General features: G+C 36.6%; 100 protein-coding genes (2 of these 100 running past the window's edge). 44 read left to right on the top strand and 56 right to left on the bottom strand.

The genetic code is table 11. The annotated features are described in order from the left end of the window. From CHRYMOREF3P_RS15315 to rsfS, 9 genes are all read right to left on the bottom strand, one after another. Positions 1-947, bottom strand: partial view of a hypothetical protein gene (locus CHRYMOREF3P_RS15315; protein ID WP_180564973.1) — the 5' portion only. Its footprint begins 865 nt before the window's first position; only the first 947 of its 1,812 coding nucleotides appear in the window; the start codon lies at positions 945-947; the stop codon falls past the left edge of the window. 292 nt (positions 948-1,239) lie between these two features. Continuing rightward, the gene (locus CHRYMOREF3P_RS15310) at positions 1,240-1,560 is read right to left on the bottom strand and encodes a transposase (protein WP_077413453.1); all 321 of its coding nucleotides are present in this window, start codon (positions 1,558-1,560) and stop codon (positions 1,240-1,242) included. 1 nt (position 1,561) lies between these two features. Continuing rightward, complete coding sequence (locus CHRYMOREF3P_RS15305) at positions 1,562-1,975, bottom strand: transposase (RefSeq protein ID WP_077413682.1); 414 nt, start codon at positions 1,973-1,975, stop codon at positions 1,562-1,564. Between the two features lie 98 nt (positions 1,976-2,073). Further along, on the bottom strand, positions 2,074-3,066 hold the full coding sequence (locus tag CHRYMOREF3P_RS15300) for a helix-turn-helix transcriptional regulator (RefSeq protein ID WP_077413452.1): 993 nt from the start codon (positions 3,064-3,066) through the stop codon (positions 2,074-2,076). Positions 3,067-3,503: 437 nt separating this feature from the next. Beyond that, entirely contained in the window at positions 3,504-4,160 is a 657-nt protein-coding gene (locus CHRYMOREF3P_RS15295; protein WP_077413451.1) for a phosphatidylserine decarboxylase family protein, read from the bottom strand. 4 nt (positions 4,161-4,164) lie between these two features. After that, a complete protein-coding gene (locus CHRYMOREF3P_RS15290) occupies positions 4,165-5,037 on the bottom strand; it encodes a phosphatidate cytidylyltransferase (protein ID WP_180564972.1) in 873 nt (290 codons plus the stop codon). Between the two features lie 24 nt (positions 5,038-5,061). After that, positions 5,062-5,643, bottom strand: a complete 582-nt coding sequence (locus tag CHRYMOREF3P_RS15285; RefSeq protein ID WP_175627176.1) for an LUD domain-containing protein — start codon at positions 5,641-5,643, stop codon at positions 5,062-5,064. Positions 5,644-5,779: 136 nt separating this feature from the next. Beyond that, a complete protein-coding gene (gene ftsH, locus CHRYMOREF3P_RS15280; protein WP_047380273.1) occupies positions 5,780-7,801 on the bottom strand; it encodes an ATP-dependent zinc metalloprotease FtsH in 2,022 nt (673 codons plus the stop codon). Positions 7,802-7,822: 21 nt separating this feature from the next. After that, entirely contained in the window at positions 7,823-8,188 is a 366-nt protein-coding gene (rsfS, locus tag CHRYMOREF3P_RS15275) for a ribosome silencing factor (protein WP_047380272.1), read from the bottom strand. 87 nt (positions 8,189-8,275) lie between these two features. Between rsfS and CHRYMOREF3P_RS15270 the strand changes: the two genes are divergently transcribed. Beyond that, positions 8,276-8,989: a biotin--[acetyl-CoA-carboxylase] ligase gene (locus CHRYMOREF3P_RS15270; protein WP_180564971.1), complete on the top strand. Its 714-nt coding sequence runs from the start codon at positions 8,276-8,278 to the stop codon at positions 8,987-8,989. On the opposite strand, the gene CHRYMOREF3P_RS15265 is transcribed toward CHRYMOREF3P_RS15270, so the two are convergent. The 4 genes from CHRYMOREF3P_RS15265 to CHRYMOREF3P_RS15250 form a co-directional block, all read right to left on the bottom strand. Next, entirely contained in the window at positions 8,983-10,095 is a 1,113-nt protein-coding gene (locus CHRYMOREF3P_RS15265) for an LptF/LptG family permease (protein ID WP_180564970.1), read from the bottom strand. The genes CHRYMOREF3P_RS15270 and CHRYMOREF3P_RS15265 overlap by 7 nt on opposite strands. A gap of 6 nt (positions 10,096-10,101) precedes the next feature. Further along, positions 10,102-11,232 (bottom strand): tRNA guanosine(34) transglycosylase Tgt, encoded by a 1,131-nt coding sequence (gene tgt, locus CHRYMOREF3P_RS15260; protein WP_180564969.1) that lies wholly within the window; start codon positions 11,230-11,232, stop codon positions 10,102-10,104. A gap of 66 nt (positions 11,233-11,298) precedes the next feature. Then, positions 11,299-11,667, bottom strand: a complete 369-nt coding sequence (locus CHRYMOREF3P_RS15255; RefSeq protein ID WP_077413681.1) for a DUF4296 domain-containing protein — start codon at positions 11,665-11,667, stop codon at positions 11,299-11,301. 90 nt (positions 11,668-11,757) lie between these two features. Beyond that, positions 11,758-12,474, bottom strand: coding sequence for a polyprenol monophosphomannose synthase (locus CHRYMOREF3P_RS15250; protein WP_077413447.1), 717 nt, complete (start codon positions 12,472-12,474; stop codon positions 11,758-11,760). Positions 12,475-12,716: 242 nt separating this feature from the next. Between CHRYMOREF3P_RS15250 and CHRYMOREF3P_RS15245 the strand changes: the two genes are divergently transcribed. The 4 genes from CHRYMOREF3P_RS15245 (at position 12,717) to CHRYMOREF3P_RS15230 (ending at position 16,938) form a co-directional block, all read left to right on the top strand. Continuing rightward, positions 12,717-13,385 (top strand): DUF4271 domain-containing protein, encoded by a 669-nt coding sequence (locus CHRYMOREF3P_RS15245; protein ID WP_077413446.1) that lies wholly within the window; start codon positions 12,717-12,719, stop codon positions 13,383-13,385. Positions 13,386-13,397: 12 nt separating this feature from the next. Beyond that, the gene (locus CHRYMOREF3P_RS15240; protein ID WP_077413680.1) at positions 13,398-14,138 is read left to right on the top strand and encodes a uroporphyrinogen-III synthase; all 741 of its coding nucleotides are present in this window, start codon (positions 13,398-13,400) and stop codon (positions 14,136-14,138) included. Positions 14,139-14,309: 171 nt separating this feature from the next. After that, positions 14,310-16,352, top strand: coding sequence for a S9 family peptidase (locus tag CHRYMOREF3P_RS15235; RefSeq protein WP_077413445.1), 2,043 nt, complete (start codon positions 14,310-14,312; stop codon positions 16,350-16,352). 247 nt (positions 16,353-16,599) lie between these two features. Further along, positions 16,600-16,938: a hypothetical protein gene (locus CHRYMOREF3P_RS15230; RefSeq protein ID WP_077413444.1), complete on the top strand. Its 339-nt coding sequence runs from the start codon at positions 16,600-16,602 to the stop codon at positions 16,936-16,938. 96 nt (positions 16,939-17,034) lie between these two features. Here the strand turns inward: CHRYMOREF3P_RS15230 and CHRYMOREF3P_RS15225 are convergent, their stop codons facing one another. Beyond that, positions 17,035-17,529, bottom strand: a complete 495-nt coding sequence (locus CHRYMOREF3P_RS15225) for an SRPBCC domain-containing protein (protein WP_180564968.1) — start codon at positions 17,527-17,529, stop codon at positions 17,035-17,037. Positions 17,530-17,730: 201 nt separating this feature from the next. Here CHRYMOREF3P_RS15225 and CHRYMOREF3P_RS15220 point away from each other — a divergent pair, with 201 nt between their 5' ends. From CHRYMOREF3P_RS15220 to CHRYMOREF3P_RS15200, 5 genes are all read left to right on the top strand, one after another. After that, on the top strand, positions 17,731-19,275 hold the full coding sequence (locus CHRYMOREF3P_RS15220; protein WP_077413442.1) for a sensor histidine kinase: 1,545 nt from the start codon (positions 17,731-17,733) through the stop codon (positions 19,273-19,275). Positions 19,276-19,401: 126 nt separating this feature from the next. Next, positions 19,402-20,088, top strand: a complete 687-nt coding sequence (locus tag CHRYMOREF3P_RS15215; RefSeq protein ID WP_002982671.1) for a response regulator transcription factor — start codon at positions 19,402-19,404, stop codon at positions 20,086-20,088. A 78-nt stretch (positions 20,089-20,166) separates the two neighbouring features. Further along, on the top strand, positions 20,167-20,802 hold the full coding sequence (locus CHRYMOREF3P_RS15210) for a hypothetical protein (RefSeq protein WP_228408601.1): 636 nt from the start codon (positions 20,167-20,169) through the stop codon (positions 20,800-20,802). 19 nt (positions 20,803-20,821) lie between these two features. Next, complete coding sequence (locus tag CHRYMOREF3P_RS15205; protein WP_232539042.1) at positions 20,822-21,184, top strand: hypothetical protein; 363 nt, start codon at positions 20,822-20,824, stop codon at positions 21,182-21,184. A 69-nt stretch (positions 21,185-21,253) separates the two neighbouring features. Next, complete coding sequence (locus CHRYMOREF3P_RS15200) at positions 21,254-23,959, top strand: TonB-dependent receptor domain-containing protein (protein WP_077413440.1); 2,706 nt, start codon at positions 21,254-21,256, stop codon at positions 23,957-23,959. Positions 23,960-24,052: 93 nt separating this feature from the next. Here the strand turns inward: CHRYMOREF3P_RS15200 and CHRYMOREF3P_RS15195 are convergent, their stop codons facing one another. The 12 genes from CHRYMOREF3P_RS15195 to CHRYMOREF3P_RS15140 all read right to left on the bottom strand — a co-directional run bounded on the left by CHRYMOREF3P_RS15195 (position 24,053) and on the right by CHRYMOREF3P_RS15140 (position 44,765). Further along, positions 24,053-24,550: a phosphoheptose isomerase gene (locus tag CHRYMOREF3P_RS15195; RefSeq protein WP_180564967.1), complete on the bottom strand. Its 498-nt coding sequence runs from the start codon at positions 24,548-24,550 to the stop codon at positions 24,053-24,055. A 25-nt stretch (positions 24,551-24,575) separates the two neighbouring features. Further along, on the bottom strand, positions 24,576-26,858 hold the full coding sequence (locus tag CHRYMOREF3P_RS15190) for a GH92 family glycosyl hydrolase (protein WP_180564966.1): 2,283 nt from the start codon (positions 26,856-26,858) through the stop codon (positions 24,576-24,578). A gap of 21 nt (positions 26,859-26,879) precedes the next feature. Then, on the bottom strand, positions 26,880-27,740 hold the full coding sequence (locus CHRYMOREF3P_RS15185; protein ID WP_180564965.1) for an ROK family protein: 861 nt from the start codon (positions 27,738-27,740) through the stop codon (positions 26,880-26,882). A gap of 131 nt (positions 27,741-27,871) precedes the next feature. Then, positions 27,872-30,280 (bottom strand): endo-beta-N-acetylglucosaminidase H, encoded by a 2,409-nt coding sequence (locus CHRYMOREF3P_RS15180; RefSeq protein ID WP_180564964.1) that lies wholly within the window; start codon positions 30,278-30,280, stop codon positions 27,872-27,874. Positions 30,281-30,337: 57 nt separating this feature from the next. Beyond that, a complete protein-coding gene (locus CHRYMOREF3P_RS15175; protein ID WP_180564963.1) occupies positions 30,338-32,497 on the bottom strand; it encodes an endo-beta-N-acetylglucosaminidase H in 2,160 nt (719 codons plus the stop codon). Between the two features lie 110 nt (positions 32,498-32,607). Beyond that, positions 32,608-34,035 carry a glycoside hydrolase family 125 protein gene (locus CHRYMOREF3P_RS15170; RefSeq protein WP_180564962.1) on the bottom strand — a complete coding sequence of 476 codons (1,428 nt, stop codon included), beginning with the start codon at positions 34,033-34,035 and terminating at the stop codon, positions 32,608-32,610. 31 nt (positions 34,036-34,066) lie between these two features. Next, positions 34,067-36,298, bottom strand: a complete 2,232-nt coding sequence (locus CHRYMOREF3P_RS15165; RefSeq protein ID WP_077413678.1) for a GH92 family glycosyl hydrolase — start codon at positions 36,296-36,298, stop codon at positions 34,067-34,069. Positions 36,299-36,414: 116 nt separating this feature from the next. After that, positions 36,415-37,386 (bottom strand): glycoside hydrolase family 130 protein, encoded by a 972-nt coding sequence (locus tag CHRYMOREF3P_RS15160; protein WP_047376309.1) that lies wholly within the window; start codon positions 37,384-37,386, stop codon positions 36,415-36,417. A 34-nt stretch (positions 37,387-37,420) separates the two neighbouring features. Further along, the gene (locus tag CHRYMOREF3P_RS15155; RefSeq protein WP_180564961.1) at positions 37,421-38,719 is read right to left on the bottom strand and encodes an MFS transporter; all 1,299 of its coding nucleotides are present in this window, start codon (positions 38,717-38,719) and stop codon (positions 37,421-37,423) included. Positions 38,720-38,895: 176 nt separating this feature from the next. After that, positions 38,896-40,521, bottom strand: a complete 1,626-nt coding sequence (locus tag CHRYMOREF3P_RS15150; RefSeq protein ID WP_077413432.1) for a SusD/RagB family nutrient-binding outer membrane lipoprotein — start codon at positions 40,519-40,521, stop codon at positions 38,896-38,898. Positions 40,522-40,538: 17 nt separating this feature from the next. After that, positions 40,539-43,499 carry a SusC/RagA family TonB-linked outer membrane protein gene (locus CHRYMOREF3P_RS15145; RefSeq protein ID WP_077413431.1) on the bottom strand — a complete coding sequence of 987 codons (2,961 nt, stop codon included), beginning with the start codon at positions 43,497-43,499 and terminating at the stop codon, positions 40,539-40,541. Between the two features lie 387 nt (positions 43,500-43,886). Beyond that, entirely contained in the window at positions 43,887-44,765 is an 879-nt protein-coding gene (locus tag CHRYMOREF3P_RS15140) for an AraC family transcriptional regulator (RefSeq protein ID WP_077413430.1), read from the bottom strand. 199 nt (positions 44,766-44,964) lie between these two features. On the opposite strand from CHRYMOREF3P_RS15140, the gene CHRYMOREF3P_RS15135 reads away from it, so the two are divergent. From CHRYMOREF3P_RS15135 to fabF, 6 genes are all read left to right on the top strand, one after another. Beyond that, positions 44,965-45,831 carry a helix-turn-helix domain-containing protein gene (locus CHRYMOREF3P_RS15135; protein ID WP_180564960.1) on the top strand — a complete coding sequence of 289 codons (867 nt, stop codon included), beginning with the start codon at positions 44,965-44,967 and terminating at the stop codon, positions 45,829-45,831. An 87-nt stretch (positions 45,832-45,918) separates the two neighbouring features. Continuing rightward, positions 45,919-46,338, top strand: coding sequence for an OsmC family protein (locus CHRYMOREF3P_RS15130; RefSeq protein ID WP_180564959.1), 420 nt, complete (start codon positions 45,919-45,921; stop codon positions 46,336-46,338). Positions 46,339-46,513: 175 nt separating this feature from the next. Further along, on the top strand, positions 46,514-47,119 hold the full coding sequence (locus CHRYMOREF3P_RS15125; protein ID WP_077413427.1) for a TetR/AcrR family transcriptional regulator: 606 nt from the start codon (positions 46,514-46,516) through the stop codon (positions 47,117-47,119). An 11-nt stretch (positions 47,120-47,130) separates the two neighbouring features. Beyond that, positions 47,131-48,399, top strand: coding sequence for an acetyl-CoA C-acetyltransferase (locus CHRYMOREF3P_RS15120; protein ID WP_077413426.1), 1,269 nt, complete (start codon positions 47,131-47,133; stop codon positions 48,397-48,399). A gap of 11 nt (positions 48,400-48,410) precedes the next feature. Continuing rightward, positions 48,411-48,836, top strand: a complete 426-nt coding sequence (locus tag CHRYMOREF3P_RS15115; protein WP_180564958.1) for a PaaI family thioesterase — start codon at positions 48,411-48,413, stop codon at positions 48,834-48,836. A 2-nt stretch (positions 48,837-48,838) separates the two neighbouring features. After that, positions 48,839-50,080 carry a beta-ketoacyl-ACP synthase II gene (gene fabF / locus CHRYMOREF3P_RS15110; RefSeq protein WP_077413425.1) on the top strand — a complete coding sequence of 414 codons (1,242 nt, stop codon included), beginning with the start codon at positions 48,839-48,841 and terminating at the stop codon, positions 50,078-50,080. 73 nt (positions 50,081-50,153) lie between these two features. Here the strand turns inward: fabF and CHRYMOREF3P_RS15105 are convergent, their stop codons facing one another. The 4 genes from CHRYMOREF3P_RS15105 to msrB all read right to left on the bottom strand — a co-directional run bounded on the left by CHRYMOREF3P_RS15105 (position 50,154) and on the right by msrB (position 52,556). Further along, positions 50,154-50,585, bottom strand: coding sequence for a hypothetical protein (locus CHRYMOREF3P_RS15105; RefSeq protein ID WP_232539040.1), 432 nt, complete (start codon positions 50,583-50,585; stop codon positions 50,154-50,156). A 110-nt stretch (positions 50,586-50,695) separates the two neighbouring features. After that, on the bottom strand, positions 50,696-51,451 hold the full coding sequence (locus tag CHRYMOREF3P_RS15100) for a murein L,D-transpeptidase catalytic domain family protein (protein ID WP_077413424.1): 756 nt from the start codon (positions 51,449-51,451) through the stop codon (positions 50,696-50,698). Between the two features lie 192 nt (positions 51,452-51,643). Next, positions 51,644-52,021: a hypothetical protein gene (locus tag CHRYMOREF3P_RS15095; protein WP_077413423.1), complete on the bottom strand. Its 378-nt coding sequence runs from the start codon at positions 52,019-52,021 to the stop codon at positions 51,644-51,646. A gap of 7 nt (positions 52,022-52,028) precedes the next feature. Then, positions 52,029-52,556: a peptide-methionine (R)-S-oxide reductase MsrB gene (gene msrB / locus CHRYMOREF3P_RS15090; RefSeq protein WP_077413676.1), complete on the bottom strand. Its 528-nt coding sequence runs from the start codon at positions 52,554-52,556 to the stop codon at positions 52,029-52,031. A 95-nt stretch (positions 52,557-52,651) separates the two neighbouring features. On the opposite strand from msrB, the gene CHRYMOREF3P_RS15085 reads away from it, so the two are divergent. Together CHRYMOREF3P_RS15085 and CHRYMOREF3P_RS15080 are read left to right on the top strand one after the other, a co-directional pair. After that, complete coding sequence (locus tag CHRYMOREF3P_RS15085; protein ID WP_077413422.1) at positions 52,652-53,896, top strand: DUF445 domain-containing protein; 1,245 nt, start codon at positions 52,652-52,654, stop codon at positions 53,894-53,896. Positions 53,897-53,916: 20 nt separating this feature from the next. Continuing rightward, positions 53,917-54,804: a hypothetical protein gene (locus tag CHRYMOREF3P_RS15080; protein WP_077413421.1), complete on the top strand. Its 888-nt coding sequence runs from the start codon at positions 53,917-53,919 to the stop codon at positions 54,802-54,804. 32 nt (positions 54,805-54,836) lie between these two features. Here the strand turns inward: CHRYMOREF3P_RS15080 and CHRYMOREF3P_RS15075 are convergent, their stop codons facing one another. Both CHRYMOREF3P_RS15075 and CHRYMOREF3P_RS15070 read right to left on the bottom strand, forming a co-directional pair. Next, positions 54,837-55,874: a quinone-dependent dihydroorotate dehydrogenase gene (locus CHRYMOREF3P_RS15075; RefSeq protein ID WP_180564957.1), complete on the bottom strand. Its 1,038-nt coding sequence runs from the start codon at positions 55,872-55,874 to the stop codon at positions 54,837-54,839. Positions 55,875-56,188: 314 nt separating this feature from the next. Continuing rightward, complete coding sequence (locus CHRYMOREF3P_RS15070) at positions 56,189-56,884, bottom strand: pseudouridine synthase (protein WP_180564956.1); 696 nt, start codon at positions 56,882-56,884, stop codon at positions 56,189-56,191. Between the two features lie 445 nt (positions 56,885-57,329). On the opposite strand from CHRYMOREF3P_RS15070, the gene CHRYMOREF3P_RS15065 reads away from it, so the two are divergent. Further along, on the top strand, positions 57,330-58,871 hold the full coding sequence (locus CHRYMOREF3P_RS15065) for a glycine--tRNA ligase (RefSeq protein WP_077413418.1): 1,542 nt from the start codon (positions 57,330-57,332) through the stop codon (positions 58,869-58,871). 83 nt (positions 58,872-58,954) lie between these two features. Continuing rightward, positions 58,955-60,484, top strand: coding sequence for a hypothetical protein (locus CHRYMOREF3P_RS15060; RefSeq protein WP_180564955.1), 1,530 nt, complete (start codon positions 58,955-58,957; stop codon positions 60,482-60,484). Between the two features lie 132 nt (positions 60,485-60,616). Here CHRYMOREF3P_RS15060 and CHRYMOREF3P_RS15055 read toward each other — a convergent pair whose 3' ends face one another. Continuing rightward, entirely contained in the window at positions 60,617-61,945 is a 1,329-nt protein-coding gene (locus CHRYMOREF3P_RS15055; RefSeq protein WP_232539038.1) for a M48 family metalloprotease, read from the bottom strand. 99 nt (positions 61,946-62,044) lie between these two features. On the opposite strand from CHRYMOREF3P_RS15055, the gene CHRYMOREF3P_RS15050 reads away from it, so the two are divergent. The 3 genes from CHRYMOREF3P_RS15050 to CHRYMOREF3P_RS15040 are packed head-to-tail and all read left to right on the top strand — an operon-like array spanning position 62,045 to position 65,369. Continuing rightward, positions 62,045-63,178, top strand: a complete 1,134-nt coding sequence (locus CHRYMOREF3P_RS15050) for a serine hydrolase domain-containing protein (RefSeq protein WP_180564953.1) — start codon at positions 62,045-62,047, stop codon at positions 63,176-63,178. 5 nt (positions 63,179-63,183) lie between these two features. Then, positions 63,184-63,795 carry a YdeI/OmpD-associated family protein gene (locus CHRYMOREF3P_RS15045; RefSeq protein WP_180564952.1) on the top strand — a complete coding sequence of 204 codons (612 nt, stop codon included), beginning with the start codon at positions 63,184-63,186 and terminating at the stop codon, positions 63,793-63,795. A gap of 14 nt (positions 63,796-63,809) precedes the next feature. Beyond that, a complete protein-coding gene (locus CHRYMOREF3P_RS15040; RefSeq protein ID WP_180564951.1) occupies positions 63,810-65,369 on the top strand; it encodes a tetratricopeptide repeat protein in 1,560 nt (519 codons plus the stop codon). Here the strand turns inward: CHRYMOREF3P_RS15040 and CHRYMOREF3P_RS15035 are convergent, their stop codons facing one another. From CHRYMOREF3P_RS15035 to CHRYMOREF3P_RS15010, 6 genes are all read right to left on the bottom strand, one after another. Next, positions 65,370-66,281, bottom strand: a complete 912-nt coding sequence (locus CHRYMOREF3P_RS15035) for a hypothetical protein (protein WP_077413412.1) — start codon at positions 66,279-66,281, stop codon at positions 65,370-65,372. A gap of 11 nt (positions 66,282-66,292) precedes the next feature. Further along, positions 66,293-67,105: a hypothetical protein gene (locus CHRYMOREF3P_RS15030; RefSeq protein ID WP_180564950.1), complete on the bottom strand. Its 813-nt coding sequence runs from the start codon at positions 67,103-67,105 to the stop codon at positions 66,293-66,295. 10 nt (positions 67,106-67,115) lie between these two features. Continuing rightward, entirely contained in the window at positions 67,116-67,976 is an 861-nt protein-coding gene (locus tag CHRYMOREF3P_RS15025) for a hypothetical protein (RefSeq protein ID WP_180564949.1), read from the bottom strand. A 242-nt stretch (positions 67,977-68,218) separates the two neighbouring features. Next, entirely contained in the window at positions 68,219-68,491 is a 273-nt protein-coding gene (locus tag CHRYMOREF3P_RS15020) for a hypothetical protein (RefSeq protein WP_077413409.1), read from the bottom strand. A 48-nt stretch (positions 68,492-68,539) separates the two neighbouring features. Then, the gene (locus CHRYMOREF3P_RS15015) at positions 68,540-69,811 is read right to left on the bottom strand and encodes a Y-family DNA polymerase (protein WP_077413408.1); all 1,272 of its coding nucleotides are present in this window, start codon (positions 69,809-69,811) and stop codon (positions 68,540-68,542) included. A 193-nt stretch (positions 69,812-70,004) separates the two neighbouring features. Further along, entirely contained in the window at positions 70,005-71,588 is a 1,584-nt protein-coding gene (locus CHRYMOREF3P_RS15010) for a Na+/H+ antiporter (protein WP_077413407.1), read from the bottom strand. 205 nt (positions 71,589-71,793) lie between these two features. On the opposite strand from CHRYMOREF3P_RS15010, the gene CHRYMOREF3P_RS15005 reads away from it, so the two are divergent. The 12 genes from CHRYMOREF3P_RS15005 (at position 71,794) to CHRYMOREF3P_RS14950 (ending at position 85,791) form a co-directional block, all read left to right on the top strand. After that, positions 71,794-72,294 carry a M15 family metallopeptidase gene (locus tag CHRYMOREF3P_RS15005; RefSeq protein ID WP_180564948.1) on the top strand — a complete coding sequence of 167 codons (501 nt, stop codon included), beginning with the start codon at positions 71,794-71,796 and terminating at the stop codon, positions 72,292-72,294. Between the two features lie 255 nt (positions 72,295-72,549). Continuing rightward, positions 72,550-73,587, top strand: a complete 1,038-nt coding sequence (locus CHRYMOREF3P_RS15000; protein WP_047380237.1) for a patatin-like phospholipase family protein — start codon at positions 72,550-72,552, stop codon at positions 73,585-73,587. Between the two features lie 233 nt (positions 73,588-73,820). Further along, a complete protein-coding gene (locus CHRYMOREF3P_RS14995) occupies positions 73,821-73,991 on the top strand; it encodes a hypothetical protein (RefSeq protein WP_175627173.1) in 171 nt (56 codons plus the stop codon). A 227-nt stretch (positions 73,992-74,218) separates the two neighbouring features. After that, positions 74,219-74,977 (top strand): leucine-rich repeat domain-containing protein, encoded by a 759-nt coding sequence (locus CHRYMOREF3P_RS14990; protein WP_180564947.1) that lies wholly within the window; start codon positions 74,219-74,221, stop codon positions 74,975-74,977. An 11-nt stretch (positions 74,978-74,988) separates the two neighbouring features. Continuing rightward, positions 74,989-75,615 (top strand): leucine-rich repeat domain-containing protein, encoded by a 627-nt coding sequence (locus tag CHRYMOREF3P_RS14985; RefSeq protein WP_180564946.1) that lies wholly within the window; start codon positions 74,989-74,991, stop codon positions 75,613-75,615. 65 nt (positions 75,616-75,680) lie between these two features. Beyond that, entirely contained in the window at positions 75,681-77,855 is a 2,175-nt protein-coding gene (locus CHRYMOREF3P_RS14980; protein WP_180564945.1) for a hypothetical protein, read from the top strand. Between the two features lie 5 nt (positions 77,856-77,860). Then, positions 77,861-81,658: a hypothetical protein gene (locus CHRYMOREF3P_RS24165; RefSeq protein WP_232539036.1), complete on the top strand. Its 3,798-nt coding sequence runs from the start codon at positions 77,861-77,863 to the stop codon at positions 81,656-81,658. A 63-nt stretch (positions 81,659-81,721) separates the two neighbouring features. Then, positions 81,722-82,984, top strand: a complete 1,263-nt coding sequence (locus tag CHRYMOREF3P_RS14970; protein ID WP_180564944.1) for a hypothetical protein — start codon at positions 81,722-81,724, stop codon at positions 82,982-82,984. Next, positions 82,926-83,552 (top strand): hypothetical protein, encoded by a 627-nt coding sequence (locus CHRYMOREF3P_RS14965; protein WP_180564943.1) that lies wholly within the window; start codon positions 82,926-82,928, stop codon positions 83,550-83,552. The genes CHRYMOREF3P_RS14970 and CHRYMOREF3P_RS14965 overlap by 59 nt, the downstream gene beginning before the upstream one ends. 218 nt (positions 83,553-83,770) lie before the next feature. Further along, positions 83,771-84,691 carry a helix-turn-helix transcriptional regulator gene (locus CHRYMOREF3P_RS14960; RefSeq protein WP_077413398.1) on the top strand — a complete coding sequence of 307 codons (921 nt, stop codon included), beginning with the start codon at positions 83,771-83,773 and terminating at the stop codon, positions 84,689-84,691. A 53-nt stretch (positions 84,692-84,744) separates the two neighbouring features. Next, positions 84,745-85,359 carry a hypothetical protein gene (locus CHRYMOREF3P_RS14955; protein WP_228408593.1) on the top strand — a complete coding sequence of 205 codons (615 nt, stop codon included), beginning with the start codon at positions 84,745-84,747 and terminating at the stop codon, positions 85,357-85,359. Beyond that, positions 85,360-85,791 (top strand): nucleoside deaminase, encoded by a 432-nt coding sequence (locus CHRYMOREF3P_RS14950; RefSeq protein WP_047376259.1) that lies wholly within the window; start codon positions 85,360-85,362, stop codon positions 85,789-85,791. A gap of 156 nt (positions 85,792-85,947) precedes the next feature. On the opposite strand, the gene CHRYMOREF3P_RS14945 is transcribed toward CHRYMOREF3P_RS14950, so the two are convergent. The 4 genes from CHRYMOREF3P_RS14945 to CHRYMOREF3P_RS14930 all read right to left on the bottom strand — a co-directional run bounded on the left by CHRYMOREF3P_RS14945 (position 85,948) and on the right by CHRYMOREF3P_RS14930 (position 90,034). After that, positions 85,948-86,475 carry a GNAT family N-acetyltransferase gene (locus tag CHRYMOREF3P_RS14945; RefSeq protein WP_180564942.1) on the bottom strand — a complete coding sequence of 176 codons (528 nt, stop codon included), beginning with the start codon at positions 86,473-86,475 and terminating at the stop codon, positions 85,948-85,950. A gap of 64 nt (positions 86,476-86,539) precedes the next feature. Beyond that, positions 86,540-87,298: a type III pantothenate kinase gene (locus tag CHRYMOREF3P_RS14940; RefSeq protein ID WP_077413397.1), complete on the bottom strand. Its 759-nt coding sequence runs from the start codon at positions 87,296-87,298 to the stop codon at positions 86,540-86,542. Between the two features lie 220 nt (positions 87,299-87,518). Then, entirely contained in the window at positions 87,519-89,357 is a 1,839-nt protein-coding gene (locus CHRYMOREF3P_RS14935) for a M1 family metallopeptidase (protein ID WP_180564941.1), read from the bottom strand. A 209-nt stretch (positions 89,358-89,566) separates the two neighbouring features. Beyond that, on the bottom strand, positions 89,567-90,034 hold the full coding sequence (locus CHRYMOREF3P_RS14930) for a DUF1572 domain-containing protein (protein WP_180564940.1): 468 nt from the start codon (positions 90,032-90,034) through the stop codon (positions 89,567-89,569). 199 nt (positions 90,035-90,233) lie between these two features. Here CHRYMOREF3P_RS14930 and CHRYMOREF3P_RS14925 point away from each other — a divergent pair, with 199 nt between their 5' ends. Further along, entirely contained in the window at positions 90,234-90,878 is a 645-nt protein-coding gene (locus CHRYMOREF3P_RS14925) for a GldM family protein (RefSeq protein ID WP_175627172.1), read from the top strand. 89 nt (positions 90,879-90,967) lie between these two features. On the opposite strand, the gene CHRYMOREF3P_RS14920 is transcribed toward CHRYMOREF3P_RS14925, so the two are convergent. Next, positions 90,968-92,659, bottom strand: coding sequence for a DUF6909 family protein (locus CHRYMOREF3P_RS14920; protein WP_077413393.1), 1,692 nt, complete (start codon positions 92,657-92,659; stop codon positions 90,968-90,970). A gap of 483 nt (positions 92,660-93,142) precedes the next feature. Between CHRYMOREF3P_RS14920 and CHRYMOREF3P_RS14915 the strand changes: the two genes are divergently transcribed. Both CHRYMOREF3P_RS14915 and CHRYMOREF3P_RS14910 read left to right on the top strand, forming a co-directional pair. Continuing rightward, positions 93,143-95,338 (top strand): glutamine synthetase III, encoded by a 2,196-nt coding sequence (locus CHRYMOREF3P_RS14915; protein ID WP_180564939.1) that lies wholly within the window; start codon positions 93,143-93,145, stop codon positions 95,336-95,338. Positions 95,339-95,678: 340 nt separating this feature from the next. Beyond that, entirely contained in the window at positions 95,679-96,389 is a 711-nt protein-coding gene (locus CHRYMOREF3P_RS14910) for a C40 family peptidase (protein ID WP_077413391.1), read from the top strand. Between the two features lie 197 nt (positions 96,390-96,586). Here CHRYMOREF3P_RS14910 and CHRYMOREF3P_RS14905 read toward each other — a convergent pair whose 3' ends face one another. The 6 genes from CHRYMOREF3P_RS14905 to CHRYMOREF3P_RS14880 form a co-directional block, all read right to left on the bottom strand. Next, entirely contained in the window at positions 96,587-97,162 is a 576-nt protein-coding gene (locus tag CHRYMOREF3P_RS14905; RefSeq protein ID WP_180564938.1) for a pentapeptide repeat-containing protein, read from the bottom strand. Positions 97,163-97,266: 104 nt separating this feature from the next. After that, the gene (gene rodA, locus CHRYMOREF3P_RS14900; protein WP_077413389.1) at positions 97,267-98,496 is read right to left on the bottom strand and encodes a rod shape-determining protein RodA; all 1,230 of its coding nucleotides are present in this window, start codon (positions 98,494-98,496) and stop codon (positions 97,267-97,269) included. Continuing rightward, a complete protein-coding gene (locus CHRYMOREF3P_RS14895) occupies positions 98,493-100,538 on the bottom strand; it encodes a penicillin-binding transpeptidase domain-containing protein (protein WP_077413388.1) in 2,046 nt (681 codons plus the stop codon). Before CHRYMOREF3P_RS14895 ends, rodA begins: the two co-directional genes overlap by 4 nt. After that, a complete protein-coding gene (locus tag CHRYMOREF3P_RS14890) occupies positions 100,535-101,041 on the bottom strand; it encodes a hypothetical protein (RefSeq protein WP_002982456.1) in 507 nt (168 codons plus the stop codon). Before CHRYMOREF3P_RS14890 ends, CHRYMOREF3P_RS14895 begins: the two co-directional genes overlap by 4 nt. Next, positions 101,034-101,888: a rod shape-determining protein MreC gene (gene mreC / locus CHRYMOREF3P_RS14885; protein ID WP_077413387.1), complete on the bottom strand. Its 855-nt coding sequence runs from the start codon at positions 101,886-101,888 to the stop codon at positions 101,034-101,036. The genes CHRYMOREF3P_RS14890 and mreC overlap by 8 nt, the downstream gene beginning before the upstream one ends. A gap of 28 nt (positions 101,889-101,916) precedes the next feature. Next, positions 101,917-102,942, bottom strand: coding sequence for a rod shape-determining protein (locus CHRYMOREF3P_RS14880; RefSeq protein ID WP_045491741.1), 1,026 nt, complete (start codon positions 102,940-102,942; stop codon positions 101,917-101,919). A 454-nt stretch (positions 102,943-103,396) separates the two neighbouring features. Here CHRYMOREF3P_RS14880 and hemA point away from each other — a divergent pair, with 454 nt between their 5' ends. From hemA to hemE, 4 genes are read left to right on the top strand one after another with little or no spacing between them, the layout of a single operon-like run. Beyond that, a complete protein-coding gene (hemA, locus tag CHRYMOREF3P_RS14875; RefSeq protein ID WP_047376233.1) occupies positions 103,397-104,671 on the top strand; it encodes a glutamyl-tRNA reductase in 1,275 nt (424 codons plus the stop codon). Then, positions 104,658-105,566: a hydroxymethylbilane synthase gene (hemC, locus tag CHRYMOREF3P_RS14870; protein ID WP_077413386.1), complete on the top strand. Its 909-nt coding sequence runs from the start codon at positions 104,658-104,660 to the stop codon at positions 105,564-105,566. The genes hemA and hemC overlap by 14 nt, the downstream gene beginning before the upstream one ends. Before the next feature lie 57 nt (positions 105,567-105,623). Further along, positions 105,624-106,307, top strand: coding sequence for a uroporphyrinogen-III synthase (locus CHRYMOREF3P_RS14865; protein ID WP_180564937.1), 684 nt, complete (start codon positions 105,624-105,626; stop codon positions 106,305-106,307). A gap of 48 nt (positions 106,308-106,355) precedes the next feature. Continuing rightward, positions 106,356-107,387 carry a uroporphyrinogen decarboxylase gene (gene hemE, locus CHRYMOREF3P_RS14860; RefSeq protein WP_077413384.1) on the top strand — a complete coding sequence of 344 codons (1,032 nt, stop codon included), beginning with the start codon at positions 106,356-106,358 and terminating at the stop codon, positions 107,385-107,387. A gap of 88 nt (positions 107,388-107,475) precedes the next feature. Here hemE and CHRYMOREF3P_RS14855 read toward each other — a convergent pair whose 3' ends face one another. Then, a complete protein-coding gene (locus CHRYMOREF3P_RS14855; protein ID WP_180564936.1) occupies positions 107,476-108,300 on the bottom strand; it encodes a T9SS type A sorting domain-containing protein in 825 nt (274 codons plus the stop codon). Between the two features lie 151 nt (positions 108,301-108,451). On the opposite strand from CHRYMOREF3P_RS14855, the gene CHRYMOREF3P_RS14850 reads away from it, so the two are divergent. Next, positions 108,452-108,577, top strand: a complete 126-nt coding sequence (locus CHRYMOREF3P_RS14850) for a GNAT family acetyltransferase (RefSeq protein ID WP_077413382.1) — start codon at positions 108,452-108,454, stop codon at positions 108,575-108,577. A 50-nt stretch (positions 108,578-108,627) separates the two neighbouring features. On the opposite strand, the gene CHRYMOREF3P_RS14845 is transcribed toward CHRYMOREF3P_RS14850, so the two are convergent. The 5 genes from CHRYMOREF3P_RS14845 to CHRYMOREF3P_RS14825 form a co-directional block, all read right to left on the bottom strand. Further along, on the bottom strand, positions 108,628-109,848 hold the full coding sequence (locus CHRYMOREF3P_RS14845; RefSeq protein WP_180564935.1) for an aminotransferase class V-fold PLP-dependent enzyme: 1,221 nt from the start codon (positions 109,846-109,848) through the stop codon (positions 108,628-108,630). A 248-nt stretch (positions 109,849-110,096) separates the two neighbouring features. Next, positions 110,097-110,738: a 50S ribosomal protein L25/general stress protein Ctc gene (locus CHRYMOREF3P_RS14840; protein ID WP_180564934.1), complete on the bottom strand. Its 642-nt coding sequence runs from the start codon at positions 110,736-110,738 to the stop codon at positions 110,097-110,099. A 55-nt stretch (positions 110,739-110,793) separates the two neighbouring features. After that, positions 110,794-111,732, bottom strand: coding sequence for a ribose-phosphate pyrophosphokinase (locus CHRYMOREF3P_RS14835; RefSeq protein WP_077413379.1), 939 nt, complete (start codon positions 111,730-111,732; stop codon positions 110,794-110,796). Positions 111,733-111,817: 85 nt separating this feature from the next. Further along, positions 111,818-113,380 (bottom strand): G-D-S-L family lipolytic protein, encoded by a 1,563-nt coding sequence (locus tag CHRYMOREF3P_RS14830; protein WP_077413378.1) that lies wholly within the window; start codon positions 113,378-113,380, stop codon positions 111,818-111,820. Between the two features lie 12 nt (positions 113,381-113,392). After that, positions 113,393-114,631 (bottom strand): OmpP1/FadL family transporter, encoded by a 1,239-nt coding sequence (locus CHRYMOREF3P_RS14825; protein WP_047380209.1) that lies wholly within the window; start codon positions 114,629-114,631, stop codon positions 113,393-113,395. Positions 114,632-115,069: 438 nt separating this feature from the next. On the opposite strand from CHRYMOREF3P_RS14825, the gene CHRYMOREF3P_RS14820 reads away from it, so the two are divergent. Further along, on the top strand, positions 115,070-115,343 hold the start of the coding sequence (locus CHRYMOREF3P_RS14820) for a stage 0 sporulation family protein (protein WP_077413376.1). The gene runs 1,124 nt beyond the window's last position; 274 of the gene's 1,398 nt are visible here — the first part of the coding sequence; it begins with the start codon at positions 115,070-115,072; its stop codon lies beyond the right edge, outside the window.

The raw sequence follows: 115,343 nt of genomic DNA, 5'->3' as shown, positions 1-115,343 counted from the left end.
ATCACATTTACTGTACATGTCGTTGAAACTCCACCTTGGCTGTCCGAAGTAATTGTTATCGTTTTTACAGTCGTGGAAGAAGGTGATCCTGTACCCTGCAGCGTAATATTCTGATTTCCTGTTGCAGTAAATACTCCTGAACCACTGAAAGAAATTCCGTCAACCGTATTGGTTGTAATAGTGTAACTGCCCAATGTCGCAACATTCACAGGCAATGTAATCGTATTGGAGGCTGCAAGAGCTGTTCCTACTTTATACACCCCATTTACTGTTGCACTTCCACAGCTCATGGTATATGTTCCTGCAGGACTTAGTACCGTAATAGAGATCGCAGGAGTACAGGTAACAGCTGTTCCGTTTGCTTCCAGTGACACGTTATCTGTCTGGATATTCTGAGGAGTTCCCTGCCCCGGAATCTGTATCGTTTGTGTTCCTGTATTTAGAAATACTCCGGTTCCGTAAAAATTGTATCCATTGGTAGTCGTTCCGGAAATGGTATAATTACCCGGTTTTGTTACATTCACAGCAATACTCAGATAATTGGAACTAGTAAGTTCTTTTCCTTTTACATAGCTTCCCATTGCTTTGGAAGTGGAACAGTCTATAGTAAAAACAGATTTACCCATCTGTCCGCAGACACTTTTCCATTCATTATCTGCAAGGCTCCAGTAATTGAAACAATCTTCTGTGGTATTGTAAATCGTCAAACCATCATCTTTGGACTGATTGATTGTAATAGCATTTCGCTGCGCCTCAGTTAATCTGGGAATAAGGATTCCTTTATTGTTATTTCCTGAGATGACATCCAAAACGGAATTAGCATTAGGGGTAGTGGTATTAATCCCTACCGCTCCATTATTGGCCTGAGAATAAAATTTTCCAAAGGCAAATAGCAGTGCTATCAGCAAGACTTTGATTGGGGGAATTGTAAATTTTGTTTCCATCATTTTTAAGTTATAATTGTTTAATGAGTAAAATTTTTAACTAAGTCATTTATTTAACCGTCACAAAATTATCACCCACAGACAATTACATATTATTTTTCCCTACGCAATACTACTCACGCGTAGTAAAACTCACAAAACCACAGCAAATTATGATAACATATAAGCACAACCAAAAAGTTTAGTTATTTAATTCAATAATAAATTCAAAAAAATACAGGAAACCAAAACATAAAAACCATTATCATTTATTTATAAAAAAAATAATTCAATTAAAACAAATGAAACATCAATATTATATTTTAAAAACCATTTTCCATTTGGCAATTGTATTTCTGCTTATTTTAAAATGACAGCCAAGCTGAAAATTGCTCAATCCGTTTTTTTCCTGATATCTGAGAATTTCCAAAATAGATTCTTCATCATAAGAACGAAGTCTTTGATTATTGAACTCAACTGCATATTCCGGTTCACCAAAAATCAATTGATTAAACTTTAGAATATCAATCGCTGAATGTAATCTTTCCAGCTTATTTTGAATGGTTATATCTATTAATTTTTCTGGAAACTTTTCCTTGAGAATATCAGTATAGATCTGCTTGTAATCAGGTATCATATTATAGTTTTTTCATCCATTTGTACAGGGTTGTTTTAGGAATCTTATATCTTTCAACAACATCATGGGCGGTCATTGCTCCCATTTCTATTTTTTCAAGTATAAAATTCTTTACCTCCTGGGTATAAATACTTTTCCTGAAAACTATGGTACTCCCCTTTTCTTTGAATACATGATCAATTCTTGACTGCGGAGAATACAAAATCAGATGGCCGGTATAAAATCTAAAGAAATCAAATTTTAAAAGCTTACACCATTTCATCAGCATATCCGTATCAATACTTTTTGCCTGATACATCATTTCTACATGATCTTCCGGTTCGTTCAAAAATCTGGAGATTCTTTCTATTGAAATCTGATGCTCTTCTACTTTGGTTCGGATCAGGCTCCCAATATGAATGTTCTTAATATTCATCACAATGTTTTTAAAGTAAAAATATTGACAAGAAAAATAAAAAACATCATCAACCGGCACGCAACACTACGTATAAGTAACAAAAATCGGAATTTTGTTTATATTTTAATCAAAAAGCTATTGACATTGATCTCAGAGGAGATATTCAGTTTCTTCCGGATCCTGTATTTTTTACTTTCTACAGCACGAATACTGTTGTTGGTACACTGTGCAATCTTCTTGGTATCAAAATCAAGCTTCATCAAAGCACAGAAATAGAGTTCAGAATGAATCAGATTAGGATTTATTTTTAAAATATCAGGAATAAAATGAGGGAAAAACACTTGGAATTTCTCAAAAAACATGGGTGAATTATTTTCTGCCAAATTTAAAATCTCCAGGATATTTTCTTCCGAAAGATGATTGATCAACATCTGATGCTTCATCAGTTCTGCATTTGTTTTTACCAGATCCTTGATTGTGGAATCTTTCTCTTTTTTATCGGTAATCAAACCATTAATCAGCGCATCTTTCTGGGTAATAAAAACAATATCCATCAGAAAAGAGGCAATAGAAAATAAAATATTAAGCAGCTTTATTGTTTTAAAATCTTCGGTTTCTATAAATCGGCTTTTTGGCAGGAAATCAAAATCAAAGTAAAGGCATACAATAAAGTTGATACAGATCATAAACGTAATAAAAAAGATAGATAAAGCATCTTTTTTATAATTCAAAAAGAAGGGAACGGCAAACAAAAGACAAAAATAGAAATACTCAACTCCAGCATTTTTGAAAGTATACACATTAAAAAAACTCACTATAAAAGTTAGTAAGACAAATGTAAAAATGATGGAAGTTTTCAGTACGCTCCTGAATCGCCTCGTTTTCCCTTTTATTGCCATTAAAAACAGCCAGAAAAAGGTAATAACGGTAAGAAATATTGAAATCAACATATCCCCGAAAAAAGTAATAATAAAAATGGAGTAAAACAGAAATATGAAGAACAATAAAAGCAGATATCGGTTGATAAGATTTAGATAATTGCTATCAAAATCATCATTTATTTTCTCAGCTTCATCGTTGATCATCTTAAAGAAAAACTTATAAATCATCGTGTTGTTTTTATGTTTTCACAAGCTCAAGTTGGCATTCGTACTACTGAAAGCATAAATTTTCCAATATTAATAGCTTTTAAGCAACATAAAAACTCACAAAACAAAATATCTGTTTGCAATTTTCAGTGATAAAAGAATATGATTTGTGTTTTCCCTGTTCTAATTTACTAAAAATTCAAATTAAATTATTTAACCAATGACAAAAAAAAATTAATGGTAAGACCATAAAACATATTCAGTTATCCATTTTATGGCTTAAAATAGTGAATAACTTGTGTTTTTGTAGCTGCAAAATTATTCATCTTAATGAAAAAGATTTAATCCCTGAATACGCAATATTACGCATGCGTAGTTAAACTCAAATAATCATTTTTTCAAATAAAAAAGAGAGCTGCAAAGGCTCTCTTTTGTTTTTTTATATACAATACGTATTCTTAATTTTCTTTCAGCTTGGCAATCACATCCAAACCTCCTTTTGTAATATCTCCGATCTTACAGATAATCTCAGTATCCAAAGGCAGGAATACATCCATTCTGGATCCGAATTTAATAAATCCGAACTCATGCCCGGCTTTTGCTTTATCGCCTTCATTACAGTAGAAAACAATCCTTCTAGCTACATACCCGGCAATTTGTCTGAAGACAACTTTATGATTGGTCATAGTTTGTACGGCCATAGTAGTTCTTTCGTTCTCTGTAGAAGACTTTTCATGCCATGCTACCAGATATTTTCCCGGGTGGTACTTTTTGTAAATCACTTCACCCGAAACCGGATATCTACAGATGTGAACATTCAGCGGGGACATAAAAATAGAAACCTGAATGGCTTTTCCTTTTATAAATTCATCCTCATCCACTTCTTTGATCATTACCACTTTTCCGTCCACCGGAGCTATCACGTTTTCTTTGTGATCAAGGATATTACGATCCGGAACTCTGAAGAACCAGAAAACTAAACTGTAAATAACCAACAAAGGCATAATGATCAGCAGGGACCATATTTTAAGGAAATAAATTGCTAATACGCCCAAAATGATAAAAAGTATGGTCGCAACGGTAATTGTTCCTTTTGATTCTCTATGTAATTTCATGAGACTAAATAAATTTTTCTAAAATAAAGTACAAATATACGACAGGAACGCAGATAATAAAACTATCTAATCTATCTAAAACTCCTCCATGTCCTGGAATGATGTTTCCACTGTCTTTCACACCGAAATTTCTTTTCAATTGGCTTTCTACCAGATCCCCTAGCGGAGCAAAGGCGGCAACCAAAAATCCTACGATCATCCAGTTGCCTCTCAGTTCAGGCTGATAATGTTCAATAAAGTAAGATAAAACCAATGTTAACACTACGCCACCTGCATATCCCTCCCATGTTTTCTTAGGGGAAATTTTAGGTGCCATTTTATGTTTACCGAAGAACTTCCCTACCAGATAGGCAAAGGTGTCACTACTCCAGATGAGAACAAATAAGAACAGGATTTCCAAAGAGAAAGCATCACTATAGCTGGAGAACTTTGGCAGTCCCAATGCAAAACTGAATGGGAGCGCTACGTAGATAACGGTAAAAATAAGTTTCCCACTGTCGAAGTATAATTCGCTGGGAAATTTGAATAAAGTAACCACAGCAATCCCAATAAGCGCCAGTGCCAGTATTTCACTGAGCCTGAAATCAAAAAAGAAATCGTGGTTGAAATATCTTTTGGAAAAAATATAGAATATAAAAATGACTAATGGATATACCACCCATTTTTCATATCCGTTTCCAAATTTCATGATTTTAACACATTCCCACGTCCCCACCATCAGCAGCAGACTCATTAAGCCATAAAAAAGATACTGTTGTTTGATAAGACCAGGAGCAATGCTGTTCAGCAATTGCGCTCCCAGCGGAGTCGAACAAAGTATAATAACGGCTACATAGACTATACCTGATACGGTTCTTTGAATGAGATTTTTGTCCAAAATTTAAAATTTAGAAGTGGTTGCTTAATCTTCAAGCAGCAATAAAAACAGCTTTGTATTGGAATTGGAAGAACTGTCCATTTTAGACTGGCTTCCGCTGATGGAAGTAAGGTTCTTGATATTTCCGTTTCTTTTTATTTTCCCCATAGCATCATTCAGGTTGTTTACAATCTGAGAAACATTGGCAATGATGATAATTCTATCGGGAAGTCTTGAAGAATGATAATGAAGAATATTATTATGCGAAAGCATGATCCTGCCATCATAGGCGATCAGGTATTCACATGTGATGAATGCAGCATCATTAGACGGCTGCAGTTCTGAAGTATAGGCAGACCTCACAACGTTCAAAAAGTTCTGAAGTTCTTTATCCCAACAGAAAAGGTTGTGGATACCTTCTATTTTGATAATTTGATTTAAAGTTTGTAGAGCCTCCGCTTCATCTGCACAATAATTAAAAAATCCCCCCGAATGCGTAAATAATTGCGCAAACTTATAGTCAAGATCCGCATTTTTCAGCGAATCCCCAAGTTTCTCCAGGCTCTGTTTGTCCTCTTCTTCAGGCTGGTTGGTAAGTTTGCTTACAATCCTCTTGAATAAATTCAACTTAATCTATTTTTAGTCAACTTTATACAAAAATAGAAAATAAATTACAATAGTGTCCAAAATATCTCCTTAAATATGAAAAAACCTGACAATTTTCGAGGTTGTCAGGTCTTTGTAATATTTATTTTTAAGAGTCTTAAAGCTGTGTTGGGCTTTCTGGAGCCTGTATTTCGCTTTCTTCTTCTTTTTCTTTGATCTGAGGTGTTTCCACTACTACCGGCTGATCTTTTTCAGGAATAGTATTGGTAACAGGTTTCTCTGTCAATTCAGGATCCCATGCTCTTTTTCCGAAGATATCTTCTAAGTCTTCACGGAAGATCACTTCTTTTTCTAACAATTTATTTGCCAGAGCATCCAGTTTATCTTTATTTTCCTCAAGAATTCTTACTGCTCTTTCGTACTGATTTTCGATAATCAATTTGATCTCTGCATCAATTTTGGTAGCTGTTTCTTCAGAATAAGGCTTTCCGAATGAGTATTCAGACTGTCCTGAACTGTCATAATAAGAAATATTACCAATGTTCGGGCTTAATCCATAGATTGTCACCATTGCCTGAGCTCTCTTCGTTACTGTTTCCAGATCAGAAAGTGCTCCTGTAGAGATATTATTGAAGATCACCTGCTCTGCAGCTCTACCTCCCAATGTTGCACACATTTCGTCCAACATCTGCTCAGTAGTGGTAAGCTGTCTTTCTTCCGGAAGATACCATGCTGCCCCTAAAGAACGACCTCTTGGAACAATCGTTACTTTTAAAAGTGGTGATGCATGTTCTACCAACCAGGAGATTGTAGCGTGACCTGCTTCATGATAAGCAACTCTTCTCTTTTCAGATGGCTTGATGGCCATATTTTTCTTCTCAAGTCCACCGATAATTCTGTCTACCGCATCCAGGAAGTCCTGTTTTGTAACAGAAGTATGGTTATATCTTGCTGCGATTAATGCTGCTTCATTACAAACATTAGCAATATCTGCCCCACTGAATCCAGGAGTTTGTTTTGCTAAGAAATCTCTATCTACATTATCATCAAGCTTGATTTTTTTCAAGTGAACATCGAAAATCTGTCTTCTTTCGTGAAGTTCCGGAAGATCTACATAGATAGAACGGTCAAAACGACCTGCTCTCATTAATGCTTTATCAAGAATATCCGCTCTGTTGGTAGCCGCCATTACAATAACATTGACATCTGTTCCGAAACCGTCCATTTCGGTAAGAAGCTGGTTCAATGTATTTTCTCTTTCATCGTTTCCGCCAGAGAAGTTATTTTTTCCTCTTGCACGTCCGATAGCATCAATCTCGTCAATAAAGATGATCGCCGGAGATTTTGCTTTAGCCTGAGCAAAAAGGTCTCTTACTCTGGAAGCTCCTACCCCAACAAACATTTCAACGAAGTCTGAACCAGAAAGTGAGAAGAACGGAACTTTAGCTTCACCTGCAACGGCTTTTGCCAATAATGTTTTACCGGTTCCCGGAGGGCCTACTAAAAGGACTCCTTTAGGAATTTTACCTCCCAGTTTTGTATATTTTTCAGAGTTCTTCAAGAAATCTACAACTTCCTGAACTTCTTCTTTAGCTCCTTCCAATCCTGCAACATCTTTAAATGTTACCTGAATTCTTTCTTTTTCGTCGAAAAGCTTCGCTTTAGATTTACCGATAGAGAAGATTTGTCCACCAGGACCTCCACCTCCGCCCATCTTTCTGAAAAGAAGGAAGTAGAATAACCCCAGAATGGAAATCCAAACCAGCGCAGGAACTAAAATATCCATTAGTGCGCTTTTCCCTGTTCCGTAATCTTTAGTTGTTTTAATAACCGGATTGCTGGCTTTGACCTGTTCAAATTTCTGAAGGAAAAGTTGAAGGTCTCCGTATTTTACAGAAAAATCTGCTTTAGGAGCCATTTCGAAGGCAGAAAGAGGGTTGTTTTCTTTACCAGCTTTGGAAACCATTGCTGATTTTGCTTCTTTTGTTAGGAAAACATCAGCTTTCTCTATGTCTTTGTATATAATTATATTCTGAACTTTCCCTGCCTGCATTTCTCTAAAGAAACCATCTTCATCAATAGATTTTGCTGCATCACCTCCAAGGAAATTGGAGCCAAAAAATAGCAAAAGAGCTATGATTGCAATTGGAAAGAACCAGTTGAATCCTTTATTATTCATTTAGACTTTTTAAAATTTTTATTATTCATTTTCAATTTTGGTAATGACTGCGTCACCCCAAAGCTCTTCTATATCGTAGTACTCACGTACATCTTTTTGGAATATATGAACCACCACTGAAACGTAATCTACCAATACCCACATTGCATTTTCAGTACCTTCTACGTGCCAAGGTCTGTCCTGCAGTTCGTTTCTTACTTTCTTCTCAACACTTCCTGCCAATGCAGCCACCTGTGTATTTGAGTTTCCACTACATATCACGAACGTTTCTGCTACGGAGTTTTCGATGTTGGAAAGATCGAAGATCATAATATCTTCTCCTTTTACATCCTGGATAGCTTCAACGATTTTATCTATTAACGCTTGTTTTTCTGCTGTTTTATTCATTAAAAAATTACTATAATCTGCAAATTTATTGTTTTTTCTTTACTTTAACCTTACTTTTACCCTCTTAATGTCTTAAAGTTTTCTTAAATGAGCCAACTCTTCTATCTGAAAGAATGTTCTTCTACTAATGACGAAATAGCAAAGTTTTTACTTTACGGAGATTCAAATTTTATAGGGCTTCATACTTTTAATCAAACTAAAGGCCGTGGTCAGTATGGAAATGTTTGGACTCAGACTGCCGGAAAAAACCTGGCTTATACGCTGGCAGTGAATATTCAGAACATCCTTTGCTCCGACTTTATGTTCAATTATTATACCGCAATGATTATCCGGGATTTCCTTGCCAAATTGTCTGACTCTGAGGTAAAAATCAAATGGCCGAATGATATTATCCTTAAAGGTAAAAAAATCGTTGGAATTTTAATAGAAAAGAAAAAAATTAATCAAAATAATTATTTCATCATCGGAGCAGGAATTAATATCCTTCAGGACAAATTTGATGAAATATCCAATGCAGGATCCCTCCTGACGCAGACAGGCATGCAATTTGATCTGGAAGAAGTTTCATTAAATCTTCATGAATATTTGTCTGAGAAACTGAAAAACATTCCTTCTGATCAGGAAATTCTGGATGGATTCAATGCAAACCTTTTCAGAAAAGACCTGATCTCTGTCTTTGAAATTGAAAAAGAGCGACAAAATGGCATCATCCGAAATGCAGACGAAAAGGGTGAACTCTGGATTGAACTGGAAGACGGAATACGTTCCTTTTATCACAAGGAAATAAAACTACTTTACTGATTGGCTCTTTTGATATACAGATAAAGGGTAAGCGGCAAAAACACCATATTAGGCAGCCACATTGCTACAGCTGGAGACAAACTTTTATTTTCAGAAACCACTTTCAGGGCTTCAAATGAAAACACAAAAATAAAGGCCAATGAGATCCCTATTGCCAGGTTAATCCCCAATCCTCCTCTTTTCTTTTGTGAAGACAGGGAAAGTGCCAGGAATGTCAGAATAATAATAGAAACAGGCATTGATGTTCTTTGATGAAGCTCATTCAGATAAGAATTCAGGTTACTGTTTCCTCTTGCCTTTTCTCTTTCAATAAACTTTAAAAGTTCCGGAGTGGTTTTATTTTGTCCCAAAAGCTCGTTAGGGAAAAGCTCTTCCGGTGAGTGACCGTAGTTTTTCCTTAATTCTATCCCGTTGCCGAGTTTTTCGGTATTGTCTTTATTGATTGTTTTTTCCAGATAATTATTTAAAACAAACTGCTTTTTGGCTTTATCCCAATACACTTCGCTTGCTTTAAGCTCGTAAGTCATTTTTCTGTCTTTATCATATTTCTGATAGACAAAACTAGAACCTCTTTTTTCTCTTTTGTTCCAGGAATCAACAAAAATATATTCCGTTTTGCTCAGCTGTGAGGAAGCTGGAGCAGTTCCTAAAATCTTTTCTTTATTGGCCGCATTATAGGTATACGCTTCCAGTTCATTTTTCTTGATATTGGCCCATGGAAGAACCATATGGTATACCACAAGGGCAATCAATCCAATAAAAATGGAAGTTACCAGATAAGGTTTGGAAAACCTGTGAAAACTGGCCCCACTACTAATAATAGCAACAATTTCAGTATTATTCGCCATCCTGGAGGTAAAATAAATCACCGAAATAAACACCAGAATGGAAAGGAAGGTAACCACAAGATTGATAATCCAGAAGGGATAAAAGTGGATAAGAAAATAGGTCAGATCCAGTTTCGGATCAATGGCCTTGGCATTTTCTATTCTTGGAATCTTCTGCTGAACATCAATTACCAATACGACTATAGACAATAATACCAACATAAAACTAAAAGTTCCAAGGTATTTTTTAATGATATATCTGTCTACAATGTTAAGCATATTCTCTTACAGTCTTTGTCTAAGAACCGGTACTACGGAGTTTTTCCATTCGTAGAAATCTCCTGCAATAATATGTTCTCTGGCTACTTTTACTAAATCAAGATAGAAGGCAAGATTATGAATCGAAGCAATCTGTTTTGCCAGATATTCTTTAGATACAAACAGGTGGCGAAGATACGCTTTTGAATATTCACGATCTACAAAACTGGTCCCAAATTCGTCTAAAGGCGAAAAATCACGCTTCCATTTTTCATTTTTCAGGTTCATCACGCCCTGCCATGTGAAAAGCATTGCATTTCTTGCATTTCTTGTTGGCATTACACAATCCATCATATCAATTCCCAGTCCGATAGATTCAAGGATATTCCATGGAGTTCCTACTCCCATCAGATATCTTGGTTTTTCTTTTGGAAGAATGTCTGTCACTTCATCAGTGATTCTGTACATTTCTTCTTCAGGCTCTCCTACAGAAAGTCCTCCAATGGCATTTCCTTCGGCTCCTGCTTCAGAAATTACTTCTGCAGAGATTTTTCTAAGGTCGGAATAGGTAGATCCCTGAACAATAGGGAAAAGTCTTTGTTTGTATCCGTATAATTCAGGATTATCATTAGTCCATTCAATACATCTTTTCAGCCAGCGATGGGTAAGCTCCATAGATGATTTTGCCTGGTTATAATTGCAAGGATAAGGAGTACATTCGTCAAAAGCCATGAAAATATCGGCTCCGATCTGTCTTTGAATCTCCATTGATCTTTCCGGAGAGAACATGTGGTAACTTCCGTCGATGTGAGATTTGAATCTCGCACCTTCTTCGGTCATTTTTCTGTTACTAGCCAGTGAAAATACCTGAAAGCCTCCTGAATCAGTAAGGATAGGAAGATCCCAGTTCATGAATTTATGTAAACCACCTGCATCCTGCATCGTCTCCATTCCCGGACGAAGATAAAGGTGGTAAGTATTTCCCAGAATAATCTGAGCCTTAATGTCTTCTTTTAATTCTCTCTGATGAACTGTTTTCACACTTGCAACAGTTCCCACAGGCATAAAAATGGGAGTTTGAATCTTCCCGTGATCTGTGGTAATTTCCCCTGCTCTTGCTTTTCCTTCAGAGGTTTTTTCTATATTAAAAAATTTCATCTCTCTACTTTTTTAATTCACCTTGTTATCAGTGATTTCTTATAGGTTAGAAACTTCAGTACCGTTTTACCTTACCAAAGGTATTACAGCCCCGTTTTGTTTCAGTTTATCCTTTACGTATTTATCTGCTTTGGGATCTTTTTTCAGCAGTATTTCCTGTGCATCATTGGTAATCCCATCCATTTCTTCTTTGATCACATAATATTTGAAGCTTTCTACAAAGTCGTCAGATTTTACTTTATGTGACTTCAGGACAGCTCTTGTACCGGCTTCCATATTTTTGTCAGGATATACAAAGATCGCCTGATCATTGATCGCAAGATCTGCAATGATTTCTGCCATTACGCCTTTATCGATCAGATTTTTAGGCTTATCAATATAATCGCTGCACGAAAACATGCCCAGCAAAACGAAAATAAAGATCAGCTTTTTCATCAGTTTATTTTTATATTTTTTATTTAATAGTCTGATGGAACTTCGCATATACATATTCCTCCGTCTGAAAAGAATTGTTCATGCTTTGTTTCATAGTCTATTGATGATTGATTTCCACTTTAGATTTAACACTCCAAAAACGGCCTCATGGATAATTCCACCGTTCATTTTGCTTTCTCCTAAAATTCTGTTGGTAAATATAATAGGAACTTCTACAATTCTGAACCCTTTTTTAAAGGCTCTGAATTTCATTTCTATCTGAAACCCGTAACCTTTCAGCCTTACATTATCCAATCCTATTTCTTCCAATACATTTCTTGAAAAACAGACAAATCCTGCTGTAGTATCATGAATAGGAAGTCCCAATACAAATCTTACATATTTTGATGCAAAATAAGAAAGCAGTACTCTTCCCATCGGCCAGTTGACCACATTCACTCCTTTTGAGTAACGGGAACCTATGGCCATGTCTGCATTCCTGCATGCTTCAAACAATTTTGGCAGATCGCTAGGATTATGAGAAAAATCGGCATCCATCTCAAAAATATAATCATATTTATTTTCAATAGCCCATTTAAATCCATGAATATATGCCTTTCCCAACCCGTCTTTTACATGTCTTATTGAAAGATGCAAATAATGCGGATGTTTCTTCTGCATTTCTTTTACAACCTCGGCTGTTCCATCCGGGGAAGTATCATCTACAACTAAGATATGAAAGTCGTCCTCCAATGCAAAAACCGCGGAAATAATATTTTCAATATTTTCCTTTTCGTTGTATGTGGGGATAATAACGAGTTTTTTCATTTCAGTTTGCAAAGATAGTTTATTTAACCTTTTTATTTTATACAAAATAATCTATAATTTTGCAAAAATATTTCTCAGGGATTAAGCGGATGAAACAGAAACTTTTATTCAACAGATCTGAACAATACGTAAAATCGATGAGAGCAAATATTTTAACTGCGGATACATGAAACAGGTGACAGGAAATTCTGTGCCGGATTGTGCTATCAGAAGTTAAATAATAAATAATAAAAACTTAAATTTTGCCATCATCACAACACTTCATCAATCATGTAAGAATACCTGAGAATAACGACTGGGTAATCTTTATCCTCGTGGGCTGTATATTTTTATATGTTTTTATGATGAACGTCATAGAAAGGGATGCCAGTCTCAAAGATTTTCTGCTTCAAAAGTATTTTGATGCAAGCAACAACCTTCCCAGCTGGATTATCACTTCATGTGTGACGACGCTCACCTTATCTGTTTTGATCTCACAGTATATTCCTATTGTACCGAAATATATTGCCGATCTTCAGCTTTTTGGGTATCAGCTTAATAAATTCGGGTATACTTTGCTGGCGGTGCTGTTTTTTTATTTAATAAAATCAACATTAGGTTTTTTATTTTATCAAAGTATAGGAGACGGAAAAAAATGGACTATTTTTTATTTTACCTCCACAAAATTTTATTTCATTCTTACATTTTTGCTAATAATTCTTTGTGTAGCCCATTATTACTTCCCTATAGACAGAAATAAAATATTTTTGTATTATTTGTGTTTCTTTTCTTTTGTATTCATTTTCAAAGTTTTTTTCTACTTATTTCACAAGAACAAGATTCTTCCTGAAAAATGGTATTATAAATTTTTGTATATTTGCACCCTCCAAATCGCACCATTATTATTGCTTTGGAAGTTGTTATTTTTTTAATAAATGTCAATGATGAGAATAAAGTCTATATTGGTTTCTCAACCAGCGCCTAGTGAGTCTTCTCCATATTTGGATATAGCAAAGAAGGAAAAAATAAAGATTGATTTCCGTCCATTTATCCACGTTGAAGGGGTTGACAATAAAGAGCTCAGAACACAGAAAATAGATCTGACGCAGTATACCGGTATTATTTTTACCAGTAAAAATGCGATTGACCATTACTTCAGACTTGCGGAAGAACTTCGTTTTGCCGTTCCGGATACAATGAGATATATCTGCCAGTCGGAAGCAATTGCCAACTACCTTCAAAAGCATATTGTGTACAGAAAAAGAAAAATCAGCTTTGGGGAGAAAAACTTCTCAGATCTGCTTCCTCTTTTCAAAAAATTCCCAACTGAAAAATATCTGCTGCCATCTTCAGATGTTTTGAGTCCGGATATTGTGAAAACCATGGATGCATCTAATGCAGACTGGACAAGAGCAATCATGTACCGTACCGTATGCAGCGACCTTACAGATATCAACATTAAAGATTATGACATGTTGATCTTCTTTAGTCCGCAAGGAATCAAATCGCTACAACAAAACTTCCCTGGCTTCAAACAGGATGAAACCAAGATTGGTGTTTTCGGAAACACGACTTTGGCTGCCGCAGAAGAAGCTGGATTAACAGTAGATTTAATGGCACCTACGAAGGAAACTCCTTCCATGACAATGGCCCTTGAAAAGTACATTAAAGCACTTCATAAATAGTCTTTAATTATAAAAATACCATGAACCATCTTTTCAATAAAGGAAAGATGGTTTTTTTTTACCTAAATTTGAACGAAAATTAACATTGAATGAGACGTCTGCATAAATTGCTTACTTTCAGAAGAAAAGCATAAAGACAAACTCTGCTCAATAAAAAATTAAAATATCCGGATGAAAGCTCCACAGGCAAAAAAAATAGAAAAAATATTAGAAACCCACGGCGATAGAAGGACCGATAATTACTTTTGGCTGAATGAAAGGGAAAACCCTGAAGTCATCAAATATATTGAAGAGGAAAATGCCTACGAAGAATTCATCATGAAAGATACGGAAGTTCTTCAGGAAGAGCTTTTTGAAGAGATGAAAGCCCGTTATAAAAAGGATGACGAATCTCTACCCTATTTCTTTAATGAATACTGGTATATTGTACGTTATGAAGAAGGCAAGGAATATCCTATTTTCTGCAGAAAGCATAAAAGTCTTGACAACGAGGAGGAAATTGTACTTGACGTGAACGTTCTGGCAGAAGGCAAAGAATTTTTTGAAGTAGGAAGTGTAGCCGTGAGCCCCGGTAATGAACTGGCTTCTTTTTCTTCAGATGATGTAGGAAGAAGAATTTATACGCTTAATTTTAAAAATTTAAAAACCGGGGAAATTCTGCCGGATTCTATTCCAAATACAACAGGAAAAGCAGTTTGGGCGAATGATAATCAACATGTTTTCTATATTAGAAAAGATAAGAGCCTCCGTGCTTTCCAGGTATACAGACATCAGTTAGGAACTGATTCTGCTGATGATGTTCTGATCTTCCACGAAGAAGATGACACTTTTGATGTCAATGTATTTAAAACAAAATCTTTACAGTATATTTTCATAGCTAGTTCAAGTACTATCTCTGATGAGCACCGCTTTATTCCCTCTGACAACGTATTTGCAGAATGGATAACAATACAGCCCAGAATAGATGATCTCGAATATTCTGTAGAGCATTATGAAGATGAATTCTATATTATCACTAATGCTGATGATGCAATTAACTTCAAAATTGTAAAAGCAAAGATTGACAACTGCAGTATGGAAAACTGGGTGGATGTTATTCCACACCGTGCGGAAGTTTTACTGGAAGGTTTTGAAATTTTCAAAGATTATCTGGTACTTGAGGAAAGAGAGAGAGGTTTGCTTCAGATCAAAATTATTGATGAGAAGACCCAAGAGTCTTATTATTTACCTTTTTCTGACCCAACATATACAGCCTATATTGGGATTAACCTTGAATTTGACACTGAAATTCTTCGTTATGGCTATACATCTCTTACACAGCCAAGCTCCACTTACGAGTACAATATGAAGGACAAAACCACCAAGCTCCTGAAACAACAGGAAGTATTGGGTGGGAAATTTTTCCCTGAAAATTATATTTCAGAAAGAATATGGGCAGACTCCAGAGATGGGGAAGTAAAAGTTCCAATTTCTTTAGTATACCACAAAGACACCAAAAAATCCGCTGACACTCCACTTCTTCTGTATGGATATGGAAGTTATGGGCACACCGTTGATGCCAGCTTTTCAAATGTAAGATTGTCTATTCTAGACAGAGGTTTCATTTATGCTATTGCCCACATCCGTGGCGGAGAATACCTGGGAAGAGAATGGTATGAAGATGGAAAAATGTTATTCAAGAAAAATACTTTTTTCGATTTTATTGATGCAGGAAAACATTTAATCAAAGAAAATTATACATCATCGAGACATATGTATGCGATGGGAGGAAGTGCCGGAGGTTTGTTGGTAGGCGCTGTGGTCAATTATGAACCTCAGTTATTCAACGGAATTGTAGCACAGGTCCCTTTCGTAGATGTTGTTTCCACAATGCTGGATGACACGATTCCTTTGACTACCGGGGAATATGATGAATGGGGAAATCCAAATGACGAGGAGTATTATCATTATATGAAAGACTATTCTCCTTATGACAATGTAGAAGCTAAAGATTATCCTCATATGCTGATCACTACAGGATTCCATGATTCTCAGGTACAGTATTGGGAGCCTGCAAAATGGACTGCAAAACTGAGAGAACTCAAAACAAACGATAACATCTTAGTTTTTAAAACTGACATGAGCTCCGGACATGGAGGCGCCAGCGGAAGGTTTGAATCATTGAAAGAAGATGCTTTAGAGTATGCTTTTCTTTTGAAAATAAATGAAAAATAGCTTTTACATTCTCTTAATTAATTTTCAAATACAGAGTATATGTTATTATTAGTTTTTATTTCAATTGCTATTATTTAATACAAAAACAGAAAATTACAAGAATGGAAAAAAGAGAAGACTTTAAGGCCAAACAAGAGGAAAACTTACAGGACCTTCTGAAAAAAGCAAGAGAAGAAGATCTTAGAAACAAAGAAAATAATAATTTATAAAATACATTGTCACGATAAAAAATGACAGTTATAATCATATGAACGAATCTGAATATTGGAAAAAAATAGAACAGTTTTTTGAAGACAACTTCCAGACTGAAAAAAATCCACCGATTGAAACGATATTATTTTTAATTGGACTTCAGGAATTGGGAAGCGGCCAACAGAAATATACAAAAGACGATAAATTAAATATCCTTCATATCGCAGTTTGCAGATTGATGGAACCTTTTGGATATTACAAATTTTCACATTACGAAGATGGCTGGCCACACTTTGAAAAAATAGAAGATCTGCCTGAGTTAAGACCTAATGAGCAAAGCTTGCTTATGAAAAAGGCGATTATTCATTACTTTCAGGAAGAAGAATTAATTTAACAAAAAAAGCAGGATGCTCATTCAGACATCCTGCTTTTATATTATAAATGTATCCGCAACATCTTTCATTTCCTTTTTTTTCAGATGCCCAATTATTTATGAGCCAATCAGTTCTTCCAATTGTGTCAATCCCATTTTAAATCCTTCTTCAAATCCCATTTCCAAAATCTTTCTCATAACTTCCTGAGAATGGTAGTGGATATTGATGGTCACTTTAGTACCCTCTTCCACTCCTGTAAAGCCGAGCAGCCATTTTGATCTTGGAAAATCTTCATTAATATTTCCTTTTTCATCACAAAAAGCACTCATCCAGTCAAGGCTTCTGTGTTCTGTAATTTCGCCATACTGAGACTGAGCATACAGAGGTCCTTTCTCACCGTTTGGCCCTACCATTGCATACATCCAGATTCCTCCTTCTCTGAAATCCTGTTTTACCGTTTCACATCTCCAGGGTTTAGGTCCCCACCATTGATCCAATAATTCGGATTGGGTGAAATGATCCCATACCGTTGAAACATCAGCTTTATAAATTTTCATGACATACGTACTGGCAGCATCAAAATCTTTGTTGAAAATGATATTAGATTCCATATATTTTTATTTTTAATAAAGTTAGCATTTTATTTATTGAAAGGGACTTTTCATATGACAAGTAAAGGATAATTCATAAATAATTGTTAAAAAACACTCTTTTAAGAAAAAAAAAACAATTATTTGGCTCGTTTTTTGTTTATGTAGTCTTAAAAAAATTAATTTTAACATTCATTTTTCCAAAACATATATAATTAAATAATGAATAACAAATTCATCCCAATAATTTCAGTGTTTATGACGATCTCACTGATTGTCTTTGTGACGCTCCAATTTTATTGGTTGAAAGGCTATTACGGTGTACTGGAACAGGATTTTTCAAATAAAGTGTATGCAGTTTTGGAAAGTACTTCAAAAAGTATTGAAGAGATCGAAGCAGACAAATATCTGAATGAGGATTATAAGGATTTCAGAAAAAATATTCTTGCCAATAGTAAACAGCCGTCTCTAACTACAATTCAGCAGGTAGAAGACTCTGGAACTCAAAGACAGATTATTTATTCTAAAAACATTATTGAAAAAACACAGCTGCCGATTTCTCAAAAAGGGGATTCTATTAAACTCACAACCTTATATACAGACGAAGCAGCCTATAAAATAAAAAGAGATACCACCAACCGTGAACTTCTTACCACGGATATCAATCAGGAGATTGAAACCGGAGATTACTCCATGAAAGAATTTGTGAAAGTATATGGAAATAACCTCCCTATCACAAAAAGAGTGGATCCGAAAACACTTGATTCTGTCATTGCGAAAGAACTTAAAATAAGAGGAATATCTGCCAAGTTCGGATATGGAGTTCTTGACCGCAACAACAAGCTTACAAGCATCGTGAATAAAGCCTACAAAGAGAAAAAAGACAGTAATATCTACAGCTTTCCTCTTTTTGCAGACAAAAAAAACACACTGTACAGCCTCGCATTGGTTTTTCCTAAGAAAGAATACTCTCTGGCGATGAACAACTGGCCGATGCTTTTAGGAACATTTCTTTCTCTGCTTACCATTCTTGGGATTTACATTATTTCCATCAATTATATGATGAGACAGAAAAAGCTTGCTGAAGTAAAAACAGACTTCATCAACAACATGTCTCATGAGTTCAAAACACCATTGGCAACCATTTCTGTAGCAACGGATTCTTTGGCTAATGACAAAATTGCCACCAATCCGGATAAGGTAAAATATTATTCAGAACTGATAAAGCAGGAGAACTTAAGGATGAAAAAGCAGGTTGAAAACGTGCTTAATATGTCTAAACTTGAACGAAATGAAGTAGAGCTGTTTTTAAAAGAAACCAATGTAAGAGAATTGATCAAAAGGACAACAGAATCTTTCAATCTGATTGTGAAGCAAAGGAACGGTTCTCTTACCCAGAAATTCAATGCCACCCATTATAATTTTAAAATAGACGAGTTCCATATTTCAAATATGCTGGTCAACTTACTGGATAATGCCAATAAATATTCTCCTGAAGCGCCGGAAATACATGTGGAAACAAGAAATGAAGGACACTGGTATATCATTGAAATTTCCGATAAAGGAATGGGAATGGATACTCAGAATAAAACCAAAATTTTCGAAAAATTCTTCAGGGAAGAAACCGGAAATATTCACAACGTGAAAGGACAGGGATTAGGTCTTTCCTACGTGAAGAAAATTGTAGAACTGCACAAAGGACAGATTATCGTAGACTCTAATAAGGGAGATGGAAGTACGTTCACGATAAAACTCCCAATGGGATAAAATATATAAAATGATCATTGATGAATGATAAATCATCATTGACGAAAAATTAAACCAAATATCAAAATATAGAAGATAGAGTGAGGAAGTTCATTCTTAATTGTTAATTATTAATTATTAAAAATTATGAGCAACAGAATATTATTAGTAGAGGACGATCAGAGTTTTGGGGCGGTGCTTAAAGATTATTTGACAATCAATAATTTTGAAGTAACACTTGCCACTGATGGGGAGCAGGGACTTAAAGAATTTACAGAAAATGAATTCGACATCTGCATATTTGACGTAATGATGCCTAAAAAAGACGGGTTTTCATTGGCCGAAGATGTAAAAAAGATTGATAAAAATACACCGATTATATTTCTTACAGCAAGAAATATGAGAGAAGATATTTTGAAAGGATACCAGTTGGGAGCTGATGACTATATCACAAAACCTTTTGATACTGAGCTTCTTTTATATAAAATCAAGGCTATTTTACAGAGAAGCTCTACATTGGAAAATGAGGAGCAGGAGCAGTTTAAAATTAGCAATATTTTCTTTGACTCTATGCTGAGACAATTGAAAGTAGGTGATAAAGAATACAAACTTTCTCCTAAAGAAAATGAATTATTGAAGCTTCTTTGTATTCACAGAAACGATTTCATGCCTAGAGATCTTGCTTTAAGAAAGATCTGGAAAAAGGAAAATTATTTTACAGCAAGAAGTATGGACGTATATATTGCAAAACTTCGTAAGTTATTAAAAGATGACGAAGGATTGGAAATTATCAACGTTCACGGAGAAGGATTTAGACTTTTGGTAAAAAATTAATCCAAAAATCAAATTATAAGTATAAAATTAGCAAAACAATTGAAAATGTTTTGCTAATTTTGTTTCATACCCATGGATATGAAGAATACATTTATAGGTTTGATCGCCGTATCACTATTAGCTGCCTCTTGTAAAAAGGATGAGAAAGCCACTTATTTAAAAGAAGAAGCCAATGCCGGGCAATCCAGCGTTGCTCTTAATACAACCTCCAACACAACATTAATGGACCAGGCAGGTATTTCATCTGTCTCCACTCCTGCTCCAATGGCTACCGCCCCAGGGATGAATCCTCCACACGGACAACCTGGCCACCGATGCGACATTCCGGTAGGACAGCCCCTGAACAGTAAACCTGCAACAGCGGCGGCCTCACAAAATATAAATGCAAACGGAAATAATATCGTCCAGATTGATCCTAATGCAGTATCACCAGGAAAAATCACTCTTGACAACAACGGAAAACAGGCAAAAACAGCTCCGGGAATGAATCCTCCACACGGACAGCCCGGGCACCGATGTGACATCCCGGTAGGACAGCCTTTAAACAGTAAACCTGCACAAGCTCCTCAATCGGCACAAAATGTAGTTCAGACTGCTCCTGCTCCTGCACCTGCGGCACAGAATCTGGCGATGGGAGAAAAACCAAAGCTAAACCCAGCACATGGTGAACCTTGGCACAGCTGTTCTCTAAAAGTTGGTGATCCTTTGCCATAAATTTCTTATTTTTGCAGATATGAAGCTGTTTCATCTACTTGCAATAGTATTTTGCCTGGGGGTCTTTTTGATTCCCAAGGATGCCTTCTATGCGCAAGGAATGCAGGAAACATGCTGTAAAGCAGAATCTTCCAAGAAAATGGACTGCTGTAAAAATCATTCTTCAAAAAAAGACAGCAAACATGACAAAACAAAATCATGTAATGATGACTGCTGTTCATCATGTGTTGCCTGCTATACTTTTATTGAAACTCCTTTCTCAAAAAATCTACGTTTGGAACTATCTTATTACAAAGCGAATAAGAATCCTCAGTTTCAATATTCAGATCCATATATTTCAGACCGTTTAAAGGAAATCTGGCAACCGCCTAAGATAGCTTAATTAAAATATCACGAGTTCATTATACTATGTAATGAGCTGTTTTTTAATTAATTTAAACTTTTAAATAAAATGAAATTATCTATTTCCAGGTTAATACTTGGTGCATTATTCCTATTTACACAATTTATATCTGCTCAAACACTTTCAAAAAATCAGTTCAAGGTAAAAGGGAACTGCGAAATGTGCAAAACAAGAATTGAAAGTGCCGCGAAAAAAGCCGGCGCAAAAACAGCAGTTTACTCTATTGATCTTCAGACATTAACATTAGAAACAGACAAGGTATCTTCCGATGCTATCCTGAAAAAAGTAGCAGAAGCGGGTCATGATAATGAGAAATTCAAAGCGTCTGATACAACCTATGAAGGACTTCCGGGATGTTGTCATTATGACAGAGACCTGCAGCCTTCTCAGGCAGAAACACACCATGATCATCACACAGATGCTTCTGTTTCCGCTAAAAAAGAAAATGAGTTCTATGTGAGAGGAAACTGTGCTTCATGTAAAGCCAGAATTGAAAAAGCATCAAAAGATGCCGGAGCCAGTGTTGCAGAATGGAATGCAGAAAAACAAACGGTTACTTTAAATTTTGACCCCTCAAAAACCTCATCAGATAAAATTTTAAAAGCTATTGCTGATGCTGGCCATGATAATGAAAAGTATAAGGCTTCAGATGCTGTTTACAATGGTCTTCCGGGATGTTGTCTGTATGACAGAGATTTTACTTTTGGTGAACCTAATCCAAAAGTACATTATGAAGAAGGTACAAAGCATGAAGATCATAAAGAGAACGGAACCTCATCAGCTAAAGAGGATCATTCCCAACATGAAAAAAACATTGACGGTGTAGTGGTAACAGGTTCTAAGGCAGCAACTTCTTTAAGCAAGAAAGAAGCCGGTCTTGTTTTTAATATCGATAAAAAGGAACTTTTAAAGGCAGCCTGCTGTAATCTTTCTGAAAGTTTCGAAACGAATGCAACCGTAGATGTTTCTTTCAGCAATGCCGTTACCGGAACAAAACAGCTGAAAATGCTTGGTCTGGATCAGAAATATACGAGCTTAACGAAGGAACAGTTACCCGAAATCAGAGGTCTGGCTTCTGCTTATGGCTTAAATTTTATTCCGGGAAGATGGATTGAAAGTATTCAGCTTACTAAGGGAGGAAGTACTGTAACAAATGGTTATGAAAGCATCACAGGACAGATCAATACTGAACTTTTGAAGAATGCGAAGACTCCTGAGACGTCACTGAACCTTTTTTCTGATTTTAATGGAAGAGCTGAAGTGAATATTACCAACGTCTCTCCCATCAACGATAAATGGTCACAAACTTTCCTTCTTCACGGAAACGGAACTTTCGGGAACACGGATATGAATGATGACGGTTTTCTGGACAGACCAAAAGGAACCCAGATCAATGCCGCGTATTTGTTGAATTATAACGACCTTGAAAAGTCAGGATTCGGATCTCACTTCGGAATTAACTTTATCCGTGATGAAAGAACGGCAGGACAAGTTGGTTTTGATAAAAAACTGGCTCAGGACAAACAGCCTTTTTATGGAGTAGGAATTGATATTTCAAGATTTCAGGTTTGGAATAAGACAGGGTATGTTTTTAAAGGAAAACCTTACCAAAGTATCGGATGGATGAACCAATATGTGTATCATCAGCAGGATAGTTTCTTCGGACTGAGAAATTATGCAGGGCAGCAGCATACGTATTATTCCAATTTAATCTTTGAAAGTATTATTGGAAATACCAACCATAAGTATAAAGCCGGAGCAAGTTTCTTATATGACGGTTATAAGGAAACGTATTTATTGAACGATCTGAAAAGAAATGAAATTGTACCGGGTATTTTTGCTGAATATACCTTAACGGGATTAAAATATACATTAGTAGCAGGAACCAGAGTGGATTTTCACAATCTGGCAGGAACTCAGTTTACGCCAAGGCTAAATTTCAAGTATGATTTTACGCCTCAGACTATTTTAAGACTTTCTGCGGGAAGAGGATTCAGAACAGCTAATGTATTTGCGGAAAGCCAGCAGTATTTTGCATCGAACAGAGCAATCAATATTTTATCCAACGGAGGAAATATTTACGGATTAAAACCTGAAATTGCCTGGAACTATGGGGCAAGTTTACAGCAGGAATTCAAATTATTCGGAAGAAAATCCAGCATCATTGCCGATTTCTTCAGAACAGATTTCCAGGATCAGGTATTGGTGGATCTTGACAAATCTCCCCAACAGCTGACATTCTATAATCTGGAAGGAAAATCATTTGCCAATTCATTCCAAACCCAGTGGGACTTCACCCCTTTCAAAAACTTTGATGTGAGGCTTGCTTATAAGTATTATGATGTACAGGCAGATTATATCGGAGGAAGAAGAGAAGTTCCTTTCATGGCTAAGCACCGAGGATTTGTGAATTTAGCATATTCTACCAATAAAAATAATAACGGAGGATTCTGGAGTTTTGATACGACTTTAAACTGGGTTGGAAAACAGAGACTTCCTGATACTTCAAGCAATCCGGCAGAATTTCAGCTACCAACCTATTCGGAATCGTATGCCGTTCTTAATGCTCAGATCTCAAGAAATTTCAATAAAAAGATCAGAGCTTATGTAGGTGGTGAAAACCTTACTTCTTATTATCAGAAAAATGCGATTGTTGATTTTAAAAATCCTTTCGGGAATTATTTTGACGGAGGAATGGTATATGCACCCATTATGAAGGCAAACGTCTATGTGGGGCTGGATGTAACGTTTTAAAAGCTGGAAGCTGGGAGTGCTTAACTTCCTTCTTCCAGCCTCAAGCTTCCTTACTCAATAAAAAATCCGCTTCAATGAAGCGGATTTTTCTATTTATCTTCCAAAATCATCCTGTACCCTTACGATATCATCCTCATCTGAAGGATTGGATACATCGGTATGCTGCCAGATTTCGGCTACAATTCCCCAGCCTGCAAGACCTATCAATCTGTGTCTTTCTCCCTGCTGAAGTTTCACCTGATCTTTTGGACCATATTCTCCCAACGCTCCTTCTTCATCGGTATTGCTTCTTTTGATTCCTACAGTTCCTTCCACTACCTGCCAGATTTCGGCTCTTCTGTGGTGGTACTGCCAGCTTAATCTTGCTTCCGGAGCAACGATAAGAATTTTCGGGCTTAGCTTCCCTCCTATTCTCAGGTTGTTTACATCAATACCATCGAAATACTGGTTGGCAAAATCCTGCGCCTGTGTTTCATCAATCACAAAGAAACCTCCCCATGGTCTTGTATCATCTTTTGCTGCGATATTGAAACCTTGTGTCTGCAGCATGCTTTCTACTCTGTCGAATATTTCTTTTTTTTCTGTACTCATACAGCTTGTATTTCTAAATTAAAAATTATTTATTTGATTCTTCTTTTGACATTGAATATGGAAAATCTTTTTCCTGTGAACCTCTTTCTTTATTAGGTTTGCTATCCATTTTAAAGTCTAACACAGCGCCCTTCATCAGTTCTTTATGGCTTAACCAGTTTTTGGAGTAAGGCTGCTGATTTACATTCAAAGATTTTACATATAAATTTTCGGAATTATTTTCCGGAGCTTTTATTTCAATTTTCTTACCATTTTCAAGATGAATGGTTGCTTCTTTAAACAATGGTGCTCCCAACACATATTGATCTGTAGCCGGAGTTACCGGATAAAATCCAAGGGCTGAGAAAATATACCAGGCAGAAGTCTGTCCGTTGTCTTCATCTCCGCAATATCCATCCGGAGTGGCATGATACAATTTATTCATCACCTGTCTTGCCCAATATTGCGTTTTGTAAGGTGATCCGGCATAATTGTACAGATAGATCATATGCTGAATCGGCTGGTTTCCGTGGGCATACTGCCCCATATTCATAATCTGCATTTCTCTGATCTCGTGAATCACGCCTCCATAATAGCTGTCATCAAAAACCGGTGGTAATGAGAATACCTCATCTAATTTGGCTTCGAATTTCTTCTTTCCACCCATCAGTTCTGCCAGACCGTCGATGTCCTGGAAGACAGACCATGTGTAATGCCAGCTGTTCCCTTCTGTAAAAGCATCTCCCCATTTGAAAGGATTGAAAGGTTTCTGGAAGTTACCATCTTTGTTTTTACCACGCATTAAGCCTGTTTCTTTGTCAAAGACATTTTTATAATTATAAGCTCTTTTCTTATAAATATCAATCTCTGAAGCGGGTTTTCCAAGTGCTTTTCCTAGCTGATAAATTGAAAAGTCATCATAAGCATATTCCAGTGTTCTTGCGGCATTTTCATTGATTTTCACATCGTAAGGTACATAGCCCAAAGTGTTGTAATATTCTACTCCTGCACGACCTACCGCTTCGATAGGACCTGCATTATTGGCACCGTGTTTTACAGCCTGCCAAAGGGCTTCCGTATCATATCCGCGAAGTCCTTTAATGTAAGCATCTGCCACTACAGACGCAGAATTGTTTCCAATCATAATATCAGAATATCCCGGACTGCTCCACTCTGGTAAGAAACCGCCTTCTTTGTAAGCATTGGCCAATCCTTCCTGCATTTCTACATTGATACCTGGATAAACAAGATTCAGGAAAGGATATAAAGCACGGAAAGTATCCCAGAAACCGGTTCCTGCAAACATTCTTCCGTCTGCAATTTTACCATTGTAAGGGCTCCAGTGTTTTATTTTGTTCTGAGCATCTATTTCATATAACTTTTGTGGGAAGAATAAAGTCCTGTATAAAGAAGAATAAAAGGTTCTCATCTGCTGATCCGTCCCTCCTTTTACGTCTATTTTCCCTAATGTTTTGTTCCAGATATTTTTGGCATCCGTTTTTACCTGTTCAAAATTTTTGGTCCCGATTTCTCTTCTCAAATTCAGTTCTGCCTGTTCAAAGCTGATGAATGAAGAGGCTACTTTTGCATAAACCGTTTCTTTATTTTTAAGCTTAAACCCTACTACAGCACCTGTATGATCACTGGTAATTTCTAACTGATCATTCACCAGTTTATCGTCTTTCCAGGTTTTTGTCAGTTCAAAATCTTTATCAAACTGAATGACAAAATAGTTTTTAAAATTTTCATATTTCCCGGTAGAATATCTTGTCGTATAGCCCAGAATTTTTCTTTCCTTCGGTAAAATCTTAATATAAGATCCTTTGTTCAGTGCATCAACAACTACATAAGCACTGTCTGTCTTTGGAAAATCAAATTTAAAATAAGAGGCTCTTTCTGTAGGGGTAAATTCTGTTGTAACATTAATATCAGCTAAGTAAACACTATAGAAATAAGGCGTAGTAACCTCAGCTTTATGGCTGAACCAGCTCGCTCTGTCGTCTTCTTTAAATTTCACTTTTCCTACTCCCGGCATGATGGCAAATGCGCCATAATCATTCATCCAGGGAGATGGCTGGTGGGTTTGTTTGAATCCTTTTATTTTATCTGCATCGTAGGTATATGCCCATCCATCGCCCATCTTACCGGTTTGCGGTGTCCAGATATTCATTCCCCATGGAAGTCCGACTGCCGGATAGGTATTTCCGTTGGATAATGAGGGTTTGGATTGTGTTCCCATCAAAGGATTCACATAATCTACGGGAGATACATTCTGGCCTAAAACCCAGGCCTGTAATAACAGTAAGCAAGTAGAAAATATAAACTTCATTGTATCTTTTCGTTTGTTAATTTATATAAGCTTTTTTAATGCATAGCTGGCAGCTCCAAGAATGGCGGCATCTTCAAATATGGCAGAAATTTTAACCTGCAAGTTAATATTATTCTTTGTTAAATTCTGAATAAATCTTTGCTCAAAATGAGGATATGCCTTGGCAATATTCCCTCCTATAACTAAAACTTCCGGTTTGTAACGATCTACATATTTCACGATAAATTCTGAAAAAGAGTCTGCATATTCATCAAACATTCTGGTCTGTATTTCTGCGGGTTTATCCAACAAATCTTTGGTTCCCGAGATTTCTTCTCCGGTCAGTTCTTTATAATGATTCACAAACCAGCGTGTTGCCAGATAGTCTTCACAGATAGAATCTCTGAAAGGAGAATCCCACAAGTCTTCATCGGAAGCAAATTCTCCATTAAAGAAGGTCGTTCCCAATCCTGTACCGAGAGTCACTCCAAAAGCACTACCGAATCCCTGAGCACAACCTCCGAATACTTCCCCTTCCATGAAGGCCGCCGCGTCATTTACAAAATGAATCCGTTCCTGAGAAATATCCAGTCTTTTTGCCAGCTCTTCTTTAATATTGACCTGATAGATATCAATAAATTTTCCCTGCTGCATCAGTGATATTCCGTTTTCATAATCGAAAGGTCCCGGCATTGCGATACCAATTAAAAGGTCTTCCTTTACCAGATTGTGAGCTACTTTTTCAATGGCCGAAACCCATGCTGAAAAAATAACTTCTTTACTTTCAAAAGCATCTACATGTTCTCTTACATAGGTTGAAGAAATGATTTCACGTTTTTCCGGATTTACCTGAGCCAGCGTAATGTGTGACCCTCCGATATCTATTCCTACTATATTCTGCATTATTATTTATTTTTAATTCAAGCCATCCTGTGACTGAAAAAACAGACAAACAGGAATACATATCCTGTCTGTCTGCTTTGTATTTCAGACTTTATATTTATAATCCTGATAACTATATCATTATCTGAATCTTACTTTACAATAATTTTACCGGTTGAAATTACTTTACTGTTTGCGGATGTAATCTTGTAAATATAAGTACCACTGATTAAATCCTGTGTATTCACGGCGTTATTATTTTGATTAATGTTCTGTTTTTTGAATAATTTTCCTGAAACATCATACAATGCTACTTCACTTGCAGAGTTGTCGCTGATGGCAAAGTGAATATCATTTCCTCTTTTCACAGGATTTGGATAGACTGTACTGTTCTCTTTTACCGATTCAATATCTTTCACGGCAAGAGATGAAGCACAGGCAACGTCTGTTCTCCAGTTGGCATCTGTCATATTGATCAGGGCTGCAAAATGAGTGTTTGCCGTAGCATCTAATGCACCTAAACCACTTCCTTCATCCATTTTCCAATTAGCTTCAAGGCCAGTGGAATTGGCAGGAACATTACAGCTGTTACTCAATATTTCCTGAGGAGTCAACGCTTTTTTCCACACTCTGAATTCATCAAGGAATCCGTTGATTGTACGGGAATTGTCATAGTTTCTTCCCAAATACAGAATTCCGTTTGCTGTAAAGTTACCCGTTACTGCAAAGCTGGCATCAAGGTTCCCATTGACATAAATTTTCATTGCTGCCCCATCATAAGTGGCTGCTATATGATACCATGTATTGGTATTGAATGCTGTATTTGTATTCAATTTTACCTGTGATGAACCGAAGCTCAGGATAAACTGAAGTTTGTTATTCGCCAGATTTCCGTCTCCGAATCTAAGCATTGCCGAGTTATTATCTCCTACTTCCACTCCCATTACTGATGAAATATAAGGGAATCCTGTTTTGAAAGCATTTACTTTTACCCATCCTTCAAATGTCATCGCATTTCCGCTCAGGTTAAACTGTCCTGCATTAAGATAGTGCGTGCTTCCGTTGAAAGAAAGAGATCTTGCTCCGGGACTTGTAACAGGTGCAAAGCCACTGTTGAATGATCCTTCTCCTGAATAAGTACTTGTAGTTCCTCCGGCACATCCCGCCTGTACTTTCCATACATAACTTGTATTTGGGGTAAGATTTTGAAGTGCGTAAGAATTGGTTGTAATATTCGGAATTTCAGACCATGTTGTAGCTGCTGCAGTTTTATATTGCAGTGTATATGAAGTTGCATTTCCTGCATCCCAGGATAGCTGAGCAATATTACCAAGGAAACTTCCGGAAGTTAATCCTGATGGCGTAGTGCAGCCACTTCCGGAGTTAAACCTTGGTGCAAAAATATAAGTACTTGTTAATGTCGGTGAGCAGTTGGACTGTATTCTCCAATCGTAATTGGTATTCAGGGTAAGGTTATTGATGACAATATTATTTCCTGAATAGTTACTGGCCACATTCGTCCATACTGTAGAATTGGCTGGTTTGTAATCAATATTATAAGACTGGGAAGCATTGGAAGTCCAGTTCAGTTTTGCTGAAGTTCCTGTCACGTTTGAAACATCGAGTCCTAATGGCGGATCACATGTTTGTCCCTGAGACCATGAGTACAACTGACCACTTAAAAGTGTGTTTTCATTATAGAGAATATTGGAGCCTGTACTCAGGTAGCTGGCTACATTAGTTCCTGCCAGATCATACCACATGAATACCCCATATTGATCATTTTTTGTGCTGGTCGCTAAGCTTGCCAGTGTAGTGGCAGAAGTTGAGCTTGGATTCGAGTTTTGAATCCATGTTGCCGCTGCAGAGATTTTGGATTTATTAAGAGGAGGAACTACAGGCGCATTGTATGTACTGTACATCGCATTCCATGTGTAATCGATATAGTTTCCTGCTAAATCTCCATTATAAGTTTGTCTGGTTGTAGCCGGGCCATAGTAGTAGAATGTAATCAGTTTATCCGGCATTGCTGCTTTTAATTCCTGCAGAAGCATGACAAAAGAACTGTTATTAGGCTGCCCCGTTCCGTTATTTCCGTATCCTGCATATTCATCATCAAGGTCTACTCCATCCAAGCCATAAGTATAGACAGTATGAGCAACCTGTAACGCAAAATCTTTAGCCGCTTCACGGTTTGGAAAATTAGAAATTCCTGCTCCCTGGTGATTTCCTAAAAGATCCAGTAATACTTTTATTCCTTTTTGCTGTAAAGGTTTTACATAGGTATTGACATCATTAAGGACTTTAGTGACGTTATTATTGTTTGAAATATAAGCTCTGTTTTTAGAAACATCATAATTGATATTCGCTGCAAAAATAATAGCAACGTCAAAAAGCTGTCTGTTGGTATTCTGCAAAGTATAGGAACCTGCGTTCAGCATATTATTGTTGTTCACCTCCACATAGCAGATTCCTAAAGGATCTAGCTGCTGTGCCTTGAGTAATGGGGCTGACTGAAGCATTAAGGCCATCAGGGGAATAAAAAAGGATTTTTTTCTCATAGTATATCAATTTTGTAGTAGAAAAATCATTGGGCCGAAGCCCAATGACTGTGGTTATTATTTTACAATTAGTTTTTCGGATTGTTTTAAGCTTCCATCATGAGATTCAAACTGAAGAATATAGTTTCCTGCCGAAAGTCTGGTCAATTCATACTGATACTGATTGTCTCCGGAGTTCAGTGATTTCGTATCTACGATTCTTCCATTAAAATCATAAACCGTTAATTTTCCTTTGCTGTATTCATCCGGAACAGAAACTGTAAGTGATGAAGACTTGCTTACCGGATTAGGATATAATTTTATCTGATTTTTAATGTTTATCTGTCCTGCATTTACTGCCTTTTGGATCGAAGCATTTCTTGCTAATAATGAAGTTCCTGTTGTACATGGCAGATCTGTTCCCCAATTGGAAGCATCAACACCTGTCAATGTTAAAGTCACGCCATTTCCTGAAGTATCCTGAACAGTAGAACCACTGCCTTCGTTAAACTTCCAGTAGGCAGCTAATGATGTTGCCGGAACTGTTACATTACACATATTCTGACTGATTTCCGTTTGGCTTAATGCACGTTTCCATACTCTTACCTCATCTATTTTTCCATTGAAGTTTCTTGATGTATTATATAAATATCCTACATTGAATGCTCCTGTTGAATTCACATTTCCGGTTTGTGCTTTAGTTGCATCCAGAACACCGTTGATATACAATTTCATGTTGGCACCATCATAGGTAGCCGCCACATGATACCAAGTATTGGCATTCAAAGCTGTTGCAGAGGCCAGTTTTTGCTGTACATTATTAATACTTACAACAAACTGAAGCTTATTATTTGCCAGGCTGGCATCTCCTAATCTTAAGAATGCAGAATTGCTGTCGCTTACTTCTGTTCCCATGATAGAAGAGATATAAGGAGAAGCTGATTTAAAGGATGAAGGTTTGATCCAGCCTTCAAAAGATAATGCAGAACCGCTTAGTGTAAGATTTCCGGCAGTTCCTGATTCAGTGCTTCCATCTAAAGATAATGCGTAAGAACCTGTAGGAGCCGTTCCTGAAGTGCTTGTAAATCTTGGAGCAAACATATAGGCACTTTTCACACTACAATTCGTTCTGATTCTCCAGTCATACTCGGTATTGGCTGTTAATCCGGAAATGGTTACAGAAGTGGAGCCTGTTGCTGATACAGCATTCGTCCAAGTTGTTGAAGAAGCCGGTTTATAATCAATATCATAGGTATTGGTTCCTACGGCTGACCAATTCAGTTTTGCACTTGTTCCTGTAAGATTGCTTGTGTACAACCCAATAGGCGCATCACAATTTGCCCCTTGTGTCCATGACTGTAAAGTACCGCTTAAAACAGTTGGCTCTCCGTACAACGTCTGAGTTCCTGCTGAAAGTTGTGACGTTTCATTAGTTCCATGTAAATCATACCACATGAATACTCCGTATCCGCCATTTTTGGTCTGTGTAGCCAGACTGGTGGTTGTAGAATTGGAAGTATTTCCCATCCATACGGCAGCAGGAGAGATTTGTGCTTTAGTAAGAGGAGGTACATTTGGAGCGGAGAATGTTCCATACATTGCGTTCCAACTGTAATTGACATTATCCCCTACTCTGGCTCCGTTCCAGGAAAGTTTTGAAGCTGCAGGACCATAATAATAGAATGAAATAATTTTATTCGGTAATAGTGCTCTGAGCTCCTGAACAAGCATTACAAAAGAACTGTCATTAGGCTGCCCTGTCCCATTGTTTCCGTATTCTGAGTATTCATCATCAAAATCAATTCCATCAAGACCATAGGTATTCACTGTATTGGCAAGCTGTAATGCAAAGTCTTTTGCTGCTTCACGGGTAGGGAAATTACAGATTCCCGCTCCCTGGTGATTTCCCAAAATCGTCAGTACTACTTTCATTCCTTTTTGCTGAAGTGGCTTTATGTAGGTATCTGCATTGGTAAGAACCTTGGTAACGTTATTATTGGAATACAGATACGCTCTTCCACGGCTGGTATCATAATTAATATTAGCCGCAAAAATATTCACCACATTGAACAGATAGCTGTTTGATGTCTGCAGTTTGTACGCTCCTGCATTCAGGAGGTTGTTGTTGTTCACTTCTACATAGCATATTCCGGTAGGACTAAGCTGTTGTGCGTTAATCAGAGACCCTGACTGAAGCATCATGGCAATCAGTGCAGTAAAGATGGATTTTTTTTTCATTGTATAATTTTTTTAAGGTGTTTTTGGTGTCTGAATTTTATATAGCATTCCCCTGACACCTTCTTTTTCAGGAAGGAATCTCAAATGAATACACCATATAAAAGGAAGGGCTATGTCAGTAGCTCCGGGTTTTCGTTAAAGGTTTTCCATAACAATTCACCGAATAGCGTATTTGCCCATGCAAACCATTCTCTGGTGAACTTTTTAGCATCGTCTTTATGGAAGGATTCATGCATAAAGCCTGTTCCTCCGTGCGTTTTCTGTAAGGTATCTATACACCATCTGATCTCACTTTTGTCATTGGTAGTGAGTGCCTTCATTATGATACTCATTGGCCAGATCATATCCAATCCGATATGTGGACCTCCTATTCCTTCTGCCAGCTTTCCTTTGAAGAAGAACGGGTTATTTTCTGACCACACAAATTTTCTTGTATTCAAATACACAGGGTCATCAGCTTTCACCGCATCCAGATAAGGCAGTCCCAGCAAGCTTGGACAGTTCGCATCATCCATCAGGTTGTAGCTTCCAAAGCCATTTACTTCAAAAGCATAGATTTTTCCAAATTCAGGATGATTGTAAATTCCGTATTTTTTGATGGCTGTATCTACTTCATCAGCAAGGCTGTTCAGTTGTTGAGCCAGTGTTTTTTCATTTTTAATCTGAGAAACCATTTCCGCAGCCTGGCGTAAGCTTACTACTGCAAATAGGTTAGATGGAATCAGGAATCCGTAGATGGTAGCATCATCACTTGGACGGAACATAGAACTGATCAATCCTACAGGTTTCGTCGGATAACCATATCCACCCATAGGAACTCCATCTGTTGCCCATGCTGTTGTACGCTCAAATTTGTAAGGTCCCAGATCATTTTTTCTCTGCTGTTCTGTAAAGGTCTGCAAAGTAAGTTTTATTCCTTTCAGCCAGTTGGCATCGAAAGGTTTTGTATCTCCTGTTGTTTTCCAGAAGTGATAGGCCAAACGGATAGGATAGCAAAGAGAGTCTATTTCCCATTTTCTTTCATGGGTTCCCGGCTTCATATCGGTATGGTCATATTCTTTCCATTTACTGATCTTTTGGTCATCGTTGTAGAAAGCATTTGCATAAGGATCTTTCAGGATAAAAGTAGTCTGCTTATGAATCACTCCTGAGATCAGCTTGTGCAGCTTTTCATCTTTTTTGGAGAACTGCAGGTAAGGGAAAACCTGTGCAGAACTGTCACGAAGCCACATAGCATCAATATCCCCTGTGATTACGTACGTATCAGGCGTTCCGTTGGTTTCACTATAGAAAACAGTAGTATCTAATGTATTGGGAAAGCTGTTTTCAAAGAGCCAGCTGAGTTCTTTGTTTTTAACTTTCTTTTTAAAAGCAGCAATAGCATTTTCTACGGATTCGCTGGTAAAATGTCTTTTTTCTTTAGGAACGCGGACAACAGGAAAATCGTCCAATACTAAATTTTTTGCAAAAACATTCTGAGTAAACAGCAATCCGGCTCCTGCCAGTGCACTTGTTTTAATAAAATTTCTCCTTTCCATTGATACTTTGTTTCGTTTATTTTTATTAGTCTTATTTTACCGGTCTGCTGCCCATTACAAATCTAAGCTCGCCACCGTTCATAATATCACTGTGATTCAATTCCCAGCTTTTGTATTCTTTTCCGTTCAGGAACATTTTCTGAACATAGATATTCTTGTCAGATATTTTGTCTGCAATCACGGTAAACGTTTTTCCGTTCTCCAATTGTAAAGAAGCTTTTGGGAACTGTGGTGCTCCGATAGCATAAACAGGTTTCCCCGGTGTCACAGGATAGAATCCTAATGAAGAGAAAATATACCATGCCGACATTTGACCGCAATCTTCGTTATTGACGATTCCGTCCGGTTTTGCCGCGTACATATTGTCACGGATAAATTTTACCATTTTCTGAGTCTTGTAAGGGCTTCCTGCATAATTGTACAGGTACGGAACATGATGTCCCGGCTCATCACCAAATCCTAGAGATCCGATAAATCCTGAGATATCAACATGCTGTTCTCCTTCCATATGAAGGGCTTCTGTAAAGGTTTTATCCAGTTTTTCTTCAAATCCTTTTTTCCCTCCATACAGATTCATCATTTCATCAATCTGATGAGGAACAAAGAAATCGTAAGCCCAGATGTTTCCGGAAACCCAGTGTGGCTGCAGTTTTTTCCAGTCGTTAAGAGTAAAATCTGCTAAGAATTTCCCGTCTTTTTGTCTTGGCCAGAAGTGATTGTTTTCTTTATTGAAAGTGTTCAGGAAGTTCATAGAACGTTTTTTATATACTTCTGATTCCTCTTTCTTCCCTAGTTTTTCTGCAAGCTGCTGAATACACCAGTCATCATATGAATATTCCAGTGTTGCAGAAACTGAAGCACCGTTTTCTGATGGGGTGTAGCCTAATTTAATATAATCATTAAGACCTCCGCCACCATCACTGCTGCTCATTTTATCTGTTAAAGAAGCATCTTTCATAGCAGCAAATGCTTTTTCCGCGTCAATACCCGGAACACCTTTGGAAATAGCATCCCAAATTACCGAAGCACTGTGATACCCTAACATACAGAAGTTATCATATCCGCAAAGTTCCCAGATTGGCATGTGGTCTTTACGATCTGTATATCTGCTGATCAGGGAATTGGCAAATTCTTTTGTGTGTTTCTGATCCATAATGGTCAACAGCGGGTGAGTTGCTCTGAATCCATCCCAGTAGGAATAGGTACTGTAATTCGTGAACCATTTTGTATTCATGTTTTCCTGAGCGGCCACATAATCTCCATTGGCATCCATATAAAGATTTGGTGCAATGAATGTGTGGTAAACGCCTGTGTAGAAAATTTTTCTCTGGCTGTCTGTACCTCCAGTCACCTGGAATCTGCCGATCAAATCTCTCCATGTCTTTTGAGCTGTTTCCTTCGCTTTTGCAAAGTCAATATTTTTTGCTTCAGTATCGAAATTTTCCTGTGCGTTTTCTGTACTCACCGGAGACAGTGATACTTTTACTTCAATACTTTCCTGATCTTCTGTAGAGAATCTTACAAAGGCTTTAGCATCCTTGGCAAGGGCAATTTTTTCATCATTTTTGATTTTTCCGTCAGCATAAACGCCGTAAGACTTAAACGGTTTGGAAAACTCCATGACGAAGTATGCAAATCGTTTACCTCCCCAACCATTGCTGTAACAGTAACCTTTGATTTTATTATTGCCTTCTACACTTATCAAAGTGTGGTAGATATTTCCGAAGATTTTATTCGTTGGATCAATAATGATATTAGACTCATCACTTTTCGGGAAAGTATATTTATGAAATCCTACTCTTGGAGAAGCGGTAAGTTCTGCTTTTATTCCATAGCTGTCCAGCATTACAGAATAGTATCCCGGAGATGCCACTTCTTTATCGTGCGTGAATTTTGAACGGTAACCTGTTTCAGGGTTTTCCTCAGATCCCGGAACCATTTTTACCTGTCCCACAGTAGGCATTACCAGAATATCTCCAAGGTCTGCCCATCCTGTTCCGCTAAGATGGTTATGACTGAATCCCATAATCGTTTTACTGCTGTAGTGATATCCGGAACACCAGTCCCAGTCGCCACTTTTTGTATTCTGATCCGGACTCAGCTGTATCATCCCGAAAGGCGTAGTTGCCCCCGGAAACGTATGGCCATGTCCTCCTGTGCCTATGAAAGGGTCTACCCAGGATAAAACATCATTTTTATTTTGCTGGGCACTGGCTACAGAAAACAGGGCTGTAAAAAAGCAGATAATCAGTTCTTTTTTCATGATAAGAGAGGTATCGGAGATTTTTTTGTTTAAAAATAGGAAAACCATTATAAAATTCCCAGAAAACGGGAAAATTAAGATGATTAACCTATTTTCCTAAACTTTATATTACTGTATTAAATTGAATTCTTTTTCATAAAATCAATGATTTCTGAGATATATCCAAAGGCAATCGCAACTACGGTATCAGCAGCACCATAATATACTGTTACTTTGTCACCTTCTGTAAGGGCTGCACAAGGGAAAACCACATTCGGTACATCTCCTGTCAGTTCATACAATTCAGCCGGAGCCAACAGATAAGGCTTCGTTCTGTACAATACTTTTGTAGGATCTTCAAGATCAAGCAAAGCTGCTCCCATAGAATACCTGAATCCTCTGCAGGTATTGATCACTCCATGATAGAAAAGCAGCCATCCTTCTTCTGTTTTGATAGGAACCGGCCCTCCTCCTATTTTTGTACACTGCCATGCACTGTCTTCAAAAGGAGTTACTTTCATCACGCAACGGTGCTCTCCCCAGTACTTCATATCAGGGCTGTAGCTGATATAAATATCACCGAAAGGCGTATGTCCGTTATCACTAGGACGGCTCAACATGGCATATTTACCATTGATTTTTTCAGGGAATAAAACGCCGTTTCTGTTGAAGGGAAGAAAGGCATTTTCACACTGAAAAAATTCTTTAAAATCAAAAGTATATCCAATTCCGATGGTAGGACCATTGTATCCGTTACACCATGTAATCCAGTAGCGATCTTCTATAAAAGTAACGCGGGGATCGTATTTGTAATCGGATTCGATCATATCTGTATTTCCTGCCTGCATTTCAATAGGATCATGATTGATGTCCCAATTGATTCCATCTTTACTGAAACCGGCGAAAATATTCATCTGTACTGCCTTGTTATCACAACGGAATACCCCTGCAAATCCATCCTCAAAAGGAATTACTGCGCTGTTGAATATACTGTTGGATGTTGGTATCGCGTATCTGTTAATGATCGGGTTTTCGGAAAACCTCCACATGATATCATTGCAACCTTCCGGGCGATCCTGCCAGGGGATCATTACTGATTGAGCTGTCATAAAGTATTTTTTACTTTTTATTTTTAAATTATTATTAATTGATTTGTTGTTCTTTCTGATTTTCCGGATAAGGGAAAGGAACGAATAAAGTGGCCAAGAATGCAGGAATCGTAGCAATCAGGACCCAGATAAAGAACATTTTGTATCCGATCCAGTCACTGATCATCCCACTGAACATTCCGGGAATCATTACGCCAAGATTCATAATTCCTGTTGCAAAAGCATAATGAGCAGTTTTGTGTTTTCCTGGAGCAATCTGCTGCATCATGTAGAGCATTAATCCTACAAAACCAAATCCATAGCCGAAATATTCTACCACCACAGCAATTCCCACAGGCAATAGATCTGAAGGCTGATAATGCGCTAATAAAGCATATACCACAAATGGAATATTAAATGCACAACATAACCAGATCAAAGATTTTTTCAGTCCACGGGCTGAGATAAAATATCCCGCCAGAACAGAACCTAAAATGAATGCCCCGGAACCATAAGTTCCATAGACAAGTCCGATGTCTGAAGTGGATAACCCCAATCCTCCTGAAGTTCTTGGAGCTTTAAAAAATAATGGAGCAATTTTGATTGCAAATCCTTCTGCAAAACGATATAGGATGATGAAGAGTATACACCACAGAATCTTCTTTTTGGTAAAGAAAGAGGTAATCACTTCCAACAATTCTTTACGAACATTTCCGGCCGTTTTCTCATCTTTCAGTTCTTCTTTATTTTCTTTTGGCAGCATGAAATAGTGGTAGATAGCCAATACAAAAAACAGTAATGCATAGATCACCATAATGATCATCCAGGCATTGGTAACGCCTTTTGTTTTTTCTAAAATACCTGCAAAATAAACGAGTGCTCCACTGCTGATAATCTTCGCCAGATTGTAAAAAGCGCCCTGCCAACCGATATATTTTGCCTGCTCTTTATTGGTAAGAAAGCCAATATACGTTCCGTCTGCTACCACATCATGGGTAGCTCCACAAAATGCTATTACAGCAAAAAGTGCAATACTGTATTTGAAAAAATCATGCATCGGCAGACTTAACGCTACTAATGCAAACAGAATTCCTATGGCAAACTGAGTAGAAACAACAAAGAATTTTTTTGTTTTATAGATCTCCAGGAACGGGCTCCAAAGCGGCTTTAACGTCCAGGAGAACAGGATAAGGGCTGTCCAGAATGTGATCTGTGAATCCGAAACTCCCATATCTTTATACATGATTCCTGAAACCGCATTAATAGTTACAAAGGGTATACCCATTGCAAAGTACAATGTGGAAATCCAAAGAATTGGCTGTATCCGACGGGTTCCGGAGTTGTTTTTTCCCATATTTAAAAATAAGATTCTAAATAAAAGAGAACATCTCAAAGATTCATTCAGGCTAAAAAAAAACGAAACTATAAATTTTTTGGAGATTCTACTCTATTCTCCCGCCTCAATGAATGTGTCAAATAAAAATCTGATGTTGAGATGTCTCTTTATTAATGAGTGATTCTGAATATTTTTTATTTCTTATCCCACCATAGCTTAGTACCTCCGGTATCAGGTCCGTTGAGCATCTGTGAAGCCTGCTGGTAATTATAGAGTGAAGTTTTGGTATCAATAGTAAAAGGAATTCTTCTGATCATGGCTTCTGTACTGATCGCTCCACCACTGTCATTTTTTCTTACTTTGAAGAGAATCGGATATCCAGTTCTTCTCTGCTCAGCCCACGCTTCCGGTCCGTTTGGATAAAGAGAAAGCCATTTTTGAGTAATGATTCTTTCTAATTTTCTTTCGTTGGTATCTCCGTTATTCCATGCAATCGTGATAGTACTTAACTGAGGATTTCCAACAGGTACGTTATTGTCTGCATTTTTCGGATCAAGATAAGGTGCTTCTGTAGAAGTTGTATCAGCAAGATAAGTGGCAACATTGGCACTTTTTCCCCATTCTCCGAAAGACTGCTGAACTCCGGTAGTATAGTTGGTTTGAATATCTCCTGCTCCTGCATATCCTCTCAAAGCAGCTTCAGCCTTCAGGAACCATGTTTCTGCAGCAGTGAATAATTTCATTTTACCATCTGTACCGGAAAAATAATCTCCGTTGGCAGATTTTGCCTGTGGTTGTGAGAATCCTCCGTACGTTGATTTACCATTTAGTAAATCAATCCCCTGGCGTATTCCTATATATTTTCCTTGTAAACCAGCATCTGATGCCGGAATAGCATATGCCGGAAGTCTTGGATCGTTATATCCGTTCATATAAGCCATCAAAGGTGCACCTATTAAACAATCTCCCCATGAATAAATGATGAAGCTCAATTCTGATTGTCCTACACTGATCAAAGCATTGTCTGCGTTATCAGTAATCAACCCTGCTGATGAAGCCAAAGCCTCTTCTGCATATTGTTTTGATTTTGCAGGATCAGCATAGCTTATTCTCATTGCTAACCTCAGCTTTAATGAATTTGCCAGTTTTGCCCACTGAGCCATATTTCCTCCATACACTAAATCTGCATTTTTCAATGATGTTTTATCTTCTACGTTCTTTGTCGCCGGCATTGCCATTACTTTCTGCAAGTCTGTAATAGCAGTACTAAGGTCAGCGATAAAATAATTGTAGGCATCCTGTTGGGAATCAAAATCAGTAACTCCATTAGGATTCGGTTTTTCATATTTACTGTAAACTACCGGACCGTGATTATCTGATACTCTAGCCGCTGTAATCACTTTAAGAATTTTCTTAACAGCAAATGTTCCTGTAAAATCAACTCCTTGATAATTGTTTTTGGCGGCATTATCAATAATGATAGAATAGTTAAAGATATCCTGTTGTCTGGCAATAATCCTGTTGTTCCACCCGTCCATCATAGAATAAGTAAGGTTATTTACCCCTCCGTTGAATGGTGTTGCTGTACTGAACATTCCGCTGTACATATCTGCACTTAAGTTAGGATACAGCTGATAATCTGCCTGAAGCCCTCTCTGGATAGATTTCATAGGATTAACAACGGCGATAAAATCTGCGTAAAAATTTTCAGGGCCTCCCAGCTTTTCCTGGTTATATTGATCAAAGTCATTGGTACATCCTGATGCGGAAAACAGCACTGCTGCTCCAAATACCAATGTTTTAATAGTATTAATTTTCATTTTCGTAATTGTAAAAGTTAGAAGTTAGCTTTTAATGATAATCCGATAGATCTGGTAACCGGCAGACCGAATGAGTCTACTCCCACTCCACCAGGCGTATTTCCTGATACCTGTTCCGGATCAAATGGTGCTTTTTTATAGAAGAAAAATAAATTGGTTCCTACTAAGCTTACCGTTGCATTTTTCAAATATTTTGAGTTGACATCAAACATATATGAAACAGATGCCTGGCGTAGACGTATTGTTGTAGCACTATACAGATAAGCTTCATCAACTCCTTTTCCAAATCCTTCGGTTGTTCCTACTGCTTTATAATAATCTTTTGCATTCGTCAATCCAGTATAAGCTTGTCCTGCATTAGGTGTCCCAGGTGCATAGACTGCATTTGGAATAGATACACCTCCTGCGTCTCTTGCGTCAGCAGTCGACTGGCTTACCCCATATATATCATTCGCTTTTTCTGTAAGAGAAAGAACTTTACCTCCAAATTTACCATCAATAAGGAATGATATTCCCAATTTACCAATATTAAATGAGTTATTGAATCCCATAATAAATTTAGGGTTAGGATTTCCTAGATAAGAAGGAATACCCTCTGCTAAAGGAACGCCTTTTTCATTCACAAGAATACGTCCCTGATCATCTCTTTTAAACTTGATTCCATAAAGGTCTCCAAAAGATCCTCCCAGTTTAAGTTTTGTATAATCACCTCCACCAGTCAATGGGAAAGTAAGCTCCTGAGAAACATTTATACTTGTAGGAAATAATTCAACAATCTTATTCTTATTAGCTGATGCATTCAATGTAGTTGTCCATCCAAATTTCTCTGAACCAAATATTTTATACGATAATGAAGATTCAAAACCTGTATTTCGGATTTTCCCTGCATTGATATAATATGATCCAGGTGCCAGTCCTCCTAAATAGGACGGAATTGTAGTTTCCAACAACTGGTTACTGGTATTGGAGTTATAATAAGTAATATCAAAATTTAATTTGTTATTCAACAATCTTAACTCTGTCCCAGCTTCAAAAGTTTTGTTAAGTTCTGGCTTTGGAAGCAATGCTTCAAAACCAGCACCTGTAGCAAAAGAACTTTTAGGATACACAATTGTTCCTGCGTCTACTCCATATACATACCCTTTGCTATATTCAACCATTGCATTAGTAATATTGGTAGGTAATCCCAAACCAACAGTTGCATAAGACCCTCTTACCTTCCAGAAATTAATCACTTCCGGAAGTTTAAAGATAGAAGATAGGATAGCGTTAGCACCTACAGATTCGTAGTCAAAGCCTGTTCTTCCTGTTAATGCCAAAGTAGAATCCCAGTCGTTTCTGAAGGTCATATCTACATAGAACATATTTTTATATCCAACGGAAGCACTCGCAAAAACGGACTGTACCTGTTTTTTCATGTTCGTATAGATATTATGATACCCATCTCCTGGCGATCTGTTTACATTCCACTGAAGGTTATTCAAAGTGAAAAGGTTAGGATTTGCCAGATAAGCATTATCAATTTGTCCTATTTTATTTCTTGTTGTATTGATACTTCCTCCTACTGTAAAATCTAAAGAGATTGACTCACTTATTTTAGGACTACCTATTAACAAAACATCGCCGTAAGTAGAAGAATTTTCATACGTATTTTTAAGCATTCTACCATTAGTACCATTAGCCAGTAAACTTGGTGCTGAAAAGGCTGCAATATCACGCTGGCTATCTGAAATATTCCAGCTATAGTTTCCTCTTACTCTCGCTGTTAACCAAGGATTGATCTGGTAAGACAATGATAGAGCTCCGTATGTATTTTTATTGCTAACTGTAACAGGGTTTCTGTTTAAGATCCAGTAAGGATTCTGCGTTACCGGATTTCCTTTGAAACTTCCGTCTGGATTTACTTCCCACCAGTTCTGAGCCGGCAAAAATCTTGTTTTATCTAAATAAGAATAATTATCAGCTCCATATTGATCAAAATCTACTCCTCTCGGTAACCAGTACAAACTCGTCAAAGGAGAAAAAGAAGCTCCGGGAGTCTGTCTGTTCTTACTTTCCTGTAATGAACCAATAAAGTTAGCGTCTAATGTCAGTTTATCATCCAAAAACTTACTTGAATTCCTGAAAGAAACATTGTACTGATCAAAATAAGACATCGGAACCACTCCTTTGTTCGTTGTATTACCAATGGAGAAATAGCTTGTTGATCTCTCATTTCCTGACTGAAAAGAAAGGCTGTTTACCCATGTCGTTCCTGTCTGCAGAAAATCTTTAAGATAGTCCTTTGAGGATCCTTTTGCTCCCCAGCTGTCTACAGCCTGTCCTGGTTGTGATCCAGATACAGATGGATCATAAGATAAATAACTATGTTGCAGCTTTGGAAGGCTGTAAGCTCTGTCAACTGTAAGGCTGGAGCTGTAAGTAATTGAACTTTTCCCTGCACGTCCTTTTTTAGTCGTAATCAAAATAGCACCATTCCCTCCAGCTGAACCGTATAATGCAGAAGCCGAAGCTCCTTTCAGGAAGTTGATGCTTTCAATATCATCAGGGTTGATAGAACTCAGTACATCTCCCGGATCCGGCATATTGGAATACTGACCGATATCCGCTGATTTTCCTGTTCCATTGATAATAGGAATACCATCAATTACATATAATGGCTGTGCATTGTTGACAGACTTATTCCCTCTCATAATCACCCTTACCGAGCTTCCTACACCATTAGTTCTGTTGATCTGTACGTTGGATACTTTTCCATTGATTGAATTTAATAGATTGGGAGTTTTCACTTCTGTAAGCTCATCTCCACCAATCTGCTGACTGGAATACGTCAAAGAGCGGGCCTGCCTTTTTATCCCCAAAGAGGTGACTACGACCTCCTCAATACTGTTTGTCTTCGTAGTGTCGGCCGATTTTTTCTCCTGTGCATTCGCAGAAAGTGAAAAAACGAACAGAACAGGTATAACTGCTTTTCTCATAAGGTATAGATTCGTTAGATTTAATTGAGAATCAATTACATTGCTTTATTTTTCAATACAAAAAAAATTATTGTTTTCTTAGCAAAAAATTGCCGTTTATGTATTAAATTATTTAAAGTTTTGTTAAGATTTAATTCACATTCACAAATCTAAATTTTGTAACCAGTCTGATATAATACTATTTTATCATAAAACGATATTATTTTTTCAGCAATTTTATTTAAAAGCCATTAAACCTTTATATATCAACAAAATACACCTTATTAATTTCTATCAAAAAAAGAGGATTTATCTTAGTTTTTTATCAAAATAAAACCGGATATAACTACCCGGTTTTGTGTTTTATTTTGAACTGATGATACAGAAAAAATGAATTTTAAATGAGTATTATTCGATTTTTTTCACCCCTTTGAATTGTTCTTTAAATTCAGTAGGAGTTGTCTTTTTTATTGACTTAAATACCTTATTGAAGTTGGCAATATTATTAAACCCCGCTTCAAAAGCGATTTCAAAAACGGTAAGATTCTTTTCCATCAGCCACCGTGCGGCATAGCTGATTCTTATTTCATTCAGATAATTAATGAAAGTCTTTCCGGTTCTTTTTTTAATAAACCTGTTGAACGTTACATTACTCATATTCACCAATGAGGCTGCATTGTCCAGAGTTATTTTATTTTCAAAATTCTTATGTACAAAATCATGAACGACCTTCATTTTATCATTATCTGCAAAAGTTTCAAGCTCAATACTATACGATGACAAGAGCGTTTTGTTTTCTGCAACTGCCAGTTCATTCAGAATTTTCATAATTTCTATGAATGATTCAAAGCTGTTCATCTTTGACAGATTGAGAAACGAATCTTTTAGTTTCTCAGCCGTTTCCGTAGAAAAAAGAATTCCTCTGATGGAATCTTTCATCAGATTGTTGATGGGTTTCAGAATATTTTTCTCCATCAGTGATTGTTGAAAGAAATCCTGGTTAAATTGTATTGTGATTTCGTGGGTTTTCCTGTTTTTGCATCTGTAATTGGCCCAGCAATGTGGTAAATTGGGTCCTACTAAAACCAGCTCAATGTTTCCTATTTCTCCGGTGTGATCTCCAACCATTCTCCGGTATCCTTTTCCTTTGTAGATAAAGTTGATTTCAATTTCCGGATGATAATGGTATGGAAAATCAAATGATGCTTTAATCCTGTCAAACACAAGAAAACTGTCCTCAGGAGATAGTGGAGTTATTTCTCTCAGAATATTTTCTAATTCGCTCATGCAGGCAGTTTTGAAAAAAGGTTAATAATATAGACCGTAATACAAATCTTTGTAAAAATGATAAAATAATATCAATGTAAAAACATATTTCCGATTTATTTTATTCCAATTCCATATGGCTTACATCAGAAATTTGGGTATCATTAATTTAATACAGCTCAAATCATGCTTTTTTGTATCTTTAAACTAAAGTTAAAGTATGCCGCAACAGCTTATTTTTGAAGATCACTATAAAAGACTCGGACTGGAAATATTTTCAGAAGAAAATCTGGAAAATTTCAACGGAAACCATTTCAGAACTGATATCAAAGTATTTTTTATTCCCTCAGGATACGAACTTACGGTAGATTTTAATCATTACAAAACAAAGAAACCTTCACTGTTTTTTTTGACGAACCAACATCTAAGCATACAAAAAGGAAAAGATGAATCTATTCTGCTTTTCTACAACCGTGATTTTTATTGTATTCAGATTCATGATAAGGAAGTAGCGTGCGATGGACTTCTCTTCCATAATGTATTTGAGATTCCTTTCGTAGAGCTTGATCCTTCCGAAGCGACACTTATAAAAGATCTGTTTCAGAATATTCAGGATGAACTTGAATGGAAAGATTCGTCTGCTGAGGAAATGATCAGAACCTATGTAAAACAGATTATCATCCGGGCTACCCGAAAATGGAAAAAACAGAATTTAGATAATGAAACACTCAGAATACCAGGCAGTGAACTTGATATTTTCAGAGACTTCAGCAGACATCTGGAAATACATTTCAGAGAAAAACATAATGTAGCAGATTATGCAGACCTGCTTCACATTGCCCCAAAGACCTTAACCCATAAATTTAAAAATTTAAATCTGGATTCTCCCAATCAGTTCATCATCAACAGAATTTTATTAGAAGCAAAAAGGTTACTATTCTACACCGATAAACCTGTTAAAGAAATCGCCTACGATCTTGGATATGAAGATCCGGCCTATTTCAACCGCCTTTTTACCAATAAAACAGGCAATACTCCTTCCAATTTTAAAAAAAATTACTCATCGGGAAAAAAGTACAATATTTAAGTCTTTTTATCTATTGAATACTCCCTATCACCGACATACCTTTGTAATATCAAAATCAAACAACATTAAATACAAAAACAAAACATTATGAGACGTAACGCAACAGCCGTTTGGAACGGTACCATCAAAGAAGGAAAAGGACACTTAACTACTCAAAGTATGACTTTAAACCAGACTCAATATTCTTTCAACAGCCGTTTTGCGGATGGTGTAGGGACAAACCCTGAAGAATTACTGGCAGCAGCTCATGCTGGATGTTTCACCATGAAATTAGATGCAGAGCTTTCACAGGCAGGGTACAATCCTGAAGAGCTAAAAACAACTTCTGTTATTACTCTTGATCCAAATATTGGAAAGATTACAAAATCTGAACTGACTTTAACTGCTAAAGTTCCGGGAATCTCAGAAGAAGAATTCCAGAAATTTGCTAAGATTGCTGAAGAAGGTTGCCCTGTAAGTGCAGCATTCAACTTTGAAATTACATTGAATGCTACTCTGGAGCAATAAAAATATGAATTTCAACATCAATAGGAACGGGCTTTAGCCCGTTTTTTATTTTAAAACAATTCTATTGGCTTTAGTCAAAACTTAAAGACACACAAGATCTGTATCCGTAAATTTTAAAATAAAATATACCGAGCGGTATATTTTTGTATATTTGTATAGTATTTAACCATTTATAATGTCGAAGGCCGAAAAAACAAAACAGCATATCATCGAGAAAACAGCAACTCTTTTTAATACAAAGGGTTATATTTCCACATCGCTGTCCGACATTACTCAGGCAACCGGATTAACGAAAGGAAGTATTTACGGAAATTTTGAAAATAAAGATGAAGTAGCCATTGAAGTCTATAAATACAATGCCGGATTGCTGGGCAAAACCCTCAGCCGCTCTTTTAGTGATGAATATCCTAAATCCCTGGATAAGCTTCATGCTTTTGTAGATTTTTACCGGAAAAACTGGAAGTTTGTTTTCTCAAACGGAGGCTGTCCCATCATGAATGCGGCAACAGAAGCTGATGACTCTTTCCCTGCTTTAAAAAACCAGGTTAAAAAATCTTTTGAACAGTGGATGGCCAAAATATCAGCCGCTATTCTGGAGGGACAACAGAAGGGTGAAATTGATAAAAAAGTAAATGCTGAGCAATATGCGTCCCTATTCATCATGCTTATTGAAGGTGGGATTCTGCTCTCAAAAACAATGGGTGATCAAAGTTTTCTAAATCATGCTTTGGATAAAATCATCTACATGATTGATCATGAACTCAATATTCTTCCATCATAAATTATACAAATATGGAAACAAAAAAAGTGGCAATTGTAGGATACAACAGAATTCCTTTCGCCAGAATGAATACAGCTTATTCGGAACAGGGAAACCAGGATCTGCTGCTCGCTTCTCTGAACGGATTGATAGATCGTTATCACCTTAAAGGAAAAAGACTTGGAGAAGTTGCCGGCGGTGCAGTGATTAAGCATATTTCCGAAAGCAACCTCATCAGAGAAACCGTGATGAATACTACTCTTGATCCGGCAACTCCTGCATGTGATCTTCAACAGGCATGTGACACGGGCATTGAATCAGCTATTTATATAGGAAATAAAATTGCGCTAGGCCAGATAGAATGTGGTATTGCATGCGGAGTGGAAGCTATGAGCAACATCCCGTTTGAATCTTCTCCCAGATTAAGAAAAGCACTCTTAAAAGCCAATAAAGAAAAATCAGCATTTGGAAAAATAAAGCAGCTTTTAAGCCCGAAACTGAAAGACTGGATGCCTATTCCTTACAAAGGACAGGAGCCCAAAACAGGTCTGGTAATGGGAGAACATACAGAAATTACTGCTAAATACTACAAAATATCGAGAGAAGAACAGGACGAACTGGCTTTAAAAAGTCATCAGAATATGGCAAAAGCCTATGACGAAGGATTCTTTGATGATATGATTACGCCTGCCTTCGGATTAGATAAAGATAATAATATGCGCCGTGACAGCAGTATTGAAAAATTATCACAGCTAAAACCTGCTTTTGATAAGCAAAACGGAACTTTAACAGCGGGAAATTCAACGCCATTTACCGATGGTGCTTCGGCAGTTTTACTGGCCAGTGAAGAATGGGCAAAAGCCAACAACCTTCCTGTTTTAGCATATATTACTTTTTCAGAACTGGCAGGAATAGAATATGTTGAAAATAAACAGGATTTACTTCTGGCACCCGTTTTTGCTGCAGAAAGAATGCTGAAAAAAGCAGGTATGAACCTCTCAGATTTCGATTACTATGAAATCCATGAAGCATTTGCCGCGCAGGTTTTAGCTACCATAAAAATCTGGGAAAATGAAGAGCTTGCCAAAAAATTCGGATTGGAAAAGGCACTTGGTAAGATTGACAGAAGTAAGCTGAATGTAAAGGGAGGAAGCCTTGCCGCAGCCCATCCTTTTGCAGCAACAGGCGGAAGAATTATTGCAACCCTTGCAAAATTACTTGATGAAAAAGGCAGTGGAAAAGGTTTTATATCCATTTGTGCCGCACGTGGACAGGGAGTAACCATGATTTTAGAGAAATAAAAATTGAAAGTATGGATAGATTAGCACAATTACAGCAATTCATCGGAAAAGAATTTGATCAGTCACCATCTCCTTTTATGAAATGGCTCAACCCTATTGTTCTTTCTGTTGAAGAAGGCCAACTGGAATTTCAATATACAGTAAGACCGGAGTGGCTGAACCCTATAGGAAATCTTCACGGTGGAGTTACCGCAGCAATTATAGATGATATCATTGGCGCCACCATGTTTTCTTTAAATGAAAATTCTTTCATTACCACTATAAATAATGTCATAGATTATTTTTCAACTGCAAAAGAAAATGATAATATTGTAGCTGAAACTAAAATCATTAAAAGAGGTAAGCAATTCGTAAACGCTCAATGCGAAATATGGAATGCAGACAAAACACGATTAATCGCAAGAGGAACCTCGAATTTATTCAAAATCAATAACTAAGTATGAAAAGAGTTGTCATTACAGGTCTTGGCGCGGTGACGCCTTTGGGAAACAATGTCGAAGAATTTTGGCAAAACAGTATCAACGGAGTGAGTGGAGCAAATACAATCACCCATTTTGACACAGAAAAATTTAAAGTACATTTCGCATGTGAGGTTAAAAATTTTGATCCAAAACTCCATTTAACACACAACGAAATCAAAAGAAGTGATTTATTTTCACAATATGCAATGTATTCTACCGCGGAAGCTTTAAAAGATTCCGGACTTGAACTGGAAAACATGGATCCATTTGATGTGGGTGTTATCTGGGGAACAGGACAAGGCGGAATGTGGACTTTTGAAAGCGAGGTCATGAACTTTGCAGCTGGTGACGGAACACCAAGATTCAATCCTTTCTTTGTCCCGAAATTCATTGCCAATATGGCATCGGGAATGATTTCCATGAAATATGGTCTTCAGGGAATTAATTATACAACAGTTTCAGCATGTGCAACCGGAAATACAGCTTTGATGGACGCCTTCAACTATATCCGTCTTGGAAAAGCGAAGGTGATCGTAAGCGGTGGTTCTGAGGCTGCCATTTCTCCGGCTTCTATCGGTGGATTTTCCATTATGAAAGCTATGTCTACAAGAAATGATGATTTTGCAACAGCCAGCCGTCCTTACGATGCAGACAGAGACGGTTTCGTGATGGGTGAAGGCTCAGGAACATTGATTCTTGAAGAATATGAACACGCCAAAGCAAGAGGGGCAAAAATATATGCAGAACTGGTAGGTGCAGCCATGACAGCGGATGCTTATCATATGACGGCACCTCATCCCGACGGTGTTGGAGCAATCAAAGCAATGCAGCTGGCTCTTAACGAAGCAAAGATCACTGTAGATGATATTGATTATATTAATCCTCATGCCACTTCTACTCCGCTTGGAGATCTGGTTGAGCTCAATGGAATTAATAAATTATTTAAAGGAAGTAAAAATCTTGATATCAGTGCAACGAAATCCATGACAGGCCACCTGTTGGGAGCTGCGGGAGCTGTAGAAGCCATAATTTCTATTAAAGCGATTCAAAACGGAATTATTCCGCCAACGATCAATCTTCACAGTATAGATCAGAATATCCCACAAGATATCAATATTGTCTTTGGAGAAGCAAAAGAAAAAGATATTACCTATGCTTTAAGTAATGCTTTTGGATTCGGAGGGCATAATGCGACTTTAATTTTCAAGAAATTCAGCTAATTTGAATTAAAATAATTGAGAATCCCTGTATGAAATCATACAGGGATTTTTTATTCTAACTTATCTTTAACTGTTATATAAAATCATCATCAGGAATGAAAAAGTCACCTTCATTCTCTAAAATCGGGATATAAAGTCTCTCCCATTTCTTACCTTTCACCATATCCCAGCTGTGTCCGGCACCTTTAAGATCTTCAGCTAAAAGGATGATTCCTGGTTTAATAATAAATGTAGTACCATCTGTTACTTTAAATCTTATATTCCCTTTGATGGTAATAACATATTGCCTTCTGGGCGCTGGATGATCATTTTTTTCCCATTCTTCAGTTTCATTACTCATCCAGAAAACCGATGCATTGATATGTTTAACGGTGGGCATTTTACCTTTCTCAAAAGTACATGAGCCATCAGGATTATTAATCAGTCTTATGGCTGGAATGAATCCTGTCAATGTTTCCAGAGCTACACTTATATTTTTATGATTTTCATGCTGTCCATTCATCATTCTGTTATACTTTAAGGCTAAAAGGCTTATATAAATTTAATTCTTATTTTCGAATTGCAGGACTATTTTAAAAGAAAAAGAGCAGCCAAATCTGACTGCTCTTTTTATCTTTACGCTTTCAACCATTCTGAGGAAGAAAGATAATTCTGATCAGGATAATAGATGAACAGACAGTTTTTTCCTTTAATCGTATTGATTATAGATTGTGTCAGCTCTCTTGGGACGGCAGGGCATCCCCAGCTTCTTCCGATTCTTTTGTGCATTGCCGCAAATGCATCACTTACATAATCCGCACCATGCATTACAATTGCTCTTCTGTATGCAGCATCATTAAAGCCCTTATCCATTCCCAATAACTTCAGAGAATATCCGTTGTCCCCCTGATAGGTTGCATCCGTAATATAAAATCCCATGCTGCTCTGCAGCGAACTTTCCCTGTTAGAAAAATTCGTCGCAAATTCTTCGCCTGTATTTTTTCCGTGTGCCACTAAAGAGTTGAACAGAACTTTCTTGTCTTCCAGGTCAATGATCCAAAGTCTTTTTGTGTTAGAAGACATAGAAAAATCGCAGATAGTCAATAAATGCGAGTCTTGGGTAAGCAATCCTGCTTTTTTTAAATTTTCATAACCCGTCAATGCTTTTGAGAACACTTCATAATTCAATTCGTGTTCAGGGTCAAATGCAATAGATTGGTATAATGCTTCTGATGAAGATACGGCTGTTGTGCTCTTCTCAGATTTCGTTTCAGCTACTTTTTCAGTTTTCGTTGTTTTTACATTCTCACTTTTCGCCGCTAGTCTTGGGGAAATGTAGAATGAAGTCGTCACCATGTAAACAAGGCCTAATACGCTATAAAATCCTTTCATTCAATACTATATAAATCCAAATTAGTGGGGCAAAATTATAAAAACATAATTACCAAGGGGTTATAACTCTAAAAAGTTTAACGCTATTTAAGAAACTTTAACGTCCTGATTCTGTGAATTAAAGCACTTATTTTTGAGAATTCGAAATACATCAAGGCTCATAAACACTCAAGGTTTCCTTCCATTGGAAAGTCAGAAACCTATCTGATGATAGATTTCTTCAAGTCTTTTCCAATAATCTCTATTTACCTGTTCATATATTGGATAAATACATTTGATAGCAAGAATATCCAGCTCACTTCGGGATTCCATCCAGTTCATAATATTTTTAACTAATCTTTTTTCTTCAAAGCCAGCCCATTCGCCAGCCGGATTCAGCAGATTAGAAAAAAGAACGGGAAAAATTTCATATTGATCTATCTTTTTAATCTTTTCAAAACTAAAAGGACTTTTAAGAAAAATTCCGGTCATATACTGAAATTGCCATTCCTGAAGTTCTGTATCCAGATATAAATCAGAAAGCGCCAGCCATACAAGTTTACGTTCCTCAAACAACTCCGGTTCTTTCATTTCATGTTTACTTCTTAGAATCAGCTACAAACTCAAGGCTTACGGAATTCATACAGTATCTTAATCCTGTAGGTTTTGGACCGTCATCGAAAACGTGTCCCAGATGGGAATCGCATCTTTTACAAAGCACTTCTACCCGATCCATTCCATAAGACTGATCTCTTATATAATAGACTCCTTCTTTATCAGCTTCAAAAAAACTTGGCCAGCCGCAGCTGCTGGAAAATTTTGATGTAGAACGGAACAGGTGATTTCCACAAACGGCACAATAATATTCTCCTATCTCATCAAATTCGTTATATTTTCCTGTAAAAGCTCTTTCTGTTGCTGCTTCCCTGGCAATTGCATATAAATCCGGCGCAAGGATTTTTTTCCATTCTTCGTTGGAAATATTAAGTTTTGCAGTATCAGTTCTGGAATAGTATGGATTGTTTTTTGCTTCTGTATTTTCCATAGAAGAGGTTTTAATAGGTTCATATTTCTGCGTACAAGACTGCAGAAAAAATAATAAGGTGATTGAAACTAAAAATTTCATCGTAAATTTCATTCTTTAACCCCAAAAGTTTTGAGGTTTAAAAGCTTTTATCAAGATTAAACGGTTTCATAACCAAATTTAGTAAATTTGAGAATATGAATGACGAAGCAAAAAGAAAACAACTGAGAAAATATAAAGCATTTGCTACAGGATTATTCGTTCTGATGGCTGTTATTTTCATTGTTACCACTATTTTACAGAAGTCTAATAACTCTCATTGGATCGGTTATGTGCGGGCCTTTGCTGAAGCTGCTATGGTAGGAGCTCTTGCTGACTGGTTTGCTGTAACCGCATTATTCCGCCATCCGCTCGGGCTTCCGATCCCTCATACCAATCTGATTGAAAACAGTAAACAAAGACTTGGAGACAACCTTGGGAGTTTTGTAGTGGGGAACTTTCTTTCTCCTCAGAATATACGTCCTTACATCCAAAAGCTTAAAGTTTCCAATTTTGTCGGAGAATGGCTGGCAAAGGAAAAAAGTCAGGAAATTTTGATTAGAAATCTTTCAGATATTGTTCTTGATATTCTCAATAAACTGGATAACTCCACAGTAAGCCAGTTTATCAGCAAAAAGGTGTCTGAGATGACAGACGATATCAAACTTAATAAAGTAGTTGGAAACGGGATAGGGTATATTCTGGAAAAAAATGATCATCAGAGAATCATCACCAATCTTTCAAAACAAATCAAAGAATATATCATTGAAAATGATGAAATGATCCAGGAACGTGTAAAAAAAGGCAGTTATTCATTCATTCCATCTTTTGTAGATAATAAAATTGCGGATAAAATTACCGACGGACTTTCTGATTTTTTTAAAGAAATAGAAGAAGATCCTCAGCATGAAGTAAGAGGATTGATTACACAGAAAATTCATGAATTCTCCGTTGATCTGAAAGAGGATCCGAAATGGGATGAAGAATTTAAAACCATCAAAAACGGACTCCTGAAAAATGATAAACTGGATGAGTATTCCAATGACATCTGGGTTTCTATCAAAAAAACACTGATGAAAGAGCTTCAGGAAGAGCATTCTGCATTGAAAAACTATCTTTCTAAAAACCTGAATGAATTTGCACAGAATTTAAAGACAGATGAAAACCTTCAGAACAAAATTGACCATTGGGTTCGGGTAACGGCCTATAAATATATTCTGAAAAACACCCACCAATTCGGGAACCTCATCAGTACAACTGTTGGAAACTGGCAGGGAAAAGAGCTTAGTGAAAAATTGGAACTGGAAGTGGGAAAAGACCTACAGTTTATCCGGGTCAACGGAACACTGGTTGGCGGCCTGGTCGGGCTTATTATCTACACCATCACCCATTTCTTCCTCTAAAAAACTAGTGACTACCCGCCATGAAAAAAATATTTATTTTATTATTTTCTTTAACCCTCTCATTTTTTCTCTGCCAAAAAGTTGAATTAAAGAAAGTAACCGATTCTTCACAGATTTTCAAAGGAGAAATTGCAGGAGTTCCCATTACTATGCAGCTTCATTTCGCAGGAATTGCAGATTGCAGTCTCTACCAGTATTTTGTAGACGGATGGTATTATTACGATAAGTATCAGAAGAAAATTCCGCTAACGGGGGTTTATGATTATGGTAAACTCTCATTATATAACTTTGGTGCTCAGCAAAAAATAAATTCCAAAATATTTAAAGAAAAGATCACGTCACCACAAACGGTAGAAAAAACAAATGAAATAGCACAGTTACTGACTCCCAAAGAATATATTAGCTTTAATCAGGACGAAACTAAAGAAAATACAATTCAGGGAAATATTTATCTGGATAAAAAAACTTATCCTGCCAGACTTTTTACCAGTAATGATATGATTTACCGCTACAACAACTATCTAATCTTACCTAATAATAAAAAAATCAATACATTCGACTTTATCAATCAATATGGAGGAAATGAACTGATTTCCTATACATCGGGAGAAAACAGGAACCGGGTATTGCTGTATTTCGAACATTCTTCGAATCTTAATGCATGTGGAAGATGTGGTGCCAGCGAAGGCGAAAAAGGATACCGGGTTCTTTACTTCACAAAAGACTGGAATTATAAAAATTATGAGAAATTTCTGATAGAAAGTTGTCTGGATAATATTTATAACGTTACCAAAACTAAGTCCAAGGACAGAAAAACGATACAATATAAAATAGGTAAATCTGATACAGCGCCTGCTTATACTCTTACCATAGATTTAGAAAATGCATCAGTCATAAAGTCAAAATAAAAAAGAGAGTTATCTAAACTCTCTTTCTATTTTTATCTTGGTAATCGGCTTGCTCTTTTCAAAAGCTCCTGATTGATTTCGTTGATCAGTTCCGGGCCTTCATAAATAAAGCCTGTATACAGCTGAACCAGTGTAGCTCCTGCATCCAGCTTCTCCATAGCATCTTTTGCAGAATGTATTCCACCTACTCCAATGATTGGGAATGCTCTGTTACTTTTATCAGAAAGGTACTTGATCATTTTTGTACTTCTTTCACGGATAGGTTTTCCGCTTAATCCTCCATTTCCTATCTGTTCTAAAACTTCCGGAGAGGTTTTCAAACCTTCCCTGTTCACTGATGTATTGGAAACTACAATACCATCAATCTTTGTTTCCGCAATCAGTTCAATGATTTCGTCTAATTGATTGTTATTAAGATCCGGAGCAATTTTAAGTAAGATGGGTTTCTGTACAGATTTTGACAGGTTTATTTTCTTCACTTCTGTGATCAGCTCTCTCAGATATTCTACATCTTCAAGTTTGGCGTGGCTTCCTACATTCGGACAGCTTACGTTGAGTACAAAGTAGTCTACATGAGGATGAAGACCTTCAAAACAGTCCAGATAATCCTGAGTATAGTTTTCCGGGCTTGTATCTGTATTTTTTCCGATGTTTCCCCCGATAATTACTTTTCCTTTGTTGGATTTCAGTTTTTCAATCGCTGCTTCAAGACCATCGTTATTGAACCCCATCCTGTTGATGATTCCTCCATCTTCTATCAAACGGAATAATCTTTTTCTTGGATTTCCGGCCTGTGCCCTTGGTGTTACCGTTCCAATTTCTACAAATCCAAACCCTAAGTCTCCCAATTCGTTGAACAACACTGCATTTTTATCAAAACCAGCTGCCAATCCAACAGGATTTTTGAATTTTAATCCGAAAACTTCTCTTTCCAGACGTTTGTCTTCAATAGGTTTTGGGAAAAATAGTTTGGTAAGAAATCCCAAATTCTTAAGCATTGAAAATGTAAAGTGATGAACATCTTCAGGATCAAATTTAAAAAGAATTGGACGAATGAGCGATTTGTACATTGAAAAAAAGTTTTACAAAAATACTCATTTTAAAATTAATGTTCGGTTAACCTATGATATTTTATCAAAATGTTTGATATATAAGATCTATAAGCCGGAAAACAATCTGTGTACTCTCAAAATGAGTAAGATATTTTAACGCTATGATCGCAAAATACTTCGACTATCCTGAAAACATTTCGGTTCGCAAAGGTGTTTCACTAAGCGAAGTATGCGCTATTAGCTTTTGCTGAACGAAGTGCCTCAGCGGTCGAAAAGTATCCATTTAAATACACTCTTAGTGAACATTGCGTTAAAAAATATTCACAAATAACTTAAGAATAGGAACTCAGATCAAAGTTCAGAATATCCCCTATTCTTTTGAACTCTTCATCTATAGTTGCATTTACTGTAATTCTTTCGTTAGAAACAGGATGATTAAAAATCAGTTGATGGGCGTGAAGCGTCATTTTGTTGATCTCAAATGTTTGAAGCCACAACTTATTTTGTTTATTGCAGCCATGTTTTCTGCAACCTAAAATAGGATGAAGAATATGTTTAAAATGTTTTCTCAACTGATGAAATCTTCCTGTTTCAGGAATTGCTTCTACCAAACAATATCTCGAAGTCTGATGTTTTAAAAAAGGCAAATCTATTTCTGAAGTCTGCAGACGGCGATAGTATGTAACGGCATTTTGTGTGACTTCATTTTCATTAACTAAATCATAATCAATTGTTTCTTCTTCTTTTGCCCAACCCCGAAGAATTGCCAGATATTTCTTCTCCACTTCGCGTGATGCAAACTGTTCGCTCATGATTCTAAGAGTATCTTTATCTAAAGTAAACAACAGAACACCTGACGTTTTTCGGTCTAACCGGTGTACAGGATACACTTTTTGTCCAATCTGTTTCTTCAACTCCTGAATAGCATAAGTATCTGCTTCTCCCGCATAGAAAGATTTATGAACCAATAATCCGCTGGGTTTGTTGATGGCAATAATATGCTCGTCTCGATAAAGAATTTCTAACATGGTGCAAAAGTAGAAATTTTCGACCGATTTAGCCCTGATTGAGCGGTATGTTTGAGCTCTTTTCTGGTTTTAGGCGGCGGCTTCGCCGCCGCCTAAAACCAGAAAAAGCGAGTAGCAAAAGCAGGTTCCCGGCTCCCTTATCAAACTTCAAATAAAAGGTTTATATTAGTAAAAGGTTTTACCTTAATTTAAAAAAATGACAGATTATTTTGGTTTTTTTGTAAAATTGATCGTGATCGCTGTTATAATAACGGTTGCTACAATTCTTTTCGTGCCCTTAAAAAAATACAGAATAGCAAAGATATTACTGTTTATTTTGGCTGGTGTTTTATTTATCATTGGCGTGGGAGGATGCTTCTTAATGACAATCTCTAATGTAGGATCTTACAGGTATTAATATTTTCCCAATAAAAAACATTATTTTTGCACATCAGATGTAAAAATTATGGCAAAGCAAGAAGATGTTTTCAAGAAAGTGATTTCTCACGCTAAAGAATATGGTTTTATTTTCCCATCGAGTGAGATCTATGATGGTTTATCCGCTGTGTATGATTATGGACAGAACGGGGCCGAACTAAAAAATAATATCAAACAATACTGGTGGAAAGCTATGGTACAGCTTAACGAGAATATTGTGGGTATTGACTCGGCGATTTTGATGCACCCAACCACATGGAAAGCATCAGGCCACGTAGACGCTTTCAACGATCCATTGATTGATAATAAAGATTCTAAGAAACGTTTCAGAGCAGACGTTTTGGTGGAAGACTACTGCGCTAAAATTGAAGACAAAGAGAACAAAGAAATTGAAAAAGCGGCGAAAAGATTCGGGGATGCTTTTGATAAAGATCAGTTTGTTGCCACGAATCCAAAAATTCTGGAATACAGAGCAAAGAGAGAAGCTATTCTTTCAAGACTGGCGAAATCTCTGGAAAATGAAGATCTTGCTGATGTAAAATCTTTAATTGAAGAGCTTGAAATTGCAGATCCTGATACCGGTTCTAAAAACTGGACAGAAGTAAGACAGTTCAACCTGATGTTCGGAACAAAGCTGGGAGCTTCTGCAGACAGTGCAATGGATCTTTACCTTAGACCGGAAACGGCTCAGGGTATTTTCGTTAACTTCTTAAACGTACAAAAAACTTCACGTCATAAACTTCCTTTCGGTATTGCACAGATTGGTAAGGCATTCAGAAACGAGATTGTTGCAAGACAGTTTATCTTCAGAATGCGTGAATTCGAACAGATGGAAATGCAGTTCTTCGTTGCTCCGGGAACAGAACTTGAGTTCTATGAGAAGTGGAAGCAGAAACGTCTGAACTGGCACTTGGCTCTAGGTCTAGGAAATGATAATTACAGATTCCATGATCATGAGAAATTGGCTCACTATGCGAATGCTGCTGCTGATATTGAATTTAACTTCCCATTCGGGTTTAAAGAACTGGAAGGTATTCACTCAAGAACAGATTTCGACTTAAAGGCACATGAAACATTCTCAGGAAGAAAGCTTCAGTTCTTTGATCCTGAAAGAAACGAAAACTATGTTCCTTATGTAGTGGAAACTTCAGTAGGTTTAGACAGATTATTCCTTTCTATATTCTCTCACTGCTTAAAAGATGAAGTATTGGAAGATGGTTCAGAAAGAACAGTTTTATCTTTACCTCCGGCATTGGCACCAATTAAAGCAGCCATCCTTCCTTTGATGAAGAAAGACGGTTTAGCAGAGTATGCAGAAAATATCTTCAATGATCTGAAATATGATTTCAATCTGTTCTACGAAGAAAAAGATGCCATCGGAAAGCGTTACAGAAGACAGGATGCTATCGGTACTCCATACTGTATTACTATTGACCACGACTCTCTTACTGATCATACAGTAACCATAAGAGACAGAGATACTATGCAGCAGGAAAGAGTTCCTGTTTCAGATTTGAGACGAATCATTGATGAAAAAACGAACTTCAGAAATTTACTTTCTCAATTATAATAAAAAAAGCCCTGTTCTCAGGGCTTTTTTATTTTTATCAACATATGGGTTAATTTATTACTTTTATCCCTCAAATTTTAACCATGAAAAAAATAACACTCATAGTGTTTGGACTGATCCAGACATTTGCATTTTCCCAAACCCAGGATCTGACAACACTTACCGCTGGGGATCACGTGGGAATGAATGCTTTATTCGATGATAAAGACAATCTTTACGGTTACGTTTCTCTATATTCTTACGGAAAATCCGGTGATAAGACCAAAAAGTTTGAGTATGTGATATTAGATAAAAACCTCAACCCTGTTGCCAATAAAGAATTTGAAGGTGATATCACTGCTGCCTCTTATTTAGGATATGTTGATTTTAAAGGGCAGATTATCTTAAAGCCCTCAATGATGGATTATTCTCTGGTAAAAAGCCGAGAAGTATTTACTCCTGTTTCTATGGTGATTGACCCTAAAACAAATTCTATTACCAGAAAAATCTATTATGACTATCTGGAAAACGGTACTTTCAAAGAAATCAACGAACCGAAGAGCTGGAAAGAACAGCGTAAGGAAAACCGTGATGAGAAAAAAGATAAAGGGTACAACTATGTTTCTGCCGTAGGTGAGCTGAAAGAAGGCGGCTACTTTGCCGTGGAGTATAAAGATTACGGAAAGTATGAAAATAACAACAGCCTCATGAGATTTGATGAAAACAAAAAGGAGGTTTGGAGATATAAATACAATACTGACGGAAGTAAGAAAATTTATTCTACTTTATCTGTTCTGGAAAGAGATGAAAATTATATGTACTGCATCATGAAGAAAGTGAATGAAAAGCAGAAATCATTCAGTCTCCTGGTTCTTGATATGAAAACCGGAAAAGAAACATCCAACAAGCCGGTAACCGGATTATCTGATGATACCATAGACAATATTGAATCCTTCTACTCCAATTACAGAAAGATTGATAATGATAAAAATTTCGATGATAAAGTAGTTCTGCTGGGAAGAAACTATGATGATTCTGAGTCAGTAGGATTTGCAAGAATGCTGGTAGACAAAAAAAACTTTACTGCAGATACCAAAACAATCAATTATGAGCCGAATATCTCAGCTTTCCTTCCAAAACTCAATAGAAATGGTATGGTAGAAAGTGGTTACATGCTTCAGACCAAAGACATGTACTTCATGAACGATGGAAGTGTAGGTATTTTATCCGAAAAATATAAACCTGCCGGACAATATAATGCTCCCAAAACAACAGACCTTGTTTACATATACACAGATAAAGATTTCAAAGTAAAAAATGTACAGGTCTTTGAAAAAGAAAAATCTAAATGGGTAAACAGTGATTATCTCTTTTCACAATACCTCAACGGTGGAAAAGACGTGGTATTTTTCTACCGCGACTATCAGAAAGATGAAGTAACAAAGCAGAAAAGATGGAATTTATTCATCAATACCATTATTGACGGAAAATTCAAACAGGAGATCATTCCTATTTCCGAAAAAGACAATTATGCAGTAACACCCTATGTAGGAAAAGAGGGGTATATCCTTCTTCGGGAGTATAACGAAAAAGAAAAATTCAATAAGATCCGTTTGGAGAAATTAAATTACTAGTATAAAATAAGAACCCTGATGAGTCATCAGGGTTCTTATTTTTAAGTTTTGGCTAAAGCCAGTGGAATTTTTATTATTTAAAAAACAGGCTAAAGTCCATTCCTATTGATATCTCCAATACTTATATCAAGATCAGTTTGCTTTCACTATCTTTTCATTGGTCTGGTAAAAGTCTGCAATATTTTTAATTTCATCCAAACTTAAGTTCCACATAAAGTTCAGGAACTGCTGATAGCTTTCACTTTGATTTTTAGGTTCTATCCTATCCAGATACCGGTTCAGATTATAGCTTTTTCTCGCTTCATATATCTTGGAAAAACATCTTCCCAGCCAGCTTTTATAATATTTTTCTTCCTCTTCATCCTGCAGAAACTGCATGGCAGCATAAATTCCCTGCCCATAATCTTCTGAGTGGAAATAGTTGGGCAAAATTTCCATTCTTGCTGTTTTCTTTAATGTTACAAACAGATCTGAAGGTTTTTCCGGAGCAATTGAACTTTTAAGTTCAGCAAATGTTTTTTTAAGCATCTCAATTCTTCTGGACACTTCAGGGTGCGATGCGAGGGAATCCTTGTTCAGCTTTTCTTTGTAGAAATTATAATTGTACAGGGAAAAATCTTCCTTCTTCATCCATTTTTCATTAAAGGCCTGCTTTGGAAGATTAAAAAGTTTTTTATACGTTTCTATTTTCAGCTCTCTTGGTGAGATCGTATCGAAATCCTGCAGTCTTTGAAGTGCATTTACAAATTCAGACTTCTTAAAATCACTGTTTTTAAAAATAACATAACCCAAAGAATCCGCCTGCATTTCGCTTTGTCTTTTTTCCACCCCTTTTTTATACACTGTATTTTTAAAGATATCGAAAGCTTTCTGATTCTGGCTCTGAGTTCGGCTGGTGGTAGTTGATTTTATATTCTCAACCAATACTTTATCCAATTTATCCTGTTCGATAATTTTTAAAAAGGTTTTCAGGGAATGTTCTTCTATTTTATGACCCAGTTCATGGGAGATCACAGCTGCAATTTGCTCTTCATTATTAAGCCAGCTGTAAAGCCCCATATTGATAACAAAAGTTCCGTCAGCAAGACAGTAAGCATTGGGAGTATTATCTTTTGCGATCAGAATTTTCAGGTCCTGAGGAATTTTAGGATTATTCTTTTTAAGACGTTGAATCATAGACTGTATGCTGGTTTCAAATTCCGATTTAAAGATAAAATCCTTATTCTTCACCTGCTTTTGAAAGTCTGTTCCGAATTCTTTATAGATTTTGGATAATTCAGAGCCTGTTTTACCGGAATACTGCGATTTTAATTTCTTCACAGTCGCTTCATTATTTCCTTCAAAACTCATTAAAAATGCTTTCCTCTGTATATAATCTGCGGTATCTATCGGTTTATAAATCTGAGCCATTCCCATGATTGAAAATAGGAAGTACCCCAATACAATAAGTTTTCTGGTCATAGTTTTCATCAATAAGAACAAAAATAACTTATTTGATGATTCATTTTAATTTTTATAGCCAAATTATTCTAAATTTGTTAGAGACCCATTCGTGAAAAAATGAGAATACTAAAGTATATGATAGGTGGAGCGGTAGCTGGTGCTGCAGCGGCTTATTTTCTGGGATATGATTATTTATTTAGTGGTATTTCAAAAACTTATCTTAAAGGAAAATCAAGTGCATATATTGATGACGGAAATCTTTTCCCGAGCAATCCTATTGCTACAGAAGAACCTGAACTCTGGGAAGAAGATCCGGATTACAACAAAAAAGATTTACCTAAACATTTAGTTGAAAATTTAAAACACTCCAAAACCGCTGCTTTTGTTGTAATACGGAATGGAAAAATTCTTCATGAGCAATATTGGGATGGTTATAATCAGCTTTCACAAACCAATTCTTTTTCGATGGCAAAAGCAGTGACTGTCATGTTGTTGGGAAAAGCGTTGGAAGAAGGTATTATTCCTACTATTGATGAAAAGTTCTCTGATTTCTATCCGGAATTTAAAAATAAACCATTCGGAAATGAGGTTACCCTTAAAAACCTCGCTCAAATGGAATCCGGGCTGTACTGGGATGAAAATTACAATAATCCGTTTCTTCCCAATGCCAAAGCTTATTATGGAAAAAGCCTTGTAAAAGCTGTATTCTCAAGAAAATTTAAAGAAGAACCGGGAACAAGATTCGAATATCAAAGCGGTTCTACCCAACTTCTTGGTTTTGCCCTCCGGAAAGCTCTGAACCAACCATTAGCGAGCTATTTATCAGAAAAATTCTGGATTCCTTTGGGAATGGAACAGAATGCGAAATGGAGTACAGACGATTATGGTATGGAAAAAACGTATTGCTGCATTCATTCCAATGCAAGAGATTTTGCTAAGCTGGGACAGCTCTTTCTGAATGATGGAAAAGCCGGGGATCAGCAGATTCTTAACGCTGACTTCATTGAACAGATGAGAACTCCGACTGAAAAGTCTGAAGGTATTTATGGAATGGGACTGTGGATCAATCATGACAACCCCATCAAACATTATTATTTCCTGGGATTACAGGGACAGTATATTATTATGGTTCCGGAGCACAATATCGTTATTGTAAAAACCGGGAGCTACTCCAACAACCCTAAAAATGACAGAGGAAGACCTGATCAGGTAAAATTCTTTGTGAACGAAATTGTACAATTATTCCAATAAACACTATGGATAAACACAGCGTAAAAGTTGATGAATACATTGAAAAATCTCCGGATTTTGCAAAACCTATCTTACATTATCTCCGTGAAACGATTCACGAAGTCTGCCCCGATGCAGAAGAAGCGATCAAATGGAAGTTTCCTACGTTCATGTATAAAGGTAAAATTCTTTGTTCCATTACCGCTTTCAAGCAATACTGCAGTCTCGGATTCTGGCTGCATCAGGAGATGAAAACACTAAAGGAGATAGAAACAACAGCTGAAAGAAGCTCAATGTTCAGCTTAGGAAAAGTAACAGGAATTGAAGATCTTCCTTCCAAACCTCAGCTGAAAAAAGCAATTAAAGAAGCCATGGAACTTACGGATATGGGTGTTACTATGAAGAAAGCCCCGCCCTCCAAAACAGAAATGGAAGTTCCTGATTATTTTCAGTCTGCATTACATGCTCATTCAAAAGCCTCTGATATTTTTGAAAAGGCTTCACCATCCTTCAGAAAAGAATATATTGCGTGGGTAACAGAAGCAAAAACCGAAGCAACCCGGAATAAAAGATTGGAACAGTCTTTGGAGTGGATAGCGGAGGGTAAAAGCCGTAACTGGAAATACCAAAAAAAATAAAACACAAAAACACAATGAAGAAAAAAATTATTCTCTTTTTCTTCCTTATTATTTCGATTTCTGCATTCCCTCAGGCATTTGATTTTGAGGGACAGTACAAATATGCCCGTACTCTTTCATCCAAGAATCCGGACAGTTCGGAAATCGTTTTGAATAGGATTATAGATTCAGCACAGAAAAAAAATCTCCCTGAATTTCTTGCAAAAGCCTATTATTTGAAATCCTTCAACAGCTATTTACAATCTGATGCTGAGAAAAGTCTTGATTTTGCAGATAAGGCCCTTAAAATATCTACCAAAAGCAATTATAATATTGGGAAAGCACTTGCATACAGAATGCAGGGAACTCAATATGCAAAGCTTGGGCTGCTCAAAGAATCTTCTACAAGCCTCCAAAATGCCCTCTCTGAAGTAAAACACAATAATACGGAAGAAGGACATGAGCTGAAAGGGATGATCTTTAATTCTTTTTTGATCCTTCTTAATAGGAATCAATATAAAGAGAAAGAGTATTACTCTAAAAGTGCCATTCAGGAATTTCAGAAGCTTAAAAATGTAACCAGACGAAATGAACTTTTGATCTCCGCTTATACCAATATGGGGTATAATTTATCTGAAGTAAAAAAATTTAAGGAAGCAAAATATTATTTCGGACAGGCGCTTTCTTTGGTGGGGGAAAACAATTATTATCTCCGGGCAAACATCCTTAATGATATCGGATTTTTGTTTTCAGGACAAAATAAGCCGGACAGTGCGGTGCTTTATTATAAGAAATCTCTGGCAATTGCAGATCAGTATGGTTTCAATGAAAAAAAGATTGAGATTACTAAAAATCTTGAAGAAGCATATGCTTTGCTTCACGACGATTCCAACACGGAGAAATATAAAATTGAAAATCTTAAATTAAAAGACAGCATCGCTTACAACAAAGCAATGGCCGTCAATAACACATTATCCAAAAAAGAAGAAAATTTTCATCAGCAGCTCAATGAAAGCCACTCTACTTCAAAAGGGCTTATCATAGCCTGCCTTTCTTTGGTGATTATTTTAGGAGCTGTTATTTTCAATACTATCCGTCTTCGTAAAAAGCATAAAGAAGCTGTTGCCAAAATTTACAAAGAAGGTATTTCTCCAGTTGTTTATGAAGAAGATCCCCAGGAAGTATCTGAGGATATTCAGACAAAAAACTCCCCTACTCCGACAGAAATAAAAATTTCGCCTGAAGTAGAGGAAAACATATTACACGGACTAAAAATATTTGAGGAAAGTCTTGAGTTTAACAACAAGAACATTTCTCGTTATAATCTTGCAAACACACTGAATATCAATACAAAATATCTATCAGCAGTTATCAAAAAACATAAGAAATTTAATTTCAATCAATATATCAATCATCTGAGGATCAATTATATTGTCAATCAATTAAAAAATGAACCGCAGTACAGAAAGTACAAGATTAATCACCTTTCTGAAATCACGGGTTATTCTTCTCACAGCGCTTTTTCTCTTGAATTTAAGAAGATCACAGGGCTGCATCCGTCTGCGTTTATCAAAACACTGGATGAAATCTCCTGATTACTGTTCCGCTATTGTAAGATTATTATAGCCGCCGGTATTATTTAATGAAAAATTGGCAACGATTGAATTATTTAAATTAAACCAGATGTAAGGCATCAGTCTCTGCCCTGCTGTCATGTAAAATGAGGCGGTACAGTTACTTCCTGCATCAATATTTCCTACACTGTTTGAGGACATGGTATTGACACATTTTACCGTATTTACAATATTGGTGACGGCTAATCCCGTTGTATTATCATAAAGCTGCCAGATCGCTTCTATCTGAATAGGATTTAAAGGATCCGTAGTATAATTAATTGCTAATGGGGCAAGATCTGTTGTGAAAGAAGCTACATAAATTCCGTTGCGGGGCGCGGTAAAGATACCAGTAGCAGCATTGAAATTGGTACCGGAATTACTTTCAAAAGTTTTACTCCAGTCTACAAGATAATTACTTGCCCTGTTTTGTAAACCTGCAGTTATTGTTGGAATAGACGGAGTTGCCAGCTTTACATTATTGTTGGTTTTGGCTGCAATAACGATTACTTTATTATTTGTGGGCTGTGCTGTGAGCAAAGGAAGCCATTCATTTCCATTAGAATATTCCACTCCGCTGTTATAACGTACGGCTCCTTCATCGGCTGCAGGTGCAGTGAGTGAAGAAGTTCCAAAGCCAATGGCTCCATTTCCGGAATTCCTGGCGTCAACTTTCGCGACCGGGATGAGCGTTCCCGCTCCTATTTTTCCGGCGCTGCTCACAAGAATATCATTACTCTGCTGAGCCGGAGTAAATGTCGATCCTGAAACAGGATTATCTTTTTGTCCATCAATATGCAGAATACCCTGTGGATTTGGAGTATTGATTCCAACCTGTGAAAATACACAGTGGAAGCTTAAAGTCATTACAATCAGTAAACAATTTTTTTTCATCATCTGTCTTTTTATAATCCGAAAATACTTAAAGAAGTAAGTGTAGCATCAGTATCCAAAGTTTTTGAACTTCCCAGTTTCTGATTCAGGCTTACCGTAATATTGTCCCCCTGGTTCAGGTTAAAAATTCCTGAACAGTTTCCCGCAACACGGTTTCCAATGCTATTGGTTCCGGGGTAACTTCCTACACATTTGAACACTTTATTGGTGGTGGAAGATGTTGAATTGGTCTGAATCAAAGTCTCATACCTTGAATCATTTGCAATACTTCCGGATGTTAAGGAAAAGGTAAAGGATACAATATACACTCCTGTTTTTGAGGCGGTAAAGGCTCCTGTACCGGCATTAAAGCTGCCATTCACATCCGTCTTTTTAGTCCAGTTGGTAACAGGAGCCTGCACTCCGTCAGCAAAGCTTTGTACCGAAGAGTTTTCTGCATCTACAAAATCATTGGACGTTTTATGGGCCAGTGTGATCCATGAGGTTCCGTTAGAATAGCTCAGATCCTGTGTTCCTGAGTTATACCTCAGCGCTCCGGCCTTAGCGGCAGAAGCAGACTGTGAAGTTCCTCCAATTCCTATTGCATTTAAACGTTCATTTGATCTAAGGTCCAGTCTTGTTTTTGGGGATTTTGTTCCTGCTCCTACATTTCCGGTGGGAGTAATAACTACATCATCATAATAACTGGAAGGTATTGAAGCGTTTGTGTTTTTCTGTCCATCTATGTGTACCGTTCCTTCCGGGGCAGACATATTGATTCCTACCTGAGCCTGCATCCACATGCCGTAACCAATAAATAAAGCCAGTATTAATTTTTTTCTCATATCAAGTGTGTTATTGTTCTAAAATAGAAAGATTTACAAAGCCATAATCATTGCTTGCAGAAGTTAGATCTGTTCTAAGGCTTAGATTACCATTATAAACAGACTGGTAGATATAGGGCTGAAGTGTATCGCCTTTATTCAGTTGAACTCCGGCCACACAAGAACCTGCAACCTGTGCCTGTTTTGAAATATTGGAGAAAGATTTCACGCATTTTTTAACAGTACTGTTTCCGTTCACTACATATCTCGTTTCCGAAAAATAGCCTGAGACTATAGGGATTCTCACAAAATCATAGGTAAAAGAAACAAGATATACTCCGGTTCTTGGCGCTGTAAAAACACCTGTTCCGGGAGTAAAGTTTGCTGTAGGATCAGAAATTTCTGTCCATCCGGCAATGCCTGTAGAAACCTGATAAGGAATTTTAACGGCAAAATTCGCTGCCTGAAGATTGGCTACCACGACAGCTTTGGTGGGAGAAGAAATAAGATCCTGCCATACAATGCCATCTGAGTACTGCATTTTTCCGCCATTCAGCGGATTATATCTTACAGCGCCTCCACCTGCTGATGAAGCTGGCTGGCTGGTCTCTCCTATTCCGATTGAATTATCTGTGTTAGCTGCAGACCGTGTATCTATCTTAACAGCAGGAGATAATGTTCCAATTCCTATTTCTCCTGTAGAAGTTATGACAACATCATTAGCAGCCTGTGTGTTGGAAGGAACTCCGGATAGGGGATTATCTTTTGCCCCATCCACATGAAAAGCGGTTTGAGGGTTTGAGGTATTAATACCAACTTGTGCTTTTGAATGACTTATGGTAAAGCACAAGGAAATCAGTATTCCCTTCATCCAAATACTTAGATTCTTCATTTAATTTGTGGTTTTAAAACGTGTACAATTCTCGGCCAAAGATAAATGTAAAAGCACATCACCTACAATAGCCGCTTTTAAACCACAAACACATAAAACACTGAAAACAAGACAAGTAAACACTTATTTCACATTATCAAAATACGGAATTTTACTATTTAAAATAAAACCATCACTCTGTTTTATGAGAAATTTTTAAATAATTTCTACTTTTTAAAGAAAAATATTATTGTGAGGTGTCATTAGAAAAAAGACTGAAGGTCATGAATAAGTTCGTTATAGGATATTTTTTCTCCGGATTTCAATATTTTACCTGTCCCGAGTTCTTCAATAATGATGTCATAATGATTGCTTTTAGAATAGTGATATGTTGAAATATAGACAACGATATTTCCTTTTTGCAATCCTAAAGCTGTAGTATCTCCATCCCAATAATCAACAAACTCATATCCAAAAAAATTTTCCCGGGATAATTGCTTTAATGAATTATTGGTTTCAGTTGTTTTATTTTTCATTCAGTAAGAATGGCTAAAATAAACAGAATTTTTGAACCAGGAATAGCTTTAATGAAACCTGAAGTTGGCTTCCGGCAGTGTATTTTTTTTCAGGAAAGCTTCATATTCCGGAGACAGTTTTGCACGTCCAAAGGTGTTTTCACCACTCATGCTTCCAAGACGGACTTTATCCTTCCCATATTTTCTATTCATAGCATCCATAGCTTTCATCACGGGAAGATGCTGGTTTTGTATATCTTCTTCAAAAAGACTGATTTGTCTCTGATCTTCGGGGACAAAATCGTTCACTATCACTCCTGCTCTTTTATAATGAAACCCGTCTCTGTAAATGGCTTCAAAAAGTTCATTCACCACTCTTCCTAATAAGATTGATGAATTCGTAGGATTGGAAAGAATCCGGGTCATTGCATTTCTGTATTCAGGAAGATCTTTCCTAAAGCGGTTGGTCTGTACAAAAACAGTAATCATTTTACAACAGGTATTCTGCTTTCTTAGTCTTTCTGAACAGTACATTCCAAAAGTTTCTACCCTTTCTCTTACTTCTTCTTTTTTCGTAAGCATCTGCATAAAGCTTCGGGTAACAGCAATAGATTTTTTAGGAGAAGGAGCGTCCAGTTCCAGCTGACGAATTCCCTTCAGTTCATTGATCATCCTTACTCCATGAATTCCCATAATCTTCCGGACCCATATTTCAGGTTTCTGAAGAAGATCCCAGGCTTTATGAACACCACAGTCATTCATTTTGACGGCCAGCCTTCTTCCGATTCCCCACACGTCTCCGATATTAAGCCACTTCAGTGCCTTTTCAATTTTTTCAGGAGTATCCATAATATAAACTCCATTAAAATTATCCGGAAATTCTTTTACGATTCTGTTCGCAACTTTGCATAAAGTCTTAGTGGGAGCAATTCCGATACTTACAGGAATATTTTCTTTCTCATCAATTTCTTTTTTGATTTTAGAACAATATTCATACATATCGATATATTTAAATCCTGTTAAATCAAGAAAAAGCTCATCAATACTGTAGACTTCATAATCAAGAACATAGGACTTGGCAATATTGATCACCTGCTGGCTTTTATAATTATACAATTCAAATTTTGCAGAAAAACTTTTCACATCATGTTTTTGAAAAAGCTCCTTGTATTTGAATGCCGGAGCTGCCATAGGAATTCCCAGATCTTTTGCTTCTTTACTTCTGGATACAACACACCCGTCGTTGTTGGAAAGAACCACAACGGGTTTGCCCTCAAGATCAGGATCTAAAGTCCTTTCACAGGAAACAAAAAAATTGTTACAGTCTACCAGAGCGTACATGACAATTGTATAGTAAATATCTATACAAAATTAGAGCTTTTAAAGAATAAAATAATCTTTTACACTATAATTAACATCATATTTAACAACCTGAAAAACAAATGGATAAAATTTTTAAATACGACATGTTTTGTCGTATTAGTGCTTTAATTTTGTTTTCAAAAACATTATTATTCAATAACCATCGTACAGATTAAATCATTTTTAACCGCTCTTCTTCAAGATCAATCTGATAAAGCTGATGACGAATAATACTTTCATCAATAGAAACATCTTTATTGAGTTCTGCAAGAAACTGTCTCTGGCTTTCCAGCATCTCAAAAAAGATATCTTTTGTTTTTTCATTCATCCATTCGGTATCATTGACCTCTATTTTTTCTTCCCAGTGTTTCAGCATCCGTTCTAATCCGGCATGACTGTTCAGTTCGTTTTCATGCTTACTTTTAAGAAAATGATAGATGTGCTGCTTCAGCTTATGTTTTATTTCTTCCCTGACCTGTTTATCTTTTTCTTCATCAGTAAAGTCATCAAACACATGCCCATATTTGATAATATACGGCAGTGTAAGGCCCTGTACCAGTAATGTAAGCAAGATCACAACAAAAGTAATAAACAGGATAAGGTTTCTGTTGGGGAATGGAAGTCCGTTTTCAAGAGTGATAGGAATTGCCAATGCAGCAGCTAATGAAACAACTCCTCTCATACCTGTCCATCCAAGCATAAGAGGCATCAGAAACCGCCTTTTTGCAGAAGATGCCCGCGGTGCCACACTTGGCCGAAAAATCAAAGTGGCCAGCATTGCAGCGTATGCACTTATTATTCTGGCAGCAATCAGAATGGCTGTTATCAAAACGCCATATTGGATAGCAATTTTCAAAGGAATTCCTTCTGACCGTAATCCACCCACGATTTCGGGAAGCTCCAGTCCTATAATTAAGAATACAATACCATTCAGGATAAATACAAAACTTTCCCACACACTATATCCTCTTATACGACTGCTGCTGTTTAAAAATATCATCCTTTTAGCTGACATATAGAGACCTCCACAGACAACTGCTAAAACTCCGGAACAGTGAAACTGCTCGGCCACCCAATACATGAGATAAGGTTCAATAAGTGTGAGTGCAATATCAGATGAAGGTTCTGTAGGAAGACGTTTATGAGCCTGAACAAAAATCCAGGCCAGCAGCAAACCAATTCCCGCTCCTCCTATAATCATCCATAAAAAGTCTAAGGAAGCTTCCTGCCATACAAATTGTCCGGTTCCTACAGCAATCAAAGCAAAACGGAATATAATCAATGAGGACGCATCATTCAGCAAGCTTTCTCCTTCCAGAATAGCGGATGTAGTAGTTGGTATTTTTACAAATTTCATAATGGCACCTGTACTTACCGCATCAGGAGGAGATACTATTCCACCTAGCAGAAATCCTAAAGCAATAGTAAATCCCGGAATAAAATAATTAGCTGTTACAGCTACCGCCAATGCTGTAAAAAAAACAACCAGAAAAGCAAAACTCCCGATAATACGCCACCATCTTTTCATCTCTTTAAAAGAAATAGACCATGCTGCTTCAAATAATAAAGGAGGTAAAAAAATAAAAAATATAAGATCCGGATTGATCTTTACAACCGGCAAACCGGGTATAAAAGAAACAAAAAGCCCAAATACAACAAGTAAAATAGGATAAGCAATTTTTAATCTGGCAGCCCACATATTGAGTAATACAATAGCCGCTACCATAGCAAGTAAAAAGGGTAAGATGGTATGCATTTGAAATTGTGTTTTTTATGCACCATATTTACTAATTCTATTTGATTTTTAAAAATTTAAAAACAATTTTTTCTTATTTTTTTTATACTTAAAAGATGACTGTAATCTTTTTTACTTCAGGTAAAATGTTATAGAAATTTAAATAAAACACGTCAAGTTCCGTCGCTTCCGCGCTATACCTTTGTCCTATAACAAAATAAGAAATATGGACAAAGTAACCTTAGAACGAATTCAGAAGCTTCACCCAATGGTAAGAGATGAAGTAAAGCAGATTATACAAGAATGTGATGAAGCACTTACCGGAAAAGCCAAGATACGAATCACTCAGGGATTAAGATCTTTTGAAGAGCAGGAAAAGCTTTATGCGATCGGAAGAATTACCTCAGGAAAAAAAGTGACCAATGCTAAGGCAGGACAAAGCATCCACAATTATGGTCTGGCCGTAGATATCTGCCTGATAATTGGCGGAAAAACGGCAAGCTGGGATACGGCAAAAGACTGGGATAATGATAAAGTTGCTGATTGGTATGAGTGTGTGAAAATCTTTGCCCGCCATGGCTGGGACTGGGGTGGAAACTGGAAAACCTTCAAGGATCTTCCCCATTTCGAAAAAAAGAATATTCCCTCTAAAAAAGGTCCTGTAAAAACCAGCTGGAGAACGCTCTTGAAGATGCCTAGAGATAAGCAGAATTATGTTGTTTTTTAATTCTTATTGATTTAAAATTTAAAAAACACAGGCATCATAACTCTCTGGTTTAAAGTCCTCTTTTTTGATAAAATCATTTAAAATTATTTATAATACGACAAGTTCTGTCGCTTCCTCCGTCTATATTTGCTTATAAGAAAACACCAAAAAAGCAATCCTTATAATAAGCTGAAACCAATAGATATTTTTCGGAAATCTATTGGTTTTACTTGTCTAAAGCTGCTAAATGTTTCTTAAAAAAATGAAAAAAATAACATGAAAAAGACAACCATTCTTTCTTTGGACGGGGGCGGAATACGAGGAATCATCACCTGTATTATTCTGCGCTACATAGAAGAACAGCTCCAGTATTATGATAAACCCACAGCAAAGCTTGGAGATTATTTTGATCTGGTGGCAGGCAGCAGTACCGGAGGTCTGATTGCTTCTATTATTCTATGTCCCGACGAAACCCGAAAAGCAAAATATTCTATTCAGAAAGGACTAGAATTATATGCGGAAAAGGGCGGCGATATCTTCCAGGTTTCCTTTTGGGAAAAACTGGTTAATCCATTCGGATTATTGAATGAAAAAATTCCACAGGAATCACTTGAAAGGAATTTAAATGACTTTTTTGGAAATTTAGAACTAAAAGAATTAATAAAACCATGTTTAATAACAAGTTATGATATTGAGAACAGAAGGGCAAAGCTTTTCAACTCATGGAAAGCCAACCTCAGCACAGATAACTTCTATGTAAAAGATATCTGTAGGGCGACTTCGGCTGCTCCTACCTATTTTAGTCCGGTGCAGATCAAATCTATGTATGGACAGATCTTCAGCCTGATTGATGGAGGGATGTTTGCCAATAATCCTGCCCTTTGTGCTTATGCAGAAGCAAGAAAAATTCCTTTTGCAGAGGTTTTAAAAAACCATCAGAAAGCCAACCAACCGGGTGTAAATGATATGATTATTGTTTCTATCGGAACAGGAATTGAAGCCAGACCTTATTCTTTTAAAAGGCTTCAAAAATCAGGAAAAATTGGCTGGGTAAGCCCGATTATTGATATTTTAATGTCTGCCAATGCAGAAACAGTAGATTATCAGCTGGAACAGATGTTTCAGACCCTTGGTTTGAGAAATCAGAAAAACTATTACCGTCTGAATCCTTCACTGAAAAACGCTTCTCCTGCAATGGATAACGTAAGAAGGTCTAATATTGAAAATCTGATACAGGCCGGGCTGAGTTATATTGATGACAACAGAGAAACTTTGAATCAGATTGTTCAAAAACTCATCAAAAACAAAATATAAGCTTTGAACCTTATAATGACCCAATATAAGCTTTGAAGATTATATTTAAAAATTAGAAAATATTTTTTAAACACGTCAAGTTTTGTCGTTTCGCCCCACTACCTTTGAAGTATCAGAAAGACACAAAATAACAATCCATAAAAACTTTTAAAAAGCCTTTGAATTCAACATCCACTTATGCTGAACAGCCTGAAATATGTTCAAAATATAACCAACACATTAGAACACAAAACATGGAAACACCAGATCATAAAACAGATATACTCTTCGATGAAGATCTCTATACCATAGAATGGAGCGATATCGAAAATGCTGAGATAGATTATGAAAACTATCTCAACACTATTGAAAACTTCTTCAGAGAAGATTTTGAAGAAGGTATACTTGAAGAAGATACTTTTTAAATAAAATAAAACACGACAAGTTCTGACGCTGTCCAGCACTACTTTTAATTCTCATTAATACGCGCACAGCAATCTCATTAAACATTCTCAACATCTTTGAATTCACCATTCACAAAATGCTGGACAGCCAGAACTATGTCTGAAAATATAGTATAAAAGCGGAGTCTGTTTCACTAAAAACAGAATATAACAATCAATTTATTAACCAACAAATCACACATCGTTTTATGAAAACAAAAGAAGAATTAAAAAAATATTTCGAAAACGGAGACATTCCAGTGCAAGAAGAATTCTGGGAATGGCAAAACTCTTATTGGCATAAAGACGAGAAAATCGACATGAGAAAAGTCTCGGGACTTGAAAATGGTACATACAATATCATTTATGCTGACATGGATAAAGATAAAAATGCTTCAATGGGCTTTTTTTTAAAAAGAAAAGTAATCATACCATCCGGAGCTTTAAGAATCCCTAATTATTTTACAATGGGCGCCATAATAACAGAGATACAAATACCAGAAGGAATTATAAGTATTGGTGAGAACGCTTTTTCAGGTTCACAAATTACTTCCATTACCATCCCTGACAGTGTCACTGAAATTCAGAACCTGGCATTTGCGGGCAACAAAATAACCTCCCTCCGGCTTCCTGAAAATCTATCCGTGATTGGCTATGGTGCATTTGCGGGCAATGAACTTACAGACCTTATCATTTCCCAGAATCTTAAAATTATTGAAAAATCCTTATTCAGCTCTAATAAACTTACTTCCGTAACCCTACCTGATGGTGTTACAGAAATCAGAGAGTATGCATTCGGAAACAACCTTCTTATGGCGATACAAATCCCCAACAGTGTTCTCAATATTGAGTCGGGAGCATTTTCAGGCAACAAACTGACAGAAGTAATATTAGGAGAAAACACAAAGTATCACATGTATTCTTTTGATCCTGAAGTTACAGTAACCGGAGGACAACTTATCAATTAAATTTTAAACAAATGAAAACAAAAGAAGAATTGAAACTCTATTTCGAGAATGGAGATATCCCAAAGCAAGAAGATTTTTGGGAATGGCAGGATGCCTATTGGCATAAGAGTGAAAGGCTAAACAACTCCTCATTGGATTTAATAATTTACGACGATTTCTCTTACTCTCCCACAGATAATACAGAGATTACCGGTACAGAATCTACAATAGTTTTTCCCGAAGGAGTCAAAATCATTGGAGGTTTTTCCTTTTCAATGCCCATCAAACGTATATCAAAAATTGTATTTCCAAAATCTCTGGAAAGAATAAGAACAAGGGCATTCAATGCACAATATCTGAAAGGGACTTTGACCATTCCCGGATCTTGTAAGATCGTAGAATCATATGCTTTCGCAAGTGGGGTTGCCAGTGTATCAAAACTTGTATTGGAGAATGGCATTGAAACTATTGAAGACGGAGCATTTCAATTATCAGGAAGTCCTATAACATTTTTAGACATTCCCAATTCGGTAAAGTTTGTAGGAAAAAATGCATTTGCTATTTCCTCTCTTCAGACCGTTGCAAAACCCGTGGGATTGGATATTACCGAAGCAGGTATTCCGGCAACAGCAACTATTCTGGATAGGTTCACAGAATAATGATGTAATTCCAGCAATACTTTCTCAAAAAAGCCATTGTTTAAACTTATCAATCAAAACAAAAAATGAAAACAAAAGAAGAATTAAAAAAGTATTTCGAAAACGGAGACATTCCGGTGCAAGAAGAATTCTGGGAATGGCAAAACTCTTATTGGCACAAAGATGAAAAAATTCCAGCAGATAAGTTAGACTATGATCTGTCTCAAAAAGCAGATTCAGATGCTTCCAATCTAAGCCCACAAAATGTTGAGCTTTGGAAAAATAAAATCGAAACTCAAACAGCTATTCAGGCTCCACAGCTGAATGGAAATATCTTAACGGTATTTTATACGGGAGAGAATGGAGTGCAGCAAAGTAAATCAGTAGACTTAAGCAGTTTGGCAACCCGTGATATCAGTATTGAGAATGCAGCATATGATGCCTCTCAAAACATCATTACCATTACCCAGAATGATGGATCAGCCTTTCATATCAATCTTTCGGAATTCAGTATCACCCCGACTACCAATTCAGATGGAAGTGTGACCTTATCTCAGGAAGGACAGGAAAAAGTCACTCTGAAAAAAGTAGCTGTAACAGGCAGTTATAATGATCTTTCTGATAAACCAACTTTTAGCGGGAATGATAATTTACAAAATGTAATTGACAGAGGCAACGGAACAACCAAACCTATTATTTTCCAACCGGGCGAAGGCAGAGCAGGTGAAATAAATTTCAGTCCTACAACTTACTCTTTATGGTTCGGAAATATGAATACAGATCATACCGGAACATATGGAATCGGAATCGGATACAATACTCTGCCAAAGCTAACAACCGGGCTAAGTGATATTGCTATAGGAGGTTTTGCAGGTGCAAATTTAACAACCGGAGATTGGAATACTCTTGTTGGCGTCAATAGCGGTTCGCTTTTAACGACCGGAAGCTATAATGTAATGGTGGGAACCGAAGCCGGTAAAAACTCCACATTGGCTCTCGGGTGTACCTATGTTGGAGATGAAGCAGGGGTTAAAAATATTGATGGCAAGTACAATACCACTCTGGGTGTTGGAGCAGGATACTGGCTTACTCATGGGGTTCAAAATACATTTATCGGAGCTTATGCCGGTCAGAATTACGGAAAAGTTACTACTTCAGGGGCGTGGGGTTCCAATACATTTATTGGGTATAATGCTGCTTCTACCACTCATGCCATGGGTGTTTGGGGTGACAACAATGTTGTTATTGGCTGTAATGCCCCATTGGGAGGCTCAACATTCAATAAATTGGTTATTGAATCAAATCCGGTAGCAAGACGTCATGATTTTGTTACGCCTTTAATTGGTGGAGACTTTGCCGCCAGAACGTTAGATTTTGATGCCGTGGTTTCTGCAAAGAGAACTCCTTTGGCCGACAATACTTATACAAAAGTAGCTGTTATGAATGCCGGTAATGTATTTGGATATAAAAACTTATCAGATTTTACCGATTTCATTCCATTAACAGGAACGGAGACCGGAGCTCCTATGACAGGCAATATACAGTTTACAGACGAAGATCCGGAAGAAAGAATTATTTATAGAACGAACGAAATTGATGGCGTAAAAAATATTCTCGGCTTATTTCCTGAAGCTGCTATGATGTCTTCCGGTAACTTAGATGGAACCAATGCCTCTAGTGTTTCTGTAAGTAAAGAAAGTGGTGTTTTCGCATATGGTCATGGCTCTCGTTTGATGTTGAGTGACGTAGGTGCAGCTTTAAGACAGACAAACGGAGGAGGAGTAAAAGGAATTTTTGCAAGTCCGAACTTGGATGAACCTGTACTTATAGAGCATGAAGCAGCAAATCCTAGGGGATTAAGCTCTAAAACTTATTTTGGGGACAATGCTGAGAAAAATGATTATATCCAGAAACAGTATGCAGATAAGCAACATTCTTACAGTACCAAAGAGGAACTAACAGGCGGAAACTGGATCAATGGTAAACCTGTTTACAAGAAAACCCTGTATCTGGATCAGATTCCAAGAACAGGTGAAATTGATTTGAAAACTGAATTCCCAGATCTTGAAACCATTATTTCCAATGAAATGTTTACAGAATGGGATGATGTAAAGGCAGCATTTGCCGGAAATCAGTGGCGTACAAAAGCTTACATCACCATCGAAAGAGAACGAGCTATAATTGAACTATTAAATGTTCCAGATTATAATTATTCTCTTATTAATTCATTTACTCTAACTCTTGAATACACAAAAAAATAAACAAAATGTCAACAGATAAGAAATCAGCATTTACCGTCGCAAAATCCTTAGTAGGAGAAGGAATTATCAATTATAAAGACACAGATACTATGAATACAACTAATAATGCATCACAATCACTTTTCAGATTTGTAAGTCTGAGAAACCCACAATTAACAGAAACCAAAGACAAAAACCTGGGATTTATCCACAGACCCAAGGGAGTAACGGGTGTTTTTGATACAGCAGTCGTAGGAAGACCAGCCAAAACACTGAAGTTTTCAGCAATGAAAAGAGCTGCCGGTGAATTTAACAATGTTGGATTTGAAAGCGAAAAGAAAATTGAGGAAGGAGCATTTAAAGACCTTCTAGTAGTCGGAAGAAAGCTTTCTAAAAAGGTGACACTAGACAGCAATGACTGGGCTTTTGTTACAGAATATTACAAAAGTCTTGTTAACACCAATAGACAGCTTAACACAGAAGGAATTGCAACGTTTTCCCTACTTTGGAATAACTATATCTATCAAATCGTTACCCAGGGAGATTTCTACATTAAAGAATCAATCAGCCACATTTTAATGGCTATCCAGCTTGGATTTGCCAGCAATCAGGATCTTACCGATCAGGAAATTATCAAGATTAATGGAGAAAATCCATTGGAAAAAGCAATGGATGGAAAAATAATACTACCAGCCATCTTATTTTCAGAAGATACTGAGACCCTTTCATTTTCTACAACAGCTAATAAGGCATCTGAACCGGTTCTGGGTGCAAAAACTATTCAAAGACTGGAATCTGAAGCCAGAGCTTCATTGGTTGCCAGCAAAGCTATCCATAGAAAAGAATCTTTAAGCACTCTGAATTCCGAACTGGAAAAACTTCAGAAAAAATTCCATAAATCCAGACATCAGACATACCAGGATGAGTATTCCAGATATATGGAAGAAAACAAAGAGCGTTTAGAACTTTATGACAAGAAGCTGGCTGAAGTAGACAGCAAAATCACTCCGGACATGTCTGAAGAAGAAAAAGAACGTCTTTATAGCAGTTTAAAGGAATATGAAGTGGCTCCTTTCGTATTTACGTACAAAAATGAAATCAATCTAGAAGATTTGCAGGCAAAGCTTTCTCCGGAATCTTTTGACCTTTTTGTTGAGCTTTTCGGTGAATCCACAATGGGATTAGTTTCTCTGGCAGAAGATACAGAAGGCCTTCAGATCCTTTCACATGACACTTTGAAAATTGGCGCTCAGACCATTGTTCTTGATGATGAAATCCAAAGCTATGCTGATGCCTTACTGGTTGTAAAAAGCAATATTACGTCTTCCATGGAGACCGCTCTGCAAAACAGCCCTCTTCCGGAACAGCAGTATGCAAATATCGGTGGAGCTTCAGTTCCTCTTATTCAAAATACTTCCAGAACTCCAATGGCATATAGTTTATATGCACACAGTTCTTTCAATGTATCCGGAAGCAGAGGATTTGTTAATTTTTCTTTTGAGGTTGAAGATGTTTCGTGGAGTGTTGCCAACGCTAAGATCACTGCCACAACAGATGCTGCCGGAACTTTTGAAGAAAATTACAGCAATATTCCTGTGGTAGACAATAAAATTACTTTACCGGCATGTTTGGTAAACAAGTTCAGAAGCAGCTTCAGTTTCAAAATAGAAATCATTTTTGATAACGGAAGCCAGGCCTATGGAGATATTGCCATTCAATACCCAAAAGAAGATCTAAACCTTACCGGAATGCTAACCTTGAAGCGTGCGGCCGTCGAAAACCCGGGAACATCTGAACCGGTAACGATCCAGAAACGTAAAAACTTCGGGATAAAAAGACTTGGGGTTGCAGATTATATGAAAGTAGTACAAAGTGTTCATGCTTATGTTCCTGGAGAAGTTTCCAATATTGAGAATGTTATGGCAAGCGAATTGAGACATAAGTCTTCCGTTTCCAGAGAATATTCAGAAATTACGGATACTACATCTAAATCCCAGGAAACAGAGAAAATGTCAGACACCTCAAAGACTTCAAGAACTGATATGCAGACCGAAGTTGCCAAAGAAATTGAGAAGCAGCAAAGTATTTCCGCCTACACAAGATTCAGCTATGGAAATGACAGTGCCATGAAGTTTGAAATCGGAGCAGACTATGCCAATAACACAGCTCAGCATGACAGCACAAGACAGGCCATGATGAAATCTCAGGAAATTACGGAAAGAGCAATGGAAAGAGTTCTGACTAAAATTTCGGAAGAAAGGGTACAGAAAATCATCAAAGAGTATACAGAAACCAATGTTCATGAATATGATAACAGAGGAAAAGTAACTAATACCGACAACGCTGAAGCTGCTCAACCTAAACACATTACAGGAGTTTACAGATGGATTGACAAGAAAATGAAGAACCAGATCTACAACTATGGTAAACGTACTATGTTTGAGTTTATGGTTCCTGAGCCTTCAAGATTACACCGTTTGGCTCTTACTGTTGCTAAAGCTCAGGTTCTTAAAGCTCCTGTAGATCCGAGAAAAGCACCAGAACCTTGGTTAATGCAAGATCCAAAATCTGCAACTATTGTACAGATCCAACATTGGGCTCAAGAGTATGGAGTGAATTTAGAAGCTTTCCCGGAAGCAACCAAACAAGTTATTCATACTGCTTCCAGCGTTCCTCAGACAGATGACGATTTTGGAGTTGATCATACACAATTTACCATTCCGGACAACTATGCCGGAAAAAATGCAAGCTTCGCCTGCAGATCAACAAGAAACAGAGGGGGCGGATGGTCAGGATCACGTTATTCTGAAGTAATGTTCTCCAACTTAAAAGGAGATATGATAGGCCGTTCTGAACGTGGTGGAGATCTTAATTTTGATGATGGATCATCTGGTTTCAATATAACAGGTAATATATCTTTCCAGGTAAAGGGACACAATGTTAGAAGTTATACTATCAAAGTAGTGGTAAATTGTGAATTGAGTGATGCATTTATCAATAACTGGAAAACAGAAAGCTTCAATGAAATTATTAAAGCCTATGAAGCAGCTTATACAAAATTCCAGGAAGATCAGGCAAGATTGGATGCTGAGCAGAAAGAAAAAGAAGCACAGCTTAAAGAAAGACAGGATACTTTCTACCGTTATATGGAGCATGATGTATTAAAGCACAATTGTATCGCCTATTTATTACAGGATTATCTGTCTACATTAGGTCAGGAATTAACAAATGGTGCTGATGAGAAAACAACAATGGATAACTTCCAGGTATACCTGAGTGATAATCTGGATAGATATACCGCACTTGCCAAGTTTATGGAACAGGCATTTGAATGGGAAATCATGGATTATACCTTCTATCCTTACTATTGGGCTAACCGTAAGAGCTGGCAGGAGTTCTACCTGAGCGAAAGTATGGATCCTCTATTCAGAAGCTTCCTACAGGCAGGTATGGCAAGAATTATCGTTACTGTAAAACCAGGTTTCGAAGCAGCCGTTCAGTTCTTCCTTGAAACAGGATTGATCTGGAACGGAGGATCTGTACCTGTAATCGGAGACCCCATGTACATGAGTATCGTAGATGAAATGAGACAGCCAACCGGCGAGCCTCAAGGTAAATACTGGATTACCAGAATCCCTACTACACTGACGATTCTTCAGGATAAGTCTACAGGACTTCCCGTGAAGCAGCCTTTACCGATTTTCCCGGAAAATGATCCTAAGAATTGTGAAAACCCAGCAGAATTGGAGTTTGAAACAAGTTTCAGTTTAGATGAAGAAGCACAATTACAGCATGGAGAAAAAGACACCAGTACTTTAGGCTAATATTTTTTAACAAAATGGCGGTTAATCCGCCATTTTATTTCTCATAACATTAAAATTAAAAAAATGAGCACAATAAAAGCCCTTGGAACCTCTAAAATAAAAGCTCTGGGATTAGATAACGGAGGAGGTGAAACACCTTATTTAACAATTCAAATTTTGCATTATCCTAAAAATTTCAATGATTATATTCAAGTAGAAATATCTACTAATTATAATCCCAAATCAACCGAATTTATTAGAGTTGTTGTATTTGAAGCCAAATCAAATCAAAGGAATGTAGGAAATGATAAAGTAATAATTGATAAGTATTATGAAATAAAAGCTAATAATTTCATCATTAATATTCCTTTTAATCTGTTAGCACAAAACAAAGCCATTAAAAACCAAGATATTGATTCCATTCTATGCTATCTCGGAGTAAGTGGTCCTAAAAGAGGAGCAAAATACAGTAATATTTTTGAAGTCAATATTTCTGATAATCCACAAGTCGAAAACCAATCCCTGATTTCAACCGTTAGAAAACCTTTCACATATTTAAGTGACGAGCAAAAGGCAATTTTTATGTCTGCAGTATTGGTTGAATCAAGTAATGGAAGAAAAGCACTTTGGGATATAGCTTACATCTATTTGAATTTGGTTCAAAACAATAAAAATTTTGAAGTTATAATGAATAGATCTTCTGCTTATTCTGGAAGAAGTACCAATTATATGTATAAGTGTCATTATTATTATTTAACAAAAGGAAAATCTATAAACAAATATGGTGACGAAGTAGGAAGTTTTCCAAATAGATGGAATAGTAACCTTAAAGTAAGAGATTATGTTGACAATGGAGAATATTTATCAAAATATAATGACAAACAGAACGGGAGTGATCTCAATGGATGTATTGAATTCATGCTGACAAAAATCTTTACGGCAAAACCTATTTCAAGATATAATAATTGGCATGGTCAAGGCAATACAATGGATATGAACATTAATGAAGGTAAATATTCCAGACCCTGGTACACAGCAAGACAATATTATTGGCTTCAGAAAACAAAAAAAGCAGATAAGATATATGTTAAAAGATTATTTGATTTTGAACATACTTCTTATATTTACGACACAGATCGTATTGAAAAATATTTTAGTTTAAATCCTAATAAATTACCTGCACCACATGAAATTATTCCAATCCCACATTATCTTCCAGATGGTACACCTTGCCACAAGGTTGAACTTCCAGACCCTAATAATCCCGGTAAGAAAAAAATTCATACTTATGAGGTCGAGCTTAATGAGTACGGTGGTATCAAAAAGGTATTTCCCACTGAAATCTAAAAGTTGGATCTTATTTATTATTCTCATTTCTGTACTTTCTTCATGCCAGAAAGAAAAAGTTTCAGCAACACCTAATCAATTGAAAATTAATGAAGTTTTCACTGAACAGACTTATGGTGATAATACTAAAGTATATGTTAATGACAGTTTATTTTGTATATATGTTGATGATAATAATCTTAAAACCTGGAGTAATGGAGTTTTATTAAAGGATAACAAAGCTATTCTTCCTTTAATTAAAGGAAATGGATCAACGAAGATGTTTAAAACGTATAAGTTTCAGTCAGAATTAATGAATTTGGACTTTAAAAATTATTCTAATAAAACAATCAACTGGGATACAAAAGATTATCAAATCAGAAAAAAAGGTAAAGATTATTTTTTGTCCAAAAAAGGATATAGCGAAATAAAATTACCTATCCGTCATTATGAATCTACGGATTGGATCACTTTTAACAGTATGGATATTAATAATGATAAAGTACCTGAGCTATTTATATTCAATGAATCATATAATGATAGAGATGATAAGGAATACGGAAAGATGATAGTTTATGAAATAAAATAAATCATCATACTCCATAAAAATATCAACCGTAAAGTTAAGACACTTTACGGTTGTTTATTTTAGAAAAAAAGAATATAATTATAAACTGATAGTTGGAGTTTTCTTTAAAACTTTCCACAAAAATTAAAACACGACACGTTTTGTCGTATTAACCGCATATATTTGTCTTATAAAACGTTACCATGAAACGCAGTTCTGCTGCAACATAAAAAAAAGAAATGAAGAAAGATTTTTATCTGACAAGATATGCCTTAATTATTAAAAGATTAGAAAGTTCTCCAGCTACCTATTCTCAGCTGGAGGAATATCTTCTAAACTCTTTTGAATTCCAGGATGCTGAGATCAAGAGCTACTCTATCCGTACTCTTCAGAGGGATATCCGGGAGATTTCCAATCTTTTTAATCTTTCCATTCACAACAAGAAAAAAGGGGACAACCGATACTATATTGAGAGCCGCCCGATCATGGAAGTGGATGAATACAACCAAAAATTACTGGAATCTTTCCAGGTAAGCAACGCCTTGAATCTTCATCCCGATTTTTCAGATTTTATCTTTTTTGAAAGCCGCAAACCCACTGGTGTGGAGCATTTTTATGACCTGTTCTTCGCCATCCGAAATAAAAGGGTTGTAAGTTTTGAACATTACAATTACAAAAACAAACTGATGACCTCAAGAAAAGTTCATCCTTTAGCCTTAAAAGAATCCAAAGACCGGTGGTATCTTATTGCCATCGACACAAAAGATAAAGCGTTGAAATCTTTCGGGCTTGATAGAATCAACTATCTTGACGTAGCAAAAAATCAGTTTAGAGAGAAGTACAAATATAATTTCAGAGAGCATTTCAAAAATGCATTCGGAGTAATGAATCTGACAGAGCAGAAACCACAGAATATTGTATTGAAATGCAGCCGCCATCAGGGAGAATATATCAGAAGCTTCCCTCTTCATCAATCTCAGAAAGAGACTAAAGAAAATCCGGAAGAGATTTATTTTGAGTTCTTCCTCCATCCAACTTATGACTTTATGCAAGAGATTCTTTCTTATGGAAAAGAAGTAACGGTTTTGGAACCTAAAGGTTTAGTTGATGATATCCGTAATCATTTGCAGGAATCTTTGAACCGCTATCTTGAAAGCTGATTATAAAAAATATATTTCATATTTTTTGTTATATTTACATAAATATACCCTTATTGAAAACTTTATTTATTGGCATCAGCTGCTTTATCTCCACCTTTTTTCTGGCGCAGCAGAAAGAAGAATTCAGGCTTGTAAAGAGCTATTACAACCAGCACAGAAATATGCTGAATAAAGAGTTCAAAAAAAAGTTTGATGCTGAATCCAATACGGATAAAAAAGTGGCCATAAAAGGAGATTTTCTCTTTTTCATGAAAAAAATGGACAGCATTGAAAACAATGCCTTAATCGGAGCTTTATTGAAAGTAAGAAATCTGGAAGACCTCCAAACCATCAAAAATCCTACATTCACCTCTGAAAAATTTTCTGATGCAGAAAAGATTGCAGATTATCCCGGAGGACTTAATTCTTTGAGACAGGAAGTAGCCAATCTGCTATATGTTGACGGAGTGTATTCTGTAGAAAAAATGATAAAAACAGATGTTGATTTTATTGTAGAAAAAGATGGTACTGTCAGCAATGTTCATGCACAGGGTGATAATTTCACCTTCAACAGACAGGCAGAGATTGCATTATATTCTCTTGCAGAAAAGTTTTCTCCGGCAATGCTGAAAGGTGATCCTACCACTTATCGTTTTAAACTCCCTTTAACTTTAACGATAACCGATTAAATGTTTACTGACGAATATTATATGAAAATGGCCCTGCAGGAAGCAGAAGCCGCTTTGGAAAAAGATGAGGTTCCTATCGGGTGTGTTGTAGTTTCCAATAACCGGATTATCGCAAGAGCCCACAATCTTACCGAAACCCTGAATGATGTTACCGCTCATGCAGAAATGCAGGCTATCACCTCAGCAGCAAATTTCCTTGGAGGAAAGTATTTAAAAGACTGTACATTGTATGTAACCATGGAACCATGTGTGATGTGCTCAGGAGCACTTTCCTGGTCTCAGATCTCAAAAGTAGTGATTGGTGCAAGGGATGAACAAAGAGGGTTTATCAATAAACATCTTTCTCTGCATCCGAAAACAGAAATTATTACAGGAATTATGGAAGCAGAATGCTCTTCTATTGTTAAAGATTTTTTTAAAAGTAAAAGATAAACCTTTCTATTGAAGGAATTTGATCCGGGTTTTGGCGGACTTTAGCCCTCGCCCAATAGTTCAAAAAATAATAATAGTATAAAAAGGCAGAGAAAATTAAAATTTCCTCTGCCTTTTGTTTTTATATAATCAGGAATGTATTCATATTCCTCGGAATCAGTCTTTAAAAATAGAATATCTCACTATATCAAAATACGCTCCGTCTTTCTTTATTTCCTGTTTTAAAACAGCTTCCTGTTCCATTCCTATTTTTTCCATTATTCTTCCGGATGCCGGGTTGTGAAAAAAATGGGTCGCAAATATTTTATGAAAACCCAGGTCATTAAACCCAAAATCTACAATTGCTCCTGCTGCTTCTGTTACAAACCCTTTATTCCAGTAAGACATGCCTATCCAGTATCCCAGCTCTGCTTTATCATCATCCCTATCATGCAGCCCAATAGCGCCTATGATATGTCCTTCTTTATTCCGGATAGCAAAAGTATATCCTGTTTGATTATCAAAAGCTTCTTTTGACATTTTCAGCCACGATCTGGCATTATTTTCAATATAAGGATAAGGAATATTAGAGGTAAGATCAGAAAAAATCCTATGCTGAAGATATTCAACAATAAAAGGAACATCCTTTTCTTCCAGCTGTGAGAGAATCAGTCTTTCGGTTTCTATGATAGGAAATTTTTCCATTGTATTAAGGTTAAAGTTAGGTGTAAGATAAGACTTGGGTTCAACCCGGCCATAATCTTTTAATTTATAAATCTTTCCCAAGGAAATAAAGACCTTTCAATGTATGAAGCCTGTCCATCACATGAATCTTATCTGTCAGCGGTTTATAGATATGGGAAACACCTCCTGTTGCTACTACGAAACAATCGTCATTTACCTCCTCGTTGATACGATTCACAAAACCTTCTACCATTCCAAGGAAACCATATACCATTCCGCTTTGCATACAGGTTACCGTATCTAATCCCAAAACAGATTTTGGCTTTTTCAGTTCTATATCCGGAAGCTGTGCAGTCTGATTGATCAATGAATTTAGGGAGGTTACAATTCCCGGAGCAATAATAACTCCCAGTGTCTCCCCTGTTTCTGTTACACAACTGGCTGTAAGAGCCGTTCCGAAATCTATGACAATTTTTTTCCTGTTCGGGTACAGATTATGTGCTGCCACAAGATTTGCATAGATATCTGTTCCCATCTGCTTAGATTTTGCCTGAACTCCCGAAGGAGTTGACCTATCAACAATTACAGGAGTAGTTCCGTGAATCTTTTTGATCCCGGAGCTCATTACCTTGGTAAGCTGAGGTACTACTGACCCGATAATTACTTTATCGATTTCTGTTGGCTCAATTTTATAGGTTTGATAAAGCATCAGTATCTGTGCGTAAAGCTCATCTGCTGTTCTGTAAGGTTTTGTATTGATTACCCACGAAATATCACAATTATCACCATTGAAAAGACCAAATCTGATATTGCTGTTTCCTACGTTTATTACGATTGAATTCATTGATATATTTTTCAGAAGAAATTCATGATTTATAATTGAAATTCCTGCTTGATTTTGAGGGATTAAATTTAATCATTTTTATAAAAACTAGCCCCGGATCTCTTATAAATTAAGTCTATCTTAAAAATATATCCACATCAACATTTATCAGCTAATCTTTTCTTTAAAATAAACGGCGCGGAAATTTTATTTCCGCGCCGTTTATAGTATTATTTTGTAATTATTTTACTTCTACAAAATTATTCTCCATATTCACATCAGCAATTCTCTGGCTTAAATCAATTCCAAGAACAGATAATTGAGATTTTGTATAAGGAATGGTAAGGGTGTATTCTTTCTGAGTCCAAGGCCAGTAAGGCATTGTTTTAAGATCCCCATAAATATCCTTCTGTTTCCATGTATGAGTCATATTCAACGGAATCTGGTAAGTAACAACTTTTTTGTCCGTTGTCATCACACCAAAATCAATTGGCATTGGAACCTGACCATTGTTAATTAAGGTAATGGTTGTAGATTTTGCATCATATTTTACATCCTTTATTCCATAATCAATGGTCTTTGTAGTATTGATCCAGTAATTATGAAACCATTTCAGATCCATCCCTGAAACTTTCTGTGCAATGTGAAGGAAATCCCTGTCTGAAGGATGCTTCATGCTCCACTGATCATAGTATTGCTTTAAGGTTTCTGCAAGATTCTGCTCTCCCATAATGTATCCGAGCTGTACCAGGTATAACTCACCTTTTACATAAGATGCATATGTATAAGCTGTACCATTATCATGATGATCTCCCAGCCAAACCGCAGGTTCTTCGATTCCTTTTTTAATAAAGTTTCTGTAAGCATCAAGTGTTTTAGCAAAAGGATTCGGAAGGTCTTCAGGGAACAACTGATACATCGTGTAACCTTCTGCATAGCTCGTGAAACCTTCATCCATCCACGGACGTACAGATTCGTTTGTAGCAAGCATTTGCTGATACCACGAATGGGATCCTTCGTGAGCCATTAAACCCATTAGATCTTTAACGCTTTTGGCTTCCCCTAAAATCATGGTACACATTCCGTATTCCATTCCGCCATCTCCTCCCTGGATAAATGCATATGTTGGGTATACATATTTTCCAAAGTGAGTATTCATGATCTGGAAATATTTGGTAATATAAGGCTGTGATTCGCCCCATGCTTTTGTTTTATCATTTTTCTGATATACCAGATATACTTTTGGTCCTTCCGGAACATTGAAGCTTTCTACAGAATAATCTCTGTCTGCACTCCAGGCAAAATCAAGAATGTTTTTCGCTGTCCATTTCCAGGTTGCTTTCTTGTCTTTTTCAGTTTTTATTTTAGCATTGGCATCATAGCCTTTTACTTCTGTCGGATTTTCAAGGATTCCTCCTGCTCCTACAACATAATCTTTGTTGATTTTAATAGTAACATCAAAATCTGAGAATGGGGCATGGAATTCTCTTCCCAGATAATCGAAAGTTGCCCAGCCGTCATAATCGTACTCTGCAATTTTCGGATACCATTGTGTCATGGTCATATCTACTCCTTCCCTGTTGTTTCTTCCGCTTCTTCTGATCTGCTGAGGAATCACAGAATCCCAATCCATCGTAAAAGTAGTTGTAGAATTCGGTTTGATAGGTTCTGCCAGATATACTTTCATAATGGTTTCCTGAACTTCAAATTTCAGATCTTTCCCATTTTGTTTAATCCAGTGGATATTCTGAGCACCTTCCTGATCTTTTGGAATGGAAGCCAGCCTGGAAATACCATCTTTCTGCAACCTTCCGTCACCATTTTTGCCTTGGGAAGTCACTCTCTGATCCATCATGGAATTAGGTTTGAAGGCATTCCAATATAGATGGAAATACACTACATTCAGCTCATCCGGTGAGTTGTTGGTGTATTCTAAAGTCTGTTTTCCCTGATAGGTAAATTTTTCAGCATTAACATCAATATCCATCTTGTACTTCGCAGCCTGCTGATAATAAGCTCCTTGCTGAGCCTGAAATTGTGAAATGATAAACGCAAAAATGATTGCAGCCGATTTTCTCATTTAAAATTTTATTTTTTTTTAAAGGTATGTAATTTAATAAGAATCTCAAATAGGAGTTATTTTGAGATTTTATTCTGTTTGTTATGGTTTTAGATGGATTTCACTCTGAATTGTTAAATTTTTTTTGAGCTTTATTTGCAGTGCACCTTGTCAAGGTTTAAAATCTTGACAAGGTGCACTGCTTTGGAAGTATCTCCGTGAATCTCTTATTAGTTTTTCAAAAGTTTTTTAATTAAAGTAATCTGTCCCAGATGATAATAGCTATGTTCAATCATTCCGTCAATATTTCTTCGGTAAGTCCCGTACTTTTCATCAACAAATACCTCATCAAGCTTAGATTCAGGCATCTGTTCGAGTAATGCTGCAAACTTTTCAGAATCTATCCAAAGTTTATTTAACAATCCTTCCCATTGTTCCTGAGACTCTATGGGAGGAAGATCAAAACTGAATTTATCTTTGATCTCGAGATCACCTCCTTCAAAAACATTGACGATGCCTGCAATATAATAATCAATGTGAGAAGTGAGCATAGCAATGGTATTTAAAGAATCAATCTTCTTCACCGCCTGTTCCCAGGTAACGTCTGAAAGCTGGTCTTTAAAATTAGTATTGGCGATCCAGAGACCATCCAGCATAACTTCTCTGAATCTTTTAGCGAGTTGTAATGTTGGGCTCATATTCTTAATTTTCCTAAAGATAATTATTTTTACTCTAGTGGATTTTACAACTAATAAAGATTTCACACATGATGATGAGTAATTTTTAAATAAGTTTTGTTAAGGACCATGAATAGTGATAATAAGATGAAATATTGTTTCATAAAAAAACTCCTATTATAGAAATTTATATATTTTAGCAAATTAATTTATCATTCTTTTGAAAAAATTTATTTACTGTACTCTTATTTTATGTGTTTGCATTTATTGTACACCCAAAAAACATATTTTATCTTCAAAAGATTCAAATATTAAATCTATCATAGAAAATGAAAAACTTAATATCCTATACAGAGGTATTAAAAATCATCTGACAATCTATATGCCCAAGTCTGATAGTATAAAAGTAAGCGGACCGGGGGTTTATAAAGAGAGTGAAAATAAATATTTCATTACTCCAGGTTTAGGTTCTTCAATGGAAATTACAATAACCGGTTTTGTTAAAGGTAAAGCAATCACAGATAAAAGAGAATATCGAATATTAAACATTAACAATCCTTTCGCAAGTATTAACAACAAAATTGAAAAAATTACTTTATCAAAAGAAGAACTTGCTAATTCTAAAATAGAATATTTCATTCCCCAATTAGTTATTAAGTTGGGAAAGGTCACGAAATTTCGCTACCAAATTAATGAGGAAGAACCAATGGTTAATAATAGTGACAAATTTAACAAATCTGCTAAAGAAAAGATTTTTAATCTGAAATCCGGTGATCATATCGTTATTGATGAACTCAGTTCTGGTCCGGAATTACAAAATGTTGATTTAAAAAGAATAACAGAATTAACAGTATATATTAAATGAAAGACTAGATCCTTGTCAAGGATCTACAAATACAAAAAACCTCAAATGCAAAATACATCTGAGGTTGATATTATAATTTTAAATTACAATTATTTCTTAGCAGAAACTTCTTTCTTTCCACTTCTTAGAATCTTTTCAAGAATTCTTAAAGTGATCAGATAGGTTGGTTTTACTCCTGTAAGTCCTAGTCCTCCTGAAGATAATGTACTTCCTGTTTCCAATGGATTATCAGAAGCGTAATAAGCATACATTACAAACAGATCCGGTGAAATATGATGTCTGATCTTTGAAGCTACCTGAATTGCTTTCTGATAATGTGCTCCTTCCATTTCAAGCCCAATCGCTTTCCATGAAGTATTCATAAAGTAGGATAAGATATCTCTGTTTTGCAGTGAAGTTCCTAAAACAGTAATCATCGGACCTTCAAAAGCTTTTAATTCATCATCTTTGAAATCTTCCAGCTTCAATGCATTCTCAAATGGATAGTTGTCTGCAGTTCCTTCAAAGATATGAGAAGTAGGAATCATAATATCTCCTTTTTCTCCTGTAAGAATTCCTGCTTTACCCATAATAGAAACAGATTTCACTTTCATCATATAGATTTCCCCTTTATGCTCAAAAGGTCTTAAAAGTTCATCCATTACCTCAAAAGCCTGCTCTCCGAAAGCATAATCGAAGACCATAATCACATCATCTCCTGTAAACTTACTGTCTGCAAATGGCGTATTCTTCAGATCTGTCTTGCTCAGATCTATAATCTGAACATCTATATTACTTCCACTCTTATCAGCAATATGGATCATCCCTTCCTCCAAAGCATACTTTGATACTTTATCACGAAGTTCTTTTTTGTTGGAGATGTCTTCGTATAGTTTATAGTCGATCTCATGATGCTGCTTCTTTTTAAGGACATTATTGGCATACAGCATATTTTTCACGGAATGCATATTGGCAGAAATAATATGCAAAGGTCTCATATGAAGATCATTCTCAAACAAAACCTCTTTCACTTTATTCGCCCATTTCTCACCAAAATAGTGGTGCCCTACTCTTTCCTTTAATATAGCACTGAAATGAATTTCTCTTTCTCTGCTGCTTTTGGCATCTTCAAGACTTACTTTTCCTAAGTTGTAGATGATTTTGAATAAACGGTCAGGATTATGATCATCACCGAAAGTATTGTAAGCATTTAACGTTTCATCAAAAGATCGTCCTATTAAAGAAGAAAGATGAATAAGTGCCACCTCTTTTTCTTTTCTACTGAATTTCTTTTCTCCTTTCACCACCTCTTCGATAATCTTAAAGGCACGGGTCGGCTTCCAGTTTTCATCCTGAATGAATGCCAGGTTACGGATTTTATCAGCTTCTATAAACAGGAATGTCAGGTGGGTAAGAATGTCATAAATTTCGGAACGGCCCAAAAGAACTTCAATATTCATCTGGTGTTCGTCTATTCTATAACAGTTTCTTCTTCTTTTCTTTGGAACAATAGGTTCGAAACTTCCTTTATCAAACCCTTCATCTGATGTAAGATGAATAAAAGCACATTCTTCAATCCCTTCCGGAAGTCTGTCTAAAACATACATCAACCCGTCAAGTTCCAATTTGCTTGGAATATTCATGGTACCATAAATCTCTGGGTTGATTGTCTTCAGCAAGCTTCTGATGCTTTCTCCTGAAACTCCTCCTGGCTTGAAAAACCCTCTATAAAATAAGTGTCTCATAGAAATGTATAGTCTTTCAATAGCCTCCGTTGTTTCTCTTGCTCTAGAATTTGTCATAAAATAAATTTCACACAAATATACAAAATCTCCACTCAACTTATTTTAACTATCTTTTAATAAGTTGTTTAAAACCTATAGATAAGCGGTTTTTTTAACTCGCCCTATTATTTTGTCAGATACTTATTATAGTATTATTTTAATCCTCTTCTGTGCTCATTTTCTATTGAACATCCGATTTTTTATTTATTTTCAGAAAAAAAATCAAGAGTTAGTTTAAAATAATTGTAATTTTAATGCTATACAATTCCATGATTCTCTTTGGATTGTATCTTCTTTTTTGTGCAGTTAAAGTTAATATCTTTAATTTTTCAAGCCTGCGAATGTTAACTTTTACCAACAAACCAGGAAACCACCCTGTCAAAAACGCCCAAACAAGCGTTTAAATTATATAAAATTTCAAAACACCCCTAAAAATTTTAGGGTTAAAATGATTTCGATTCATTTTTTTTGTAAATTTGCCCTGTAAAAAATCACTCAAACATGTCAACCTTAAGATTCAAAGCACTAGAAACCCTACCATTTAAGGACTTCAGAAAAGATAACTCTGTTGAGGTTCCTGCAAAATTGTCAGAATTATTCTGTACAAATGTTTTCTCAGAAGAGACCATGAGAGAATATTTAACAAAAGAAGCATTCAATTCTATTATGGATGCGGTAAAAAAAGGAACTAAAATCCAGAGACATATCGCTGATCAGGTAGCTGTAGCAATGAAAGACTGGGCGATGAGCAAAGGTGTAACGCACTATACCCACTGGTTTCAGCCCTTAACAGGAACGACGGCAGAAAAACATGACTCTTTCTTTACCCCTATTGAAGGAGGAAGAGCTATTGAAAGATTCAGTGGAAACCTATTGATCCAACAGGAACCAGATGCTTCATCATTCCCTAACGGAGGTATCAGAAATACTTTTGAAGCAAGAGGATATACCGCTTGGGATCCTACATCTCCTGCTTTCATCATGGGAACTACATTATGTATCCCATCTATCTTTATTTCTTATACAGGAGAAACGTTAGATTACAAAGCCCCTCTTTTAAGAGCTTTAAATGCTGTAGACGAAGCTGCCACTAACGTAATGCAGTATTTTGACAAAAACGTAACAAAGGTAACTCCTACTTTAGGCTGGGAACAGGAATATTTCCTTGTAGATTCAGCATTATATCAATCCCGTCCGGACCTTGTATTAACAGGTAAAACATTGCTTGGACATTCTCCGGCAAAAGGACAACAGCTAGACGACCACTATTTCGGTTCTATCCCTACAAGAGTAATGAATTTCATGAAAGAGTTGGAAATAGAGTGTATGAAATTGGGTATCCCTGTAACGACAAGACACAACGAGGTAGCTCCCAACCAATTTGAGCTGGCTCCAATGTTTGAAGAAGTAAACGTTGCTGTAGATCACAACTCCCTATTGATGGACATCATGGCAAGAATTGCTCACAAGCATCATTTCCATATTTTATTCCATGAAAAGCCATTTGCAGGCGTAAACGGAAGTGGTAAACACAACAACTGGTCTTTAGCAACTGACACTGGAGAAAACTTATTAAGCCCTGGGAAAAACCCAAAGAAAAACTTACAGTTCCTAACATTCTTCGTCAACACAATCAAAGCAGTTTATGAATACGCTGACCTTTTAAGAGCAAGTATTGCATCTGCCAGCAATGACCACAGACTAGGTGCCAACGAAGCTCCGCCAGCAATTATTTCCGTATTCATCGGAAGCCAGCTGTTCAGAGTACTGGAAGAACTGGAAAAAGTAACAGAAGGAAAACTTTCTCCGGACGAAAAAACAGATCTTAAATTAAATGTAGTTGGAAAAATTCCTGAAATCCTGTTAGATAATACAGACAGAAACAGGACTTCTCCGTTTGCATTTACCGGAAATAAATTTGAAATCAGAGCAGTAGGATCTTCTGCTAACTGTGCAGAGTCTATGACAGTAATGAACACGATTGCTGCAAAACAATTATTAGACTTCAAAAAAGAAGTGGATACTCTTATTGAAACTGGTCTTAAAAAAGACGAAGCAATCTTCAATGTATTGAGAGAGTACATCAAACAGTGTAAGAGCATTATGTTTGAAGGTGACGGATATTCTGATGACTGGGCAAAAGAAGCTAAGAAAAGAGGTTTAAACAACTTAAAAACCACTCCTGAAGCACTTAAACAGGAAATGGATAAAAAGTTCGTTGCCCTTTACGAAGAGATTGGAGTATTTACTCACAGAGAGGTTGAAGCAAGAAACGAAATCAAATTAGAGAAATATTCTACTGTAATTGATATTGAAGCAAGAGTTTTAAGTGATATCGCAAGAAATCACATCATCCCTTCTGCTTTAAAATATCAGAACAGATTAATTGAAAACGTAAAAGGTCTAAAAGATATTTTTGAAGATAAAGAATTCAAAACATTGGCAAAAGAGCAAATGAGTTTAATTACGAATATCTCTGAAAACGTTTCCAAGATTAAACTTGGTGTTGAAGATCTTATTAAAGCGAGAGAAGCAGCGAAAGCTGTAGCAAATAGCCAAAAGCAGGCAGAATCTTACTGCACCAAAGTAATTCCTTTATTTGATGTCATCAGAGAAGCTTCTGATGATCTTGAAATGATGGTAGACGATGAGCTTTGGCCGATGACAAAATACAGAGAAATGTTGTTTACAAAATAACGTCCTGTAAAGTTCCATATTAGTTTAAATTCCTCGGTTTTCCGGGGAATTTTTTTTGTTTTATTAACAGTCATGAAAATGAAAGCTTTACATTATAAAACCTGATATATAGAAGAAATTCGATATCGTTTGTTAAAGAATCTTAATAAAAAAAACCGCACACTTGCCAAAAACAGGCTGTTGCGGTTTATTTTTCTTTAACATATGCAAATCATATGTTAAAATGTGTTAAAATAAGATCCTGACAATTATCATATCAGGGGTCTTTTATTCGGAATCTCTACTTTTGTATTGCTTTTGAAAATAAATATTCCTTTTTAACACGGATAATCAAATATATATGAAGAAAAGAGTTTTGTTTTATTTAGTTGCTTTAGTTACTACAGTTTCATTGCAATCGTGTGCTACAAATTATGTGGTTTCAAAACCAGCAACTTACACAAAAGAATACAAAACAGATGCCAAACTAGCTTCTATAGATAACAAAAGAATGGAGCAGGATAAGCAGAAACTTATCGACTCTTTCCTGGCTGAAAAGGCTGCATCTATCGCTAGTGCTAAAAAAGCAGTTAAGAATTCTGAGATTGCAAAAGCAATCAAACATAATAAAACCATTGACGGTATCCTTGAAGAAGCTGAAACATACCTTGGAACTCCTTACAGATATGGAGGGACTACAAGAAACGGTATAGATTGTTCAGCTTTTGTTCTTTCTGTATTCGGAGCAGCAGCAGGTCTTAGCTTACCTAGAGTAGCAGCATCTCAGGCTCAGGAAGGAGAAAGAATTGAAAAAGGAGAACTACAGAAAGGAGATTTGATTTTCTTTTCTCACGGAAGAAGAATTTCTCACGTAGGTATTGTAGAAAGTGTTACTGAAGAGGGAGAGATTAAGTTTATCCACGCAGCAACATCAAAAGGAGTAATGATTTCTTCACTGAATGATTCTTATTGGGGACCTAAGTTCAGATTCGCCAAAAGAGTGATCAACGAAGAAGGAGAAGCTTACAATAACTTAGCAGCAATTACTCCCGCTACACCAGCAAATTTTTAATTTTATAAATAATTGATTTAAATAATGAAGCCATCAGAATTCTGATGGCTTTTTTATATGCTTGAATTTTGACTAAGTTTCAGCTAAAACCAAGGAGGAATATTCCTAAAGAAAAAAGCGGGCTAAAACCCACTCCTATTAATTCAATATTACATTTTGCATCTATGAATTGAAGCGCTAAGCTAACGATTCAGAAGTCAGTTGTTCTTATCAATTTCAATATCCAGCTTATACAAGAGTCCATATATTTCAGAAAGCGAGAATTTGGCCTTTTTAAGCCTGTTTAAAGCCGGATCTATTGAATAGTTGACCGATGTCCTGAAATCTGCTTTTTCAAGGTTTGCAGTCTCGAAAACAGCGCCCGACAGATCGCAATTACTAAAGACAGCATTTGAAGCATCACATTCTGTGAAGTCTACTTCAATTAACCTGGAATTTTTGAAAACCGTTTTCTTAATGGATGTCTGATAGAAAACAGAATTATTTAAAGCACATCCATCAAATGCAAAAGATAATCCGAATGCATTACAATCATTAAACTGGAGTCCAAACATTTTACATTCTTTGAAAATCACATCATGAAAAGCTGTCCTCACAATCTTTGCCATGCTGAGGTTACACTCCATAAATTCACAATCTGTAAAGCTGAATCCGGAAAGGTTTGCATACTCAAGATTACAGTTTCGGAAAGTACAGTTTTCGTACTCGCCTTTTTCTAATTGAGAAAAGTCTGTGTTTTCGAAATCCTGATCCAGAAAATAAGCTTCTTTCATATTTGTATGATTTATCAATGACAATATACTCCACCTCAGGGCAGATTTTAAATAAGAATAAAAATTTCAGCTTTTAGCCGTTGGCTTTTTGATCTTAAAGACCGTTACACCAAGCTGTTTTTATCCGAATAATTAAGTTTAAAGAAAATAAAAGTCATCATAGAGAATGCTAATAGAGAACTTCCTCCATAACTGAAATACGGAAGTGGAATCCCAACCGTAGGGAAAAGCCCCATAACCATTCCTAAATTGATTGAAAAGTGCATCAGAAGAATAGAGGCAAAACAATATCCGAAGACACGGTTAAAAGTAGATTTCTGCCTTTCTGCAAGATAATATATCCTTCCAATATAGATCATGTAGCATAAGATAAGAATCGCACTTCCTAAAAAGCCCCATTCTTCTCCTACTGTACAAAAGATATAATCCGTTTCCTGCTCGGGTACAAATTTCCCCTGGGTAACTGATCCTTCACGGTATCCTTTCCCCCAAAGCCCACCGGATCCGATAGCCGTTTTGGAATATAATAAATTGTATCCTGAAGTATCTCTGAATGCCTTTTCACCTTTATAAAGAACATCAATTCTTTCTCTCTGGTGTTTAGGAAGTTTTTCTAAAATATAAGGAGATGCGAAAGCCAGTCCGCACAGTAAAAGAATAGATCCTGAAATTCCCGAAATAGAAATTACATCCCAGGACATTCTATGATAATTCATCGCTATCAGAATACCGGCAATCACCAGAACAGCTATGGCAACATAAATAGGAGGAACAGCCAATGAAATCAGAAAAACTCCGGCAAAAAGGAATCCTATTCCAAACAAAAGACCACTCAGCCCTTCTCTGTATAAGGCAATGAAAAATGCAATAAATACAAGCATGGAGCCTACATCCGGAATAGCAAGAACAACAACCGCCGGAACGCCAATAATAGCTAAGGTAGTCAATAAAGACTTCCGGTTTTTAAGATTAAAATCAGGTCCGGAAACATAGTTGGCAAGCATGAGCGCCGTCCCTATCTTCGCAAATTCTACAGGCTGCATGGTAAAACTTCCGAATTTATACCAGTTCTTCTGTCCCAGAATTTCTTTTCCAAAGGGAAAAAGTCCGATAAGCAATAAGACTCCGCCAATGTAAATAATCCCTGCCATATTTTCAAAGAACTTACTTCTGCTGAAAAATATCATAAGTCCTACAAATAAAGAAATACAGAAAAAGACCAATTGCTTTTCCCCAAGTTTCTGGTCAACACTGTAAATATTTGCAATGGCAAAAACACAAAGCAGGAAATACAGCCCAAGACCTAATTTATCTATTCCTTCAGTCCATTTCATTGCTTGACAGTTTTTTTAGCAGTGTTATTCTTTTTAGTTTCCTCTTCTATTTTCTTTTGCAGCTTGGCTTTTTGTTGTTTCACCAGCTCCAGACTGTCTTTTATTTTTTTTTGTTTGATTGAATCCGGTTTAGGATCAACGTATAAGCCTTTACGTTTCAAATCTGCAATCCACTGCCTCTTATATTCCGGCATGAAACTCGAGGTGATCATTTTTTTATAAAGATTTTCTCTTTTCAAATCACCCGTGATATATTTTTCAGCAATTACCGTACAGGCCGGTCCTGCCCATGTAGCACCGAATCCGGCATGCTCCATTACTGCAACCACCACAATTTTTGGTTTATCAGCAGGAGCAATCAGTACAAAGATTGAATTATCCTTTCCCTGAGGAACCTGTGCTGTACCTGTTTTGGCTAATTGTGTAAAGTCATTGGATTTCAACCCTCTTGCTGTTCCTCTCAAAACCACAGCTTCCATACCTTTTAAAACAGGTTCAAAATGTTTTGGATCAACTAAAGTCTGATGCTTAACCTTAAATCTTGGATCAGGATTTGACTTTCCGTCAATTCCTTTTACAATATGAGGCGTGTAATACCATCCCTTATTGGCAATAGCAGCTACATAGTTTGCTAACTGAATAGGAGTTACCAAAACATCACCCTGCCCCATCCCATTATAGATTGCACCGGTTGACATCTCGTCCCAGTTTTTAAAATCAGTTCTCTTGGAACCACTTGCTTTCATGATGGCTTTAAACCTTTTCTCATAAAAGTCTCCTGAAGGTATTCTTCCTTTTGCACCCACAGCAAAATCATTATTCAAAAATTCTCCTACTCCAAAGCTGCTCATAATTTTTTTCCATTCATCAACCCCTTTTGAAGGATTTCCCGGATATTTTTTGATGATTGCAATAAATGCATAGGTAAAAAAACAGTTACTGGAAACCTGAATTGAAGGAATAAGCGGATCTGCTCCACCATGGCCTTTAATTCTTTTTCCTTTATAGAAAAAACCACCACCACAAGGGAAAATAGTCTTTTCATCCATTACTCCCATCTGCATGGCAGCCAGAGCAGTCAACAATTTGAACGTTGATCCCGGAGGATAACCTGCCTGTAAAGAACGGTCAAAAGTCGGCTTATTTTCGTAAAGCGTATCTTTTGACAGAGCATATAAATTTTTAGATTTGTAAGGTCCTGTGAAAAGATTAGGATCAATATCCGGTCCGGTAGCAGCTACCAGTACTTCTCCATTATTAGGATCTATAGCTACAATTGCACCGTGTTTGTTTACAAGCATTTCTTCAGCGGTTCTCTGAAGATCATAATCAATAGTTAACGTAATATCTTTACCTGTAATTACATCCTTGTCCAAAGATCCGTTTTTATAAGACCCAATATTTCGGAGCCTGATATCTTTTTGGATATATTTCACTCCTTTTACTCCACGAAGTTCTTTTTCGTAGGATTTTTCAACTCCTGTTTTCCCGATAAAATCTCCTGGTAAATAGTATGCAGAGTCTTTTTTTATTTCACGTTCATTTACTTCACTGGTATATCCCAGAAGGTTACCAGAAGTGGAAACTTCATATTGACGCTGAGGTCTTTGTACAATAGTGAAGGCGGGATATTTAAAAATAATTTCCTGTACTCTTGCTATATCCTCTCTGCTCAGATCCTTCAGAAAAGTCATCGGAGTCAGTTTGGAATAATATTTTTCCTTTTTAATTACATCAATTCTTTTGATAAAATCTCCCTTGGAGATCTTCATAAGATTACAGAATCCGAGAGTATCAAAATCCGGACGCATTAAAGCCTGTGTAAAAGAAACTTCATAAGCGGGCTGGTTTCCCACCATGATTTTACCATTCCTGTCAAAAATGACTCCACGCTGTGGAATAACATATTCGGTTTTGATGGAGGTATTCGCTGCATTCAATGCATAACGGTCCGTAAATAACTGTAAATAGGCAAGCCTCGCCACAAAAATAAGGGCGATAACAACGAGGATGGAAAAAATTTTAAAATAACGTGTGTTCAAACTTTTTGTTTGATTTTAAATATTAATGCGTAGATGACTATAAATATAAATGAAATTACACTAGTTACCAACACATTAAATAATATTTCGAAAAATCTGCTAAACTTAAAGAATTCTATATACTGTACCAAAAGCTGATGCAGGAAAATACTGGAAAATAAAAACAGTAAAAACTGTGCCCACTGAAGGGACTGAAAAGAGAAAAAATCCGTAGATGTATCAGTAGAAGTCCTGAAGATCAACGTTCTGAAATAAGCAATCAGCGTTGTTGCAAATGCATTGATTCCCCACGAATAAAGAAAGCCGTCAATAGACAGTCCTATTAAAAAGCTCAGTGCCAGAAACTGAAATTTATTCCTGAAAAAAGGATAAAACATGACAAATACGGGATATAATACCGGAGTATACTTCCCGAAAAGCGTAATCCTGTTCAATACAAATATCTGTAATGCCACAAGAAAAATCATGATCAATATATCAGTAAATAAAGTCCTGCTAATCATTTTCTTTTTTTATTACAGCCTGCATAGTGTCCTGAATCTTCTGCACTTCTGCTTTCTTAAGATTCTTCACTACATATACTTTGTTCAACGCTCCCATTTTTTCACTCAGCTCAACGGAGATATCCCAGAAGCCGGTTTTATTATCTACAGAATATCCCGCAATAGTACCAATTGTTACTCCCTTAGGGAAGATTGCAGATTTACCGTCTGTAACAACAGTATCTCCTACTTTTAATGCAACATATTTTGGAATATCCGCAAGATGCATCACTCTGGAATTATCACCATTCCATGTTAAAGTACCGAAATATCCTGAATTTTTGAGTGCTGCATTAATTCTGATCTTGTTGACACTTAAGACCGACTGAACTAATGCATAGCTGTCTGTAGAATTAATTACAATTCCCGCAATACCTCTTGGCGCCATTACTCCCATCTGAGGAAAGACTCCATCTCTACGGCCACGGTTGATTGTAAAATAGTTATTCCTTCTGTTGATACTGTTGAAAACAATTTCCCCATCAACAAAAGTATAGATCTGCCCACCACCAATGGTATCGTGAACTCTTTTGAAAACAGGATTTTTCGATCCGTCTTTTCCGTAGAGTTCAGTCATAAGGGCTTTATTCTGAACCACAAGATCTTCGTTGATCTGTTTCAGTTTCAGATAAGAAACTCCTTCATCAATATATCCGGAAACCCAGGAATTGAATGCAGCAGTCTGCCCCGCTAGCCAGGATTTCTGCATGGCATTTCTGGAGAATATCAAAACCAGAGCAATAATTTGCAGAAATATAAAGAAGACGAAAAGAGTATTCTTCGAAAATAATCTCAGCAAAAATCCCATTCAGATATAAAGTCGTAAAAAGTTAAAATTATTTAATTAAGAAATTGAACTTATCCATATTCTTAAGGGCAATACCTGTTCCGCGAACTACAGCTCTCAACGGATCTTCCGCAACAAATACAGGAAGACCTGTCTTTTTGTGGATTCTGTCCGCAAGACCTCTTAATAACGCTCCTCCGCCAGCAAGATAAATACCTGTTTTATAAATATCAGCTGCCAGTTCCGGTGGTGTAAGAGAAAGAGTTTCCATTACCGCATCTTCGATTCTGATAATCGATTTGTCTAATGCACGTGCAATCTCTTTATATCCAACCATAATTTCTTTAGGTTTACCTGTAATAAGGTCTCTTCCTTGTACCGGGATATCCTCGATGTCTACATCAAGATCTTCTACTGCAGAACCTACTTCAATTTTAATTCTTTCAGCGGTTCTTTCTCCGATATAAAGGTTATGGTGAGTTCTCAGATAATAAGCAATATCATTGGTAAATACATCTCCTGCAATTTTCACAGATTTATCACATACAATACCTCCTAGAGCTACTACAGCAATTTCTGTTGTACCTCCACCTATATCGATGATCATGTTTCCTTCAGGTTTCTGCACGTCTATTCCCACCCCAATTGCAGCTGCCATTGGTTCATAGATCAGCCTTACTTCTTTTGCGTTTACTTTCTGAGCAGAATCTCTTACTGCTCTTTTTTCAACTTCAGTGATACCAGAAGGGATACAGATTACAATTCGTAATGCAGGTTGTATGAATTTACCTTTGATTCCAGGAATTTTTTTGATAAATTCCTTGATCATGTGTTCAGAAGCGTGAAAATCAGCGATAACTCCATCCTTCAAAGGACGGATTGTCTTGATGTCCTCGTGAGTTTTACCTTGCATATGCTTAGCCTGTTCCCCTACAGCAATGGGTTTACCCGTAGAACGTTCAATTGCAACAATTGACGGTTGATCTATAACAATTTTATTATTATGGATAATTAGGGTATTAGCCGTTCCCAGGTCTATCGCAATTTCTTGCGTAAACATATCAAATAAACTCATATTTTTCTTCTGATTTTAAGTTTACAAAGATATAAATTTAAGACTACTAAAGAAATTTCCCACCAACTTAATTTGGTTAAAGTTTTATTAAAATTTACAATTCTTTATTAACTTTCAGTTTAGATGTTTACAGACTTTGAGTTAAACTAAAATTAATGGGTTAATAAAAGGGTGAAAAAGCGAAATCAACGAAGGGTAAAAAGGCAGGCTCACAACAAGCAAACGGACTTCTAAGCACCGCTGCATTACATTTAAAATCCCATATGTCTCTTAAAAAAATTAACAAATGAAAATAACCAATAATAAAACTTAAAGAAAATCACCCTAACAGAAGCAAATTCTCTTTTTGCCATTCTCCTCTTTTATCTTTACCATCTTATAGTTTTTTACGATAATTATCATATACACTATCTGAGAGTGATTAATTAAAAAAAGCGTAAATTTGCGACTGCTTATGTTACAGTATTCCAACATTCATCGAACGTCAAATTTTGCCGTGCTTTCTATAAGCTACGAGAAAGCCGACGTAGAAACGAGAGGAAAGTTTGCATTCTTTGATGAAAACATCAAAAACTTTGTTTCCAGGGTCCACCAGGAAGATCTTGGGGATGCATTTGTAGTTTCCACCTGTAACAGGACCGAAATTTATACCACGTCTCCCAATTATCTTTTAGTTGCTGAAGAGTATTGTAAAACCATTGGAGTACATCTTACGGATTTCCTTCAGTTTGCCAATATTCTCACCAAAGAAGAAGCTCTGATCCATCTTTTCAGAGTTGCTGCCGGTCTTGAAAGTCAGATTATCGGAGATTTTGAAATTATCGGGCAAATCAAAAAAGCATACAGCCGTTTCAAAAAAGAGAGGCAAAATTCTAATCCTTATCTTGAAAGAGCCATCAATGCAGCTATTCAGATTTCGAAAAGAATAAAAAATGAAACCGGTATTTCCAATGGTGCAGCTTCTGTTTCTTATGCGGCGGTTCATTATATTTTAAACAGCCAGAAAAGGATTGCAGAAAAAAACATCCTTCTATTGGGAGTAGGTGAGATTGGACAGAACACTGTTGAAAATCTGGTAAAGCATGTCTTTCAGCCGAAAATTAAAATTGCCAACAGAACTCAGGAGAAAGCTGAAAAGATTTCCCAGAAATATAATATTCCTCATGTTGATTATTCTGATTTTGACAAGGAATTAAAAAACACCGATATTCTTATTGTGGCAACAGGAGCCAAACATCCTATTGTCAACCAGTCTCATTTCCCGAACGGAAAAGAAACACTGGTCATTGATCTTTCTATCCCGCATAACGTTGAAAAGAATGTTACCGAAAATGAGAATGTAACATTGATTGACGTGGATGAGCTTTCAAAACAGATCCAGGAAACGATTCAACAGCGTGAAAGAGAAATCCCGAAAGCTGAAAAAATCATCAAGGAACTGATGAAAGACTTTATTGAATGGGAGAAAAAGAGAAAACTGGCACCGAATATCCACCATTTCAAAGCCGTTTTAAAGAACATGGAACGCAATGAAATGCATAATTTTTATAAAAAAAATAAATACATAAACATCACGGACATGGAACTTTCTGACAAAATGATCCAGAAAATTACCAACCGTTTTGCAAAATATATCATCGACAACCCTTTAAAAGCCGAAGAAATTAGTAAATTAATGCACGAAATATTAGTTGAACAACCAAACAACGAATTCAATGAAAAGCATTAGAATCGGAACGAGAAATTCCGCACTTGCACTTTGGCAGGCTAGAGAGGTTGCAAGGCACCTTCAGAACAATAATTATTTAACGGAGATTGTTCCTATCGTTTCTTCTGGCGATAAGAATCTCAATCAACCTTTATATTCTTTAGGAATCACCGGGGTTTTCACAAGAGACCTTGATATTGCCTTATTGAATGACGAAATTGATATTGCCGTACATTCATTAAAAGACGTTCCTACCCAATTGCCTCAAAATATTGAGATGATTGCTTACCTGGAAAGAGATTTTCCTCAGGACATTCTGATCAGAAAAGAATCTGCAAGGAATAAAGAATTCCATGAGCTTAAACTGGCAACCAGCAGTTTGAGAAGAAGAGCCTTCTGGCTTAGAAATTATCCGACTACTGATTTTTCGGATATCCGCGGAAATATTCAAACCAGACTTCAAAAGCTGGAAGACGGGAACTTTGATGCGACTATTCTATCTTTAGCCGGAATCAAAAGAATGAAAATGGAAATTGATTACGAAATGCTTCCATTAATGATTCCTGCTCCATCACAAGGTGTAATTTCCGTTGCAGGACATACCGAAAAGCATGAGATCAATGAGATTGTACGTCAGATCAACCACAACCCTACCCAAATCTGCGTAGAGATTGAAAGAAACTTCTTAAGCACTTTGGAGGGTGGCTGTACTGCCCCTATCGGAGCTTTTGCTGAAATCATCGGGGATCAGATCCGATTCAAGGCTGCTCTTTGCTCTTTGGATGGGAAAAACTGCATTGCTGTGGATGAAAACTTTATATATACTCCAACAGAAAATTTTGGAGAAAAGTTTGCAAAAGTTGTTCTTGAAAACGGAGGAAAAGAATTAATGGCAGAAATCAAAAGCCAGATCTGATATTTCAGATTATAAATCCTTTTAGCTCATCTTTTTCATCTTCTTAATTTTACAGACATGAAAATCTTATTTACCAAAAATATAGACCAGACGATTATATCCAAAGAATTAGGAGAGGATATTTTGGCTGACTGTGTTGAGGTAATTAAGACCAAACCGATTATGATCAGTCCTTTTGATCTGAAAAATTACTCATTGATTTTTACAAGTGTTAATGGAGTCATTTCATTTTTTAAAAACAGATTTAAGCCTAATGAGGATTTTACAGCCAAAAACTACAACAAGATCTATTGTGTTGGCGAAAAAACGAAGAGGGAATTAAGGAAACACGGCTTCGGAACATTTAAGGTTTTGAAAAATGCCGATACTCTTTCCAAATTTATTATCGGAAAATGCCAGCATGAGCAGTTTCTTCATTTCTGTGGCAATCTTGCCATAAATGTACTGGACAAAGAACTTCCTTTACAAAACATTAAGTACAAAAAAGTTACGATATACAATACTGAGGAAACTCATCCTTTAATAAATGAAAAATATCATGCTGCAGTATTTTTTAGTCCGAGCGGAGTTCGTAGTTTTGCAAGGCGAAATTCTCTGGAAGGCATGAAGCTTTTTTCGATTGGTGAAACCACTTCCGGTGAGTTGAAAAATTATACACAGGAAGAAATTTTTACTTCTGAAGAAAATACCCTGACTTCCATCTTTGAACTGATAAGAAGAGAAATCAGAAGTAGAATTTAGAATATTTGTTACCGAAATATTGCCGGTAATATTAGTTTAAAATAGATTATGATAAAAAACGACCTATATTTAAAAGCACTTCGCGGAGAAACCGTTGAAAGACCTCCTGTCTGGATGATGAGGCAGGCTGGAAGATATCTGCCGGAATTCATTGCTTTGAGAGATCAGTATGATTTCTTTACAAGATGTCAGACCCCTGAACTTGCGGCTGAGATTACATTACAGCCTATCCGTAGATTTCCTTTGGATGCAGCGATTCTGTTTTCTGATATCCTGGTAGTGCCACAGGCAATGGGAATTGATTTCAAAATGAAAGAATCTGTTGGTCCTTGGCTGGATACTCCAATCAGAACAATGGAACAGGTTCAGAATATTGAAACTCCGGACGTGAATGATACTTTAGGATACGTTTTTGATGCTATTGAACTTACTTTACAGAAACTGGACAATGAGATCCCATTGATCGGTTTTGCAGGTTCTCCATGGACAATCCTTTGTTATTGTGTAGAAGGAAAAGGAAGTAAAGCATTTGATATTGCAAAATCTTTCTGCTTCCAACAGCCTGAAGCTGCCCATTTATTACTGCAAAAAATTACAGATACAACGATTGCTTATTTAAAGAGAAAAGTAGAAAAAGGAGTTTCTGCGGTACAGGTTTTTGATTCATGGGGAGGAATGCTTTCTCCTACAGATTATCAGGAATTCTCCTGGCAGTATATCAATCAGATTGTTGAAGCATTAAGCCCGCTTACCCATGTGGTTGTATTTGGAAAAGGATGTTGGTTCGCATTGGAAGAGATGACCATGTCTAAAGCTTCTGCTCTTGGTGTAGACTGGACTATTAAACCGGAATTTGCAAGAACACTGACAAATCACACGATGACTTTACAGGGTAACTTTGATCCTGCAAGACTTCACTCCACTCCTGAGACGATCAAGAAAATGGTGAATGAAATGATCAACCGTTTCGGAAAAGACAGATACATCGCCAACTTAGGCCATGGTATTCTACCGAATGTTCCTGTTGAAAATGCTGAAGCATTCATCAGAGCAGTCGTTGACTGGAAACCGAATTTATAAGATTATTTCTTTTAAAAATACACAAAACCTTATAGGATATTCTATAAGGTTTTTTTTGTATGATTAAGTTTATTATTTGATTCTAAGGCTATTTTTTGACAATCTTCTTCTTCAGAACTTCGTTATTATTATTTGTAATCATGATAATATAAGTACCTTTAGGCAGATCTGATAGATCATAGGTGTCGGATTCTTTATCAAATGTTTTTATAAGTTTCCCAGACATATCCACAACACTAACTTTTTCTACTTTATTTCGGGAATCAAGTTTAATATGAATATTATCCCCTACCGGATTTGGATATATTTCTATATTATCTGAGTGAGAAACCTCCGAAGCTGCCAAAACGGTCCCGTTTGTTATAGTTAAATTATCCACCACCACACCAAAAGAATAGTCTCCGACGTCATCATAAACAAACCTTAACTTAAAAGCCGCATTCACATAGGGTGTTAAATCGATATTTGCCGCCGAAGCATAAGACGTCAGTATATAGGATAAGGTATTAAAATCAATATCCCAAACACCTGCATCACCCGAAGAGGTAAAAACCTGGACCCAGGATGCCCCATTGAAAGCTTCCACTTTCAACGTTGAGTCAAGATCATAAATTTTATTAGCATAATTAAACGACAGCTGTGGGTTTACAACTCCGGTAAGGTTAATTACAGGAGAAATCAGTCTGGCATTCGTATTAATTCCGGTTGGCCCTGCATCATCATCATCAAAAAAAGCTGCTCCATCGGGAAAGCCTGCGAAGCCATTTTGTACCCCTACATTCCAATTAAAAGCTGTATCCGGATTTTCTACTGTCCATCCGGCCGGCAAAGCATTACCGTTGAAGTCTTCAGAATAGACTTGAGCATTACATATTCCACAAATGGATAAAAATAGAATAAATAATTTTTTCATAATAAAATATTTGATGTTTATATAAAATTAACGAATTATATTTTACAAAATTCAATTATATATAAAATCAATACATTACATAAATTTTAAAAAGAATCAGAATATTTATCTATTATTTATACCTTTATATTTAACCTTTAAATCATATCATATGAAAAAACTAAACAAAGAAAAATTGAAAAGCATTATGGCAGGAGGAGAAATCTGCCTTGAATGCGCCATTGGATATTATCAGGTCATTATTGATGGCAGGTGCTACTGTGTTCCGATGGACTAATAAAAAAAGCAGCTCAACAGCTGCTTTTTAATTTATATGATAAGAATTAATTAGCTCAACATTCGTTGTGCTTTCTTCACTCCTTCTACCAGAATATCAATTTCCTCGAAAGTATTATAAACCGCAAAACTGGCTCTTACCGTTCCTGCAATATTAAAGAAATTCATGATTGGCTGTGTACAATGATGTCCTGTTCTTACAGCAATTCCCATTTTATCAAGGATCATTCCTACATCAGAGGCTATCCCCACCCCTTCAAGATTAAAGGAAACAACACCGGTTCTCTTTGCTTTTTCTCCATAGATTTTAATTCCTTCTATTTCCAAAAGCTGTTTCTGGGCATATTCCAATAAAGCATTTTCATGATTCTGAATATTGGCATGACCTATTCTGTTCATAAAATCAACAGCAGCTCCTAAAGCGATATTTCCACCTACATTAGGTGTTCCCGCTTCATATTTAAATGGAAGACCCGCATAAGTAGTTCCTTCAAAAGAACATGTTGCAATCATCTCTCCTCCTCCATGGAATGGCGGCAAAGCTTCTAATATTTCACGTTTCCCATACAAAATACCCGTTCCCATGGGAGCATACATTTTATGACCTGAAAACACAAAGAAATCACAATCCAGCTTCTGTACGTCAATATTGAAATGCGGAGCAGACTGGGCACCGTCAATCACAACATAAGCGTCTGTATTCTTTCTTGTCTTTGCAATAATTTCTTCAATAGGGTTCACAATTCCCAATGCATTGGAAACCTGGTTTACAGAAACAACCTTTGTTTTTTCACTTAAAAACTGGTCAAAGTGATCCATCTGAAGAATTCCGTTTTCATCAATTGGAATTACACGAAGTTTTGCTCCGGTTCTTTCACAAAGCATCTGCCATGGAACAATATTAGAATGATGCTCCAGATAAGAAATAATAATTTCATCATCTTTCTGCAGTTTCTGTGTCAAAATATAAGCGATGAGGTTCAACCCTTCTGTTGTTCCTTTTGTAAAAATCACTTCAAAATCATGTTCAGCATTGATGAATTTCTGAATCTTTCTTCTTGAAAGTTCCATTTCTTCCGTTGCCAGCTGGCTTAGGGTATGAATTCCTCTGTGAACATTGGCATTAAGTTCTGTATAATATGCGTGACAGACTTCCAAAACCGAATTTGGCTTTTGAGATGTAGCTGCATTATCCAGGTAAACCAATGGTTTACCATTCACTTCTCTGTCCAATATAGAAAACTGGCTTCTTATTTCCTGAATGTCAAACATTTATTTATTTTTTAAATTAAGACGTCCTTATTTAGAACACTTCAAATTTACGGCTTTTTTTCCGAAAGGAAGCATGAGGCCGAGAGCTGATAGTTGTCAGTTGATAGAAATATTCGATAGTATACAGTGAAGAAAGCTGATAAAACGATGAACTAAGGTCATTTGTAATCCTCTTATTTCTTTTGACACTGCACACAAAAAAACCCGTCAAAAAAATGACGGGTCTATATTGTTTAAATAAGCAATTCTTATTCTGCTGCAGTTTCTTCTGCTTGAGCTGCCCCTTCTTCAGTTGCAACTTCTTCTTCATCTTCATCATCCATTGCTGCTGCACCTCCTTTCATTGCATTTCTAGACATCTTAACAGCAACTACTACTGCATTGTCTGGGTGCATGAAAGAATATCCTTCTGTTTTGATACCACCGATGTAAAGTTTGTTACCAATTCTTAATGGGGTAACATCTACAACGATTTCGTCAGGTAGGTTAGCAGGGATAGCTTTTACTTTTAGTTTTCTGAAAGACTGACGTAAAACACCACCAGCTACAACACCTTTTGAACGTCCAGTAATTCTTACAGGAACCTCCATAACTACTGGCTTATCGTCAGATAGTTGGTAGAAGTCTACGTGAAGAATTTTGTCAGTAATTGGGTGAAACTGAATGTCCTGAAGAACAGCTGGAATTGTTTTTCCGTCAACCTCAATAGATACCGTGTGTGCTTCAGGAGTGTATACTAATCCTTTAAAAGCTTTCTCTTCAGCAGAGAAGTTTAAAGGAGCTTCACCTCCATAAACAACACAAGGAACTAATTCAGCATCACGTAAAGCTTTTGTAGACTTTTTGCCCACGTTTTCTCTTTTTGTACCTTGAATTGTAATAGATTTCATTTATAATAAATTTAAAAAATTATTCTTATTTAATTTGCAATCTGTTTAAAATCAATTAAATAACAAACTTGCTGCTAATTGATTTATGCTCATGAACCATGGTCATAACATCTGCAAATAATGGGGCGCAAGATAGCACTTTTATTTTAGATGACAAATTATTTTTAACAGGAATTGAGTCAGTTACAATAACTTCCAATAATTTTGAGCTCTCAATATTATCATAAGCCTTTCCTGAAAGCACTCCGTGAGTTGCCATAGCTCTTACTGTTTTTGCTCCCTTTTCAATTAAGATATCTGCTGCTTTACAAAGTGTCCCTGCAGTATCAATCATATCATCAATAAGGATTACGTTTTTACCTGTAACATCACCAATAAGGAACATTTCTTCTACAACATTCGCTTTTTTTCTTTCCTTATAAGCAATTACTACTTCAGCACCTAAGTGACCTGCATAGTTTTTAGCTCTTTTCGCACCTCCCATATCCGGAGAAGCAATAGTAAGATTATCAAGATTCAAAGATCTGATATAATCTACAAAAATACTTGAAGCATATAAATGATCTACCGGAATTTCGAAGAATCCCTGAATCTGATCTGCGTGAAGATCCATTGTCATTACTCTTGTTGCTCCTGCTGCTGTAAGAAGGTTTGCAACTAACTTCGCACCGATCGGCGCTCTTGGTTTGTCTTTTCTGTCCTGTCTGGCAAGTCCGAAGTAAGGAATTACAACGGTAATGCTCTTTGCAGAAGCTCTTTTCGCTGCATCAATCATTAGAAGAAGTTCCAAAAGATTGTCTGCAGGAGGGAATGTAGATCCAATCAGGAAAACTCTTCCTCCTCTTACAGATTCGTCCAAAACAGGCTCAAATTCCCCGTCGCTGAACTCCTGAAAGTTGATTTTCCCTAATTCTTTCCCATAATTCTGGGCAATTTTCTCTGCCAAGTCCCTGCTGGTTCTTGTACAAAATAGATAACTTAACTGATCGGCCATTTTTACTTTTTAAAAGATTTTGCAAATTTAAAAAAAAACCACAAGATTTACTCCTGTGGTTTCTAAGTTTTTATTTTATCAATTATTAAGGGAATTTAACTCCTGAATATTTGTTCGGATCTACCTGTGGAAGTGTAGATTTGTATTTCGCATTGATAGACTTAATAAATTCATTAGCAACAATACCATATCCACGACCTGTAAGGTGAACTCCATCTAGAGAGAAAGCTCCTCCTCTAACAAATGTTGCAGTATACTTTACTCCGTCAAATACAATTCCTGACTGTGAATTCAGTTCAAGCATCTTCGTATTAGCATCTACAAATGCAAGCCCATAAGAATCAGCAAGCCCTTTTATAGAAGCATTATATGCCGTTGTGGCTGTTTTCACATAACCAGCTTCTGTTTTTGTTAATACATGTTGGTTTTGTAACGGATAAGAAATTCCATATATATTTACCGGAGACGGAACCATTGGCGCCGTACTTCCGATTACAGAACTTGTAGTAAGCAAAATATAATCATCTGCTGTCGCCTGTCTTGCCTGGCCAAAGATTTGTCCAAAAGCAGTAGCTGTAGGCAATCCTAAAGAAGGAGTAAGTGCCGCTGTAAGCTGAGCAGATAAATCCGTCAAAGCAACATCCTTAATTAAAACAGGATTTGGGCCTGTTGCAGAAAGTAAATTAATTCTATCTCCAGCACCAAAAGCAGTAAGTGCTTGCTTCAAAGGACCGTATAAACTCGTATTAAGAGTTGTAAGATTTGAACCTAAAAGTGCAGGTGTCAAAGGGTTATAAGGCACCGTAGTAAAGAAAGGAACTGAAGTAACAGAAGGAATATTAGCAATAACTCCTTTTGTTGTTCCTACACTTTTAAGACCATCTAAAACCGCCTTAATAGATCCGGCAAGAAGCGCAGGATCAGAGATATCATTTGATTTATAAGTTGTAGGATTTGTATTTCCTGTCTGAACCGTAGCAATTGAATACGTTGTAACTCCTCCTACAGTCTGAGAGTTTGTTCCTCCATTGGTAGCATATGACAATACATCATTATTTCCTATCCAAAGTGAGAAGAAAGTAGCTTTCTGAGCCATAGCATCAGCCAGCACACTTGTTGTAGCAGAAGAAGCAAATCTTACAAAATAAGGATTAGCTGTTCCTGTTGCAAGACCAGCTTGGCTACCATATCCAGGAGCTACTAAGTGGAATGATTTCGCACCCGGCACACCCATATTATTATAAGTACCTCCTCCGGACAACATATCCAATGCTGCTGCTGCCCCACTTGGCACAGGAGCTAAAGATCCATTAACAACCTGAAGAGTCAATTTTCCAGGAAAACCAGGAAGATTATTGAATCCTCCTATATCATTAGGCATCAAAGGTTGTTTAAAGTCTCCGCCGCCTGCAAGTTTCATCTGTGCGGCAATGATGCTTGGATAAGATTCATTTTGGCCACTGCTGTACAATGCACCATCACGATATCCTGATGTAAGGGAGTTTCCTAACGATATATATTTTGAAAAGTCTGCGTCTCCTTTTGTTACCGGGATATCTTTCACATCCGTATCGAAATCCGTATTACAGCTTGTTACTGTAAAAAGAAGTGCAGAAACTGCAATTGTCGATATTATAATTTTTTTCATAGTCTTCTAAAATTAAAATGGATTATAAGAGAAACCTAGACCAAAGTAGAAAGCTGTTGCTTTTGACTGTCCGTTAAGCCCTATATTAACATTGTTTACCTTTCTGTACTGAGGCATTGCATATCCTCCTGCAACATCAATTCCGAATTGTTTCAGCTTAAAGCCTACTCCACCTGTAACTACATACGTATCATATGAAGGTGTTTCCGGGATAAAGTTGTCAGTTGTATAAGGAGCTTCATCATAATACGCCCCCAAACGTCCATAGATCATATTAGTGAACGCATATTGAGTTCCCAATCTGAATGTTTTGGAATTTCTGAAGTTCTTAGGATTGGTAAGAATAGTAGGATCCGATGGATTGTTCCCAATAGGAGCATTCTCGAAATCTAAAGTAAGTTTGCTGTATCTTTCCCATCCATGATAGTTAAAGTCTGCAGAAACCTGCCATTTTGGTGTCACTTTATAGGTTAAACCAATTGTATATTCTTCAACCAATGGAAGAACCGCCGAGAAACCATCTTGTCCTGCTGCATTCAGCTTCAGCTGCGTATAAACAGATTGTGATGGAAACTGGAATGTAGCCGTTCCGCTCTTCGCTTTCATATCTATTGCTGAACGGTAGGCAATACTTATGTCCAGTTTCGGATCAGGTCTGAAATAGAAACCAAATCCGTATCCATGTCCGGTTGCATTTTCATCATTAATATTTACCTTCCCGTCGAATTGCGTTACCGCTTTATCCCAATCTACCTTTCCTCTTGCGTAAATGTAGCTGGCACCAAAAGATACCCAAGGAGCCAGTTTTACAGAGACCATTGGCTGGAAGTAGAAACTTTTCAGTTCCATTTTCTGAACCAATTCTTTACCTTCCCAGTTTTCAGGCCATTTTATTGTACTTCCAAAAGGTGTTGTAACACTAAGACCTACGGTAAGTTTCTCTATTGGTCTATAAGTAATCGCCGCGTAGAAAGGAGTCCCTATAGGGTTATCTGTTTCTGCACTTTGTAAAGTATTGAAGTTTTGAAAAGTAACTTTATTACTTGCACCAAACCCTCCTGCCACTACACTCAGTTTGGAAGGGATAAATGACATACCCGCAGGGTTAAAGAATGTCACACTCGCGTCTTCGGCATGAGCACTAGTATGCGCCATTGCCAATTGTTTTACCCCTTGCAGGGAAACTCTGAAGCCTCCTGCGTAAGATAGAACTCCCGCCAATAAAGCAGTTGATACTAATATTTTTTTCATAGACTATTATTATATAAGCCAAATATAAAATTATTTTGAATACGTCTGTTAATATTTGCTAATATTTTAAACAATATCCTAAAAGAAAACTATGTTTAAAATAACACCTTCAAATAAACAAAAGCCAAATTTTTCATTATTAAGCATTTAAAAATATTTTAAAACAATCTCTATTTCATCGTTTAATATTAAACGATTGTTTAATTTTTAAGATATCTTACCTCAAAAGTTCGGAACAGGGAATCAAATGATAATAAATGTTAAAGTTAAAAAAACTCTGATCCAACTATTTCCGTTATAACAGGCTTATTTCGGGCTCCAGCTATCGTTCTCACTTAAAATACATCAATGTTTTGTTCCGAATTCAGGTTATTTAAGTATTTTAGAATTGCATAAAGATAAAAATACATAAATTTGCAGATTATAAATAATAGTAATATGAGTTGTGGATGTAAAACATCCGGCGATTCTGCACATTCTTGCGGCCCTAAGAAAACCGCAAATGGCTGTGAAAGTGTAAATACCTGCGGGAATAGTTATAAATTAAGTGTTTTTGACTGGCTATCTGACATCAACAATCCGGCACCTAACAGGTGTGATTTTGTAGAAGTTAGATTTAAAAATGACAGGAAATCGTTTTATAAAAATGTAAATAATATTCCTTTACATATTGGTAGCGTAATTACAGTAGAATCAAGTCCGGGACACGATG

Origin of the sequence: Chryseobacterium sp. JV274, assembly GCF_903969135.1 — a bacterium.
Lineage (GTDB): Bacteria > Bacteroidota > Bacteroidia > Flavobacteriales > Weeksellaceae > Chryseobacterium.
This window is presented reverse-complemented; position numbering and strand designations above follow the sequence as displayed.

Bases quoted from the DNA above. Each gene is read 5' to 3' on its own strand.
- CHRYMOREF3P_RS14960 (WP_077413398.1), top strand. From the start codon at position 83,771: ATGAAGAAAGATTTTTATCTGACAAGATATGCCTTAATTATTAAAAGA.
- fabF (WP_077413425.1), top strand. From the start codon at position 48,839: ATGAAAAGAGTTGTCATTACAGGTCTTGGCGCGGTGACGCCTTTGGGA.
- CHRYMOREF3P_RS15050 (WP_180564953.1), top strand. From the start codon at position 62,045: ATGAGAATACTAAAGTATATGATAGGTGGAGCGGTAGCTGGTGCTGCA.
- CHRYMOREF3P_RS14995 (WP_175627173.1), top strand. From the start codon at position 73,821: ATGGAAACACCAGATCATAAAACAGATATACTCTTCGATGAAGATCTC.
- CHRYMOREF3P_RS15135 (WP_180564960.1), top strand. From the start codon at position 44,965: ATGCCGCAACAGCTTATTTTTGAAGATCACTATAAAAGACTCGGACTG.
- CHRYMOREF3P_RS15045 (WP_180564952.1), top strand. From the start codon at position 63,184: ATGGATAAACACAGCGTAAAAGTTGATGAATACATTGAAAAATCTCCG.
- CHRYMOREF3P_RS15240 (WP_077413680.1), top strand. From the start codon at position 13,398: ATGAGAATAAAGTCTATATTGGTTTCTCAACCAGCGCCTAGTGAGTCT.
- CHRYMOREF3P_RS14890 (WP_002982456.1), bottom strand. From the start codon at position 101,041: ATGATTAGCAGGACTTTATTTACTGATATATTGATCATGATTTTTCTT.
- CHRYMOREF3P_RS15185 (WP_180564965.1), bottom strand. From the start codon at position 27,740: ATGCAGAATATAGTAGGAATAGATATCGGAGGGTCACACATTACGCTG.
- CHRYMOREF3P_RS15065 (WP_077413418.1), top strand. From the start codon at position 57,330: ATGGCAAAGCAAGAAGATGTTTTCAAGAAAGTGATTTCTCACGCTAAA.
- CHRYMOREF3P_RS15250 (WP_077413447.1), bottom strand. From the start codon at position 12,474: ATGAAAAAACTCGTTATTATCCCCACATACAACGAAAAGGAAAATATT.
- CHRYMOREF3P_RS14935 (WP_180564941.1), bottom strand. From the start codon at position 89,357: ATGAGAAAATCGGCTGCAATCATTTTTGCGTTTATCATTTCACAATTT.
- CHRYMOREF3P_RS14835 (WP_077413379.1), bottom strand. From the start codon at position 111,732: ATGGCCGATCAGTTAAGTTATCTATTTTGTACAAGAACCAGCAGGGAC.
- CHRYMOREF3P_RS14940 (WP_077413397.1), bottom strand. From the start codon at position 87,298: ATGAATTCAATCGTAATAAACGTAGGAAACAGCAATATCAGATTTGGT.
- CHRYMOREF3P_RS15180 (WP_180564964.1), bottom strand. From the start codon at position 30,280: ATGAGAAAAAAATCCTTTTTTATTCCCCTGATGGCCTTAATGCTTCAG.
- CHRYMOREF3P_RS15220 (WP_077413442.1), top strand. From the start codon at position 17,731: ATGAATAACAAATTCATCCCAATAATTTCAGTGTTTATGACGATCTCA.
- CHRYMOREF3P_RS15205 (WP_232539042.1), top strand. From the start codon at position 20,822: ATGAAGCTGTTTCATCTACTTGCAATAGTATTTTGCCTGGGGGTCTTT.
- CHRYMOREF3P_RS15030 (WP_180564950.1), bottom strand. From the start codon at position 67,105: ATGAGAAAAAAATTAATACTGGCTTTATTTATTGGTTACGGCATGTGG.
- rsfS (WP_047380272.1), bottom strand. From the start codon at position 8,188: ATGAATAAAACAGCAGAAAAACAAGCGTTAATAGATAAAATCGTTGAA.
- CHRYMOREF3P_RS15160 (WP_047376309.1), bottom strand. From the start codon at position 37,386: ATGACAGCTCAATCAGTAATGATCCCCTGGCAGGATCGCCCGGAAGGT.
- hemE (WP_077413384.1), top strand. From the start codon at position 106,356: ATGATAAAAAACGACCTATATTTAAAAGCACTTCGCGGAGAAACCGTT.
- CHRYMOREF3P_RS15075 (WP_180564957.1), bottom strand. From the start codon at position 55,874: ATGTACAAATCGCTCATTCGTCCAATTCTTTTTAAATTTGATCCTGAA.
- CHRYMOREF3P_RS15150 (WP_077413432.1), bottom strand. From the start codon at position 40,521: ATGAAAATTAATACTATTAAAACATTGGTATTTGGAGCAGCAGTGCTG.
- CHRYMOREF3P_RS14990 (WP_180564947.1), top strand. From the start codon at position 74,219: ATGAAAACAAAAGAAGAATTAAAAAAATATTTCGAAAACGGAGACATT.
- CHRYMOREF3P_RS15270 (WP_180564971.1), top strand. From the start codon at position 8,276: ATGAGCCAACTCTTCTATCTGAAAGAATGTTCTTCTACTAATGACGAA.
- CHRYMOREF3P_RS14845 (WP_180564935.1), bottom strand. From the start codon at position 109,848: ATGTTTGACATTCAGGAAATAAGAAGCCAGTTTTCTATATTGGACAGA.
- CHRYMOREF3P_RS14825 (WP_047380209.1), bottom strand. From the start codon at position 114,631: ATGAAAAAAATATTAGTATCAACTGCTTTATTGGCGGGAGTTCTATCT.
- CHRYMOREF3P_RS15265 (WP_180564970.1), bottom strand. From the start codon at position 10,095: ATGCTTAACATTGTAGACAGATATATCATTAAAAAATACCTTGGAACT.
- CHRYMOREF3P_RS15225 (WP_180564968.1), bottom strand. From the start codon at position 17,529: ATGGAATCTAATATCATTTTCAACAAAGATTTTGATGCTGCCAGTACG.
- CHRYMOREF3P_RS15145 (WP_077413431.1), bottom strand. From the start codon at position 43,499: ATGAGAAAAGCAGTTATACCTGTTCTGTTCGTTTTTTCACTTTCTGCG.
- CHRYMOREF3P_RS15190 (WP_180564966.1), bottom strand. From the start codon at position 26,858: ATGAAGTTTATATTTTCTACTTGCTTACTGTTATTACAGGCCTGGGTT.
- CHRYMOREF3P_RS15100 (WP_077413424.1), bottom strand. From the start codon at position 51,451: ATGAAAGGATTTTATAGCGTATTAGGCCTTGTTTACATGGTGACGACT.
- CHRYMOREF3P_RS15000 (WP_047380237.1), top strand. From the start codon at position 72,550: ATGAAAAAGACAACCATTCTTTCTTTGGACGGGGGCGGAATACGAGGA.
- tgt (WP_180564969.1), bottom strand. From the start codon at position 11,232: ATGAAATTTTTTAATATAGAAAAAACCTCTGAAGGAAAAGCAAGAGCA.
- CHRYMOREF3P_RS15020 (WP_077413409.1), bottom strand. From the start codon at position 68,491: ATGAAAAATAAAACAACTGAAACCAATAATTCATTAAAGCAATTATCC.
- CHRYMOREF3P_RS15310 (WP_077413453.1), bottom strand. From the start codon at position 1,560: ATGATACCTGATTACAAGCAGATCTATACTGATATTCTCAAGGAAAAG.
- msrB (WP_077413676.1), bottom strand. From the start codon at position 52,556: ATGAAATTTTTAGTTTCAATCACCTTATTATTTTTTCTGCAGTCTTGT.
- CHRYMOREF3P_RS15035 (WP_077413412.1), bottom strand. From the start codon at position 66,281: ATGAAAAAAAATTGTTTACTGATTGTAATGACTTTAAGCTTCCACTGT.
- CHRYMOREF3P_RS15305 (WP_077413682.1), bottom strand. From the start codon at position 1,975: ATGAATATTAAGAACATTCATATTGGGAGCCTGATCCGAACCAAAGTA.
- CHRYMOREF3P_RS14920 (WP_077413393.1), bottom strand. From the start codon at position 92,659: ATGACAAATTCTAGAGCAAGAGAAACAACGGAGGCTATTGAAAGACTA.
- CHRYMOREF3P_RS15155 (WP_180564961.1), bottom strand. From the start codon at position 38,719: ATGGGAAAAAACAACTCCGGAACCCGTCGGATACAGCCAATTCTTTGG.
- CHRYMOREF3P_RS15040 (WP_180564951.1), top strand. From the start codon at position 63,810: ATGAAGAAAAAAATTATTCTCTTTTTCTTCCTTATTATTTCGATTTCT.
- CHRYMOREF3P_RS15165 (WP_077413678.1), bottom strand. From the start codon at position 36,298: ATGAAAAAAGAACTGATTATCTGCTTTTTTACAGCCCTGTTTTCTGTA.
- CHRYMOREF3P_RS15130 (WP_180564959.1), top strand. From the start codon at position 45,919: ATGAGACGTAACGCAACAGCCGTTTGGAACGGTACCATCAAAGAAGGA.
- CHRYMOREF3P_RS15105 (WP_232539040.1), bottom strand. From the start codon at position 50,585: ATGATGAATGGACAGCATGAAAATCATAAAAATATAAGTGTAGCTCTG.
- mreC (WP_077413387.1), bottom strand. From the start codon at position 101,888: ATGGGATTTTTGCTGAGATTATTTTCGAAGAATACTCTTTTCGTCTTC.
- CHRYMOREF3P_RS15255 (WP_077413681.1), bottom strand. From the start codon at position 11,667: ATGAAAAAGCTGATCTTTATTTTCGTTTTGCTGGGCATGTTTTCGTGC.
- CHRYMOREF3P_RS15215 (WP_002982671.1), top strand. From the start codon at position 19,402: ATGAGCAACAGAATATTATTAGTAGAGGACGATCAGAGTTTTGGGGCG.
- CHRYMOREF3P_RS14985 (WP_180564946.1), top strand. From the start codon at position 74,989: ATGAAAACAAAAGAAGAATTGAAACTCTATTTCGAGAATGGAGATATC.
- CHRYMOREF3P_RS15295 (WP_077413451.1), bottom strand. From the start codon at position 4,160: ATGAAATTACATAGAGAATCAAAAGGAACAATTACCGTTGCGACCATA.
- CHRYMOREF3P_RS14915 (WP_180564939.1), top strand. From the start codon at position 93,143: ATGTCAACCTTAAGATTCAAAGCACTAGAAACCCTACCATTTAAGGAC.
- CHRYMOREF3P_RS14930 (WP_180564940.1), bottom strand. From the start codon at position 90,034: ATGAGCCCAACATTACAACTCGCTAAAAGATTCAGAGAAGTTATGCTG.
- CHRYMOREF3P_RS15005 (WP_180564948.1), top strand. From the start codon at position 71,794: ATGGACAAAGTAACCTTAGAACGAATTCAGAAGCTTCACCCAATGGTA.
- CHRYMOREF3P_RS14970 (WP_180564944.1), top strand. From the start codon at position 81,722: ATGAGCACAATAAAAGCCCTTGGAACCTCTAAAATAAAAGCTCTGGGA.
- CHRYMOREF3P_RS15120 (WP_077413426.1), top strand. From the start codon at position 47,131: ATGGAAACAAAAAAAGTGGCAATTGTAGGATACAACAGAATTCCTTTC.
- CHRYMOREF3P_RS15140 (WP_077413430.1), bottom strand. From the start codon at position 44,765: ATGAGCGAATTAGAAAATATTCTGAGAGAAATAACTCCACTATCTCCT.
- CHRYMOREF3P_RS15080 (WP_077413421.1), top strand. From the start codon at position 53,917: ATGAAAAAAATATTTATTTTATTATTTTCTTTAACCCTCTCATTTTTT.
- CHRYMOREF3P_RS15060 (WP_180564955.1), top strand. From the start codon at position 58,955: ATGAAAAAAATAACACTCATAGTGTTTGGACTGATCCAGACATTTGCA.
- CHRYMOREF3P_RS14880 (WP_045491741.1), bottom strand. From the start codon at position 102,942: ATGAGTTTATTTGATATGTTTACGCAAGAAATTGCGATAGACCTGGGA.
- CHRYMOREF3P_RS15085 (WP_077413422.1), top strand. From the start codon at position 52,652: ATGAATGACGAAGCAAAAAGAAAACAACTGAGAAAATATAAAGCATTT.
- CHRYMOREF3P_RS15010 (WP_077413407.1), bottom strand. From the start codon at position 71,588: ATGCATACCATCTTACCCTTTTTACTTGCTATGGTAGCGGCTATTGTA.
- CHRYMOREF3P_RS14830 (WP_077413378.1), bottom strand. From the start codon at position 113,380: ATGAAAAAAATTATAATATCGACAATTGCAGTTTCTGCACTTCTTTTT.
- CHRYMOREF3P_RS15200 (WP_077413440.1), top strand. From the start codon at position 21,254: ATGAAATTATCTATTTCCAGGTTAATACTTGGTGCATTATTCCTATTT.
- CHRYMOREF3P_RS14980 (WP_180564945.1), top strand. From the start codon at position 75,681: ATGAAAACAAAAGAAGAATTAAAAAAGTATTTCGAAAACGGAGACATT.
- CHRYMOREF3P_RS14910 (WP_077413391.1), top strand. From the start codon at position 95,679: ATGAAGAAAAGAGTTTTGTTTTATTTAGTTGCTTTAGTTACTACAGTT.
- CHRYMOREF3P_RS15210 (WP_228408601.1), top strand. From the start codon at position 20,167: ATGAAGAATACATTTATAGGTTTGATCGCCGTATCACTATTAGCTGCC.
- CHRYMOREF3P_RS15115 (WP_180564958.1), top strand. From the start codon at position 48,411: ATGGATAGATTAGCACAATTACAGCAATTCATCGGAAAAGAATTTGAT.
- CHRYMOREF3P_RS14945 (WP_180564942.1), bottom strand. From the start codon at position 86,475: ATGGAAAAATTTCCTATCATAGAAACCGAAAGACTGATTCTCTCACAG.
- hemA (WP_047376233.1), top strand. From the start codon at position 103,397: ATGTTACAGTATTCCAACATTCATCGAACGTCAAATTTTGCCGTGCTT.
- CHRYMOREF3P_RS14850 (WP_077413382.1), top strand. From the start codon at position 108,452: ATGAAAAAACTAAACAAAGAAAAATTGAAAAGCATTATGGCAGGAGGA.
- CHRYMOREF3P_RS15230 (WP_077413444.1), top strand. From the start codon at position 16,600: ATGAACGAATCTGAATATTGGAAAAAAATAGAACAGTTTTTTGAAGAC.
- CHRYMOREF3P_RS14855 (WP_180564936.1), bottom strand. From the start codon at position 108,300: ATGAAAAAATTATTTATTCTATTTTTATCCATTTGTGGAATATGTAAT.
- CHRYMOREF3P_RS15015 (WP_077413408.1), bottom strand. From the start codon at position 69,811: ATGTACGCTCTGGTAGACTGTAACAATTTTTTTGTTTCCTGTGAAAGG.
- CHRYMOREF3P_RS15195 (WP_180564967.1), bottom strand. From the start codon at position 24,550: ATGAGTACAGAAAAAAAAGAAATATTCGACAGAGTAGAAAGCATGCTG.
- ftsH (WP_047380273.1), bottom strand. From the start codon at position 7,801: ATGAATAATAAAGGATTCAACTGGTTCTTTCCAATTGCAATCATAGCT.
- CHRYMOREF3P_RS15170 (WP_180564962.1), bottom strand. From the start codon at position 34,035: ATGGAAAGGAGAAATTTTATTAAAACAAGTGCACTGGCAGGAGCCGGA.
- CHRYMOREF3P_RS15175 (WP_180564963.1), bottom strand. From the start codon at position 32,497: ATGAAAAAAAAATCCATCTTTACTGCACTGATTGCCATGATGCTTCAG.
- hemC (WP_077413386.1), top strand. From the start codon at position 104,658: ATGAAAAGCATTAGAATCGGAACGAGAAATTCCGCACTTGCACTTTGG.
- rodA (WP_077413389.1), bottom strand. From the start codon at position 98,496: ATGAAATGGACTGAAGGAATAGATAAATTAGGTCTTGGGCTGTATTTC.
- CHRYMOREF3P_RS14950 (WP_047376259.1), top strand. From the start codon at position 85,360: ATGTTTACTGACGAATATTATATGAAAATGGCCCTGCAGGAAGCAGAA.
- CHRYMOREF3P_RS15025 (WP_180564949.1), bottom strand. From the start codon at position 67,976: ATGAAGAATCTAAGTATTTGGATGAAGGGAATACTGATTTCCTTGTGC.
- CHRYMOREF3P_RS15300 (WP_077413452.1), bottom strand. From the start codon at position 3,066: ATGATTTATAAGTTTTTCTTTAAGATGATCAACGATGAAGCTGAGAAA.
- CHRYMOREF3P_RS15095 (WP_077413423.1), bottom strand. From the start codon at position 52,021: ATGAAAGAACCGGAGTTGTTTGAGGAACGTAAACTTGTATGGCTGGCG.
- CHRYMOREF3P_RS14965 (WP_180564943.1), top strand. From the start codon at position 82,926: ATGAGGTCGAGCTTAATGAGTACGGTGGTATCAAAAAGGTATTTCCCA.
- CHRYMOREF3P_RS15125 (WP_077413427.1), top strand. From the start codon at position 46,514: ATGTCGAAGGCCGAAAAAACAAAACAGCATATCATCGAGAAAACAGCA.
- CHRYMOREF3P_RS15070 (WP_180564956.1), bottom strand. From the start codon at position 56,884: ATGTTAGAAATTCTTTATCGAGACGAGCATATTATTGCCATCAACAAA.
- CHRYMOREF3P_RS14840 (WP_180564934.1), bottom strand. From the start codon at position 110,738: ATGAAATCTATTACAATTCAAGGTACAAAAAGAGAAAACGTGGGCAAA.
- CHRYMOREF3P_RS14905 (WP_180564938.1), bottom strand. From the start codon at position 97,162: ATGAAAGAAGCTTATTTTCTGGATCAGGATTTCGAAAACACAGACTTT.
- CHRYMOREF3P_RS14865 (WP_180564937.1), top strand. From the start codon at position 105,624: ATGAAAATCTTATTTACCAAAAATATAGACCAGACGATTATATCCAAA.
- CHRYMOREF3P_RS15235 (WP_077413445.1), top strand. From the start codon at position 14,310: ATGAAAGCTCCACAGGCAAAAAAAATAGAAAAAATATTAGAAACCCAC.
- CHRYMOREF3P_RS24165 (WP_232539036.1), top strand. From the start codon at position 77,861: ATGTCAACAGATAAGAAATCAGCATTTACCGTCGCAAAATCCTTAGTA.
- CHRYMOREF3P_RS15055 (WP_232539038.1), bottom strand. From the start codon at position 61,945: ATGACCAGAAAACTTATTGTATTGGGGTACTTCCTATTTTCAATCATG.